Consider the following 115,287-nt stretch of genomic DNA (forward strand, 5'->3'; position numbering starts at 1 on the left):
GAAAGAGGAATTAAAGCTTTCTGAACGTGTTTACCATTGTGGTAAATGTGGTTTTAAAATAGATCGTGATTTAAATGCAGCGATTAATATTGAGCGTGAAGGCATACGTCTTTTAGCTTAGTGATTAGTTAGTAGTACCGGGGGCTAACCGGGAACTTACGTGCGGGGATAAGACGGCTCTGTTTCTTGATGTATTTCTGGAAACAACCAGCTTGGATGAATCGCAAATTTAACCGTGAGTGATCACATTTGCTCACAAATCAAGTAGCAGTAACACAACCACCACTAGACAGTAATGGATTAGATAAAAATGTTTGTCAGGCTGATTCAGCCATCATGGCAGCGGAAAAACCTTTGTTACTAAATCCTGAAATAGATAAGCCTGAGTTACATTTTGTATTTTTGCCCAATGGTGAAATCATAGAGAAAACTCAACGTGGCAAGAAAACTCAAGAAATCTGTGATTTAAACCGAGATGATTTAGTAATAGCACGCAAAACCATTGTAGATAATTTTTTGGCTGAAATAAGAGATGATTTGAATGACTTTAAAAACAAGCGCATTGATAAAAAAACGCTACGACATTCGCTTAAAAAACTCTTTATGAGGATTTTTAAAAGCTTATCTACTACTCAACCTTATTCTCGTTTAGCTTGGTTTATGTTTCATAAGTTTGAAATATTTTTTATAAAACCTTTAGATAAGAAACAAAAACAAGTTGTTAAAAAAGCTTTTCAATTATTTAAAGAGGGGAAATTATAAATCATCTATCTGTCTTTAATCCAACCATAAGCTATATTCACAATAAAAATTCCTCCATATTTTCCGGTGTAATAATTTTAGTATCACTTTGAGGATATGCACGAATATAAGTTTTTGGAATCATAACTTTAGCCTTGACATTCCATTTGAATTCATAAGCAAATAAATTGTCTTCTCGTTCCTCAATGTAATCAATTTCTTGTTGTTGAGTTGTACGCCAAAAGTAGCTACTCGCTCGCATATTGTTATTTGCTAAATACTTTATGCGTTCACTTATTAGAAAATTTTCCCATAGTGCGCTAATTCATGATAAGATACTTCGCTACCTAATTGTAAAGCCAATGCTTTTAGCAATTTTTCAAGCATTACTGGTTTTTTTATATTATCCAACATCAATAAATCTTTATACAGATAACTATTAGATAATAAAACCAGTAATTCCTGAGCATTTTCGGGATTTGTCACTATTTCTGGATAATAACCATAAATTAGACACTGATTTAGCAATCGTTTTTCTTCTATCCAACCATGATACTCAACCATTTCAGTAAATGAAACTGGATAAAGTGTATATTCAAATTTGCGACCAGTTAGAGGCTCTTGTAATTTATTAGCTAAATCAAAGGCGGAAGAACCAGTGGCAATTACTTGTAAATGAGAAAGTTGGTCAGTGAATAGTTTTATAGTAAGTCCAATTTCAGGAATTCTTTGAGCTTCATCCCCATTAAAAAACAGTACACGTTCTTTAGGTGTTTTTAACAGTTGCTGAATCAGAGTAGTTTTACCGACTTGACGTGAACCAAATAATCGCTGCTCTATTTTAGCAGCCAGAATACGTGTAATCATCAAATTATTATGTTTATCCATAATATAAGTAAGTGTTGTTATCAATTGCATCATATGATAAAATTGATAATTATTATCATTATTGTTTATTTGTTATGTTATCAGTTGAAAATCTCTCAATTGCTCATAAGAATCATCAAGTATTAGATGATTTTAACTTAGGTTTAGAATCTGGTGAAATGCCTCGGCGTATAGCCAGAACCTAAACTATCATTAAACATTCTAAACGGAACGAGGAAAAACGAATGTGTATGCACTGTGCAGTAGCAGCAACGCTGCATACGAGGTCGGCAAGTCAACCGATAACGCAGCATTTGGGTAGGAATCTAGGAGGAATTATAAGGCTGTAGTAATACAGGGTTCAGACCATTTTTGATGCTTATGATGAATACCGAAGCTTGCATCAGAAGCAGCCACAAAATATCATGCCATAAAAAGGCAATCTGTTTTTAGCAAATGATTTTGATCGGTTTTATCTGAAAACGGATGGTTCACTCACTAACCAACCATTTTAAAAGCAATGGGATTTTTAGAAGATGACTAGATGTTGGGTGATAGATGCTTCTCCACTAATTTTACTTTCTAAAATTGGACAAGTTGAATTATTACATGAATTACCTGATGAAATGGTGATTCCTACTGGTGTTGCTAAAGAAATTCTACAAGGTGCAAAAAATGATGTAATGAAACTTTAAAATTATCAGGAGAACAAAATTAGCTGAGCTGACTTTTTATACTAAAAAATGGTAAAATAGTCTAATTAAAATTCATTGGAAATTATGATGGCTGAAAGTACTTACGATTCAAGTAATATCAAAGTTTTAAAAGGTTTAGATGCGGTTAGAAAACGACCGGGTATGTATATTGGTGATACTGATGATGGTACCGGTTTACATCACATGGTGTTTGAAGCCGTTGATAATGCTATTGATGAGGCATTAGCTGGCTATTGTTCAGAAATTAAGGTGCAACTTTATCTTGATGGTTCTGTGAGTGTTAGCGATAATGGGCGCGGTATTCCTGTTGATATTCATAAGGAAGAAGGTTGTTCAGCGGCTGAAGTTATTATGACTGTTCTTCATGCTGGTGGTAAGTTTGATGATAATTCTTATAAAGTATCTGGTGGTTTACATGGCGTTGGAGTTTCGGTAGTAAATGCTTTATCAGAGGAATTGCATCTTACTATTTGTCGAGAAGGTAAAATTCATCAACAGTCTTATCAAGAAGGAGTACCGCTGGCACCATTAGCTATCACTGGTGAAACTGAGAATAGCGGTACAGAGATTCGGTTTAAACCCAGCACTAAAACTTTTACTAATATAGAATTTCATTATGACATTCTTGCTAATCGTTTACGTGAATTATCGTTTTTAAATGCTGGAGTCAGAATTCGTTTAGTCGATGAACGATCTGAAAAAGATGAAGTTTTTGAAAATGAAGGTGGTATTCGTTCTTTTGTCGAATTACTGCATCGCAATAAAACTGGATTACATCAATCCATTGTTTATATAAATAGCGAAAAAAATAAAATTAGGATTGAAGTTGCTATGCAATGGAATGATTCTTATCATGAACATATCTATTGCTTTACTAATAATATTCCTCAGCGCGATGGTGGAACTCATTTATCTGGATTTCGTGGTGCCTTAACACGTACTTTAAATAATTATTTAGAACGCGAAGGCTTTTTACAAAAAGCCAAAGTATCACCATCAGGTGACGATGTTCGTGAAGGTTTGACAGCAGTATTATCTGTTAAAATGTACGAACCCAAATTTTCCTCTCAATCAAAACATAAATTAGTATCAAGTGAAGTAAAAGCGGCTGTAGAAGCAATAGTTGCTGAAAAGGTAGATGAATTTTTATTAGAAAATCCCAGCGAAGCTAAAAATATAGCTAGTAAAATTATTGATGCTAGCCGTGCTAGAGATGCTGCTCGCAAAGCTCGTGAAATGACACGGCGTAAAAGTGCCTTAGATATTGCAGGTTTGCCGGGTAAATTGGCTGATTGTCAAGAAAAAGATCCAGCTTTGTCGGAATTGTTTTTGGTTGAAGGCGATAGTGCCGGGGGGAGTGCAAAACAAGGAAGAGATAGAAAATCCCAAGCCATCTTACCTTTAAAGGGTAAAATTCTAAATGTTGAGAAAGCTCGCTTTGATAAAATGTTAGCTTCTGTTGAAGTTGGCACTCTTATTACTGCTTTAGGTTGTGGAATTGGTAATGAGGAATATAATATTGAGAAGTTGCGTTATCATAATATTATTATTATGACTGATGCTGATGTTGATGGGCAACATATTAGAACTTTGCTTTTAACCTTTTTTTATCGGCAATTGCCTGAACTTATTGAACGTGGTTATGTTTATATTGCTCAGCCGCCTTTGTATAAAGTTGCTAAAGGTAAACAAGCGCGATATGTCAAGGATGATGCTGCACTTAATGATCATTTAATGTCTCTGGCTTTGCAAAATTCTCAATTATTTGTTAGTTCTGACGCTGTTGCTTTAGAAGGTGAGGGATTAGAGACTCTGTTTCGACAATATCTGCAAGTCATGAAAATGATTGAACGTTTTTCGCGTCAAATACCAGCAGCTGTTTTAGAAGCTATGATTTATTTGCCGCCGCTAAGTTCTGATGTTAAAAAATGGTTTAAGGATTTAGCAAAACAATTAGATTCTAAATCTTATAAAGTTAATTTATTAACTTCTACTGAAGAAGAATTTGCCGCAAATATTATTTCAACCACTTATAGTGTCGAAACTAGTTATCCTATAACTCAGCGTTTTTTCAATAGTTCTGAATATAAATCATTACTAAGTTTAGGGGAACAACTTCAAAGTTTATTGAAAGCAGATGCTTATGTGCAGCGTGGAGATAAAAAACAGCCTGTAAGTAATTTCAATGAAGTTATAGAATGGCTGATGAAAGAAGCTAAACGTGGTTTACATATTCAACGTTATAAAGGTTTAGGTGAAATGAATCCTGACCAATTATGGGAAACTACCATGAATGCTGAAACTCGAACTTTATTACAAGTTCGTATTGAAGATGCAGTTTCTTGTGATGAAGTTTTTACAACTTTAATGGGTGATCAAGTCGAACCACGTCGTGATTTTATTGAAAAAAATGCCTTGTCAGTGGTTAATTTAGACGCTTAATCTATCAAACCTGACAGGTTTTTAAAACCTGTCAGGTTTAGTTACAGAGTTGATTATGAAAGAAGATATTCCTATTTATTATTTTAGTAAAATTAAAGATAGAGAATTACGAGAATTAGTTAATATAAAACAAAATTTCTCGCTGAAAATCTTTGATCTTTGGTTTAACCAAACAATAAACCTGAAAGATCATGAAATTAAGTTTTTAACTGAACTTTTAGACAAAGAATTTAATTTCATTAGAATATATAAAGAAGAAGATTTAAAAGTTAAATTTATAGCTCCCATTTTAAATAAAGTTGATTTTAGAAATATAGAAAAAGAAATCAGAGATTTTTATGAAGAAAAAATAACTTATAAAACCAATAAATTTATTTTTACGGGAAATACAGACTTTTTAGTTTCAAAAGGTTTGGAATATTCAGAAAAACCCTATTTTTTTATTCAGGAATTTAAAAAAGCTAAAGAAATTTCTTATCCAGAATCACAATTACTAGCTGAATTAATAACAGCAGTTGAATTAAATGATTTTAAGATTATAAAAGGTGCTTATATTGTTGGAGCAATCTGGAATTTTGTAATTTTAAAAAAATTAGCTGAAAATACATATCAATATTTTATCTCCATAAATTTTGATAGTAGCAAACTAACTGACTTAACAGCTATTTATAAAAATTTACTTGTGGTTAAAGAAGAAATCTTTAAAATATAAAGAGCTGACAGGTTGTTAAAACCCGCCAGCTCTGAGAGAATTAAATAACTTTAGAAAATCTTTGTTCTTTATGTTTACGCAAGTAAATATCAAAGTTCATACAGATATTACGTATTAATAGTCTGCCTACTGGTAGTACTTCTATTCGATTTGCAGTTATTGTTAATAAACCATCTTGTTCTTGTTTGGCTAATTCTTGTAGTTCATATGCAAAGTATTTTTTGAAGTCAATCTGATATTCGGTTTCTACGCTAGGAATATCTAAATAAAAATTGCACATTAATTTAGTAATTACTTCTCGGCGTAATTTATCATCGGCATTTAGTGTGATTCCACGAAATATCGGAATATGCCCTGCATCAATTTGAGCGTAATATTTGTCTAGTGTTTTTAGGTTTTGAGAATATGAATCACCTACTTTTCCAATTGAACTCACACCTAATCCAATTAAATCACAATCAGCATGAGTTGAATAACCTTGAAAGTTACGATATAAGGTTCCATTATTTTGTGCTTGTGCTAATTCATCATCAGGCAGGGCAAAGTGATCCATGCCTATATAAACATAACCAGCTTTAATTAATTGATTAGTAGTGTGTTGTAGAATCGCTAACTTTTCATCTGGGCTAGGTAAATCAGCTTCTGAAATACGTCGCTGTGGTTTAAATATAGTTGGTAAATGCGCATAATTAAATATCGATAAGCGATTGGGTTTTACGCTTAGGATTTGTTCTAAAGTTTGAGCAAAACTATCAACTGTTTGATGTGGTAAACCGTAGATTAAATCTATACTAATAGATTTAAAACCTTCTTGACGAGCGGCTTCTAAGACTCCAAAGGTTTGTTCTTCAGATTGAATACGGTTCACAGCTTTTTGTACTTTAGGATTAAAATCTTGTAAGCCTAAACTCATGCGATTAAAACCGACTTCACGCAACACTGCAACGGTATCAGCTTTAGTTTCACGAGGATCTATTTCTATAGAATATTCTCCAGTATCATCATCAAGTAATTGAAAATTTGATTTCATACTGTTGATTAATTCTCGTATTTCGCTATGACTTAAAAAAGTCGGTGTACCACCACCCCAATGTAATTGGGTAACTATACGTTCAGGATTAAATAATGCACTTTGCATTATAATTTCTTGATTGACATAGTCTAAATAAGGTTTAGATTTAGTGCGGTCTTTGGTAGCAATTTTATTACAGCCACAGAAAAAACATACTGTATCACAAAATGGAATATGCACATACAATGATAATGGGTTTAATGAGGCATTACTATTTTTAGCATAGTCACGATAAGTGGCTTCATCATAGTGTTCATTAAATTGAACAGCAGTTGGATATGAGGTATAACGTGGTCCAGCTGTATCGTAGCGGCGGATTAAGTCTATATTAAAAAGTTCTGTTTGTTGCATAATTATCACTATTATTGAAAATATTTATTCCCTCTCAACTCATAATCTCTTATAATTATAATTTAATTAATATAAAATATCAGCAATTGAATTTCTATTACTGTTTTTTCGCTTTATAGAAATGATTATTAAACTATAATGCAAATATTTGAGAATGAACTTTGTAAATTAATATATAGTAATATTGATAAAGTATTTGATAAACATATAGAAGATTCTTCTATTGATTTGATTTTTGTTGATCCGCCATATAATATTGGTAAACAATTCTCAAATTTTCATGATAAATGGGCAAATGATCAAGACTATGCATTGTGGTGTTATCAATGGATAGATATTTGTATCAAAAAATTAAAACCAACGGGTTCAATGTACTTAATGACAAGTACAGAAGCTATGCCTTATTTAGATCTATATATACGAAATAAACTTACTATATTATCTAGGATCGTTTGGGCTTATGATAGTTCTGGCAAGCAGGCAAAAAAATACTATGGTTCCTTGTGGGAACCGATCTTATTTTGTGTAAAAGATCAGAAAAATTACACTTTCAAGGCTGAAGATATTCTTGTGGAAGCAAAAACTGGGGCAAAACGCAAGTTAATTGATTATAGAGGTGAAACACCAAAGCCTTACAATACTAAAAAAGTCCCCGGTAATGTTTGGGAATTTCCTCGTGTGCGTTATAGAATGGATGAATATGAAGAACATCCTTCTCAAAAACCTGAAGCATTGTTGGAACGAATTATTAAAGCTAGTTCTAATGAAGGTGATATTGTTCTTGATCCTTTTGCTGGAACATTTACAACATCTGCCGTTGCACAACAACTGGGTAGAAAGTCTATAGGTATAGAATTTCAGGAAGAATATATCAAAATAGGATTGCGCCGCTTAAATATTAGTGATGAGTTTAATGGAAAAAAACTTAAAACTTTAAACAAGTCATATGTACGAAAAAACGGAATAGACAACAAGCAAAATCAAGCTGAGCTATTTTAATCTGTTTGCTAGAATGAGGTTATTACCATTTGGGCAAAAACTGCAAAATCATGCTTTAAATAACAGGATGAATGAAGAATTTAGAAAATTCTTTCCTGATGTTCAGCATCAACCAATTATTCGAGATTTAAAAACCAAGAGATATTGGATAAATGATAATTTATTAAAAGTTCCTGTTGGCGACAAGTATGTAAATATTGCAAAAACTATTATTGAAATCATAGATGCTTATGTTGAAGCAAAGCGATTAGCATTTGATGAGTTTATTGCCTACATATCAAGCTTAGCTAAAATCTCAGAAGATAATACAGAAAAAGCAATCAGATTTATTAAGCAACAGTTACAAACAAATGTAGATGCTAGAGTATTTGAAATTGTTAGTTATGCTATTTTAAAAGCTCATTATGCAGATGCAGTTATATATTGGGGTTGGAATCCAGAACAATTGAATAAAGAAAACCTAATGCTTTACAAGACAGGGCGTACAAATGCTAATGATGGTGGGATCGATTTTGTTATGAAACCATTAGGTAGATTTTTTCAAGTAACAGAAACCTTGGATTTTAGAAAGTATTTTTTAGATATTGACAAAATACAGCGTTATCCAATTACCTTTGTCATAAAAACAGAGATGGATGAAAAAAAAATATATGAGCAATTGCGAACTAATGCTCAAGCTGTATATGGAATTAAAAAGATTGTTGATAGGTATATAGCTTCTATTGAAGAAGTAATTAATATACAAAAGCTAATGAATATATTTGTTGAACAAATTAAGCGTTCTAAAATCAAGGAAATAATGGAAGAAATTGTTGTACAGAGTCGAGTCGAATTTAATTATTAATAATCACTATTATTGAAAATATTTATTCCCTCTCAACTCATAATCTCTTATAATTAGAAGTTTTCAATTTCTAATTATAATTTAATTAATATAAAATATCAGGATTTATATAATATGGTTTCAATTCGTTTAAGTCGAGGCGGTTCAAAAAAACGTCCATTCTATCATGTAGTTGTCACTGATTCACGCTCTCGTCGTGATGGTCGTTATATTGAGCGTTTAGGTTTTTTTAACCCTGTCGCTAATGCAAAACAAGAAGGTTTGCGTATTAATTTAGAACGCGCTGAATATTGGTTAGGTGTTGGTGCCCAAGCTAGTGATCGAGTTGCTAAGTTACTTAAACAGTCTGCTAAAACAACTTCATCTATAGTTACTAAGAAGAAGACTGTTACTGAAGAAGAAAAAACAGAAAACACAGAAAAAACTACTACTGAATAAATTCAATGCGGGTAATAGTTGGACAAATTAGAGGTTTATATGGAGTGCGTGGTTGGGTTAAGGTGTTTTCTTATACTGATCCTATCACAAATATCATCAACTATTCTCCTTGGTTTGTAAATCAAAAAATGCTCGCTGTTAGCCAAGCTAAAGCGCATGGTAAAGGCATTATTGCTAAGTTTGAATCTATTAATGATCGTGATGAAGCGGCTACTTTGCTGGGTGCAGAGCTTGCCATTGATCGTGAGCAATTGCCTGCAACTGTTACAGATGAATTTTATTGGCATGATTTAATAGGTTTAACTGTTATGAATCATGAGGGAATTAGCTTTGGTAAAGTGGCATCTTTAATTGCTACAGGCGCGAATGATGTTTTAGTAGTTTCGGGTGAGCGCGAACGTTTAATTCCTTTTGTGATGAATCATGTCATATTAGAGGTGAATTTAGTAGAAGCGACACTGCAAGTTAATTGGGATGTTGATTTTTAATGCGCATTGGTGTAATTACTTTATTTCCTCAAATGCTTGAGACACTACGTTCTGGTGGTATCACAGCTCGCGCCTTAGAAAAAGGTTTGGTAGAATTATCTAGTTGGAATCCAAGAGATTTTAGTGATAATAAATATCAGCGAGTTGATGATCGTCCATACGGTGGTGGACCGGGTATGGTGATGCAAGTTAAACCCTTACGAGCGACAATCAAACAAGCTGTTGGCAGTTTAGGAACTGATACCAAGGTAATTTATTTATCACCGCAAGGGCGGCGTTTAGATCAAGCGGGAATAGAAACTTTATTAAGCTATAAAAGTTTGCTATTAGTTGCAGGGCGTTATGAAGGAATTGATGAACGGATAATAGAACATGATATTGATGAAGAATGGTCAATAGGTGATTATGTTCTAAGCGGCGGTGAGTTAGCAGCAATGGTAATAATTGATGCTTTAACTAGGCAATTACCCGGAGCATTAGGCAATCAGTTATCTGCCGCAGAAGATTCATTTGTGAATGGTTTATTAGATCATCCACATTATACGCGCCCAGTAGAAATTGACGGACAAAAAGTACCAGAAGTATTATTATCTGGCAATCATGCTGAGATTGCAAAATGGCGACATCAACAAGCCTTAAATCGTACTCAGCAACGTAATGAAAATATTAATTAAACAGGAGGCATAATAATGAATAATATTATTGCAGAATTAAATAAAGAACAAATGAACAAAACTATTCCTAGTTTTGCTCCCGGTGATACTATTGTAGTAAAAGTAAAGATTAAAGAAGGTACTCGTGAACGTTTACAAGCCTTTGAAGGTTTGGTGATTGCGATACGTAACAGAGGTTTACATTCTGCTTTTACAGTACGTAAAATTTCTCATGGAGAAGGCGTAGAGCGAGTATTTCAAACTTATAGCCCTTTAATTGATAGTATTGAAGTTAAACGACGCGGTGAAGTTCGACGTGCTAAACTTTATTATATGCGTGATAGACGTGGTAAAGCAGCGCGTATTAAAGAAAAACTTGTAAGAAAAGTAAAGGCAAAAGCATAAATTATGCGTATTTATTTGATAGTAGCATTATTAGCAAGTTATTCATCTGCTTTTGCAGTGGCAATTCCAAAAGAAGTTACTAAAACTGCTAAAAGTTTGACATATCTTTTAAGAGGAAATCCTAGTTTAGATAGGATTAGAAAAACACCTGTTGCTGGTTTATATGAAGCAACTCTTGGTTCTAATATCATTTATATTACCGCAAATGGTAAGCATTTTATATTAGGTGAGATTTATAGAACTAATGGTACTGTAAATTTAACCGAAAACAGACGTAATAGAATGCGTATGCAAGCAATCAATGCTATTGATGAAAGTGAAATGGTAGTTTTTGCGCCCAAGCGAGAAACTAAATATACTGTCAATGTTTTTACTGATGTAGATTGCGGTTATTGTGCGAAATTCCATAAAGAAGTCCCTTTTTTGAATCGTGCAGGTGTTAAAGTACGTTATTTAGCCTTTCCACGCGCTGGTAAAGGTTCAGATACTTATAATACAATGGTATCAGTATGGTGTGCCGATGATCAGCAGAAGGCTATGACTGACGCTAAAAATAGACGTAAAGTCAAAGACAAAACTTGTAATCACCCTATAGATAAATTATATAGTTTGGGGCAAAATATAGGAGTAACTGGTACACCAGCATTAGTTTTACCTAATGGTAAATTATTACCCGGTTATATTCCATATTATCAATTAATTCCTTATTTGCAACAAGCAAAGTAGTTTAACATTATCAGTATGAATTGGATACCTCACCTAACAGTAGCGGCTATTATTGAAGATCAACAAGGATTTTTATTAATAGAAGAAACATCTTCCAACGGTGTAATTGTTGTCAATCAACCTGCTGGGCATTGGGAACAAAACGAAACTTTAATTGATGCAGTAATTCGTGAAACTTTAGAAGAAACTGCATGGCATTTTGAACCTGAAGCCATAGTGGGTATTTATGAATATACCAGCTCTCTAAATCAAAGTACTTATTTGCGAGTATGTTTTTGTGGAAAAAAACTCGAAAAAGAAGCTGATCTTGAATTAGATGCTGGTATAATTCGTACTGTTTCTTTAACACGGGATGAAGTTGCAAAATTACCAAACTTACGCAGCCCAATGGTTTTGAATTGCATAGATGATTATTTAAGTGGTGTTCGTTATCCATTAGATTTAATCAAACATATTAGATAAAAAATACAAACTATCAAACCTGACAGGTTTTAAAAACCTGTCAGGTTTTTATTCACCAACAATTTCCCAAACCAATCTGTCAAATCCCACAGCCACGACACTAATCAATTTCAATTTCAATTCATCACCATACTTGTTCTGCAAACTAGCATTATAGCTAAGCAATTGTTTTTTAGCATCAGCAGTATTTTTCTTAACCAGAGCCAAATTATTTAATTTATCAATACTCATATCTTTAAGCTCTTCGCCGCTTAGATTTACTTCTGATAAACTTATATATTTGAATTCTAAAATAAAATCAAAAATTGGAAACTTACGTCGCTCTGGGCGAATAATCATACTCAAATCTACGTAGCGTCGCCCGGTTGAAAATTCTGAATCCATTACGTAAAGAACATCATTAAATAAAATGGTTAAAAATGCTGTTTTTATAGTTAATTCATTGGCGAGCTTATAATCACGATTGTCAAAAACTTTGAAATAATGTTGTTCCATAAAATCGCAGATTGCTTGCAAATCACCAGTTTGAAAAAATTGTTGAGCAAGTTTACCTGTTTGTTCACGTTCTGATTTTGTCAAGTGCATTTCAAATAGCCGCTCAACATAAAGCTTACGTGCAACTAAATTAGGGATTTTAAAACGTAATTCTCCTACTTCGGTTTCTCCATTTAAAGTTAAAATACCTAAATAATACAATAAAGAAACAATGAATTGAGTATCTTTATTGGCAGATAACATATCTTGAACCCCAAACCTATCTGCCAATTCAAACAGACTTAATGGTGGATTTTCATTTAAAGCTTGAAATATTACAGATTCACCATTTAATAAACTTGAGACATAAGAAAGTTTGCCTCTATCCATAGCCAAGTTGTTATCCAGCATTTTACGGGGAAACTGACATTCTTGTTGAAAATTATCTAAGAAATAGAGTGCTAATGTAGGATTATAAATATCCTCAGTTTTACGGTAGTTAAAACAATAACCATCATAAAAATCCTTCATTAAAGTTAAGGCTTGTTCAGCCTTTGTCGAAGTCAAATCGCATTCTTTAGCGATTTTATGAAGAATTGAGGCTAATTCAGATTCTCTAAATCCGCATAAATCATTAAATTCTGATCTTAAATAAATATCTTTTGCAACATTATAAGAACTAGTAATATCAGTCATTAAAACTGGAGAAACACCAGTAATAAAAACTCGTTCTAAACCTTGCCCGCTAGTAGCTGATTTTACTGACTTAAAAAGGGTTTTTAGAAAACTCTCAGCAGAAGTTAATGCATCATAGCGGCTATTGCTGATTTTCTGTTTGCCCATCATTACTTCATTGGCAAAATTGTCGTATTCGTCAATAAGTAGATAGAGTTTATAAGCTGTTGTTCGCACTGCTCTTAATAAAGATAGAAATGATGCGATAGGATTTGATGGATTAATTGAAATAGATATTTTTAATATAGATTGGTAATAATTAGCAAAATCTTGGAAACGTTCGTTAAGATAATCTGATAAGGTTTTTTCAATCTGCTTACTATCACCCTCTGGGCTAATATTAGAAAAATCCCATTTCATCACTAAATATTTATTATGTATAGGAGTAGGATTTTTTCCTATCGCTAAATTACCAAATAATTTATCAAAATCATCAGCTTTGGCTACGTCGTAGTAATTTTCTAGCATTGATAATACTAAGCTTTTACCAAAGCGGCGAGGGCGCAAAAAAAGTAATTGATCTCCTGCTTCTTCAATTAGTCTAATGTGATTACTACGATCTACATAAAAATAATTTTCCGTTACTATTCGATAATAATTACTTATGCCATATGGAAATTTGATCATGTTTGTTCTCGGATTTTCTAATAATTGAAATATATTATAGTACAACTAATTTAGAAATAAACGAATGTTATTCCATTATATTACTGTCATCAGATCTTAAATCCCTTTTTAAGTCATTCAATGCTTGTGACCAACTTTTATCACTACTTTGTCTATATAATTTAAAGCCCTTAAACCAAGGTGATTCTTTACCTGTTTTCATATCTCGCCATTCTGGTGGGTAGGGGATTAAAATACGCGCAGTTTTAGCTATTCCTGCCATTAGATGAATATTAGTATTATGCACACAAATATAATCATCTAATAATTTCAATAAAGCCAACATATCTTCCAAATCTTCATTGAAAGCACTTAAATCGTGTACCGGTTTATTAACCAGATATGTTAATTTATTGATTTCGGCTTCAGTAGGATTACGTTGTAAAATCAATATTGTAGCATCAATAGGAGCTAATACTTTGCCTAATTCTGTTAAATCTATTTCTCGATAAAATGTCGGTTTTGTACTATTTTCATCTGGTTTACATCCAGCCCACCATGTCACAGCTAAATATGGTGGCTTGCCTAATGCCGCTAAACGTTTTCGCATCGCTTCAAGACGTTCTGGTAATACAGATAAGGCTAAAGGTGGTGCCGCTTTAGTAGTCATAGCTAATGCTAAAGGCAAATCGCCTACTAATAAACTATTTTTGCCCTGAAACAAAACTTTTTCATCAGATATTATTTTATCTAAACAACTGACACGGCTAAGCAAACTAGCATTTTTGATATGACAACGATAATGAATATTTGCACCACGTGCTTTCAATTCTGGGGCGTAACGCAAAAAAAACAATTCATCTCCTAAGCCTTGTTCCCCATTTAAAAAAATAGTTTTATCTTGTAGATTATTTGTCAATAAAGGCAGTTTTTTATTAAAGGGTTTTTCTAGTGTTTTATAATATAAAAATTTACTTGGGCGCCAAATATGTTCACTCCAAGCAGGTTCAAATTGAGCTAATGAAAATAACAGCAATCCACGATTAAAATGAGCATCAATATAATCAGGATTCAGTGCAATGGCTTGTTGATAATGCGATAATGCCGCTTCAAACTGTTCTATTGTTTCTAAGCTAATAGCAAAATTATGATGTATTTCTGCACTATCTGGTTTTAGAATAACTGCTTTGTGATAACATAAAGCAGCTTCAGCCAAGCGTTGTTGTTGTTTAAATACGTTAGCTAAATTATTATAAGCCAGTGCATAATTGGGATTAAGAGCTAATGCTTTTTGATAATAATCAATAGCCACGTCTAATTGAGAAAGATCATTATAAACATTAGCTAAATTTAAATGCAGGCTAGCACTACGAGGATGAATAGCTATAGCTTTCAATAAGATGTTAATAGCTAAATCATATTGCTTAGTTTCTTTAAGGCAATGCCCCAAGCCAAGATAAGCCAATAAAGAATTAGAATCTTTAGCTAACGCCTTTTGATAATGCTTAATAGCGGCTTTAGGTTTGCCTTTTTTTAGTAGGACTTTTGCTTGTTCAATGCTCATTGCTTATTCCAGATTTAAATTAAATCTTTAAACTGATCAATCATAGGTTCTGCCATAACTAATGCTTGTTTTTTTTGTCGTAAGATTTGATATTCCTTAGAATGGATTAAATGAGTACAATAGTTTACAAAATCCACTGTATCTGCAACAACTGCATAATCATTATATCCATCTAAATCAGATGATTGCTTTTCAGTAACTACACAACAATTATTTTGTATTGGATACATAATACGATAAGGATTAACTGTCATCCATTGACTATTGTGTTGTAAGCTTAGCACTAATTTAGAACGACTAATAAAATGATTACGTAAAAACACAGGAATACCCGGAAAATCGGTTATTTTCACTTTCAAACCAGATTTCATAATTTGTTGTAATATGTTATTACGTTTTTTTGTTAAAATACCAAAGAAATAACAATCAATACCTTTTTGATCATCCTTTCTGACTTCAATATCATTCAATTCTGGTACATATCCCCATTTGACATATATGGCATTGATACCATATTGGTTTTTTAAAGTATTAACGACATATTTAAATGGAGATAAAACCAACTTAGCTTTCGCTAAAGTAGGTAAGTAATCTAATTCTAAATCAATAGCTGCTTTGGGTCTGGAATTTAATGCGCCGTTATGAATAATCTCAGTTTCATATACTATATAGTCAATCTGTGAATTTTGGAGTTGAGTTCTTATTTCACGACTTGTAATATCTAATCCTATAATAATATTAAGTCGATTTTTATCCAACATATTATTACTAATAACAACATCATAATCCAATGCAACCAGAGTATGATAAATGCCTAGAATAATATCTCTTTTGATGTCTAAGAATTTATTGTCACCTAAATGAACTATAACTAGTTTTGATGTATTTTTAATCATGTTGATTATTAATCAATAACTTTGCCTCTCTTATCGTTTCAGGATCAAACAATTGAGGATGAAGATAAATAATTTTTGCCAAGAAAAAATTATGTTTCTTAGCAGAGTTGTTTGCTGTTATAGAATCATAATGTTTTCGATAATATAAGACAATATTTCTAGTACCAATAAAAGGAATATTGTACTTATGACAATGAATCCAAAATTCCCAATCTTCATACATAGTCATTTCTGTTTTATATCCTTTGAGCATTTGCCAAACTTTCTTTGAAAACATAGAATTAGCATGAACCATATTAAATTTAAGAAGATTTTTTAAAGAATAATGATCCAGACTAATAAAACGTGTATTAACCACACCAAATCTTTGATATGAACCAAAAACTACACAAGGTGAAGTTTGTTCCATTGCAAGAGCAACTAAATTTCTGAGTGCATTAGCTGCTAACTTATCATCAGCATCTAAGGGATGAATGTATTCACCATTAGCAATCGCTATACCTGCATTACGGGCATCAGCAAGCCCTCCATTTGGTTTTTTGAGTAAGCGTATTTTTTTATTTGAATGTTTGTTTATAAGTTGTTGTGCTACTTCATTAGTATTATCAGGGCTACCATCATTCACGATAATTATTTCCCAATCTGGATAGCTTTGTGACACCACACTTTCTACTGCTTCTGCTAAAAAATGTGCTTGTTTATAACAAGGTATTATTATAGATACTAATGCGTTTTGCTTATGATTATCATTTTCAATAGTAATAAGACGCTGAATTTCATCAGTTTTAAAACCCAAAGCCTTTGGACGTTGCACCCCTGCTAATACTTGCACATCATAAAATTCAGTAACAATTCCTTCAATACGCAGCCAATGAGCAATTTCTCCGGTTTTTAGATCAATTATCATTAAGCCGCAACGGGCTTCTACTTGTTTTGCTGCGAGTTTTTCGTCTAGTGCTAAGCCGGTAAAGGTTTTTTCACGGGCTTTGGATAAGGCAACGATGGCAAAATCTCCTGAAAATGCCAATCCACGCATATAACCCGGGCAAAATGTTAGTGGCTGAAACTTACCATTTTCTATATAACCAAATTCGCCTTCACCAGAATTTAATAGCCATAATTTTCCTTGATACCAACGTGGCGAATGTGGCATTGATAAGCCTTTTGTTATAATTTCATTGGTTTTTATATCAATTACACAACCACCATCGTGCCGTCGCTCACGCCAACCATCAATCACATCAGATTGGCTAACTGCTGTAACATAACGAGCTTCTCCATCTACCAGAGCTAAACCATTCAGATGACAACGATCTTCAGCCACTAGTTTGCTAATAAATGGCGGTTGCCACAGGGGCTTAAAACTATGACGTTCACTTAAAGTGGCTAGACAATTATAAAGAGTATTGACAAAGATGATATTTTGGTTCTTATCTACAACTAAGTCATGAATATCCAAATCGCCAGTAGTATGAGCAATACGGGGTACATAAAGTTTATCATAGCCCTTATCTAATTCTCCAGCGGCTAAGACATTATCAAATTGCCACAATTGATAACGTGAACTCATATAAAGACGCTCAGGTGTAGCATACAAACCCATAGCACGATCAAATAATCGCTCGAAACCAGATAAACTGCCATCAGGTTTTACACCAAGCAAAAATAAACGAGAACTTTGATAAGTTGTTAAAGCTAGACTGATTTGTTGATTTTGGAACCAATCAATGAGGTGACGTGAACCGGTGATATCTAAGTTTTTTGAAGGGGTCATAATTTTCAGAATAAAGACCTGTCAGGTTTTTAAAACCTGACAGGTCTGAAGGTTACTATTTAAGTTTCAAAATTTGTCGTAATCCATCAGGATAAACTATTAGTAATTGTTTTGCATCTATATTTATTACTTCTAGTTTTCCATCGCTTGGTGCTTCTCCATGTACTACTGCATAATCTAATTTACCTTCATAGCTTTGTCCTCCTAACTTAAATTTTAAGTTGCCTTCTGGAGATAATTCAGCTTCTGTAGTAAATTCTGCTGTGGCTGGGATAGAAGCTGGAGTTGGATAGAAAATTTGTTCTAGTTTTTGTCCATCTGCATCTTCAAACACTAAGGCCAAATTGCCATTTTCTTTAACAATAAAGCCGTTTTCTGTGTCTTTATCAACAATTGTTGCTGCTAAATCTGGTCTGCCAAAATAGCTTAATTTGTCAGTGGCTGGAATTTGAATATTACCATCATTGTTTATACTAAATTTTGGTAAATTTAGCTTAGCTAAGGCAGCTTTTAATTGTTTTAAATCTTGCACTGCTGGATTAGCTGTTACTTCTATACCATCTTCAGTAGTAAAAAACACTGTTTGTCCAAAACCTAATCTAACTGCTTGCTCAGTAGCAGCACGAGTTTTGCCTTTCACATACCGCACTTTAATAGGAATGACTACAAACACTGTTATTTCTATGTTCAGTGTTAGAACACCAGTATTACTGCTTTGCTCAATTTTACCACTGCTTGAAATAGCTGGTAAAATATTGATCTTGGTTAACAGCCCTATGCCATTCACAATTGGATCATTTGATAAATCTACAGGCGATGGTTGCTCAACTTCAACATTCTCAGGAATTATGCTTGGTAGAGTTTGTGTTAAATCTATACCTTCAGGAATATTTTCTGCCTTGATGAAACGCACGCCGTCAGCTAAGCTAACATCTGCTGGCATTTCTACACCATCATCAATTATAACATCAGTTAATTGAGTTTTTGGCTCTATTCCTAAATGTTGCAATACTGCTGGTTTTTTAGGATTACCGCTAATTTTTCCTTCTAGTTTACCACCAATAATTGTAGCATTTTCTCCTAAAGAGACATTTTTAATTACTGTTGCAGAACTGGTAGTTCTAATAGTTCCTTCTAATTTGCCACCATTTACTGATGCTCCTCGTAATTCGACATCTGTTAAGGTAACTTCTGTAGGAAGTTCAACACTTTTATCAAATATTACATGACTTAATTCAGTTTTAGCAATTATTTTTACATTGATCAATACTGCTGGTGCTTCTGGATTGCCGTTAATTTGACCTTCAATTTGTCCGCCTTCTATCTGAGTTCCTTTTGCTAAAGTTACGTCTTTTAGAATGCCTTCATTTTTGATTTCTCCTTCGAGAGTTCCGCCTTCTACTATAACCTCTGGTTTAATATTAACATCCTTATTAATTGGTTCTGGTGTTGATTGAACTGGCGTTTGAGGTAATGGATTTATAGTAATATTAAAGGTTTTAGATTCTGAATTATCTTCACCATCATTTAATATTACGGTTACTACTGCGCTACCAACACCTGCTACTGTATAGCTTAAATTTCCAGAACTATCAATTGCTGGTTGTGCTGAAAATAGGCTGTTATTGTCATTAGTTACTGCAAAACTTAGAATTTGTGATGATTCATTTGCTGTTCCTGCATCAATCTTGGTTGCCCATAAATCTACTGTTTGTGTACCAGAACCTTCAGAAACTGTTTGATCAGCACCTTTGGTGAATGATGGTATGTCATTTACCGGATCTACTGTGATGGTTACGGTATCAGTATCTGTTAATGCACCTAAGCTGCTTTGATCATCAACCTCAATCTGTATTGTGCTATCACCATGAAAATCAGCATTTGGAGTAAAACCCAGACCTTCCAATGCAGTATTAATATCTGTGACAGTTCCTGTAAATACCATTTCAGCATCATCAGTTCCATCACCTGTAGTAAATGTTAATCCATTGATTCCACTTAAAGTTGCTGTTCCGTTAGCCACTGTTAGTGTCACTTTAACTGGATTAGTTCCAGCATCAGTATCTGTAATTGAAATCTGATTGCTATTATCTGCTGAGAAAACTAATGGGCTATCTTCATCTGTAGTTTGCGTAGATGGTACAGTATTGCTTGGTTCTTCATTGGTATCACTAATATTAATAGTGAAAGTTTGAGCCGCTGAAGTATCTGTACCATCACCTAATACGACTGTTACTACTGCACTACCATTTGCATCCGGGGCTGGAGTATAGCTTAAATTTCCAGTTGCATCAATTGCAGGTGGTGCTGAAAATAGGCTGCTATTATTATTAGTAACTGTAAAGCTTAGAGTTTGTGATGATTCATCACTTGGTCCAGCAGAAATGTTAGTTGCCCAATTACTAATTGTTTGTGCGTCAGAATCTTCATCAACTGTTTGATCAGCACCTTTGGTGAATGATGGTATGTCATTTACCGGATCTACTGTGATGGTTACGGTATCAGTATCTGTTAATGCACCTAAGCTGCTTTGATCATCAACCTCAATCTGTATTGTGCTATCACCATGAAAATCAGCATTTGGAGTAAAACCCAGACCTTCCAATGCAGTATTAATATCTGTGACAGTTCCTGTAAATACCATTTCAGCATCATCAGTTCCATCACCTGTAGTAAATGTTAATCCATTGATTCCACTTAAAGTTGCTGTTCCGTTAGCCACTGTTAGTGTCACTTTAACTGGATTAGTTCCAGCATCAGTATCTGTAATTGAAATCTGATTGCTATTATCTGCTGAGAAAACTAATGGGCTATCTTCATCTGTAGTTTGCGTAGATGGTACAGTATTGCTTGGTTCTTCATTGGTATCACTAATATTAATAGTGAAAGTTTGAGCCGCTGAAGTATCTGTACCATCACCTAATACGACTGTTACTACTGCACTACCATTTGCATCTGGGGCTGGAGTATAGCTTAAATTTCCAGTTGCATCAATTGCAGGTTGTGCTGAAAATAAACTGTTATTATCATTAGTAACTGTAAAGCTTAGAGTTTGTGATGATTCATCACTTGGTCCAGCAGAAATGTTAGTTGCCCAATTACTAATTATTTGTGCGTCAGAATCTTCAGAAACTGTTTGATCAGCACCTTTGGTGAATGATGGTATGTCATTTATTGGATTTACTGTGATGGTAATGGTATCAGTATCTGATAATGCTCCACCTCCACCAGTATTACCAAGATCATTAGTTTCTATAGTTAAAGTAGTATCACCATTAAAATCAGCATTTGGAGTAAAGCTCATGCCTGCCAATGCAGTATTAATATCTGTGATAGTTCCTGTAAATACCATTTCAGCATCATCAGTTCCATCACCTGTAATAAATGTTAATCCATTGATTCCACTTAAAGTTGCTGTTCCGTTAGCCACTGTTAGTGTCACTTGAACTGAATTCGCTCCAGCATCTGGATCTGTAATTGAAATCTTATTGCTATTATCTACTGAGAAAACTAATGAGCTATCTTCACCTGTAGTTTGTGTGCTAGCTGCTATACTATTAATTGGTGCTTCATTTGGTGGTGGATTATTCAGCCACAGCTTATTGGCTTGACCAAAGTTAGCCACCACGGCATCCAAATCACCATCGCCATCCACATCCCCCAGCGACACGCTTCGGCTATTAGAACTGCCAAGGCTTTGGCCGCTATCACTAAAGGTTCCAGAACCGTCATTCAGCCACAGCTTATTGGCTTCACCATAATTTGCCACCACGGCATCCAAATCACCATCGCCATCCACATCCCCCAGCGACACGCTTCGGCTCTTAAAATTGCCAAGGCTTTGGCCGCTATCACTAAAGGTTCCAGAACCGTCATTCAGCCACAGCTTATTGGCTTGACCAAAGTTAGCCACCACGGCATCCAAATCACCATCGCCATCCACATCCCCCAGCGACACGCTGTAGCTCTTAAAATTGCCAAGGCTTTGGCCGCTATCACTAAAGGTTCCAGAACCGTCATTCAGCCACAGCTTATTGGCTTCACCAAAGTTAGCCACCACGGCATCCAAATCACCATCGCCATCCACATCCCCCAGCGACACGCTGTAGCTCGATGAACTGCCAAGGCTTTGGCCACTGTCTGATAATATTCCTCCATTGCCTGCTTTGACAGTGAATTGTGATGTTTTAGCAGTGGACAGAGATTGAGCATTATTGCTTTGTAATAATGTGGTGAGAGTAACTGTTACAGTCTCACCGGGTTTGAAGTCATTAGTTGGATCGAAAGTAATATTATTGCCACTGGGTGTGAATATGCCATCAATTGGCCCTGATAATGAGCCATTGACAATAATATGTGTACCCGGATTACCCATAGCATCATCAAACTCAATACTAATATTACTATCGGCATTTTGAGCTAAGGCATTAACTGTTGGAGTTTGACTATTAACTGATAAGGCATAAGCAGCAGGAGTCAAAGTACATAGACTCGCCAATAACATGCTACTCGAATACAGTTTGAATTTATATTTATTATTCAGAGGAAATAATAACTTTGAATTTAATTGGTTCATAAATTTACTGACTGGTTTTTTTGTATCACAAAAATAGATTATACATAAATATAATAAATATAACTACATTAATTTCAATTTCAATTCATCACCATACTTGTTCTGCAAACTAGCATTATAGCTAAGCAATTGTTTTTTAGCATCAGCGGCATTTTTCTTAATCAGAGCCAAATAATTTGTTTATCCACGTAATTCGCTGTACTTAATATTATGTAAATATGTATAAATATTTATACGTACCGACATAAATAGTTCATCATTAGTATTAGATTGAAATCAATAATAATAACTGGATAAGATTGCCATTCAGTAATTTTTTCATGTCTTATACCTTTTCAATTTGATAGCCAATCTCCTTCCCTAAAATCCCCACACCAAGATAAACTCGCTGACGCAAATCATTTAAAAAGCGTTCCCCATAATTTTTGTCTTTGATTTGCGCAATAGCTTTATTAGTCAAGCTATCCATTTTAGTGCCTTTTTCAGCATATTTAAATTCTATCAAATAAATCTTGTTATCAAATTCCAATACGCCATCAATACGCCCCTTATCTGTTAATATTTCCAGATCAATTTCAACCCCCATCAATACTGCCACCATATAAAATAAAGAATGATAATAAGCTTCTTTCTTGATATGTAAGTTATATGGAATTTTAGCAAACAAAGCACGGATTAGATTTATAAAGCCTTCAATATCATCATTTTGTAAAAAAATTCGTAATTTTTTTGTTGCTGGCTGAATTTCATCTAATCTATTATTAGTAAATGCAGTAAATAAATAAGTAGTAAATGCTTGTTTTACTTCTAAGTTTGGATAATTTAAAGTGTATTCAATAAATAAATCTTCACTATCAATATCAGTGATAGTTAGGTATCCCGTTTGAAATAAAAGCGCGAATACATTTAGATTCTCAAGATTGTATCCATCAAATATAGTTTCTGGAACTTTTTTGTTTTCAAATTGGATTGTATCAAGTTCTGTGTTTTTAATTAACTTCATCAAAAACGTTGGAGTGCCAGTTGCAAACCAATAATTACTAAAGCGTTGTTCCATAAATAAATTAAGAATTGAGAACGGATTATACAGTGTATCTTTAGCATTCCATGAATAACCATTATACCAAGTCTTAATTTTAGTAAGTAAAACTGGTTTTTTGATTTCTAAAACAGAGCCGAGATTATGAATATAAGACTCAAAATAAGTTTCTAATTCTTTTTGTGTATATCCACACAGTGTGGCAAATTGTCTTGAAAATGTAATATCCCTTACATTATTTAATTCAGAAAAAATCGAAACACGAGAAAATTTCGATACTCCGGTAAGGAATACAAAGCGTAAAAATGGATCAGAAGATTTCAAAATACCAAAAAAATCTCGCATGATTTCACGATTTTTTGTCGCTTTTTCTATATCGTCAATATGTTCAACTATTGGTTTATCGTATTCATCTATTAAAACCACAACTTTTTTCTGAGTCTTTTTTGAAATCTTTTCAATTAACTCTCCAAATTTATCCTTAATAAAACTCTTTGATAGTACAATATCATATGTAGTGGCAATTTCATCTAAAAATGATAATAATGATGTTTTAAAAACTTCATCATTAGTGTATGAAATTTTATTGAAATCAATAATAATAACTGGATATGATTGCCAGTCAATCTTATCATAGATATATAAGCCCTGAAAAAGTTCTTGATTGCCTGAAAATATTTCTGATAATGTTGAAATTAATAAAGATTTTCCGAATCTGCGAGGGCGAGATAGAAATAAATATTTACCTCCTTGCAATAATTCAGTAATTTCTTTAGTTTTATCCACATATAAATAATTTTCTGTGATTATTTCTGAAAATGTTTGAATGCCTATCGGTAATTTTTTCATATTGTTAATATTTATTTTATCGAAAAAATCTATATTACAGACAATCTAACATTTTCACAAGGTTTTATTTACAAAGATTTTTGTCAATAGCTACAGTTTTTCCACCGGGTAATACTGCTACTTTTGGTCTTTCTAAGCTCGGAATACAAAATTAATACTGAGCTTCTGAGTATGCTGGGATTATTGTATTTAATGGGGTGCCGCCGGGCACTATTGATATTAGATTTACAGTTACGCTGTTTGGATTACCTAATGTATCAATTGCTTCCATTGGAATACGAACATCTTTAAAGTGCTCAACTATTGGTTTATCATATAACAAAATTAAGTACAACGAATTACGTGGATAAACAAATTATTTAAATTAAACTTTATTAGTTTATCCACGTAATTCGCTGTACTTAATATTATGTAAATATGTTAAAATATTTATACCTACCGACATAAATAGTTCATCATTAGTATTAGATATTAGATTGAAATCAATCAGAATAACTGGATAAGATTGCCATTCAATCTTATCATAGATAATAAATATTTACCTCCTTACAATAATTCAGCAATATACAAAATTTCTCCACTAGGCAATTCATTAGGTGAGCCTCCTAATGGTTCTAAACTAACCGCAATTTTGTTTTTATTCGATAAATGTGCTAATTTTTCTGTTAATCTTAATTTTATATTACCTTGTTTAGGTAATAATCCTATCGATATAGGATTGGCTTTTACTTTTTCCTTTGGTAATAACCATAATTCAAAATCTTGCTTGGCTGTGATTTGTTGTGGTTTATTTAAGGTTTTAATTATAATGTTTTTCTCATTCAATGATACATTGATTAACCATATAGGTTTATGTTCACTATCTTGGATAATGGAAATAAGTGTTTCTTCAGCCTGATAAAATGGTTTCAATACAATAAACATTAAAAATAAGGACATTATTACAAAACTAGTTGCTAATGAACGCCATAATAAAATATTATCCCATAATGATATTTTGGGTTTCTCAGGATTAATTTTTGTAATAATAGATGACCAGATATGTTTCGGGGGTAATACTGGAATCATGTTTTCATAAAATTTATAAAAATAAAGTTCCCAATACATAACGCCCAGATAATATTATTAATTTTTCTTCGTCTTTATTGTGCATTGTCTAAACATTGTTTTAAAAATATGAGACTACGACTGATCCAACTTTTAACTGTACCTATCGGTTTTTCTAAATATTCACTTAATTCTTTGTGAGTATAACCATGATAATAAGCTAAAAAAATGCTTTCACGAGCTTCTTTTTTTAATTGTTTTATACAGTATTCCAATTCTGAAGCATCAGCATAATCTGTTAAAAAATCATTCTCATACATCTGTTCTTGATTAAGTTGTAAATTAGCATCTAATTGTTGTAGAGTACTATTTTGACGTAATTTATCTAAAGCATGATAACGTGTTATGCTATATGCCCAGACTATAATTGAACCTTTGTTAGTATTATATTGTTCTGCTTTATTCCAGATTTAGATAACTGTTGTTCATTATGTTTCATGTAAGATATTCTTTTATGTCAATTGATACATCCAAATACTCGCCAATATAGCTGAGGCTATTGAAACTATTTTAAATATCCATATTTTAAAATTGATGCTTAATTCTGTGATTTTGCTATTACAATCAGTAGAAAATTTTAAATGTATTTGTTAGCCTTTATTTCTGCCTAAGTAATTTTTCTATCTAAATTATTATCTAATCCTAAAATATTTTCTAAGTCTAAAACGGCAATATCCCAACTTCCTGTTATATACATGGGCATAAGCATTTATGCTCAATAATAGTAATAATAATATCCTCATTATTTAAATTTCCCTAATAAAGATTGTATTCTTACATCTTCGAGTTTATTTTGTTTTATCCAATTTACTAAATTAGGCACGGATTTATTATTAGCTAAATCTTGTTCTAATGTTAATAAGAAACGCGCTTGTTCTGCTAAATGTAATGTAGAATTACGTGCTTTTTCTATCTCAAAATTAGCTTGTAAATATTTTATATCGTCTTGTGAAGATTTACCTGCAATCATAATACGTAAACGTAAAGCCAGATTATTTTTAGCTAAATCTTCAAATAATTCAATAAGCTGTTGTGGTTTATTATTCCAAATCAGAAAGTCTGCATATGAATTGTATAAATAATAATCCTGATTTTTTATTTTAAAAACTTTATTAGTTTATCCACGTAATTCGCTGTACTTAATATTATGTAAATATGTTAAAATATTTATACGTACCGATATAAATAGTTCATAATTAAACCTGACAGGTTTGGCTTAAACTTATGATAAAATAACATAACATTAATCACAAAAATCTAAAAATCCGATGCAATATCCCTTAACCGAAAAAATAGGCGATCCAGAGTTACTAGTTGGGCGAGAAAAGGAATTTAAACACTTTGGTAAATGGATAAAAAACATACCCAAAAGACTATCCAAATCCAGAGTAATAATAGCCAGAAGGAAAAGCGGCAAAACTAGCTTTGTACAACGAATTTTCAACCAATTATGGACAGAAAATAAAGAAGTTATACCATTTTATTTTGAATTTGATGAAAATAAAATGTGGTATCCAGAATTGGCAATTAAATATTATCGGGCTTTTGCTTCACAGTATATTTCTTTTATTACTAGAGCACCAAACTTGGTTATAGATCATTTATCTTTGGAACAAATAAGAGAATTTGGTATCAGTAAATCAATTGAACCTCTAATTAATGATGTAGATTTTCTTATTAAAAATAAAGAAATTGGAGGTAGTCATGGATTAATGTGGAAAACTGCTTGTGAAGCACCACATCGTTATGCTTCTGTTCTTGATACTAAATTTTTAGTAATTTTAGATGAATTTCAAAATATTACTAAATATATTTATCGAGATGAAAAATGTCAAGAGGAAGCTGATGAAACTCTAGCCGGTAGTTATCATTCTCTTGCCGAATCAAAAGTTGCTCCAATGCTAGTAACTGGCTCTTATGCTGGTTGGCTATTAAAAGTTATTAGTCAATATTTAGAAGCAGGAAGACTAAGTCAAATCCGTTTTTCTCCTTATTTAACTGAAGATGAAGGTTTAGAAGCTGTATATAAATATGCTTCATTTTATGAAGAGCCGATTACCAATGAGACAGTTTTGCAAATCAATGAATTATGTATGGCTGATCCATTTTTTATCTCTTGCGTAATAATCAGCGATTATGAAGATAAAGATTTAACCACCTCAAAAGGAGTAGCAGATACTGTTGATTATGAACTTTCAGAAGAAAATGCTGAAATGTATTTAACATGGGGAGAATATATTCATCATACTGTAAATGAAGTAAATGATCAAAATGCGAAAAATATTTTATTGTTTTTGAGTAAAAATAATGAAAAATATTTTACACCCACAGATTTGAAAGAAAAATTAGGCTTAGATTTAGAAATTAATGAAATTCATAAGCAATTAATTGTTTTAAAAGAAGCTGATTTGATTACTAGGGCTGTTTCTAATATTCATTTTAGAGGCTTGCAAGATGGTACGCTAAATTTAATTTTACGTAAGAGTTTTGAAGAAGAAATCAAAGAATTTGCGCCTGATTTTAAACAAGAGTTTGCTGATCAAATTGCTGAATTAAAGAAGGAAAATAAACAACTACAGGGTAAATTAAATTCTTTATCTGGCAAAATTGCTGAAAATATGTTAGCTACTGCCTTAAGAAATAAAAAACGTTTTAGTCTATCTAAATTTTTTAAGAATGTTAAAGATAATACTGTTTTAAATATTCAAAAAGTTAAAGAAAGAGTTCATATTCAGCGTGAAGATGGTAAAAATATGGAACTTGATATTGTAGCTCAATCTTCATGTGATAGAGTTGTTTTAGTGGAAGTTAAAAAAACTCAGACTAAAACTGGTTTAAACAAAGTTGAAGACTTTCAAGAGAAAGTTGAGGTTTATAAAACTAATTTTCCTGACACTATTGTTTTAGCGGCTTATTTATCCTTGGGTGGATTTACTGAAGAGGCTGGTGATTTTTGTTTGAGACATGGAATTGCTGTGGCTGAGATAATTGAGGAATTGTAAATAATTAAACCTGACAGGTTTTTAAAACCTGTCAGGTTTGGTATTATAAAGTATTAATGGATTTTAAATTCAAGGTAATAATACCATCGAATATTAATATTAAATCCATACTTATATGAAATTCTTTAATCACTTTACCATTAGCAATGATAGAAACTTTAGGTAAATTGAGAGAATTATCAGCAAAATTAAATATATCATTAGATTCTTTTACTTTGTCTAATAATGTTAAATCCTTGATATTAAAAGCATAGATATTATCTAGGTTGGTTTCTAAGGTCATATTTAACTGATAATAATCAATGCTATCTCCATTTTTAACCTTTAAAATAGGAATGTTCAAAGTAACATTATCAGTATCATAGCTGGTTGCCCACAAACTATTTGATATTAAAGCAAATAATAAAATTAGCAAATATTTAAAATATTTACCAAAGCTGGTAAGGTAGGATGAGTAACATAGGTAGCAAATTGTCCATCATCTTTAGGCAAACGTGATACTTGTACCCATTTTCCAGCATTAGCCGCTGGTTTAGCAAAACTAGCTTGAGGATTTAATAAACGTATTTGTGGCAAACTAGCAGTTGTCCAAGCACCTATAATTCCTTTACCGTCGCCAATTAAACATTTGGTAGGAACTTCTATTGCTAAACTAGTAATACATAATTAATTTTTCCACAACCTTCTATAGAAAAGTCATAGATAAAAGTCTTGGCATAACTGCTGTAATCAGCAAAGGTTTTTTGACCTTGAACTAAAGTTAAAGTATAAGATAATGAAAATCCTAAACTTTTTTTATTATCAGCAGAAATAACCCCAATATGTTTTAATCGTCACCATTGTTATCAACATGGATTTCATAAAGAGCATTAGTATCCATGCTAAAATAATTTGGACCACCATAGGCATCTTGTAATGAAATTTTCTCTACCTTTTTCATAGCTAGTAAACATATAAAAAATCGGTAGCATCAACTTTGGGATGTTTAGTAATAAAAGGGGCTTCACGATGACTGGAAGCGTAACTATTAGACCCTGCTAATAATGCAGTTATAGTAACAGATAAGCAAAAGTTTTTCAATTTCATAAGTAATCTCAATAAAAATTTGAATTAAAATATGAGATAAAAAGCATCTCATACTAATAATTACGTATGAAGTTTCAAAACGGATGCAAAAAAATTATTTTTTGTCAAAAAAATGGCATTTTATCACGCTAATAAAAAACAAAGTCACGCTATTTCAATGAATTCCATCATGGTATAATATTTGTGTTGTGTGATTTAAACCAATTAAACACAGAATATCATGAAAAGTTTAAACCAATATCCATTATCATCTACTCAAAAAGAAATCTGGCTTGATCAATCATTATCTCCTAATATACCCTTATATAATATCGGTGGATATTTACATATATCTGGCGCAATTGATATTAAGCTTTTTGAGCAAAGCCTTAATCAGCTTATTCAAGAATATGATGCTTTAAGAATTAAATTACAACATTCTTCTGAAGGTTTTGTTGTTCAATCTATTGAGGAACATATAGATTTTAAGCTAGATTATCAGGAATTTTCTGAACATCCTGATGCAATGGCTTGGATGCATAAACAATTCAAACAAGTTTTTAAACTTGAAGGTGAATTTTTATTTCAATTTGCCTTATTAAAAATAGCAGATAATTGTTATTACTGCTTTAATAAATTTCATCATATTATTGTTGATGGCTATGCTATTTCTTTAATGAATCAGCGTTTGGCAGCAATATATAATCAAGCCGACGATGAAACTATTTGTCATTCTTATATTGATTTTGTCAAAAAAGATCAAGCCTATTTTGATTCTGATCAATATATACGTCATCAAAATTATTGGTTAGAAAAATATCAGGATATTCCAGAGCCGCTTATTGAAACTGACGCTACATTTGAAAGTCAATGTTCTAGTTTAGATTTGAATCGTGAGCATTATAACCAATTGATTCAATTTGCAGAATCACATAATGTTTCCACATTTCATGTTATTTTAGGCGCACTTTATTGTTATTTTACTAAAACTACTGGTAGAGATGATTTTGTCATTGGTTTACCAATATTAAATCGAAATACTGCCGCTTTTAAACAAACAGTCGGTATGTTTGCTAGTGTTAGTGCCGCTTGGTTTCGTTTTGGAACCGATTTAAATTTTATTCAACTTATTCAAGCTATTAGTCAAGAATTAAAACAAAATTATCGTTATCAACGTTTTCCAATTAGTGAAATTAATCGTCAATTAGGTTTACAAATAGAAGCTAGAAAGCAGCTTTTTGATATTACACTTTCTTATGAAAAGCATGATTATGACGCTAATTTAAATGGTAATCCAGTTGAAGCTCTTACATTAAGTAATGGTTATGAACAAACTGCTTTAAATATTAATATCCGCGAGTTTAATAATAACCATGATGTTAGAGTTGATATAGAATATAATCTCGGCGCGTTTACTGAATCTGAAATTGAACAATTTAAATTGCGTTTTAAAGCATTGTTAAGCAATATCCTTGATGGCAGTCAATTAGCAATTCGGGAATTGCAAATTATGCCTGACATAGAAAAGCAAATTATTCTAACTAAATTTAATCAGACAGCTAGTTATGATTTACCAGTAGATACAACTGTAATTGACTTATTTGAGCAACAAGTAGCAACAACACCTGATAAAATTGCCGTTACTTTTGCAGATCAACAACTGACTTATCAACAATTAAATTGTCGCGCTAATCAACTAGCACATTATCTTCAAGCTATCGGAATTCAACCTGAAGTTTTAGTTGGGCTTTGTATTGGGCGTTCTCATGAAATGTTAATTGGATTGTTAGGAATTCTGAAAGCAGGAGCCGCTTATTTGCCATTAGATCCTAATGTTCCAGCGGCACGCAATGCCTTTTTATTAGAACAAGCTCAAATACAAGTATTAGTTACTATTCAAAGTGTTATAGCAGGATGGTCGATTGATCAAGCTCATGTAATTTGTTTAGATAATCCATTATCAGAACAAAATACTGATAACCCAATTAATAATTTATTAGGGCAAAATTTAGCCTATGTTATTTATACATCCGGTTCAACAGGTAAACCTAAAGGGGTTATGATTGAGCATCATAGTTTAATTACTCATACTCAAGCCATTATTGAACACACTGAGTTACAGCCTAATGATAAAATCTTACAATTTGCCCCTATAAATTTTGATGTTTCAATTGAAGAAATATTTCCTGCATTATTAAGCGGCAGCACACTGGTATTACATCCTGCTAAACTATTTGCCTCATTAAGCGAGTTTCAACAATTTCTGGATTCAGAAAAAATCAGCGTCACCCATTTACCATCATCTTATTGGCATCAATGGGCATTAAATGTCTCAAAAACTAAAGCCAAATTACCAGATAGTTTACGTTTAGTGGTAACTGGTAATGATAAGCTAATGTTAGATCGAGTTAAATTATGGCAGCAATGTGTAGCTGATCAGCCAATAAGATTGTTTAATGTTTATGGTTCAACTGAAGCTACAATTACCAGTACTATTTATGAAGTCACAGCTAATATCAATTTATCATCAGTGCCAATTGGTCGCCCGATTGCCAATGTGCAAACTTATATTTTAGATAAATACATGCAGCCTACACCAATAGGTATTGCCGGCGAATTATATATTGGTGGTACAAGTTTAGCGCGATCTTATTTATATGATACTGAATTAACTGAAGAAAAATTTATTTATAATCCCTTTTCTGACAATTCACTGTTATATAAAACAGGTGATATAGCGCGTTATTTAGCAGATGGTAATATTGAATATATTGGTCGTAATGATAATCAAGTCAAAATACGTGGTTTCCGTATTGAGCTTGGAGAAATTGAGGCAGCACTAACTCAACATCCAGAAGTCAGAGAAACAGTAGTTCTAACCGAAACTGATAAATACAATAATAATCAATTAGTCGCATATGTAGTTTCAAACTGGATTCCTGATCGAATACCTTATCAAACAGCTTGCCTAGCTGAAATTGAAGGTGAAACTGTAAAACTTAGAACCGAAGATATTTCCTCTGGAGGTGTTGGATTAGAAGAAGTACCTACGAATTTTTGTGAGGGTCAAAACATTCGTTTATACTTACTATTACCTAATGAACAACAACAACGTTGGCTTAATGGCACTGTAACATGGGCGCGTTCACCTCAAGCAGGTATTAAATTCCATTTAACACCGACAGAACAAATTGTGCTTGAACAAAGCATGGAATATCTATTAGAATTCCAAGGGTTTTTAAAAGCTTTACAACGCATAGTTGCTGGTAATTTAACTAATTATTTAAAAGAAATATTACCTAAATACATGATGCCTTCTCGCTATGTATTATTAAATGCTTTACCTCGTGCTGCTAATGGCAAAATAAATCGTAAAGCAGTTGTTAAAACCTCAATCAAGAAACGACAAACACCAGCAGAGGCTTTAACTCCAACGGAACAAATTATCTCAGCAGCTTGGAGTGAAGTATTAGGATGTGACAATATTAGTATCTATGATAATTTCTTTAAGTTAGGTGGGCATTCATTACATGTCATGCAATTCGTTTCCAAAATTTCGATTGCAATGAATATTGAAAACTTAGTAAAAAAATTATTTGATAATCCCACAATTGCAGAATTGGCTAAAGAACTTGAAGGCGTTATAGAGCAACCAAAACCAGCAAAGCAAAATTTAACAAGCTCAGCTAGATAATTGCGAAGAATATATACTTCCTGAAGAACAAATAGAGAAATTTAAAAGTAGAACAGAATAAAAATGATATAATCAGGTAGGTATTTATAACTAATAAAGGAGCAAACCCAATGCCTATAAGAAACGCCCGTTATTGGAATAATAAATGGCAACAAGCCCCTGTAACCTATAGTGGTAGAGCCTTACGAGCTAGTAGTGACAGAATTGTTTGTGATGTTAAATGTTTTGTTACTATTAATGATGCCATTTTAACTGAAATCATTTATGATTATGACTTAAAAAAAAGCAGTAAGAATGCTACCGCTCATGCTATTCAAAAGTTTGTAAATAATTTTCTGGAATATGTAGGTGATAATGAATCGAGTGAATGCCCAGAATTTTGGCAATTCCCTTTTGAAACTTTACAATCTGGTATGGGTGATTGTGAAGATGGCGCGATTTTAATGGCTAGTTTAATGATACAAGCAGGAATTCCTGCTTATCGAGTTAAAGTATGTGCTGGTTATGTGCGAGAGTCATCGACTGCACCACAAGGTGGGCATTGTTATTGTATTTACTTAGCTGATAGAGGTTGGAGAAAACAAGATTGGGTAGTTTTAGATTGGTGTTATTACCAAGATCCTGATGTTGCTCCTGAAAATAAACCTTTAGCTAAATCAGGAGGTTATAAAGGTTATTATCAAAGCTTATGGTTTACATTTAATAATGAATATTCTTGGAATCAAGATGGATTAGAAATAGAAGCTCGTCGTATCAGTCGTAGTAAATCAGATATGCCAGCTCAAATGAATACATCAATAAAAACTGTTATGACTCAGATTCAGGATAAACTTGCTAAGTAATTTCGGGTTGAGGGCAACCGTGGGATTGCCCTAAAAGAATATTAAAAGTAATTTAAAAACCATGTTTGATATAGAATGGATACAAAATAAGATCAAGAATGATGAAGATTATTTTTCCATACATGCTGATCAAGAAAGACAAAATGATAATCTTACTCAGATAGAAATAAAAGAGGCTTTATTAAATGGTATAGTTTTAGAGCAATATGTTGATACTGGAAGAGGTGAAAGTTGTCTAGTGGTAGGTTTTACTAATAATGGAAAACCAGTACATATTGTATGCGGTGAACGGAATGATAAAGTAATTGTTATTACCGTTTATATTCCACTACCACCAAAATTCAAAAATCCATATGAACGGGGATAAATATGAACACCAAATGTCATTTTTGCGGAAATAAGAACTTTAAAGAAACTAAAGTACAATATATATATAAACATAATGGTAAATTTTTAATTATGGATGATGTTCCTTGCGAGCAGTGCGAATTTTGTGGTGAGCAATACTTTGAAGGAAAAATTTTAAGGCAAATTGAAACTGAATTTAACAATATCTATGTTCAAGGGAAAAAACCAATAAAAGAGTTACATGTTCCTATTGAATCATTTTCAGCAGTGCAATATGCCTGATTTATGCTAAAATCCGAATTAATTCTACCTAGACTAAAAAAGCGTGGTGATACTATAACTCCGCTTGCCCTGCCAGCGGATTATCATTATTTAAAAATAGCTAGCGATTTAATACAAATTGTTAAAGCTCATGTTGGAAAAAGTCAAGGTGAATTAGCTCGTAGTTTAAAGGATTATGAAGCTGATAGTTTGGATTATCGTATCATTCGTGGTTTGGCTAATGTTTTAATTAATCCTTGTGTTTGGAGTCATGAGTTATTGGTTGATCCTATTGATTTGCGTCACTTTTTATTTAGTCAAGGTCCAATTATTCATCAAAGTCAACGCACAGAATTAATCGCAAATACAGCGGCTAAGTTTCAATTGACTAATGAACAAGTTGAGCAGGCTTTATTTTCTGATTTGCTTGAAGAACGTATTTTATTAATTTATGGTGATACATTTACACCCAAGGATTTAATTGCGCGTTATAATTTAGAAGTAGCGCGTGGTTTGTTATATTGGGCGCATGAGGTTGATATTATTGTTCGTGATGGATATAAAACTGTGTTTAAATACATGAAGTTATTTAAATTAATGCACACAATATACCCTATACCCGGACATGGATATAATATTGTTTTATATGGTCCAATTTCTCCTTTTGTCAAATCAACTATACGTTATGGATTACAATTTGCCAAATTTCTACCTGCCTTATTTTTATGTGAAACATGGCGTATGGATGCTTCTGTACAACCACCTGAAACTGGACGTAATTTACATTATAGTTTAGATAATACTAGCGAATTAAAAAGTCACTTTAAAGCTTCAAACATCTTTGATAGTAAAATGGAAGCAGATTTTGCCGCTGAATTTGAAGCGAAATATGGTAGTGGAAAAAAACAAGAATGGGTATTAGCGCGTGAAGATGAAGTAATTGCATTAGGTGACACGGTAATGATACCAGATTTTTCTATTACCAATAATAAAGATGGAAGACGTGCTTTAATTGAAATCATAGGTTTTTGGCATCCAAAATATTTACTAACAAAAATCCGAAAAATTCGCGATGCACAACGCAGCGATCTAATTTTGCTAGTTTACGAAAGCGTCAACATTGCAAAAGAAGTGTTTGAAAAAGTTTCTGCTGGTGAAGTTTTGACGTTTGTCAAAAAGCCGGTGCTTAAAGATGTATTAGCGGCAGTTGAGAGATGTGCTAAATAATGGTATAATTATACCATTGTTCAGAATTGTTCTTGTGCAATATTTTACTACAAACTAGGATCTACCTATGAAAAAAGTATTTATTTATTTAAGTTTATTTCTATTATCTAGCCCGCTATTCGCAGTGCAATGTAACTTGGAAGGAAATCAAACTGAGATGAATCAGTGTGCACATAATGATTTTTTGCGAGCTGATCGAGAATTAAATAAAACTTATAAAGCATTAATTAGAAAATCCGCTGGTAATAGAGGCTATATCAGAGCACTTAGAAAATCACAACGAGCTTGGATGAAATTTAGAGATGCAGAATTAAATGCGATATTTTACTGCGCAGAAAGAAACATCCGAATATGTTGGGGCAGTATGATCGGAGTCTTGTATCCAAACGCAAAAGCGGATTTAACCCGAGATAGAACCAAACAGCTAAAAAAGTATCTTGAGAAAAGTGAAGGCGATTTGTAGTGTTCCCACTACTAGTAGGCTTTAGCCTACTTTAGCTTTAACCTTGGAATACGTATTCCTATTCAACTCAATTTGCCAAATTTCTACCTGCCTTATTTCAGTTGCCCCTGAAAGGGGCTGACATACCAGCCTAGGGCAACTTTCGAGGCAAAAGTTTTTTGAAAAAAAACATTTGCCTCGAAACTAGGATTGATTTGTTTAGAATTCAAGCCCTGAAGGGGCGATACATAATACGTGACTTTTGAGAATTAATTTATGAAAATTATCCAAAAATACCAAATTGATGATAATAATTGCTTATATATCGCCCCTTCAGGGCTAAAATTCTAAACAAATCAATCCTAGTTTCGAGGCAAATGTTTTTTTTCAAAAAACTTTTGCCTCGAAAGTTGCCCTAGGCTGGTATGTTAGCCCCTTTCAGGGGGTGCGTAACATCAGTATTTATTCATAGTTAAGTTTAAAAATTGAAGGGAAGGATAGTCTCAAAACAAATGAGCCGCTTGCTGTCCAAAGCGTATCTGTTTAATTATCAGAAATAGCATCGCGATCAAAAATGCTATTGCTAATATTATCGCGCTTACTATTCCATATTCTCCCCATAATAGCGGTAACAGTTGTAAATCCCCTATTTGGATGCTGTTTTCATATATTTTGCTAATTATACTTAGTTCTGCGCTTAGTTCATTTCTCATCATTATTATTGCTCCTATTGTTAGTATTGTCGCTACTAGGAAGCTTAGTATTATTTGGATGTACAGGATTAGGTGCAGTTGGTTCCAAGACATTCCTTTTGCTAGAAAAATTCCATACTCATGTTGGCGGTGTTGGATCACTATTCCTATTTGTACTATTAATAATACCACTATAAAAAGCAGGAAAAATTGGCTGTAGATTGAATTTAGTAGTTGCATTATTTTGTCAATAAAGTCAAAACGAATCAGTGCGTTGTGATAGGTTGGATGAGGGCTTAATGCTGGTGGATCATTTTCTGTTCTGCTAATGGTTTTAAGATCTTTTAAGTGCTGAAATAGCATGTCGCGTTCGGTATAAATAAAGCCTTGTTGATAGCCGCCAATCATGGTTAGCATATCAGCAGTGGCTTTTGTGTCGCTACATGTTGCATGTCCTTTTTTGGCATATCTTTTCCATGCCGGTACAATTTCTTCACATGGTTTATTGCTTATAATACTTAAATATCCATTGTTATAGCTCAATTTATGCCCTTCTATGAATTCTCCTATGCTTAAATAAGGTTCTGTTAGTAGTTGTTCAGAGTCTGTTTGTAGTGGTATTTTATAAAGTTCGGCGCATTGTTTTACCCATTTTAATGGTAGGGGCTGTTTGGGTATAATCTGATTTCTAGGTGTATTGTCTTTGGCTAATAAGCAGTCTGTTAAGTTATCGCGCAAGCTTTCATTTTCTTGATCTTGCCAGAACATTAGTGTCTTAATGCGTTGTATTGAAGCTCCTTCTGCTTCTGGATAATAGTTTAATTGTGGAGAATATTTTGCTTCTTTTAGAGCTGAGAAGGTGCTTATTGGAAATAGAAATGCTAGTTCTTCCATTGTGGGTATGCGCCCTTTTGCCCAGTTTATACTAAATGGCATCAGTTCACGCCCTCGTCTAGTGTTTACTTCTAACCATAGTTGCTTGTTTGCTAGACAGTATAATTTGTCAGAACTCGCTGCTTGAGTTTTAAAGTTGGGTAATTTGTCTTTTAAGGCATTTTCGTAGGCTTCACATTGAAAATATTGTTTAAACAAGGATTTACTTAATATTATTTCTAATGGCAATGCTGTGGTTTTGTTGCCTTTCCACAAGGGATCATCTGCCGAAACTGCCCAACCTTTAAAGGCTATTTGTTCTGCTTGCCATAAATCCGTTTTACCATCTATGGTTCTCGGAAGTGATACTTGATCCCATTCTACTAGGCGATATGGATGGATGTTATAATCCAAAGATTCTAGCAATTCACGATCCATTACCCGCCCCTCATCATCTACCTTTGCCACAATCCAAATTGGTATTCCTGCATCCTTTACATAGCCAAGAGATACATCCATAAAACGATTTAATAAGCCTTCACGACTGCCATAAACTAGCAAGGCTAAGCTTAGAGTTAATGCTAATAACATTGTTAGCCAGAAAAAGTCGGGCTTACTACTTTTGCTCCATAAGAACGAACGTCGCCATTCAATCCAAGCTAGTTTCCACCAGAGTCTCATTGTATTTCTCCACGTTTCCAGTTTTCTAAGTCTAAACGGTTTTTTAGCTGACATAAACCTTTTTCTATAAATAGAAACTTGTCTATTTCCATCATATCTAAATCATCCGTATGGTGATGAGTTACCCATATTAGGCGATGTTGATTTATATCTGCTTCTACCCAGTTTTTTAGCACATTCATTACTTGTAAGCGTGTATGATAGTCCAATTGTCCAGTAGGCTCATCAGCAAATAATACCCACGGATTATGAATCATAGCTTGTGCTAAAGCAACGCGCTGCTTTTGTCCACCTGATAGTTGAGAAGGAAAACTATTCATAAAGTCTTTTATGCTCTCCTCCGGTAATAATACTGCTTTTAATTGCTTTTCAGCCGCTTTACGTGCTACTGTCCAAGTTTCTCCTCTTAGAACTAAGGGATAAGCTATATTTTCGGGTACAGTTAAGTGAGCGGATAGAGTATTATCTTGAAAAGCAAAACCAAAACGCTCTCGACGTAGCCAAGCTGCTGTTTTAGAACTTAAACCGTTTTTATTCCAAGAACAAGTTTTGCCATCGGGAAAAGTCCATGTAATTTGCCCTTGAGAAGGCCACTTTAAGGCCGCTAGTAGATACAGCAAAGTACTTTTACCTTGTCCACTTGGACCCATTAGGGGTAACTTGACATTTTCTTCTATCAGAGAAGACGCTAAATTAATGTTTTTTAGTGTTGCCTGTTGGCGAGTTGGCCATTTAGCGGTTACGTCTTCAAATTTACATTGCCATTTGGTCATCGTAATTTACTCCTTTTTACTATTTTTTTTTACGTTTTGAACTGTGATTTATGTGATTTTTTATGATTTTTATTACTGTACAGGACAAAAATTCCCCTGAAAGGGGATAACATACTAGCCTAGGGCAACGCCCTAGGATTTAGTTAATGATGTGTTAGCCCTGAAAGGGCGAGACATCATGTCTCGCCCTTTCAGGGCTGAAATTCTAAACCAATCAATCCTAGGGCGTTGCCCTAGGCTGGTATGTTTGCCCCTTTCAGGGGCTTTTAACAACACATATTTTTCGTTATTTACTCCTTTTTAGTATAAGTTGTACTATTTATGGTAGAGCAAGAGATTTACATATTGGGGCATTTTTTTACGCTTTGAACTGTGATTTATGTGATTTTTATGAGAAAATAACATCACATTAATCACATGAATCACAAAAATCACAGCTCAAAATACTTTTCAGTGAATAGGCTAATACTTAGCATAAAATGTCGGGTTACGTCTTCAAATTGACATTGCCATTTGGTCATCATTATTTACTCCAAAAGATTAGATAAGTGTTTAAGGTTTAAGAAATTCTTCTAAGCTTGTTTGAATTTGCATCATTGCTTGTTCATCTTGTAATGTTTGACATTGCGCTTCGGCTTTTTGTGTCCAAGCTGTACATTTGCCAGTTGTTAATACGGTAAAGGGTATTCCTGCTCTTTTCCAAGTTATTAGGGGTACGCTTAAATTTTTGTCATTGATGTCGTTGATATTTCTAGGTATGTTACTGTTATAAGTGATATAATATACGCTTTGTAAGCTTTGTTTGTTATATACTATGTTGATTAAATCTAAGTCTTGTAAGGCGCGTAAGTCACTGGCACCAAAACGTATGTTGTGAAGCCGTTGCCATATAAAACGTCGCGTTTCTTTTGATTTTTCTAAATCTGCCATGTCTTCACATCTAAGTAGAGCTGAACTTAATTTTCGCCCCGGTTCTATTTTTACTACGGTAAATGGAGTGCTAGTTTTGAGTTGTTTTTCAAAAACTTTTAGCATTGTTGTCGGAATTTGTCTGCCATATTTATCAAGTTTGTCGCCGGTGGAAATAATGATAAGTTTACGTTTACCATGACAATCATAAGGTTTAAACTCATTTGTTTGTGTACAGCGACTGATTGGTTTATCATTGAGTTCATCAAATAATCTTATATAATTGTCATGTGTAAATTCAATGCTTTCTAGTTGCTGGTGGTTGGTGTTTTCACGGCAATCGGTTTTGTTGCTGTATGAATAAATTGCATAATCTTTATTATTGTAGTCTATTATGGGCGGAGTAGTAGGCTGTGAATTTGAGATGAGTTTGATTTGGATATGTAATTCTTGTTCTATTTCTTGTTTAGATAGAGGTATAGTTAGTGTAGTTGGTAATTTGTTGCAGTTTGCGATAACAGTATCTTTTTGAATATCAACAGTTTCACAATCTTTTAATAAATTAATATTTTCACTATTAAGCTTTTCTATTAATTTATAGGGTAGTTTTATTTTTACCTTGTAGGGCTGGCTTGCAAAGCTATAACTTATTAATAATGCAAGAATAAAAAAACTGGTAATTTTATATATATTCATTATTTAATTCCTCTTAATGACTCATGTTACGCACATGTAGTTTTGTAGGTTGGGTTAGCTTTTTTTGCAAAGCAAAAAAACGTAACCCAACAAGAATGTGCCATAAAATGTTGGGTTACGTTATCGCGCGTCGCGCGATAAGCTAACCCAACCTACTCTACTTGTCATTTTATATATATTCATTATCAAAATCCTCTTAATGAGTAGTACAACGGATTTAAATTATGGCAAGAAATCTTTAGGTATAGAGTAGATAGTTTGTTTTCTAAAACTGTGATCGTAACGATACTCATCGTTAGGTCCTAATGGTTTAGGTGGCTTCAGTCTTAGACGTTGGAGATTTTTACTTTTATCACTTATACCACGACATTGTGATTCAGGATAAGGATCTAATGAATAAGCAACCTTATAGGTAGGATTGGATGTTAGCCGAGTTAGAAGATCAAATATATCTTTTATCCACTTAGTAAGGCGATGAAATTCACATGGTGGCATATTGAGTATTTCTCGCTTACTGTATTGCATTAATGGACTGTGTTCACGGACTGGTAGCCCATTTATGCGTTTAAGGATCTCACCTAATATTTCTACTTCTAAAGCGTCCGCAATCTCTGGATATCCCAATATAAGTTGGGTTTCTTCTTTTAAAGTACGGATAATTTCTCTTTTAATTTGATTAAATCCCTTGTTATGAATACCATAAAACAATGGTCGCAATAAGCTTTTAAAATTATCCAAGTCTCTGGAACTTATCCAGATTTCTTCCACAAGTTTGTCTGATACTGGAATATAGGCATCAATAATACTATCATTGAATAATTTAGCATCCTCACGGCTAAATATGAATGTTGGTATAGCAACATGATAGTATCGTTTTCTTTGTCTATCTATCACTATATCTAATAGCGGCAAATGTAAGGGATATTTATACCAAAAGTTACCACCTTGAATTTTGATTTTTTGATCCTTTGTAGCTTGTAAATCAGTATAAGCATATACAAATTCAAGCATCTCTTTAGGGCGAATTTGCAACCTCGTATTCCATGGAATAATTCTATCTTTATCAACCCAACCAATTAATGGTGGAGCCATAATTAAATTATATTTATCTGCTAATAAATAACTTTTTGGTGTTTCAGCAAAGATAAAGTACATTTCAAAGTTAGATAGGAATCTATTCCCGGGAGAAAGTGGAGCTGGTGTTCTTATAAAAGCTTTACGTTCTAAACCTTGTTTATCTTGAAGAGGTTTGATTCGACATAGCAAATCTTGTCTATCCATCCATCCTAATGCTTCGTTGGGTAAGCAACCAGATTTACAGATTTGAACGCGCCCTGATGTTCGACTGTCACTAATGCTTAGAGCATCTAATACTTCACCAAAGTAAAGTGTAGTTTTTTTATGATGTCCATGTGCTTTATAATACACTGGCGCGTTATTACGTAAAACACGTAAAGGCAATGAACTGTTAATGCTTTGATTGTCACTTAGTAATGGAAACGAATATCCTTCGCAGCTACCTTCAATAGAAGCCTGAATAGAGTGATTGTTAAGTGGCGATGGAGTTATTGTGCTAACTGGTGGTTTAGGTGGTTGCGGTATAGGCGTAACATTAGGTTTTTTAAGCACAAAAACAAAATCGCCTCGTGATAATGCATAATCTTCAATTTTTCCAGATTGTGGATTTTGATTAGAATGTTCTGGTACTTTATTTTTTAGATACAATCCTAATTCTGCTCCCGTAATATAGCCATCTTTATATAGATCACCCCAACCATAATGTATAGCATCAACAAAAGCTGGTGTAAATACACTTTTGGCAGGCACTGTTTCGTTGGCATTTCCAGCGGTAATAAATTGGCGCACTGGTTCTTTTGTCCATTGTTGAATTTTTTCTGGTACTGATGACTTGCCCTTCGCCTTAAACGCCGTTCCAGAAAAACAACTATCAAATAAAAATAATACATGTTTAGCCTCAATTCGCCGCGCCCAAGTCATTATCTGATCCATATCCACAGCTTTTCGTAAAAATCCTATCTTATCAATATTTGGATTAGGGGCATCAGTCGGAACAATATAACCTTTATCTTTGCGCGTATAACCATGTCCTGAAAAGAAAAACAATAAACGATTGTTTTTCTGAAAACCATATTTATCAATAAAAGTCTTAAATTGTTCTCTTAATTGATCAGCATTGAGATTTAAACGCATTTCAACTTGAAAACCTTGCGATTCAAGAACTTTTTTTACATCTTTTAATTCGTCGGGAATACTGTTTAAATTCATCATTCCAGAACCAGATACTATGAAATTTGACTTAAAAATTGTTGGTCATTGTGCTAGAATGTATTCTAATCAAACTATTTAAAATAAAAGGGGTTTAAATAATGGGTACCATAACGCTCAAAGTGCCTCAAGACATCCAGCTGGAATACCAAATTGATAATGCCAAAATGGCAGTTCAGTTACTTGAGTGGCTAAAACATCTTCAAACGCAATCAATTGAAGAAAGTTCTATACCTAGTACTACGGCTCTAAATCAATGGGAATCTAAAGCACAAGAGAATTTAACTCGCCATAATAAAACTGGCCTCTTACCAGACGGTTTGTTTGATTTCGATTAATAAAATATGTCTTCAGTAAAAGTATCTAAAGAAATTCAGAAATTCTCTGAGTATGAAAAGCTGGTTCAAGGCTTTCATCAACATATCAAGGGTAATACGCCAGTTTTTCTAGGTAGGGATGTTTCGTATGATCACTACAATACTTCACCAATGGTAAAACGTTACCTACGTCACATCCATATTTGTGTACCTTTAAATGAGGCACCTTCAAGCTGGGAAAAAATCGTAGAAAACTTTAGGCGTACTAATCAGATGAATAATCCTGATAAAGATTTTGCCTTGGTTTATTGTTATAACGATCTAACAGACAGCTATTATCTATTAACAATAATCGGTCCTGATGCTCATAATTATGAACGTTGGATGGGGTTTTTAAGAGATATAGCTATACAAGCGGAACGCCTGCTAACTGGTTCTAAAAACCAGTAAATACAAAAATCACAGTTCAAAATTATGGAAAGAAATCTATAGGTATAGAATAAATAGTTTCACCTCGGAAATAGTGATCATAACCTTAAAAGTTGGATATTTCTACCTTTGTCACTTATACGAGGACATTGTGATTCAGGATAAGGATGTAATGAATAAGCTATCTTATCAGTAGGATTGTTGGTTAGCCGAGTGATAAGATGAAATATATCTTCTATCCACTTAATAAGGCGATTAAATTCACAATGTTGCATACTTAGTATTTCTCCATCTGAAGCTTCCGCAATTGCTGAGTTTCCCAATATTCGTTGAGTTTCCTCTGCTAAAACACGGATAAATTCTCTTTTTTGTTGAGTAAATCCCTTATTTTTCTATTATAAAACAATGGTCGCAATACACTTTTCCAGTTATCTAAATCTCTGGACAAAATCCAAATTTCTTCCACAAGTTTGTTTGATATTGGAATGTAGGCATCAATCATACTATCATTGAATAATTTAGCATCCTCACGGCTAAGTATGAATTTTGGTATAGCAACATGATAATATTGTTTTCCTCGCTTATGTTTCATATTTAATAGCAGCAAATGTAATGGATATTTATACCAAAAGTTACCACCTCGAATTTTGATATTTTTATTATTTGTATAGGCATATAGACATTCTAGCTGCTCTTTAGGGCGAATTTGTAACCTCATATTCCACAGCATAATTCACGCTCTGATGGCGTTGTCACTGTTTTGGTATTACAAGCAGATAATAAGCTGATTATTAAAAGGGTTTAAACAGTAGTTGATTTATCATATAGTATAGTATCGTGTAGTATAGCATACTATGCAGATGATCAAAATAGGAAAACTGGGAATATCTATTCAAACCTTGCACAAGTGGGAACAAACTGGAGAACTGGTTCCTGATCGTAAGTCAAATGCAGGAACACGTTATTATGACACCGATAAATTGTTAAATCTAAACAATGAAGATAATCCAACGATAGGATATGCTCGTGTCTCTAGTCATGATCAAAAAGAGGATTTGGTACGACAATCCGAATTGCTAGAAACCTTTTGTGTCGCAAAAGGATGGCGGTTTAAGATTATTTCTGACTTGGGTTCTGGTATGAACTACAAAAAGAAAGGCTTAAACGAACTATTAGAATTGATTCTGAAAAAGAAAATACGTCGAATAGTTTTAACACACAAAGATCGTTTATTGCGCTTTGGTTCTGAATTAGTTTTTGCATTATGCGAAATACAAGGCATTGAAATCGTTATTATCAACAAAGGTGAACAACCGTCATTTGAAGAAGAACAAAAATGAAAGGTACACGTATTGTTTTCAGTCGCAATTTAAATCCAGGAAAATACAATGCACTGGATGAGCAAGCTCATTTATTAGGAAAGATACGTTCTGAAGTGTGGCAAGTTTTTGGTTCAATCAACGGGGTGGGTGTCAATCATCGGATGATAAGAACGGATTGGGTCAAAAGCCGTGATTTCTCACCATTACCCGCAAAAGAATGGAAAGAAACTTTACGTGATGCACTGGATGATATTCATTTATATGAAACCGCTTGCAAAGAAAAAGTCCGCAAACAAATTCATGCCAGATTTAAACAAGATAAAGACCGAAAAAAATACTTTGGTTTGCTTAAATATGACCAATGGCGTGAGAATCCTCTGCTCTGTCGTTGGATGCGTAAAATAAAAAAGCATGGTAGAAATCATACGCATAATCAAATCGTGTTAGAAAATGGTGTTTATAGTCAATTCAGAGGCAAAGATGGACGCACTTGGTTAAAAATTCCCTCTTTAATTCGTAGAAAACCTATTGCAATACCACTTAATACCAATGTGGATTTACATGGAATGCTAAGACTTATCATTAAAGATGGTGTGGTTGAAGTACATTATTTAGCCAACAATCAAAAACATTCAAGTTGTGGCACAGAAGTGATAGGTGTAGATAAAGGCTACAGTGAAGTATTTGCTGATTCAGAAGGTGATTTTCACGGCGAAGGCTTTAGTAAATTACTCACACCAATATCAAATGCACGCACCTAAAAAAATAAAAAACGTAACAAATTGATTCAGATAGCTAAAAAATCCAAGCCAGCTAAACAAGCTAGAATAATAAAAAACAACTTAGGCATGAAAAAACGCCACCAACAAAACCGTAAAATCAAACAACAAATTAGAAGTCATTGTTTTAAGGCGGTGCATAGCGTGGTTGATAAAGCCAAAGACATAGTTGCAGAAGATTTAACTAGGCAAATACCGAAGAAAAACAACTGGAAACGGTTTAATAGATTAATGAATCAGTGGACTAAAGGTGCAATCACTGAAGCATTGGAGACAGTAACAAAAGCGAGAGGTTCTCGTTTGCATTATGTCAATGCTGCCTACACCTCACAAATGGACTCAAACACACAACTCCTTGAAGGAAAACGTGTGGGCGATAAGTTTTACCATGTCAATGGGGAGGTTAAGCAAGCAGACACTAATGCTGCGTGTAATATTAAACAGCGTTTAAAAGACCTAGAAATACAGCGTTATACACCGTATCAAAAGGTTAAACAAATTTTGCTTAATAGACTTCACGCCGTGAAGGAGTTAGTTCCATTACCTCTGTAATGGTGCAACCGCCCCTTCTGGACTCTAGTTGCAATCTGGAATGATTATCAACAGAGAGCGTACCAAACTTAGATTTTATAGATTTTATATGATTTCTAGGAGCGGCTGCAAAACAACGAACAGAGCTATTTCGATCTTGGCAATTTTAAAAACAAGTAAACCATTCTGTTTTAATGAATGTGGAACACAAGCAACAATATTACCAATGATGAAACTGGTAGAAAGCGGTACTTATAACATACCACCATATTTACAAGACTGGAAAATAAACTATGTGAAGATCAAGGATATTCCTATATAGGATTTCGCCTTGTTTTGCAAAGATAAAGTATTATTTTGAAAATGTCCACTTGGACCCATTAGGGGTAATTTGACATTTTTTTCTATTAGAGATGAGGCTAAATTAATGCTTTTTAGTGTTGCTTGTTGGCGCGTGGGCCATTTGGCGGTTACGTCTTCAAATTGACATTGCCATTTGGTCATTGTTATTTACTCCTTTTTAGTATAAGTGTACTATTTATGGTAGAGCAAGATATTTACAATTAAATCAAAAATTTCTTTAATTTCTTTTCGCTTATAGTCATTTTCATTAACTTCTTCATCTAAACTATCATTAATAGCTCTAAGCCATTCACGATAAGGTTCAGGTGTATCATCAGAGACATATTTAGGGCATAAATACAGGATTTTATGTGAAATTTCTCCAATCCTTTTACCGTGACGATCTTTAGGATCAAAATCTATAGTGGCTATATCAACACCATGCTTATCACCTGAAGTCAACACCACAATAGTGAACACATTCAATTTAGGCACGTAATCTTTAGATTCTAATAAAGCGGCACAGTGATAATGTAAAAACCTATCATAGTGATCAGGATTCCTAGCATGTTGAATATCAACAATGGTCCGATGTTTTTTATCTTCAGCAAATAAATCAAAGCGGCTATCAACATTGCCGATTACAGGAGAAAATGATTTTTCTGTTTCAACGGTGTCAATTTCAAGCTCTATATCAAGAAAATCCTTAACAAAAGCTTTGAATATATGAGGTTGAGAAAATGCTTTTTTGAAAATTACGCCATAGCGTAAAGAGGCTACCTTTATCATAATATTAACCTTGTACTATTTATTATTATATAGATATTAGGGCTAAGCCCTTGGATTGATTATGTTAGTTGTTGCCCCTGAAAGGGGATAACATACTAGCCTAGGGCAACGCCCTAGGATTGATTAGTTTAGAAGAATTTAAGCCCTGAAAGGGCGAAACATACATTATGTCTCGCCCTTTCAGGGCTTAATATGTCATTAACTAAATCCTAGGGCGTTGCCCTAGGCTGATATGTCAGCCCCTTTCTGGGGCTTTTAACAACATTCCTGTACTAAGAGTTTTTTATACATTAAGGAGCAAAATCCATGAAAATTATATATATATATTTTGTATGTTTATTAGCACTATTAAGTGCCTGTAAAACAACAGAACAAAAACCACCAGTTCCAGATAAACCAGATAAACCTGTAAATATTCCCCAAGATTTCTCTTGTCAAAGCACATCTAAGGGCGTACAGATACTTCCATCACGAAGAATGGCTTTAGTAATTGGTAATGATAATTATAGAACCGCCCCCTTGAATAACCCGGGCAATGATGCTGACGATATGGCAACAGCATTAGAACAAGTGAATTTTGAAGTAACAAAACGAAAAAATCTTTCACTGGATGAGATGGGATGTGTTATTAAAGAATTTGGTAGAAGACTATCCAATAGTGGTGGAGTAGGCTTATTTTATTTTTCTGGGCATGGAATGCAATATTCAAGAAAAAATTATCTGTTGCCCATTGGTGCCACCTCATCCGTCCACGTTCCTAACGATTTACCAAATAATACGGTTAATCTTGATTATGTATTAAACACAATGAAAATGGCTAGAAATGATTTGAATATAATAATTTTGGATGCCTGTCGTGATTCGCCCTTACTTAAAACTAAAGGCTTGAAAGTAGAAGGTTTATCTGAGGTATCAACTACTATGGGTAGTTCATTGATTGCCTATGCTACAGAACCCAATGATGTAGCTTTAGATGGCAAAGGACGTAATAGTCCTTATGTTAAGCATTTGAAGCGAGAGTTAGTCAAACCCAATGTTAGAATTGAGGAAATGTTCCGACTAGTCCGGGTGGCGGTTAAAAAAGAAACTGGTGGAAAGCAAATACCGCGATTGGAGCAGGTTGCATTGGATCATCCATTTTGTTTTAATGGATGTGAACAAATACAACAACCAATCATGAAACTGGTAGAACGCGATACTTATAACATACCAGCATATTTACAAGACTACTTTGCAACTGAGTCCAAACAATAAGCTATGCGGAGATCAAGGATATCTCAATGTAATAGGATTTCGCCTGATTTTGGAACAATAATTATATAGGAAAAGACCATGCTTAACAAAATTGCTTTTATCATTTTTAACATATTGTTATTAGCGGCTTGTAGTATAGAAAAAGATGTGAATTCTGAGGAATCTATTTCTATAAAGCCGATAATCTTTGAAGAATCTCTTGATCCAAGAGCAGATTCTATTCCAACTCTTCACGCTATTATAATAGCTGACACCAATAATGAAACAGTAGGCGAAAGTGTTGAAATAGATATGAGGAACATAAACCGCTTATTAGAATCAATTGCAGGCAATACTGGGCTGATATTAGAACCCCAATCTATTTATGGAAATCAACTCAATCTTGATAATGTGACTCAAGCTATAAATAAACTTAGAGTAGGAACAAATGATGTGGTATTTTTTTATTACTCTGGTCATGGTGCCAATACGGAAAAAGGATCACAATGGCCATCTATGCTAATAAATAATAAACTTATAAATTTAGATAAAATTATTACTACATTGAGTATGAAAAAACCGCGTTTTTTAATGGTATTATCTGACTCTTGTAATAATTTTATAAGCAATATATCCAGCAGCAAAAGTCCAACTAGAAACAGACCAAAACTAGAAAACTATCGGAAACTGTTTTTAAACTATCGTGGTTATATAATAGCTTCTAGTTCGATACCCGGACAACGATCTTGGGGTAATAACCATACTGGTGGATTATTTACTCATGCTTTTATAAGCAGTTTAAATAAAAATTCTGACTGGCATCATATTATGGATGAAGCAACAAAACCTCATACTATATACACCCAAGGCAGACGTAATACTCAACAACCTCAACATACAATTGAAATTGAAAAGATCAAACAACGCAAATACTTATCTATACAAATCCTACCAAAGCAACAATTTAGAGTAGGAGAATCCATGCAAATTAAAATTGACAATCCTAGCAATGAAGAACAATATTTATTTATATGGGATATAAACAGTCATGGAAAAATAACTCGTATAATTCCTAATCAATACACAAAAGAAAAGACTTTGCCAATAGGAACAACTATCATTTCAAAAAAGACTATGGGATTTGAGTTGAAAATTGTAGAACCTATTGGAAATAATGCCTTAGTAGCAACATTAGTCAAAAAACAATCAATACAAGATATATTATATGAGCAAATAGAAAATCTAGCTGCTACAAATACTCAAACAGCCTTGCGACAATTGCATCAAATATTGGAGAAACACAATAGCTTAATCAAGACTATTGAATATGAAATAAGATAATCAAAACAAATGAGCCGCTTGCTGCCCAAAGCGTATTTGTTTAATCATCAGAAATAGCATCGCGATCAAAAATGCTATTCCTAATATTATTGAACCGCCAATCATAGTTATTTACTCTCATTCCTGTCCATTTTATCAGTTGCCCCTGAAGGGGGCTAACATACCAGCCTAGGGCAACGCCCTAGGTAGGATTTAATTCAAATTCTAGCCCTCTTAGGGCGATACATAATACGTGACTTTTGAGAATTAATTTCTGAAAATTATCCAAAAATACCAAATTGTTGAAATCATTCCTAGGGCGTTGCCCTAGGCTGGTATGTTAGCCCCTTTCAGGGGCAATAGAAGTAATTAAGGCAAAAAGTCCTAATGGTTTAGGTTATTTCAAGCTTAAACGTTGGATATTTATACCAAGACTTTGCCACCTAGAATTTTAATCTTTTTATCTTTTTTAGCTTGCAAATCAGTATAAGCATATACAAATTCAAGCATATCTTTAGAGCGAATTTGCAGTGGCACCATTAATAAATTCTCTCTATCAGCTAATAAATATTTACAAATTGCAACGCGCCTATCACTAATACTTAAAGTAGTTTTTTTACTATCACCAGAAGCCTGAATAAAATATACTAGCAAACTAATTTTTTGGAGAAAAAAGATATGTTCACTAACAATGAAACAAATAAAATAAAACAAGCGATAATGGATAGATTTCGTGAAGTAAATGCTGAGAAAGATCATATTCTTCCGCAAGCTTGGCTAATTCCATATCTTTCGATGAATGTGAAGCACAAAGATTTTTTTGAATCAGCCATGCAGCAATTACAAACAGAAAATTTAATTGAGTTTCAAAAGCAGGAGAAAGATCATTATCAGATCAAACTAACCCAACAAGGCGAAGATTATCTGTATCCAAACTTTAATATTAGTGATGCAAAACAGAAAATAAGAAATGATATATTTGCCAAATTCAAAGCCAACCAAGATAAAACAATTACTTTTCGCTGGTTAAATAATCAATTTGGGCAACTTAATCCCAAAGAACAACGGATTTTTAATCACGTAATTGAAAGTATAATCAGAGAAAAGTTAGCAACAACAAGTTTGTTAGAAAATTTTCTGTATTTAACTAAAAAAGGTGAAAAATTTATGAGTGATAGTATCTTATGAAAAGGTCAAGTTCTTATAATAATTTTTTGAAAAATTTGGAAGAATTAGATGCCTTAATGGCTTTTTATCAAGCAGCCAAAGATGATTCAGTGGCGGCTGGTAGTCATCACAGCCCTTATATTCTTCTAAAAAGTAGCCTAATTTTTCTAGTCACTTGTTGGGAACAATATCTAAAAAGTCTTGTAGATGAAAGTTTTACTTTTATGCTGAATAATTCCTCAAATATTGATATTTTTCCAGAACATGTAAGAAGAATGACCGCAGAACTGTTACCTAAAAAAAGTGATATTAAAAATAAGGAACTGTGGCATCATGAAAAATGGAAGACTGATGTATGGAAATTAGTTAATCAATGGCAAGATTTTTTAACTGAAAACAAAACTCAAAGAATCGAAACTTTTCAATCTTCTCGCGCTAACAATGTTAATATGTTATTTTTTTCAGAGCATTGGTTTAAAAGAACTTGCTGCAAGTTGGCAGTGGCAAGGTATGAATAATAAACAAGCCATAATATGCCTTAATACTTTGCTGGATTTACGGGGAGATTATGTTCATCAAAATCGTTCTTATCGACTTCTTTGTGAAAAAGATCTTGAATATTTTCCTATATTTATTAAAATGCTTGCAAATATTTCAGCTAATAAAGTAAGGGATTATATTTATGAACAAGTAGGATATTATCCGTGGCTGTATAATGATATTTTTTTTAAATCCTTTAATTTTGATCATAACCGCTGTACTGAACAAAAATAATTAATTTTTATTATCTTCAATCTCAAATCAAATTTCAATTAATAAAAAATCATTTAGGAATTTCTTTTGAGGTTGGACAAAGATTAGGTGATATGATATTTACTAACAATGATATAAATAAATTGGCTAATTACGATTATTGACTATGATTATGAATACTTATCTGTTTTATGATTTAGAAACTACTGGCTTAAATAAAGCCTTTGATCAAATTTTACAATTTGCCGCTATTCGTACTGATATTCGGTTTAATGAAATTGAGCGGCATGAATTTTATGTCAAATTACGCCCCGATATTATTCCTTCTCCTCAAGCTAGTGTTACTCATCGTATTTCTATCGCTAAATCAATGCAACAAGGTATTTGTGAATTTGAGGCGGTTCAGAAAATACATAGGTTAATTAATCAACCTAATACTATTAGTATTGGTTATAACACTTTAAAATTTGATGATGAATTTTTACGTTTTTGTTTTTATAGAAATTTGCTGGCTCCTTATACTCATCAATATAAGAATTCTTGCCGTCGTATGGATTTGTTGCCCATTGTTACTATGTATTTTTTATATAAAAATGATGTCTTTAAATGGGCAGATGGTGATGGTAAAATTTCATTACAATTAGAACATCTTAATAAACTTAACCATTTTACCAGCAGTGGGCAAGCACATAATGCGATGGTGGATGTGGAAGCCACTGCTGAATTGGCGCGACGCTTATTTTTAACAGATTCCAAAATGTGGGAATATTTGGATGGGTATTTTAATAAAGATACTGATGCAATGCGCATTATTGAAATGCCGATTGAATTTCATAGTATTGCTTGTAGCAATCGTATCGGTTTGATGGTTGCTAATCAATTTGGCTTAGCAAATAAATATCAAATTCCAGTATTATTAATTGGCAATTCTATTGCTTATAAAAAACAAACACTTTGGTTGCGATTAGATCAAGAATCATTGCCTGAAAAAGCATGGGTAATTCGTAAAAAATATGGTGAACCTAATATTGTATTACCGCCACATCAGCGATATTGGAAGCATATCAGTAAAGACAGAGAAGCAATAGTTGAAAAAAATATTAAATGGTTACAAACCAATACTAGATTATTTAATGAAATTATCCAATATAATCGTGAATTCCGTTATCCTGAAATTGCAAATTTAGATTCTGACGCTGCATTGTATAAAAATGGCTTTTTATCGAAATCAGAAGAAAATTTATGTGAAAGTTTTCATGCCACTAGTTCGATTAAGAAAAGAATTGAACTAGTAAGCCAATTTGAAAATGTTGAAATGCGACAATTAGCAAGTCGTATTTTGTGTAGAAATTATGCTGATCAGAAATTGCCTAGCATGTTGACTAATGATTTTGCAGAAGTAAATGCTTTACTAGATTATACTGGTAAACCGCGTTTAACAATTTCACAAGCAATGAATGATATAGATGACCTTAGAAAAAATACTGAATTGGATGCAGAACAAATTACATTGTTAGAGGAATTAGTCAAACTTCTTGCATAATACACATAAATATAATATATATTATTATGCTAAATAATGGAGTTTATATCTAATGTATTTAATTCGATGGATTTATCAATTTTTTTTACTTAAAGTAAATCAGTCATCATCATCATCAAATAATGACCAACTTAAACAAACGGTTTTTGATCATTGGAAGCATATTGAAAGATTGGCAGATAAACGTTTTCCTGATGATACCAATCTAAAACTAGAAGCTTCTAATTACGTATTAGATGTTTTAGAAGCTGATAATTGGAAAAGAATCGCTGCATTTAAGGGTAAAAATATTAAGGCATTTATTACCAAAATTAGTTTAAATTTATTCTCAGACTTTTGGAATAAAAAATTTGGTAAGCAACGCCCTAATAAATGGTTACGCGATCAAATTGATTCTATTTATCAAACCAGTTATCAATTATTGGTTAAAAGTAAATATTCTAAACGTGAAGTAGTAGAAATTTTATTAACTTTAGAACCTAAACGAGAACGATGGAAAATTGAAGAAGTTGTAAATGCAGTTATAGCCCATTGCCCTGCTAAATTAGAATATCATGAAGTCTCTCTTGATGATAATGTTGTTGTTCAAGATAAAACGGAAGACTTAGATGAACAAAATATATTACAAGCACTAAGCCAATTAATTGATGGTAATATTAATGAAGTTGACCAACCATTGAATAAATTAATCGGCGTTTTAGATCAAAATGTCCGTCTTAATGAAGAGGAATGTATGCTTTTACGGCTACGTTATCATAGTGGTTTAACGATGAAACAAATTGCTGCCATAGTCAATTTGACTGCTAGTCAAGTTGATAAACGCATCAAAAAAACTTTAACTCGTTTAAACCAAGCCTTTAAAGAAGCGGGTGTATAGAGAGATGGATAATGAAATTGAAAACTTAATAAAATCAGAACGTGGAGTGGCTTTGCTTGGCATTGCCACTCATCAAGCTCAATCGTCAGCTATAACAGAATGTATTTCTGATGAAGAAATTGTTAGCTTTGTTAGCCACAATGTGACAAAAAAACAACGTCAAAAAATATTTGCGCATTTGAATCGTTGTTCTAAGTGTTATAACAGTTGGTTAGAAACTGCATCATGTGTTATGCCAGAACCATCATCTACTCGAAATAGATGGTGGAATTTTCAAATACCAATGTGGCAGCAGCCGCTAATTACTACTTCTGTGGCAGTAATGGTATTAATTGTTGCTGTGATAAATTTTTTACCATCAACCAATAGTATTATCCAAGATAAGGAAATTTTCAATTTAGGTTTTAATGATGAAGATCATTCTTCTGCCTCACAAGCTTTTAAAGCTGGAATAAATGGGCAAGAAGCATCTTCGACTATTGAATATGAATTAGGGCGGTGGTTTTTGTTACTGAAACAAGTAAAAATAGATTCAGTAACTAATGATTTTTGGGTAAAACAAGTAAAACAGTTACAAAAATTTGAAACTAGTAAATATTCATCTAATGATGAGATGAAAAAGGCAATGATGGATGCTTTGACTATCATTAAACCATTGTTATTAGAGTTACAGGATGATCCAAATAATCCTTATAAAACTGAACAATTGGCTGAACAATTGGAAATTTTTATGGCGGGTATTGCTGACTTTTAATTTTAGACAAACCTGACAGGTTTTTAAAACCTGTCAGGTTTAATTTCGGGATTGAATTCTCATTCCTTACTTAGTGTCTGATACAGCTTTAACTAGTCTCATATCAGACTCTATAAAACTATGAACGATATTAAACCAAGCCTTTTCGGAATCAATAAATCTAATAGAGATTTTAGCCTTAAAGAAACATGGGGCAAAAACCAATTCAATTCATCATTTCCTGCTTCTTTGTGTTGCTATCTTGCATCAAAAAATCTTAATGCAATTAGTCTCTCAATAACTAATGGTAAGTTTTCTTCAAGCACAATAGAAATAAATGATGTTTTTGGAATTGAACCATCAGATCCAGATCTTTATTTTGCTTTCGAGTCTCAGCATACTCCATATCAAAAATTCATTATTGGTACTCTGCCAAGAACTGATTTGGTGATACAAAAAGAAAGTAGCGGACAATGTTTATCAGGTTTGGAAATCAAACTTACTGCATTACCAGATAACATTACTTATAATCTGGATGATGAGTATTATGGGAGTGAAATTGTAGTCAGACCAGATACAATTGTATATTTAGCTTGCAGTATTGCATTGAGTCTTTCCAATGAGTTAGGGGATATTGTTCCTGATATAATGATTAAAGACTGGTCTGTTCCACATTTTGTATTAAAGAAAATAGATAAAATAATTAGCGTTATAGAGCAAATATCATACGCATTAGAAGAAAAACAGCATTCATTTTTAATTCAACCAATTTGGAAAACCATTGGAAAATCACCAAAGCTTGCAGTAATGCAGGCTTCTCTTATTTCATTTCTTCAATAGCTAATAGAAATATAGATGCAAATGGAATAAATCGTCAGACTAGAACAGTAGTATGGTTATACAAAATGTTGCTAGACATAAAACATAACGGTAAATTTAACCATAAAGCAATTATTGATACTTTGTCATTTAACACAAAAAATGATAAGGCATTTGCTTCTGCTGGTAATATTACTAATAAATATATGGCTTGTGATCGCCTTAAAAATCCGATCATAACTAAAAGTGATATAAAAAATATAATTTTAGGCGGAGGTCAAAATCTTTTAAGTCCTGAAAGACGTTTTGATGCAATTATATTTAACTCTCCGGAGCTGTTTTAATGAGATGTGTTGATCTTTTTTCAGGTTGTGGTGGTTTCTCATTAGGATTTGAACAGGCGGGCTTTGATGTGGTGGCTGCAATTGATAATTGGCAACCAGCATTAGATGTATATAAAGATAATTTTTCTCATCCGGTTATTCTACAAGATTTAAGTGATGAAGATGAGGCTATACAGAAAATAATTCAATTTTCACCAAGCTTGATAATGGGTGGTCCTCCATGCCAAGACTTTTCAAGTGCCGGCAAACGTGATATTACGCTTGGTCGTGCTGATCTTACATATCATTTTGCCAATATAGTTTGTTCGGTAAAGCCAAAGTGGTTTGTAATGGAAAATGTTGAACAGATAAAAAAGACTCATATTCTGCGAGATATTGTTGAACAGTTTATTAATCAAGGTTATGGACTCTCTTCAGTTATTTTAAATGCCTCTTATTGTGATGTCCCTCAAGCAAGAACAAGATTATTTTTGATTGGACATCTAGGCGATAAGCATAATCAATTAAATCAAATATTAAAAGAGATGCTATCTGATCAGCCAATGACAATAAGGGATTATTTAGGCGATGATCTTGATCTAGAATATTATTATCGCCACCCCAGAAATTATAATAGAAGAGGAGTTTTTTCTATTGACGAACCTAGCCCAACAGTTAGAGGCGTAAATCGACCAATACCTAAAGGATATAAATTAAATTCCTGTGATCCAAAGGGAGTAGAACTTAATACAATTCGTCCTTTGACTACCGTAGAAAGAAGTTATCTGCAAACATTTCCAAAAGATTTTAAGCTTAATGGAACCAAAACAAATTTAGAACAAATGATAGGAAATGCTGTACCAGTAAAACTGGCTAAATTTGTTGCAGAGGCAATAAAGAGTTATCAAAAACATGGTTCAAAAAACCAACCAGCACTATTCGATACAATCAATCAATTTGAAATTCCTAATAAAGCCTTGCATCAGGAGTAAAAATAGAATCAGTAACTAATTTTAAATCTATGGGCAATCTTTTATGGTTGCCCAATTGTACTTAGTTGGTGTCTGATACAGCCTTAACGACAGCAGGTATTTGTGATAATACAGGCGCACCATCCATTAATAATGCGATTGGCACAACCTCAAATACTTCTTCTGGAGAAGCATGACTTTTTAAAGCTTCCTTGGCATGTAAAGTAATTTGCTTTTCATTACGCATTACTAGCCCAATTGCTAAAGCTATTAATTCGCGTTCATGATGTTCTAATCTACCTTTAGATAATGAAAATTCAGCCCATGATTCTTGCCAAGCTTCCCATAATTCTTCTTTATCGGGTGTTGCTTTCATAAATAAAGCGATTTTTTGAACTTGTTTTATATCTTTGTTCTTAGCACCTAATTTACGTGCATCTGTAGTATGTATATCAATACAACGATGACATTGTTTATGCAAAGCCATTCCTAGAGTAATTAATTCCTTAGTAACACGAGTTAAACGCCCCTTTTTGGTACTTTCTTGGGCTAATTCACCCATAATTTCTAGGAATTCACCAATTCCATAATTTTGTGCTTTTTTAATAAAACTACTAAATGTTTCTTTTGCCATGTTATTTACCTAATAAAATTAATCTTTGCATAAATTCAGCAATTTTATCACTATCTTTAATACCCTTTGCTGATTCTACGCCGCCACTAACATCAACCGCATAAGGATTTAAAGCTTTGATAGCTGCATTTACATTAGTTGTTGTTAAACCACCTGCTACTATGATGGGTTTGGATAAATTTGAGGGTACTTGTTGCCAATCAAATATCGTGCCTGTGCCGCCTTTTACGCCTTGTACATAGCTATCTAATAATATCGCTTTTGCTGTTTGATATTTTGCAATTACAGTTTCAAGTTCTATATTAGGGCGCATTCGTAAGGCTTTCATATATGGCTTATTAAAACTATTGCAATATTCTGGTGATTCTTCGCCATGAAATTGTAATAAGTCTATTGGTACTTTTTCCAATATATTATTTACCATATTAGCTTCAGCATTTACAAATAAACCCACAACTGTGACAAAAGCTGGTAAGCTTTGAATAATTGTTTGTGCCTGCTCAATATTGACAGCGCGTGGGCTTTTTTCATAAAATACTAAGCCAATAGCATCTACACCATATTTAGCAGCTACAATTCCATCTTCTGCACGAGTAATACCGCAAATTTTTACACGAGTGCGTGTCATTTTATTTTTCCTATTTAGAATTATATTTTTTTGCTTATTCAATTAAACCAATTTTTTGTATTAATACAACGTAATTTTAGGGTAATTTTTGCTGATAAACTGAATTTAGCCTTAATAATATTGCAAGTACCTTTAATTGCTATGTTAATTATCGTCGCGTTTTATAATTTTGAACGTGATAATCATGATTATGATGAAGCAATCAGGGTATTATATTATTTTGATCTTATGAAGTCACCTTTTCAACAAGCTAAAAAAAGTGTCAATATTGATAAATTACATAGATACGCTAAAGCATTAGCTCAACAATATAATGTCGTGTTACGACATCAATATATTGAAACTACCATTAAAGCTTTTTTTAATAAGAAAAAAGTGCAATTGCCTAATTTTGCTTTAACTGATACTAAGCATACAATCATTAGTAATATAGGTAGTTTACGACGTGGTAGTGTTTATTTTCTATTAGTAGCAGCAAGTATTTGGTTTGGTATCATGGGATCATGCAAAGAAATTGTTACTGAACAGGCTTTGTTAAAAAGAGAAATTCGTTCATATTTATTTATTTTTCCTTATTTATCAGCTAAATTCTTTGTTTTAACTGTGATTTTAGGGATGCAAACAATATTATTATCTATAATAGTAGTTCCTTTATTATTAGAGTTATCATTTCATTATATTTTATATATTTGGCTAATACTTTGGGTAGCTGCTTTTGTCGCCGCTGCGCTAGGTTTATTCATTTCATCAATCGTAAAAAGTTATCGTGTTGCTTTGACATTGGTACCATTATTAATGATTCCACAATTATTATTTGGTGGATTATTACGCCCTCAAGTAGATTTAGAAAATCATATTTGGTCTAATTTAGCGAATAGTCTCAGTGCAATTACGATTCAGCGTTGGGCATTTGAATCTATTTTAACGACTGACGCTTATGCAGAGGGAGGAATATTAAAATTAAAATTTAACTTAAATAGTTACAATGAACTGAATTTGGTTGAAACTAGAAATACTTCATTAGTTAGATCATTTTTTAAGCAGCGTGATTTGGGTAATTTATGGCCACCTTTATTTTATTTATTTATAGTTAGCTTTATTTTTTTTATTAGTGCTTATTTAGCATTGCGTTGGCGATTTGGTTAAAAAGTTTTGGAATTTAATTTAACCAATTCCTTGGGAATTTCTTTCAAAAAGTATAATATTCTTATGAAAAAACTAAGCCTAAATGCTCCTTGCCCTTGTCGCAGTAACCAAAAGTATAAAAAATGCTGTGCCATATATCACAAAGGTGCTTTACCTAAAAATGCACTACTTTTAATGAAGTCTCGTTACTCAGCCTATGCTGCGGGAGATAGCAAATATATTATTAAAACCACCCATCCTAATAACCCAGACTATACTGCTGATACCAAAAGCTGGAAAGAGAGTATTAATGCTTTTTCTAAACATACTCAATTTTTAGGATTAGAGATATTGGAATTTATTGATGGTGAAGAAGAAGCTTTTGTTACTTTTAAAGCCAAACTTAGCTCTGGTGATATGGTTGAGAAGAGTAGGTTTTTGAAACTTGAGAATCGGTGGGTTTATGAGAGTGGCGTTGTTTAAAGAAGGCTTTTAAAATCAGAAATTAAAATTAAAAAACCAAAAGACTGTATAGAATACGTAATTTTTCATGAATTAGCTCATCTAATACATCCAAATCAGATTGGAGCATTAATTAGCTAATTTAACCAATTCCTTCGGAATTTCTTTCAAAAATATTGATGGTTTACAGACATCTCAGTATAAATTATGATACAAAAACAACAATTCACATTAACTGCCACACTATTGGCAGTATTTTTATCACCACAGATATATGCAATCGAAGATTGTGGTACATCTGTCACTGAATGTAAAATGTGGCAGACAATTAACACGCAACAAAAGCTTATCCAAACTTTAACAGAACAACTTAAAAAGGTAACAAAGTTGACTGATAAGATTCATGTTTCAAGTGATGGCAAGCTTGGCATTGGTACGACAACTCCAAAGGCAAAGCTGGAGGTGACAGGTAATTTGATTAGAACAATTGCATACGCCACAGGTAACGATCCCATTGACGGCAGAGATGTCGGTCAAATTCCGAGTCGTGTTTTAAGTTTTAATAAAGCAAAAACAGATACCTAAATTCGCATAAGCTCACAGGAGTCGTACTGTTGTAGGTTATTGCTCAGGTGTTGCTGCTGGTTCACATACGATAGGGATTTGGGTGGGTAATACACCGAAATATTCTGGTTCTGACTGTTATACGGGTTGGAATAAGTCCACTTGGGTTATAGAGGCTGAAGAAGTCAACTAAGAGCGGCTTAAATCAAATAAATTATATTTTAAAAAAACCTGAAGATAATGACTAATGTATATTAAAAGCATCCACATTAAAGAATTTCGCATTTTCAAAGATTTAGATATAAATTTCCAACCACCTGAAAATGGTGAAAATGTGATTAATGTCATCGCTGGAGTAAATGGTTGCGGGAAAACCACTTTATTAGAAATATTTTTTCAGTATTTTAAGGGTGATTTAAGCGATTCAGTACAGATAAAAACAGATATAAATAAGAAAAATGAAAATCCCAGACTGATTTTCATTCCTGCTAATTTAACTTTTAAATACAAGCCAACTTCACAACTTAATACCAATTATCAATTCTTAAACCTAATTGATGAAAATATTTTAGGAAAAACAGAAACGTATATAAGAGAATACATACTTTCAATAGAGCGCGAAAGCCACCTCGCCAATCCAGAAGAACGCACTAATTTAGCTATTTCTCAGTTCAATAAACCTTTTAGAAATACAAAATTATTAACAACATTACACGATCTGGATAAAAACCGTTTTAATCGTCCAGTTTTCAAAAATATTAAAGGTGATTTAGTTACCATTGATCAACTTAGCGATGGTGAAAAACAATTATATGGTCGTGTTGTTGCTTTGATGATGTTAGAACCTCGCAATTCTATGATTTTAATTGATGAACCAGAGACTTCATTACATCCAGCGTGGCAACAATAAGTCATGAATATATACGCAAATATTGGCAAAAATAATCAGCTTCTTATTGCCACACAGTCTCCTCCTTCTAGTGTTGATGTTAATTCGATTCTGACAGAGATTATGGGCGCAGATAATCGTCCAAAAAAACTGCTGACTTTAATGCGGATACAAATTGGAATGAATTGCATTGCAAACCAGATTTACGCCAACATTTAAGACAGGAATAACAACAACTTTGTGCTTATTGTGAAGGCAAATTAGAAGATAATAATTCCCATATTGAACACATAGAACCACAAGAAAAAAAATCCACTACGCCGTTTTGATTATAATAATCTAATTGCATCATATAATAAAAATCCAAAACAAACCCTCAATAGCTGTTTAGGAACTTCAAGACCATTTATTAGCTTTTTGCAAGTTTACTTTACTTCAAAATAAGTTTAACCAATTCCTTCGGAATTTCTTTCAAAAACCTTGATGGTTTACAGACATCTCGTGTTCCATAACGATAGCGGGTTTCGCTGTGGGATAGGTGCAGGTGATTACGCGCTCTGGTTATTCCTACATAGCATAGGCGACGCTCTTCTTCTAGTTGTAACTCATCTAAGCTGTTTTGGTGTGGAAATAATCCTTCTTCTAAGCCACATATAAATACTACTTTAAATTCTAATCCTTTGGCTGAATGTAAGGTCATTAATTGTACATTGTCATTGGATTTGCCGCTTTGACGTTCGCCGGCTTCTAAGGCTGCATGATCCAGAAAAGCTGTTAAGATGTCTGTTACATTTTGATTATTTTCTTCAAATTGACGCGCTGCATTAGTCAGTTCTTCTAAATTTTCTAAGCGTCTTTGTGCATCTTGTTTAGTATCTTTTTTATAGTGTTCGATTAAGCCGCTGGCTATTTTTACCCTTTCTATTTTTTTGTCTAGGCTTAAATCAGTTACTTTTCTTGATAATTGTTCTATTAAATCTAAAAATTTGAATAAGCTGCTTGCGGCTCTGGCTTTTAGTTGTTTAGTTGCAATTAAATGCTGAGCTGCTTGCCATAATGACATTGTCTGTTGATTGGCTAATTCTCTTATCATGCCTAATGTTTTTAAACCGATGCCACGTTTTGGTGTATTAAGCACCCGTTCAAAAGCCCCATTATCATGAGGGTGTTGCACTAAGCGTAAATATGCCAAAGTGTCTTTAATTTCTAGGCGTTCATAAAAACGTAAGCCACCATATATACGATATGGAATGCCTTTTTGTAACAAAGATTCTTCAAATACCCGCGATTGAGCAGTGGTTCGATACAATATCGCAATATCTTGTCGCCTACCTCGCCATGCTCGAATTCTATTCGCAACATATTGAGCTTCATCGGTTTCATTGTAAGCTTTGAATATGAAAATCGGTTCACCTGCGTGATCTTTTGTCCATAACTCTTTACCTAAACGATCCTGATTACGCGCAATTAGGGCATTCGCAGCATTTAATATATTACCGGTAGAACGATAATTTTGTTCTAAACGTATTAAGCTAATATTATCAAACTGATTTTGTAGATGTTGAATATTTTCAATCTTGGCACCACGCCAGCCATATATACTTTGATCATCATCAAATACTACAAATAATTTGCCAAATTTACCTAGCAATAAGGCTAGCCATTGATATTGAATCGTATTAGTATCTTGAAATTCATCTACGTGTAGATGTTCAAAACGTGATTGATATTGTTCTAATAAGATTGGATTATCGCGTAATAATTCATAACTTCTAAGCAACAATTCGGCAAAATCTACTATGCCACTAGTTTGACAAGCGTTTTCATAGGCATAGTAAATTTTGAGCATTTTGTTTGAATAATTATCATCTGCTACTACATCTTTTGCGCGTAAAGCTTGATCTTTACGAGCATTGATAAAATGTGCCGCCTTTCTAGGGGTGAATACTTTATCATCCATTTCCAAACTTCTGATCACCTGTTTCAGCAAACGTTTCTGATCTTCGCTATCCATAATTTGAAAATTTTGCGGTAACTGAGCCGCTTCCCAATGTATGCGTAATAGACGATGCGCTATACCGTGAAAAGTACCTACCCATAATCCCGGTGTAGGTTCTTTTAATAAGACATTAATACGCTCACGCATTTCATTAGCGGCTTTATTAGTAAAAGTAACGGCTAAAATTTGGTTAGATTTAGCTTGCCCAGTTTTTATTAACCAAGCAATACGATTAGTAAGGACTTTAGTTTTTCCAGAACCAGCACCTGCTAAAATCATAAGATGCCCCAATGGAGCAGTCACGGCATCGCGCTGTGCTTTATTTAGTGTGTTAAGTAAATTAGATTGTGTCATTATTGATATAATATCAAAAACTCAATGTAAGGTAAATAAAGAGAACAACAATCTTTAAAGTCTAATGATATTTTAGCAATAAAAGGACTTGCACAGTTTGAAAAATTTCCTGCTATTGTTGCACTTGGTAATTTAATTGAAAATTGGCATATTTCTGACTTTCATATCAATAAAGCACGTGCAGAACAGGAAGCCGGATTTGCCGAACATCTATCTCGTGAAGGCGAAAATTTATCATTAGTAATTGAATATCTATTCAATAATCATCCAAAAATTTTTTCAAATATATTAAAATTATTGCAAACACGAGTTCCGGGAATATCAAAAGTTGAATCTAAAACAACCGAAGAAGGGCGTGTTTTGCTTAAATTTCAAGATGGTGCTTTTGAAGATCCTTTTTTAGCCAGATATGTTTCTGATGGAACTATAAAAATGCTTGCATATCTGACTATTTTATATGATCCTACACCTCATCCATTGCTTTGTGTTGAAGAACCTGAAAATCAATTATATCCTAAATTATTATGGGAATTGGCTGAAGAATTTCGTTCATACTCAGATCGTGGCGGGCAAGTTTTTGTATCGACACATTCACCTGACTTTTTAAATGCAACCGAATTAAAAGAGGTTTTTTGGTTAGAAAAAACTAATGGTTATACTCAAGTAAAAAGGGCTCAAGATGATGAACAGATTACTGCATATATGAAAGCAGGCGATCAGATGGGATATTTGTGGAAACAAGGATTTTTTGGAGATATTGATCCAAAATGATAAAATATTTAGTATGTTTATTAGAAGAACCCTCTGCAAAAGAGATGGTATAACTGTTAAATATATTGTTTTTGAGGGAAAACAAGATTTTAGAGAACCCGATAAATTATCAAATCCCTCTGAAGAACTTTATAAACTAACAAAAAAGAAATATCAAAAAGTTGCCGGCTCAAGAGCTATAGCTCCACATCTTAAAATAGATGGAACTAATAAATCCCATAGTTTTAATATTTTATTACAAGGTATAAAAAAATTAATAAAAGATTGATTAGGTAAAGTAAATTAGATTGTGGCATTTTATTTCTGTAAGTTGGGCTGACGATAGAAAGCCCAACAAATCATTTTAATGCCTACAAGGGCGAGCCTTGGCTAATACTCGCCAAGTTCCTGCTATCTTTGTTTTTGTGTAGCTGCGGTGTTTGGCAAGTTGCCAACTGCTATATTGATAACCAAAAACATTTTTGACTTTACGACTCCATTTACTACGAGTGCGTCGTTTAGCAGTTTTTAGGCTTATAGCACGTGCTATATTACTAGTAACAGAAATGAGTTTACAAGTTTTAGCTTGAACGTCATTAAACCCAATAACAGGTGCTACAACAAACAGCATCCCTGTAAATACAATACTAAGAATAAAAGTATTTTTCATATTATTTCTCATTAACAAAATTGAACATAATAATATAAATATGATTATTAATCAAATTTATTTTTACATATCCATTTTTTTATCTATCGTAAAACTATGGGCACGAAAATCTGACAACTGATATTTCGTACATTTTATACCTTTATGTCATCATAACTACATATATATTATATATAGTATATTACTAATTTTATAAAATCAGGTACAAATATGGCAAAAATGTCTTATATTGGCGTTATTGAACGCTATCATGAATTGCAAAATGATATTGAGGAATTACTAATTTCAATTATTACTGGCATTGCTGAAACGAAAATCTTTACAGATGAGACTAAATTACCTAAAGTAATTAAATCGATTGAACAAAAATATCCCTTTGTTGATGTCATTTATACCTTAGACAATCAAGGTTTTCAAAGCAGTGAAAATATTGATAATCAAGGAAAATCTCTGCGTGGTAGAAAAAGTAAAGGTACTGATCGTAGTCTGCGCCCTTACTATCAAATGGCTATTAGATCAGATCAACCCGCCATTATTAGTAAACCTTATCTATCAAATGCTAGTCGTAATCTTTGTATTTCCGCTATTGTGCGTTGCACTGGTAAAACAGAGGAATGTTCAGGAGATTATTTAGTAGTAGATTTTGATCTGAATGAAGTTATAGAATTTCTGATGGGAGATAGTCTAAGGCTTCGTTTTCATCCATTTTTTAAATTAATTTATACAGTCATTAGCTTTGGACTGTTTGGGGTTGTACTGCTTTTATTATGGTCAGCCTTTCATGAAATTTGGGAGATAATAATTTCTACTCATGAGTCAAATTATCTAAAACCATTTCATGTTATTATATTTTTAACCTTAGCCTTAGCAGTATTTGATCTAGGAAAAACCATTCTGGAAGAAGAAGTGCTTATGCACAAAGATATATTTAGGCATAGTTCAACGCGCCGCACAATAACACGTTTTATAGCTGCAATTCTAATTGCAGTTTCTATTGAAAGTTTGCTAACCATGTTTAAAGCGGCTATTAGTGATTCCCATAATGCGATAATTCCTGCTGTCTGGATGATGTTTGCAGCTGTAGGTTTACTTATAGGATTGGGAATTTATGTATATTTAGGTGCTAAAGCTGAAAGTATATTGAAAAAAAATAAAAATTAAAGATTCTGGAGCCAAAGCTCCAGAAAAATAATATCAGATTAACTATGATAAAAATGTGCGAGCTGGCACTTTAATAGGAGTGGTATGTTGAAAACAATCTGCTTCTACAAATTCCAAGGTTTTTGATCTTTGGTACGCAAATAAATAAATTAATGCTTGTTCTATAGTAGGAGCAGCCATATTCATCAACAATACCGCAAAAGCCACTGCATAAGCATTCCAGTTTCTATTAACTAAGCAATACGATTAGTAAGGACTTTAGTTTTTCCAGAACCAGCTCCAGCTAAAATCATAAGATGCCCCAATGGAGCAGTAACAGCATCGCGCTGTGCTTTATTTAGGGTTTTTAGTAAATTAGATTGTGTCATGTCTGGAAAACTATAATAAATCTTTATAAAATGAGAATGAATTTTGCTATTATATAGTATAATATAATATTATTTATTCAACTTAAATCATTAATATGAAACGATCCTATTCTAAAATACTGCTATTATCACTCTTAATATTTTTTTTAACTGCTTGTGAGTCAGAAGATTTACAATTTCAACTTGCTAAGCTTGAACAACAAAAAGATAATCAAGTAAAAACCTTACAATCTAAACTGGAACAAGAGCAACAACAAAATGAGAATAAAGTAACAGATTTACAATCTCAACTTGCTAAGCTTGAAGAAGAAAAAGAAAATCAAGTACAAGATTTACAATCTCAACTTGCTAAGCTTGAACAACAAAATGAGAAACAAGTAAAAACCTTACAATCTAAACTGGAACAAGAGCAACAACAAAATGAGAATAAAGTAACAGATTTACAATCTCAACTTGCTAAGCTTGAAGAAGAAAAAGAAAATCAAGTACAAGATTTACAATCTCAACTTGCTAAGCTTGAACAACAAAATGAGAAACAAGTAAAAACCTTACAATCTAAACTGGAACAAGAGCAACAACAAAATGAGAATAAAGTAACAGATTTACAATCTCAACTTGCTAAGCTTGAAGAAGAAAAAGAAAATCAAGTACAAGATTTACAATCTCAACTTGCTAAGCTTGAACAACAAAATGAGAAACAAGTAAAAACCTTACAATCTAAACTGGAACAAGAGCAACAACAAAATGAGAATAAAGTAACAGATTTACAATCTCAACTTGCTAAGCTTGAAGAAGAAAAAGAAAATCAAGTACAAGATTTACAATCTCAACTTGCTAAGCTTGAACAACAAAAAGATAATCAAGTAAAAACCTTACAATCTAAATTGGAACAAAAAGAAAAAGACAATCAATTAAAAGATTTACAATCTCAACTTGAACAAGAACAACAAGAAAATGGGAAGCAAGTAAAAACCTTACAATCTCAATTGGAGCAAGAGCAACAAGAAAAAGAGAATCAAGTACAATATTTACAATCTCAACTTGCTAAATTTGAGGAAGAAAAAGACAATCAAGTAACAGCTTTACAATCTCAACTTGCTAAGCTTGAACAAGAAAAAGACAACCAAGTAAAAATTTTACAAAGCGAACTTGATCAATTTGAACAAGAACAGCAACAAAAAGAACAGAAAATAAAAATTTTACAAACCCTACTTGAACAAGAACGGCAAGAAAAAGAGAAGAAAGCAAAACTTTTACAAATTCTACTTAATGAATAACAGTATTTGTTGCGCTATTAACCTTTGAAAATAAGTAGGTTGGGCTGACGAAAGGAAGCCCAACAATTCAATCACGATTCGCGTTGGGCTTCCTTTCGTCAGCCCAACCTACGAAATTTCATTATAAATCATCAGAATGTACAACACCATAAAAGATCGTTTTCATAAAATTCTCCCCAATGTAGATTTTTGTTCTTTGCGTTATGTAGAAGAACAGTCTGAAATACTTTCAGTTCGACAAAATATCGTTCAAGCTCCTTCTAATAGTCATGATAGTGGCGTTATGCTTACCATTATGGATAAGGGCGGTTTAGGTTATGCGGCAACTAGTGATTTATCTGAGCAAGGTTTGCGTAATGCGATTAAATTGGCGCAACAATGGGCTGAATTGAGCCGTAATAAGTCTTTGATTCATTTTTCTCAGATGTCGCATGAGCAAGGTGAATATTATTCTACGGTTGAAAAGTCGTGGAATAGTGTTAGCACCGCTGATAAGTTGGATTTGTTATTAGAGGAATCTCGTCAATGTCATCACAATGATAAAATCGTTGATTCTCAAGCTTATTTATATTCTATCACGACTAAACAGTTATATTTAACTCATGCTGGTGGCGAAATTATACATGAGCAAGAATATTTGATTCCTTCTCTGCAAGTTACTGCAAATCATGGTGTTGATACTCAATATCGTAGCTTTGGTGAATCTGGGCGACAGGGTGGTTTGGAATTATTGGATCATATTGGTTTTGTTGGTAAAGGCACACAATTAGCTGATGAGGCTTTGCAATTATTAGCCGCTCCTAATTGTCCAACTGATAATATGGATTTAGTTTTAGCTCCTGATCAAATGATGTTGCAAATTCATGAATCTATTGGACATCCCTTAGAATTAGATCGAATTTTAGGTGATGAGCGCAATTATGCTGGAACTAGTTTTGTTGATTTAGATATGTTTGGTAATTATCAATATGGTTCGCCATTATTAAATGTTACTTATGATCCAACTATAGTTGAAGAAATCGCTAGTTATGGTTTTGATGATGAAGGTTCAGCGGCGAAGAAAACAACTATTATTGATAAAGGAATCTTAGTCAATCCATTAGGTGGTGAAAATGTAGCGAATTCACGAGCATGTTCTTGGAATCGCCCAGCTATTCATCGTATGGCAAATCTTAATGTAGAAGCTGGCAATAGTAGTTTTAATGATATTATAAGCTCAGTTGAGCGCGGCATCTTTATGCAAACCAATTTATCATGGTCAATTGATGATTCACGTAATAAGTTTCAATTTGGTTGCGAACGCGCACAATTGATTGAAAATGGTGAATTAACCCAAATTGTCAAAAACCCTAATTATCGTGGTATTTCTGCCAATTTTTGGCGCAATCTCAAAATGGTAGGTAATGCTGATACTTTTAAAGTTATGGGAGTTGCTAATTGTGGAAAAGGTGAACCTAATCAAGTTATTAGAGTAGGTCATGCTTCGCCAGTTTGCCTGTTTTCTAATATTGATGTTTTTGGAGGAGCCGTGTAATCCAAGTCCTCAAGGGGCGATATAATATAGCCTAGGGCAACGCCCTAGGGATTATGTATATTATATGTTTAGCCCTGAAGGGGCGAAATAATTAGACAATATTATGTTTATGTCGCCCCTTCAGGGCTTGGTTATATAATATACCTTCTCCTAGGGCGTTGCCCTAGGCTATAATATTTCGCCCCTTCAGGGCTTACTTTGAATTAATATCCACTTATAATTAATATATAAAAGTTTTATTTTCCTAACAGGATCATATTATGATAACATAATATTTTTTATCAAACAGGAAATAATTTTTATATGAAATACTTAATATCAAAAGGCTTAGCATTAACATTATTGCTGCTTTTACCTTATTTATCCTACGCTGATTCTCCACTGGTTATATTTGCTGGTAATGTACATTCTTGTGCAATTCAAGATGATAGTACAGTTATTTGTTGGGGTGCAAATCCTTATGGTCAAAAAAATGCCCCTGATGAAAAATTTTTACAAATCAGTAACTATTATAATACTACCTGCGGTATCTTAAAAAATAACTCACTAACTTGCTGGGGTTATAATGGATATGGTGAAGCTAATTCACCGGGTGGAAGTTACTCTCAAGTCAGTACTGGCTACAATCATAGCTGCGCTATAAAGGATGATGAAAGCATTAAGTGCTGGGGTCATAATCATTCTGGTAGAGCAACTCCTCCAAAGGGCAAATTTTCCCAATTAAGTTCTGGTCTTTATCATAATTGTGCATTAAAAACTGATGGAAAAGTAGTTTGCTGGGGTCTAAATTCTTCTGGTGAAGGCAAACCACCAAAAGGGACTTTTACTCAAATCACTGTCGGCAATGCTTATAGTTGTGGTTTAAGAACTGACAATACAGTTGCTTGTTGGGGAAAAAATAACTATGGTCAAACAAACCCTGAATATGGGGCAAAATTTTCCCAAATCAGTGCAGGTACTGATCATGCTTGCGGAGTCAAAATTGATGGCACAATAGATTGTTGGGGTTATAATAATTATAGCCAAGCTAGCACACCAAGTGGTAAGTTTTCCAAAGTATCTGCTGGTTATCAACATAGCTGCGCTGTTAGATTAGATGACAGCACAGTACATTGCTGGGGTTTTAATACTGATGGTCGAGCTAGTCCGCCTGATATAACTGTTTTAAAACCCAAAGAAGATCCAACAGATCCAACAGATCCACCAAAGGAATGTGAAGAAGATCCAAGTAAATGTGAAGAAACAGAAGAACCACCACTAGAATTAGAAGAGCTAGCATTTTACGATACAGACACAAAAATACTAACATTATCAGCAATATTGATAACTTTTGTAGATGACTTCACACTAGAAGAAACAGACGAAAAAGCAATATTTGAAGCAGAATTAGAAAACAAAGGCAAACAAAGATTTGAATTACTGCCTTGGAGTCTAAAACTGGTTAAAATGTACAATGACAAAGACACCACCAAATATATCAAATATATCTCCAAGACAAGTGAACTAGAAATACCTTGTCTGAAAGTAGCAAGAAAGGTAAATTTAGGAGGCGGAACAGTGACAGGAAAAATAGTTTTATACAAAGACATAATTCTGAGACAACGACATATAAAATACCCAATATTTGAAATTACCCAAAGAACAGAAACAACAAGCTGCTCAGATACTGAAAAAGAATAGCTCCAAAAAAGCCCGCTCTGCTAAAGCGGGTTTTTTATTGCCTAAAAATATTTTTGGTCCTCTCAAGACCTGACAGGTTTTTAAAACCTGTCAGGTCTGAAAGGATGATAATTTATGGTTTATAATGAAATCTACAACCAATTATTTTTATTGTCTCATCTATCACTTCATAAACAAGTCGATGTTCTTCTGTTATACGTCGTGACCAACAACCATCTAAATGGTATTTTAGAGGTTCTGGCTTACCTATTCCATCAAAAGGGTCTCTTTTAATTGCATTGAGAAGTTGATTAATTTTTTTCAGTATCTTTTTATCAGTTTGTTGCCAATATTGATAATCTTCCCAAGATTCTTCAGTAAACAATAGATTCATTCTTCGAGCAATTCCCGTTCAAAAACTTCTCCAGCACGAGCTTTTTTTAAAGAGTTTAATAGCCTTTCGGCATTATAAGGACTTGATAACAAATAATTTGTTTCAGTCCAAGAGTTGTAATCATCTAATGATAATATCACGACATTGTGATTATTTTTTCTATTAACAATATAAGGTTCATGGTTTTGATAAACTTGTTCACACAAACTGTCTAAATTTTGTTGAGCCGTTTTTGCTGAAATAACTTGCATAATTTTTCCTTATGTTGAGCAAATAAACCCATTATAACTACAGGGATTGTATATAAGCAAGTTGTATTTGTAAATTGAATTCATATCCACTATTCAACAAGCCTTTTCTATGTTAGAGTAAGGGCAACCACTACCATTTGTTATAACAATGCACGACATCATAAAATATCAAGATTATTTCTATAAATTAGCTGATTTTATTGATCAACAATTGCAAGCTAATGAAGTTTATTTGTGTGATTTTGCCGCTGAAAAATCAGATTTTGTACGCTTTAATAAGGGCAAAATTCGTCAACCCGGTAATGTTCAACAGGCTTATATCAATATTGATCTGATTCAGAATCAGCGTCATGCTACTGGAAAAGTCGCACTTAGTGGCGATATGGAAACTGATAAACCCAGAATCACTAGCGTATTATCCGCTTTACGTGAGAAATTGCCTCATATTCCAGATGATCCTTATTTATTATATGCAACTGAAATTAATTCCAGCGAATCAATTGCAAACAACCAATTACCAGCAGCTAATGAAGTTGTAAATGAAATTTACAGCCAAATTCAAGCGCATGATTTTGTAGGTATTTATGCCGCAGGCGGAATTTTTCATGGTTTTGCTAATTCCTTTGGGCAACGCAATTGGTATAGTTGTAATAACTTTAATCTTGATTTTACGTTGTATTATGATAAAGATAAAGCAGTGAAATCAGCTTATGCTGGTTTTGATTGGAATAATGCTAGTTTTCAAAGCAAAGTTAATGAAGGTTTACAACAGTTAGAAATTTTAAAGCGTAAATCGCGCACCATCAAACCCGGTAAATATCGAGTTTATCTATCACCAGCGGCATTACATGAAATTTTACAATTATTAAGTTGGGGTGGTTTTGGTTTAAAATCGCAACAAACCAAAAATAGTGCCTTATTAAGAATGCTAACAGATCAAAATTTAGATCCAAGCATCACTTTGATTGAAAATACTAAACAAGGAATTGCTCCCAACTTTCAATCAGAAGGTTTTATAAAACCAGCAGAAATCACTTTAATAGAAAAAGGCATTCATAAATCAGCCCTAATATCACCGCGCTCAGCTAAAGAATATAATGTTATTACCAATGGAGCTAATAATGAAGAAGCACCAATATCATTAGACTTAGCCGCTGGCAACTTAGCAAACGCAGACATTCTAAGTCAATTAGATACTGGAATTTATATCAATAACTTATGGTATTTAAACTACTCAGACAAACCAGCATGTAGAATGACTGGCATGACACGATTTGCTACTTTTTGGGTAGAAAAAGGTGAAATTGTCGCGCCGCTGAACGTAATGCGCTTTGATGAAACCTTATATAGAATTCTTGGCGAACAACTCATAGGATTAACTCAAGAACGTGATTTTATTATGGATAATGATACCTATTATCAACGTTCAACTAGTAGTGCGCGGTTGCCCGGTGCCTTGGTTGATGATTTTACTTTTACGCTTTAAATTTTAAAAGTATTTACAATAAGCTTGTTGATTAAAATATTCGTCAAAGTAACATATTAACTGGTGAAAAATACTAGGATAAATTTGTGATTGTATTACCGCAGTCAGTTTATGTTCTGGTGCCAATTTTTTTAGTCGCCAATAGTGTTTTTTTGCGGTGCGACTATCATCAATTGATTGATGGTATAATGCCATCAAACCAGTAAAGGCGGTAAATTCAGAAATATGAAATACTTCTCGATTTGGGTACAACATTTGTAAATCAAATTTATTTTGAAATATAATGGGTATTTGTTCTAAACTACCCAGCCTCAAACAGCGAAACGCATATTGAGTTTTAGCAAATAAATAATCAGGATATTTGCGATAAAGTTGTTCTAATAAAGCTTCAGATTTATCTGATTGACCGGTTGCATCATAACTTGCTTTTAAATAGTTATAAAGAACAGGTACTTGTGGATATTTGGTGATTAATTTAACTAAGGGGCTAATAGTTTGTTGTGGGCTATTCCGGATCAATTTATATAGTTTTTGAACTTCTAGCTGTATTTGCTCTGGTAAAGCCCTGATGCTTTGATGGGGTAATGCCTCGTAAGTTATTTTATAACCAAAATTTGCTACTGCTTGTTTATCATTGGAGATTTTTGTAGTGAAATTAAACATAATTTATTACCTTTTTGATCCTCGTCTTATTTGTCATAATAGCAAAATAGGCAATAAAAATACCAAATTTAAATATCTATGGAATTTAATTTTATTACTCAGCTTAGTAGCTTGTAGTGATAATGAACAAAGCACTGTATCTATTGATGAATTTGAAAAATTAAATAAGATTGAACAAGCTCAATTGAACTTAGAGGTGCCAAGTTTATCAGCTTGGGGAAAAGTGTCAGAGATTAAGATGGCGGTTGGTGATAATGTTGAATTGCAAGCGATATTAAAAAATAAAAATGGAGATGCAATTGCTAATAAGTCTTTATCCATTACTTCCAGTAATGGCAATTTTTTTACTGAAAATAATTTATTTACAGATAATAAGGGTAAAACAACAAGCTTATTATTAGCAACTGTAGTTGGGAAAGATAAAATTACAGTTTTTAACCATAGTTTAGGAGTATCTGCGAGTTTAGCGATTATTGTCAATGATCCAAAATTCAAATCGCCATTAATATTAGGAGAAACGCCCGGATTTGTATCATGGAATAATTTAGCAAAAGTGAGGTTAAAAAATGATACTCCCCAGTTTACCCCACAAATAACCAGTTTAAACAATAAACAAATAAAAATACAAGGATTTCTAATACCAATAGCAGCAAAACATTTTATATTATCGGCTAAAGCTCCAACTTCTTTTTTTAGCTTGCCAACAGGTGCAGAAAATATAATTGATGTTTATACGACTAAAAATGTCAATATATCTTTAAAGCCAATTATAGTAATTGGCACACTTGAAGTATTAAAAGAAGATGAACAGGGATATTTTTATCGTATTAAAAATGCTGAAGTTATTGAATGAACTTTAGCTTCCATGGGTATGAACTCAATATTATGTTAAACTATCGGGTTTTAGACCTGACAGGTTTTGAAAACCTGTCAGGTCTGATAGTTTTTCTAATTAATTTCCTTTTGCTTCTTGTTTGGTAGTTCATTTCTTTTTTCTTCTTCGCGGTGGTTTTGGTGATGATGCTGGTTGATAGGCTTTTAAACCTTCATCTCCTGTTAGAATTTCAACTTCATTTCCCATTTTGGCGTAATAATCAGCTACTCGTTTAATGGTGGCATCACCAATTGATAAGCCACCTTTATCTTTCTTAACGTCTGCTTGAGCTGCTAAAGAAGGCCATTCTTGTGCTAGTTCTTTTAAGGCTTCTGTTTCCCAAAGTATTGATTGTTCGGTAAAAGCTGCCCAAGGACTTTCTTCATCAACTGCTTTTATCATATATTTGGCTAATGCTTGTGCCAGTGAATAGCGTTTTTCTGTATATGGTTTTTTTACTTGAGCAATGTGATTACCGGTTTCAATCAATGTAGCTAAAGGTAAAACCAGAGTAGTACCTTTTGCTTCTTCCTGTTTGATAAGTGTTTCTACTCGTTGTTGATCCCAAATTTCATTTGCAACTATACAAGTATCTTTATATGGAACGCCTAACCATACACAAAGAATACTGGTATCAATAACCAAGACTTTCTTAGGCATTTTCTGCCTCGCGACGTGTTAAACTTCTTTCAAGTTTACCTTGTGTAGTAATTTTACCCAATGTACCTGATGCTAATAGTTTGGGTAAGTTACTGATGTCTTCTAGCAAAGTAAGTTTGCTAGTGCCAGTTTTATTATCGCGATGTGCTACTTCAATAAATGGCACCATTTCTGGTGCTAAATTATCCAGTAAAGCTGGATTATGGGTAGTGACAAGAATATCAATATTTCTCTGTCTGCCAAGTTCTTGAAGTATTTGGAGTAGTAAACCAGCCCGTGATGGGTGCAAACCATTGTCCACATCTTCAATTATTAATTGGCTATTTGATGGGCGAGTTAATAAGGCGGTAAGTATGGCTAAAAAGCGTAATGTGCCGTCTGACATGCTGCGAGCGTCTATCAGAGTAATTTCTCCATTAACCCATTCTTCTTCACAATATAACATCGCATCACTATTTAGTTTTCCAACTTTTTCCGCCCAGACTTTGTGTATATCTCCTTCAGGAAGTTGTTTGGCATAATAGGATAAAATATTTTCACAACAGGTTTGTTGTGTATCTGGTAAAGCGGCTAATACTCCAGCAATATTTTTGGCATCATTACTTAATTTGTGCGATAGAGGCGTATAAGTACGCATATGAGTCGGAACAGGTTCTAATATAAAGATATTCTGTAAAGTGTTAATGACTAGATTAGCAGCTTCTATGCTTTCTTTTAAAGCATATAGATAAATTTTATCTGTTTGTTCATCAATTTTTTGAAAAATGTTCTTATTATTATTAATAGAAATCAAACGCTCATTGACAATTTTAGATTGTGTGTCAATTTCTACCGTGAGACTATAAAAATAATCAGTTGCTTTAGCTTCTATTAATACGGAGAGAGTAAATTGTCTTTCTGATTTCAATGTAGCCCATTCTAAACCACCACGTAAGGCAGTTAAGGCTGACTCTATATTTTCACCGCTTGCCATACGTCGTAGAAATTCTAATCCTTCTAATACATTAGATTTACCACTGGCATTAGTACCAATAAGTACCGTCAGTGGATCAATGTAAAGAGTAGCTTGTTTAAAGCTTTTCCAATTATTTAGGTGTATTTCTTTTAGCATTGTTATCAAATATTGGAAACAGAAGTAGCATCACCTTGCATTTTCCAAGTCTGTTTTTCTGCTTCTAGCATTAGCCTCTCAATTCTTTCTTTACTTCGTGGATGAGTTGAGAAGTATTCTGAAACTTTTACTAAATTTCCTTCTGCTTCATCTTTTTCTAGCCGTTTAAAGAATTGCATTGTATGCCCTCCATGCCCGTAGCGATTGATTATTCTTTCTAATGCGTATAAATCTGCCGCTGTTTCTTGTTTTCTACTGTAGTTCATTAGGTATAATTCTGAGCCTAGAGATAGAATGTCAGGTACATTAACATGTGTGCCAAAGTTTAGTATATTTGCCACTAGCATAAAAATTATTCCTCTTCCTAAACCATTTATAGGATGGCGTTCTTGAAAGTGTCCTAATTCATGTGCTAGTACAAAGGCTAGTTCGTTTTCTGATTCAACAGTTTTTAGTAAGGCGGTATGAATAAAAATATGCCCACCTGCTATTACAAAAGCATTTACTACATCACTTTCAATCAAGTGCAATTTCAACGGTAAACGAATTTCTTCATCTTTTTTTGGCAGACTGTATATTAGTTCTGTTAAATATTTAATGCGTTTATCATCCTTAATTTCATTGTCAGAAACCATAGTTAATAAGCTGTTACCGATTTTAGCTTCCATTTCTGGGCTTATCCAACGACTGATTAAATCAGCGGTTACACCTAATAATACAAAGCCTATAACGCCGATTATTATCACCATTCCTAATAAATGAGCTAAATTACTCAGTGGATGACGCTTAGTAATATTAATGTCTTCTGGTATTTTTTTATGGATAAATTTCATTATTTGATTCCGGTGCCATAGGCAATGACTTCAATTGAACCTAAACTATTGTTATTGCCTGAACGCCCACCAATTGTAGCAGTTTCTATACGGACATTCATTACTTTATCTGCTCCCCATTCAATAGCTTCTATTTTCATACGTAACAATGCTTCTCTACGCCCACGATCTAATAATGTTTCATAGACTGTAATGCGCCCACCAACTAGGTTTCGTAAAGCGGCTGAGAATCGTTTAAAATAGTCAACAGAAATTACAACTGTTCCAACAAATAATTGAGCTTCTTCTGCATTTGGCATTGCTTGTTTAGCACCAATGGTGATAATAGGCACATGAAGAGTTTCATGTTCGCGTTGTTGAATCGATTTATAATGTCGTCTTTCAAGATAACTGCCTATCGCATATCCTAAAATTAACAATAATAAAAAGATGTAAAAAGAGGAAACATCCATGATTATTCTACCTTCACGGCTGTACCATAAGCAAATAATTCTGCGGCTCCTTGGGCTACTGAGGAAGTAGCAAAACGAATATTTAATATTGCATTAGCACCTAATTCTGTTGCTTGTTTTTCCATACGTTCAATGGCTTCAGCACGCGCTTCTTGTAATAGTTCGGTATAACCTTTTAATTCTCCACCAATGAGATTTTTAAAACTAGCCATAATATCTTTACCAATATGTTTAGCACGTATGGTGCTACCTTGTACTATGCCATAATGTTCAACTATAGTTTTACCGGGTACACCTTCGAGTGTTGTTAGAATCATTTTATATTCCTTGAGAAAATTTATGAGTAAATCAGCTATTACTTTAGCTATGACTGGAGCTTCTGGAGCCGCTTATGGCTTACGTTTATTAGAGCAATTAATTATTGCCGAAAAAAAGGTTTATTTATTAATATCTAAACCAGCACAAATAGTCGTTAATATGGAAACTAGTTTGAAAATACCTTCGCGCCCAGCGGAAATACAAGCTATTTTAAGTGAATATTATAATGCAAAATCCGGGCAATTGCAGGTATTTGGGCGTGAACAATGGATGGCACCTATTGCAAGTGGTAGCTCAGTAGCTAGTGCAATGGTGATATGCCCTTGTACTAGCGGTACATTATCAGCGATTGCTAATGGTTTAAGTCACAATTTAATTGAACGAGCCGCTGATGTAACATTAAAAGAGCAACGTAAATTAATTTTAGTGCATAGAGAAACACCATTATCAGTAATTAATTTAGAAAATATGTTGAAACTTGCAAAGATCGGTGCAGTAATTTTGCCAGCAAATCCGGGATTTTATCATAACCCAGAAAAAATAAGTGAAATTATAGATTTTATTGTGGCGCGGATTTTAGATCATTTAGGGATTGAACATGATTTATTGGCTCGTTGGGGTTGATATAAACAGTTTTATTTGTAGGCTCGGTTACAAGGCTTAAAACTCTTATTTGGTAGGCAGGCATCTGATTGATGAAAAAGACACTTATTTAATTTCTCTTGCAAGCCAAGTAGTTGCTCTTAAACTCCAATGATGTAAATATCCATTAGAATTTCGTGCAACAATATCCTTTTTATTATAACTAGAACAATCAGCTATTGGATTTCCAGATATTGTTGTACCGCCATTAACATTTGTTAAATCAGTAATTTGCCAACCATTATATGAGTTTGTCCATAATTTTAGATGGTCATTACTATCTCTTACAAAAATATTTTTCCAATCTCCGCAAGTTTTAGGATCACCTGAAATTGTTTCACCACTATTACTAATAAAATTTACAAATTTAATTTTATGTAAATCTTGTAGTTTCCAGCCTTGATGAGATCCTCTCCATTGCCATTCAAGTAAATGTCCATCTGGGCTGCGTGCAAATACATTATGTGTATAGTAATAATTACTTGCTAAAGATATAGTTGGATCACCAACAATAGTCTGCCCACCAACTACTGTTGTTAAATTTTCAATATGAAGACCATGCTCAGGTGTCCACCACCATTCAATTAAATCTCCATTAATATTACGTGCAAATACATGTACAGTTCCGTTCTGTTCGATAGCAAAAAATGGATTTCCAGCCAGATGTCCCTCTATATCTTCATTTAAACCTTCAAAATGTGTTAAATCTATAGAAGACCAACCATCTTGTGCTGTCCACCACCATACACGTAAATCTCCATCCGAATCTTGCGCAAAAACATATTGAACCCCATTGTGATTATTGTAATAAAATGGATCACCAATAATTGTTTCTCCTGCTGGCGTTAAATCTTCTAAATGCCAGCCATCTTCAACTCTCCACCACCATTCTAGTAAATGTCCATTAGTATCACGTGCAAAAACATGTTGAATACCATTTACGGCACTGCTGATAGGATTACCAGCAATTTTTTTCTCATTAAAGATAGCAGATAAATCTTCACGATGCCAATCTGATTCTGGATTTCTCCACCATTCACGTAAATGTCCATTAGTATCACGTGCAAAAATATGTTGAACACCATTCAATTGATGAATGCTAGGATTACCAACTATTGATATATCTTCTGCCATTGCAGATTGTAAAAATAATAAACTAAATACTAATAAATACCAAGGCATAATATTTTTCCTGTTTAATTAACACTTATAATTTATAGGCATATATTATGCCGTGACTTGATCTAAGTCAAGGCGCATTTTTTAAATGTAGAATATAATTTAAAATTAAAATTTACAAGGAAATTATTATGAGAAGTGTCTTTAAAAAAATAGGTGGTAAAGATGTTGTTGATGCAGCCGTTGATCGTTTTTACGTATATATGCTTGCAGATGAACGTGTAAAAGACTTTTTTACAAATGTCAACATGGATAAACAACGTCAACATCAAAAAGATTTCATTGCCTATTCTTTAGGTGCTGATGGCGGTTATGATGGCAAAGATATGGGTGCAGCACATCAACAGCTTGTAGATCAACAAGGTTTATCAGATCTGCATTTTGATGCTACAGTAGAAAACTTAGTAAAAGCACTACAAGATTTAAATGTGCCTAAAGACATTATCAAAGAAGCTGGTAAAATTGTTGAAAGCACTCGAAATGATGTTTTGTGTCGTTAGCTATCAAATAATATTTTTTAGTTGTTCGACATCTAATATTTCAATATAAAGATAATATTTTTTCTCTAATAAAAATGTAACTAAACGAAAAATTGCATCATGCAATGATAGTCTATTAACTTCATTAACTAACCAATGTATTTTTTGACTCATTGCAGCCATTAATTGAAAACAAACATCTATAGATTCAGATAACATTTTTTTATAATGTACTGCATCAATAGCAACTATTGTTACAGAATTTAGGGCAATCGCGCTGATTTATGTTTTTTTTCCATCAGCATTATTGCTTCCGCAAAACTCTCCCCTGCATTAAATATAGTAAATATTTTTTCTTGTAAATAAAACCTGTGCTGTTTCTAATTTTTTTATACTAGTATAAGCTAGTATTTGTTTAAACTGTTGCTCATCAAAAGCACTGAAAAGATGAGATTTACGCATCTCTAATTGAATATTTATATCAGGAATATTTTTCATAGGTTTATATTGGCATTTTTAATACAATTGATGTACAATCAATGTTAAATCAATTAAGTTATTTAGGTTTGAAATGATTTTTGAATGGAACGATGAAAAAAATTTGTTATTAAAACAAACGCGAAATATTTGCTTTGAAGATGTTGTTTTAAGTATTCATAATGGAAATCTTTTAGATTTTGTCAAAAATCCCAGTTTAAATCATAGTCATCAGTATTGTATGATAGTTGCTATAGGAAATTATGTTTATGTAGTGCCATTTGTGAAAAATGGTGAAAACTTTTTCCTCAAAACAGTTTATCCTAGCAGAAAAATGACAAAAAAGTATTTAAAGGAACAGTTATGAGTAGAAAATTAATTGAATCTGAAGAAGAAATTAATATTATTAATGATGTTGAAGAAGAACGGTTTGAATCGGTAATAGGTACAGAATTTGAAGAGCTAAAGCACTCTTTCCAAACGGCAGCTAAAAATACTATTGAAAAATTATCAAAAAGAAAATCAATTACTATCAGATTACTTGAAAGTGATATAGATCGTTTAAAAGCGATTGCACTCAATGAAGGTATGCCTTATCAAACCTATATTTCTCATATTATCCATAAAGTCACAACTGGTCAAATCAAAGCCAGATAAAAAATAAGAAATTATGAAAGATTCAAAGTTACCTGTACTATTTGTCACATCAGAAGCATATCCACTAATTAAAACCGGCGGTTTAGCAGATGTCAGTGCTGCATTACCTAACGCTTTAAGGAAGATGGGTATTGATGTTCGCTTATTATTGCCCGGTTATCCAGTTGTACTTGAGCAGTTGTCTCTGATAGAAGTACATGAAAATATTAGGGTATTTCCTTTGCAAGAGCCTGTACGCTTATTAGCTGGTATAATGCCTGATTCCATTACACCTGTCTATGTAGTTGAATGTCCAGCATTATATGAGCGCAAAGGTGGACCATATCAAGATTCTAATGGTAAAAGTTGGTATGATAATCCATTACGTTTTGGAATACTTTCTAAAATTGCAGCTAAGTTTGGACAACATCACTTTTTGTTTAAACCACAAATAATTCATTGTAATGATTGGCAAACTGGATTAGTACCAGCCTTTTTAAATTTTGATTCTAAACGACAAGCTAAAACTTTGATGAGCATACATAATATGGCTTATCAAGGCGTTTTTGGACCAGAAATCATAGCTTTATTTGGTTTGCCGCCTGAAAGTTTTCAGATGTCTGGATTAGAATATTATGGACAAGTATCATTTCTAAAAGCTGGTTTATATTATTCTGATTGGATATCAACAGTCAGCCCTACTTATGCCAAAGAAATTCAAACTCCAGAATATGGTTGTGGTTTAGAAGGTTTATTAACTCAGCGTCAAAATAAATTATCTGGAATCTTAAATGGTATTGATACTATCGCTTGGAATCCAGAATCTGATCCTAATATCAAAAACCATTATAGTATCAAAAAAGTAGTTAATAAAAAACGTAATACCCAAGCTTTACGTACACAACTAAATCTAGCTCCAACAACAGCACCATTACTTGGAATAATTACTCGTCTGGCAGAACAAAAAGGTATAGATTTATTAATACCTATAATTTCAGAGATTATTAAGTCTGGTGCCCAAATAGTAATACTAGGTAGTGGAGATAAAGGCTTAGAAAGCAGCCTAGAAAATTTAGCAAAAACTTATCCAAAACAAATGAGTGTCAACATTGGCTATGATGAAAAACTAGCACATCAAATTGAAGCCGCTGCTGATATGTTTCTAATGCCATCAAAATTTGAACCTTGTGGATTAAATCAAATTTATAGTATGCGCTATGGCACTATACCAATAGTTAGACGCACTGGCGGTTTAGCAGATACAGTTATAGATGCGACTCTGGAAAACATTAAGAATAAAACTGCAACTGGTTTTGTATTTGATAAAGCTTCTTCTGATGAACTATTATTATGTATTCAACGCGCATTAAAACTATTCCATGACGATAAAAAATGGACTGGTTTACAAGTCAATGGTATGAGTCGTGATTTTAGTTGGCACAAACGCGCTGAGGAATATTATTCTCTTTATCAGAATTTGTTAAAGTTTTGAACTGTGATTAATTTTGTTTTCGAGGCTTTTAGCCTCGAAACCTGTAATTATCCCCAAGTTAAATACGAATTGATCTGGATACCACATTTTATTTTCACTCCATAATTGGTTAAAAATGCGTTGTACAAAGCTAGTTTTGCCGGTTTAAATTCATTTGAATTATAACATAAGACTTAAAACCCATACATCATATGATTAATTTTATCTTTCAATTCTAAGTTATTAATTTCTAACTCAGAATTTTTAGTTGCCAACTGTTTTTGTAAATTATGTACTCTTAAATGGGTTTTCACTCTCACCAACAGTTCTTCATTGTGAAATGGTTTGGTTATATAATCTACTGCTCCTAATTCAAAGCCTTTTACTTTATCTATAGTGTCTGATAATGCCGTCATAAAAATAATAGGAATCTCTTCAGTTTTTGCATTAGCTTTTAACTGCCTACAAGTTTCAAAGCCATCTATACCCGGCATCATCACATCTAATAATATTAAATTAGGTGGATTTTGTTTCACTTTTTCTAAGGCTTGTTCACCATTACTCGCAACTGAGACTTGAAAATTCTGATTTTTTAAAACACGAGATAAAATCTCACTGTTAAAAGAAGTATCATCAACTATTAATATATGAGGGTTTTTTAGACTGGTAATACTTAAAATCTTTTCACAGTGATTTAGATAAATTTGTGCTACTAGATCATTTTCATTTGCTGTTAAAACTTTTTTAAAATGTTCATTTGCAGCTGCAAATTGTTCTTTATGAAAACTTTTGACTCCTGATTCAAAATTCTTTAAGGTTTTTAATTTTAGTTCTAAACATGGCTGTGGATTAGCATCAAAAACTTCATAAATCGTAACTGGCTGGGTTTTTCCTTTAACTGTTACATGATCAATAATTCTAATTTTATATTTGTTCTGATCAATTAACTTGTTATAAACTTGTTCTGTAATTAACAACGGGGTTTTATAAGTTTTGGTTAAACCTTCTACTCGTGAAGCTAAATTCACCGCATCTGAAATTACAGTACCATTCATACGATTTTTACTACCTACAGTGCCAAGCATCAATGGTCCATCATGAATACCAATACCAATTGTAATTGTATGATGGATTAATTGCTTTAACATTCCAATAGCGGCTTGCACCGCATCATCAGCACTATTAGGAAATAAAGCCATTATTTCATCACCAATGTATTTATCAATAAAACCATTGTTTTGATCAATAACTGGATCCATTTGACTGAGATAGTTATTGATAAAATTAAAATTTTCTTGTGGAGTCATGGTTTCCGATAAAGTAGTAAAATTTCTAATATCGGCAAACATAATACTCATGGTTTTTTCAACACATGAAGCTAATTTAATTTGATTAATATCTTTTATATTTAACAGTTTTAAAAATTGATCTGGTACAAATTTATAAAAAGTTTCTGCTTGTGTTTGTAATTCGTTGGTTTTGGCTGTTAGTTGTTGTTCTTTCCTATAGCTTTTAATCGCTTCTGACACGGTTAAAATTAAATCACTTTTTATCCAAGGCTTTGATATATAACGATATAACCTTGCTTTATTAATGGTTTGAGTAACTGCTCCAATATCTGCCTTCCCTGTCAACATAACATTACGAGTTTGTGGTGATAGAACATGAATATGTTGTAATAACTCATCCCCTCTCATATTCGGCATCATATAATCAGTAATTACTAGAGGAATTTCATATTTTTCCTTCTGTAATTCTGTTATTAATTCTAATGCTTCTTTGCCGCTGCTAGTTGTTTCTATGAAAAATTGATGACCAAATACATGTTGCAGTTCTATTTTTAGAGCATAAAGTATCATTTCTTCATCATCAACACAGAGAATAACTTGCTTTTTCACTATTTTGCTAAGCCTGACTTAATAGTATCAATAAGTTCAGTTTTATCCCAAGGTTTGCGTAAACAGCTATGTAAATTTGCTTGTTGTTCAGCGCGTTCAACAGCATCTTCATCAGCTTGCCCGGTAAGCATGACTTTTATAATATCTGGATATTGATTATGAACCTTAATTAACAATTCATCTCCTTTCATGCCGGGCATTAACCAATCAGATACTAGAAGTAAAATTTCAACATTATCTTCTTCTAATTCTTCTAGAATTTCTAATGCTTCATCAGCACTTTCAGCAACTTCATAAAAATATTGATTGCCAAATTCTTTTTTTAGTTGAATTTTTAAACTATCTAATACGACAACTTCATCATCTACTAATAAAATGACTGGTTTAGACATTTCTAATTTCCTCTGTTAAATGAATGGGAATAGAGACGGTGAATGTAGTTTTTCCAATTTCGCTTTTAAAGTCTATTTTACCTTTGTGTTTGTCAACGATTTTTTTCACAATATCTAATCCTAAACCACTACCTTCACCACTAGGTTTGGTGGTGAAAAATGGATCAAAAATTTTGTGTTGAATCTCATCAGGAATACCAACTCCAGTATCAGTAATATTCACTACTGCAAATTGATCTTGTTTAGATAATTCAATTGTTAAACTACCTTTATTATCCATTGCTTGTAAGGCATTATGAATTAAATTTGTCCAAACTTGATTTAATTCATCGGGATAACACCATGCAGGTGGTAATTGTTCATAGTTTTTAACTACATTAATACCGTATTTCAATTTGTTATGATAGAGTGTTAAAACTGTTTCAATTGTATCAACTAAATTGGCTGGCACTTTTTCTCCTGTATTGTCATAACGTGCAAAACTTTTCAAAGCAAAAACTGTTTTCGCGGCACGCTCAGATGCTATGGCAATAGTGTTAGTACTTTTATGTAAGGTAGATAGTCGATAAGCGTTATGTAAAATTTGCTCACTTTTAGTGTCTTTTAATAAAACTAAAATATCTTTAATATTGTCATAAATACCCATTTCTACCAAGTTATCTGCAATTATGTCACTATTTTCAATCTCTTCAATATCTAATTTACGTGTTAAGGCACGTCGATATTTGCGTTTTTCTTTACTAGTAATTATAGGTTGATCAATTCTCTGTAACAAACTAAAGAATTCTAATTGGCTTTTAGGGGATAATTTTTGTAAAAAACTAGCCAATTTAGTCATATCTTCTGATAAAAAGGCACTAATATTTTCTACCGATGAGCGAATAGCACCTAATGGTGTATTAATTTCATGAGCAATTCCTGCCACTAATTGCCCTAAAGCAGCCATTTTTTCTGATTGAATTAATTCTTGTTGAGTCAATTTCAAATTTTCTAGCGCGTCTGATAATTCACGTGTTCGATCTTCAACTTTGATTTCTAAGGTATTATTAGCATCTTCCAAGTTTTTGAATAGCCTTTGCAAATGAATAATCATGGTATTAAAGTTTTCTGATAATTCACAAACTTCATTAATATCAGATTGCAATTCATGAGTTTTAACATGATCAATATTTTTGATCATATCTGAGCTTGTATCAGCTAAATTAATAATAGGTGCTGAAATTTTGTGAGATAATTTATTAGATTTTCTAAGTAAGTAAAAAAAGAAGCCTATATAAAATATGATCATAAACGCGATCATGGCAAAACCAATTTTATTAGCAAGTGTTTGTAGTTTTAATACTGGTTCAAATACAATATCTTTATTAACTAGAAATAATAATCGCCAATCAGTTTCAGGAATCACTTCTTGCGCTATTAAAAATTTTTGATTTTTAATATTAATTTCCATCAATTTGACATTATTATTGAATAGTTTTTTAATTCTATGATCTTTTTTTACATCAAATAAATCTTCGATAGTTTTAGGCATAGCTAAAATCATGCCGTCATTATTTACCAAAAAAGCATTCGCCTGCCAAGGTAATTCTAAGCCTAAAATATTATTGACAATGTTTTTGATGGTAATATCAATACCTGATACACCTTCCAAAAAATCATTTCGATAAATCGGCACAATACAGGATAGCATCCAGCCTTGCCCAGCAGGATCTAAATACGCATCTGTCCAAACAGGTTTGCCTTCTGGATTATGCTTAGCGTCGGCTTCATAGTAGAAATTAAAATCTTCCATTTTTATATTATTACCAAATTGTGTGGCAACATTATCTATAAATGGATACAGCCGATTCATATCATCATAGCTATTAAAATAAACTTGGACGACATTGGAATTATTTATAACAATATTCTTAAATAGTGGATCAAAAGTTTCTGTACGTAGAGCTTTTTGAAATTGCTGTTTGCTTATTTTAGTTTTTGGTAAATAATATAAACTGGAACCACCATTATTATTTTGTTTATAAAAAACACCATTATCTGCAATAGTAAACTTAGGTTCTCCATAAGGCAGTTCAAAAATATCTTGATTATTAAAAAATCTTTGATTGTCATTTTGAATAAATTTAGCTAAAGTAGAAATTTCTGCTAATTGTTGATTAATTTTTTGCGCCTCTCGTGTTGAGATTTCAGCAATGTTTTGTTTAGCCTCTTTTAATAATAAATCCATACCTTCATTAGTGAAAAAGCTACTAACACCAAAATATAGACTTAATAATACTAATTCAACTGCAATTACTGTGGTTAATGTTGCAGTTAAATAATGTCTTTTTATAATTGTTTTAAGTTTTGTCATAATATAATTTAGAGTAGCAAAAAATACACCTAAGACTTAAATACTCGGAAATTCAACAATAAAAGTCGCTCCTTTATCTTTCTCAGTATCACACCAAACTTTACCACGCATAGTTTCAACTAATTGTTTGACGATAAATAATCCTAAACCTGTTGCTGGTTCGTCAGCAGTGGGTTGGGGGCTTAAACGAGCAAATTGACCAAATAATTTTTTTTGATCTTCCTCATTTAATCCCGGGCCTTCGTCTTGTATTTCACAGCGTATATGAGTTTCTGTTGATAATAAACGAATATAAACCGATTTATCATATGGTGAATATTTGATAGCGTTAGAAATTAAATTATCTAATACACTGCTTATCATTCTTTCATCAAGCATTGCTTTATAAGACTGATGATCTGTTTCAAAGTATAGATTAATACCCTTAGCTTTAGCAAGAACTCGGTAATGTTTAATTAAGTCATTTAATATAACTTGTATATCAATAAGCATTGGTTTTACTTTTAATTTACCTGCTTCAATTTCATTAATTTCAAGTAAATTGGTTATTAATTCAAACATACTTTGAGTGCTGCTAAAAATATAACTATTAAATTCAAGCAATTGCCTTTTGTCACAGTCATCAAAATGATTAGTTATCATTTCGGATGAGGTTTGAATTATTGACAGTGGATTTTTAAGGTCATGCACTGCCATACTTAAAAATTGATTTTTTCTTTCAAGTTCCAGAGTGCGTTCAGCAACTTTTTTTTCTAATCCTTTATAAAATTCTGCTAATTCTTTTTTATGAAAATAACTACGCACCGCTTCAGTAACGGTAAGATTAAAATCAGTAGGATCCCAAGGTTTAGCTATATAACGATATAAATTCGCATTGTTGACAGCTCTTGCTATTGCTGATACATCAGCATGTCCAGTTAATAGAATTGTTAAAGTCTCAGGAATCTTGATATGAATTTGTGTTAATAACTCATCACCTAACATGCCCGGCATTACTTGGTCTGAAATCACTAATGGTAATTCAATATTATCAGCTAATAATTCTTCAATTATTTCTAAAGCTTCTTCAGCATTTTCTGCTGTTTCAATCTGATATTGATTACCAAAGTAGTCTTTCAATTGATATTTTAAGGCTAATAGTAATATTGGTTCGTCATCAACACATAAAATGACTGGTTTATTCATATTCTTAATTGGGCTTTATGCTAAAATTTATAAAAATTCCTGCGATAGCAATGCCACAATTTATATTAATTTATATTAATTTTAATTATGACTGACATAATAGTGCTATCGAACTGATAATTAAAAATTTGCTAAAATAGTAATCTATTATTACATTAATTAACTTTAAGGAAAATTAAACAACGATGTCATCTATATCTATGGAACTGTGGCTAAGCTTGCTCTGTGCAGCAGGGGCTGTTATATACGGTCTAATTTCTATTAAGTGGGTTTTAGCAAAACCTACTGGTAATGATAAAATGCAAGAAATTGCATCAGCAATTCAGCAAGGTGCTCAAGCTTATTTAAATAGACAATACGGTACCATTTTTATTGCAGGTGTAATAATTTTATTAGTAATTGGTTTTGCTTTGGATTGGGCAACAGCAATCGGTTTTGCGATTGGTGCTGTTAGTTCTGCGGCTGCTGGTTATATTGGTATGTATATTTCTGTACGTGCTAATGTTCGTACTACTCAAGCTTGTTATGATGGTTTAGAAAGCGGCTTGTCAGTTGCATTTCGTAGTGGTGCTATTACAGGTTTATTAGTTGTTGGTTTAGGTTTGCTTGGTGTTGCAGGTTATTATGCAGTATTACAAGCTATGTTACCAGAGGGTAAAACTACAGTTGATTTGGCTCCATTAGTTGGTTTAGCTTTTGGTGGTTCTTTAATTTCCATATTTGCTCGTTTAGGCGGTGGCATTTTTACTAAAGGTGCTGATGTTGGTGCTGATTTAGTTGGTAAAGTTGAAGCGGGTATTCCTGAAGATGACCCTCGTAATCCAGCGGTTATTGCTGATAATGTTGGTGATAATGTTGGTGACTGTGCTGGTATGGCAGCAGATTTATTTGAAACTTATGCTGTAACTATTATTGCAACTATGTTGATTGCTGGTTTGGCATTTCAAGGTAATAATGATGCTGTGTTATTACCTTTAGTTTTAGGTGGTGTTTCTATTATTGCATCTATAATTGGTACTTTTTTTGTTAAAGTTACTGATGGTAAAATCATGTGGGCTTTATATAAAGGTGTTATTGTCTCAGCAGTTTTAGCGGCAATTGCTTTTTACCCAATAATTGCTTATATGATGCCAGAACATGCATTAAACCTTTATGGTGCTGCGTTAATTGGTTTAGTATTAACTGGTGTAATCATGGTGATTACTGAATATTACACAGCGACTGAATACAAACCAGTGCAACATATTGCTGAAGCTTCAACCACAGGGCATGGAACTAATGTTATTGCTGGTTTAGGCGTATCCATGAAATCTACTGCTTTACCTGTATTAGCAGTTTGTGCCAGTATTTGGGGTTCTTATGAATTAGCTGGTTTATATGGTATTGCGATTGCTGCTACTTCAATGTTATCTTTGACTGGTATTATGGTTGCTTTAGACGCATATGGTCCAGTTACTGATAACGCTGGTGGTATTGCGGAAATGGCTGAATTAGATGAAAAAGTTCGTAATATTACTGATCCATTAGATGCAGTTGGTAATACTACTAAAGCTATTACTAAAGGATATGCAATTGGTTCTGCTGGTTTAGCTGCATTGGTATTATTTGCTGAATATCAACATAAGGTGTCAGAACATGTTAATGGTGTTGATGGCGGTATAATGAGCTTTGATTTATCAAATCCAATGGTTATTATTGGCTTATTTATCGGTGGTTTAATTCCTTATCTATTTGGCGCGATGGCGATGGAAGCTGTTGGTAGAGCTGCTGGTAGTGTGGTTATAGAAGTACGTCGTCAGTTTAAGGAAATCCCGGGCATTATGGATAAAACCGCTAAGCCTGATTATTCTAAAGCTGTTGATATGTTGACAAAATCAGCAATCAAGGAAATGATTTTACCTTCTATATTACCAATAATTATTCCAATTGCTGTAGGGTTATTATTAGGACCTCAAGCTTTAGGTGGTTTATTGCTAGGTACTATCATAACCGGTTTATTTGTAGCTATTTCTATGACTACCGGTGGTGGCGCATGGGATAATGCTAAAAAATATATTGAAGATGGTAATCATGGCGGTAAAGGTTCTGAAGCTCATAAAGCGGCAGTTACAGGTGATACTGTAGGTGATCCTTATAAAGATACTGCTGGTCCAGCTATTAATCCATTGATTAAAATTATTAATATTGTTGCATTATTAATTGTACCTTTATTATAAAATTTCCCTTCCCCTTTAAGGGGGAATAATAATTATGTTAAGTTTTCCTGAAATTGACCCTGTTATTTTCCAACTTGGACCATTAAAAGTACATTGGTATGGGGTTATGTATTTAATTGCCTTTAGTTTAGCATGGTGGTTAGGTACGCAACGAGCAAAACGCGCTAATTCTATTTTAACGCCAGAACAAGTAGGTGATCTGATTTTTTATGGTGCTTTAGGTGTAGTTTTAGGCGGGCGTTTTGGTTATGTTTTATTTTATGATTTTCCAGCTTACATGGCTGATCCATTAGCGATCTTTAAAGTTTGGCAAGGTGGTATGTCATTTCATGGAGGGTTAATTGGTGTATTAGTCGCAATGTGGTTATATGCACGTAAACTTAACCAGCGATTTTTTGCATTAACTGATTTTCTTGCTCCATTAGTTCCTCTAGGTTTAGCCGCTGGGCGTGTTGGTAATTTTATTAATGGTGAATTATGGGGGCGTGTAACTGATTCGCCTTGGGGAATGGTATTTCCACATGCTGGCAATATGCCTCGTCATCCATCACAACTTTATCAAATGGCATTAGAAGGTATAGCTTTATTTCTGATTTTATGGTGGTTTTCTAAACGCCCACGCCCAATGATGGCAGTTTCAGGCTTATTTTTAATTGGTTATGGCTGTTTCCGTTTTATAGTAGAATTCGTTCGTACTCCTGATGCTCACTTAGGTTTTATTGCCTTTGAGTGGATGACTATGGGTCAATTATTGAGTTTACCAATGATTTTATTTGGTATTATTTTGATGGGTTGGGCTTATTTATTCTCTAAGAAGACTTAAAGGATTTAGCTTAATTGAAATGGCGATGGTATTCGCCATAATCAGTTTATTGATGGGTGGTTTATTATTACCATTATCAGTACAAATAGATCAACAAAAATTCCAAAAAACTAAGCACGACTTAGCAAATATCAAAGAAAGTTTAATTGGTTTTGCCATCATTAATGATCACTTTCCCTGCCCTGATATTAATAATGATGGAATCGAAGATACAGCTTGTGATATTGAAGGCAACTTACCTTGGGTAAGTTTAGCACTAAACTTTGCGAGACATGACGCTTGGGGAAATCCATATCGTTATAAAGTTGACAAAGCCTATTCTACCCCACCGTTTCCAAAACCTCCAAAAACATCCAGTGGCTTAATGCTACCAAATTTAGTTAGCCTTGAAAAAGATGGCACATCTCGTATATTAGCTATAATATATTCATCTAGTAATGATCATCTCATTTGGATTTCTAACAATCTATTTATTAGTCGCTTGGTTCAAGCAGGAAAATTATGAAAATCAGCGGTTTTACTTTTATTCGTAATGGCACTCAATTAGCCTATCCTTATATTGAAAGCTTACATTCTTTATTGTCTTTATGTGATGAAGTGATTGTCGCAGTTGGTGCTGGAAATGATGATACTTTAGCGCGTATTAAGGCAATGACTGATCCAAAATTGCGTGTGATTGAAACCACTTGGAATGAATCCATGCAGGATCGTGGTTATGTTTATGCTCAACAAAAAATGATAGCCCATTTTAATTGTAGTGGTGATTGGGCGTTTTATTTGGAAGGTGATGAAGTTTTACATGAACAAGATATTGCTATTATCAAATCCAATTTAGAAAAGCATCTGCATAACCCCAAAATTGAAGCTTTAGTATTTGATTATTATCACTTTTATGGCACGCCACAAACCTTGGCAATTAGCCCCGGTTGGTATCGTCGCGCACCACGTATAATACGTAATAGTATTCGTAGCTATTCACCAGATGGTTTATTTTTTGTAGTGATGGATAAAAATAAACGTGGGCGATATCCTAATGCCGCTTTAGCTGAAGTGCCAATTTATCATTATGGGCATGTACGTGCTATTGCGAATATGCAACAAAAAATTGAACAAGTTAGTCAATATTGGGGGCATTCACCACCTAAATTTGAAGGTTATGGTAATATTGATCCACAAGCTTTAGCTAGCTTTGACGGTAGCCATCCTGCAATTATGGAAACTTGGTTAGCACAACAAGCAGAACATCATTTACAACTAAATCCACAGTATCAACCAACGCGACGTGAACTTCGCCATCGTTGGATGATGCGTTTTGAAGGGTGGTTTAATTTGGAACTTAGTAAAAAACATTATAAATTAATAAATGAACCTTGATACCACACGACGTATTTTAGCAATTCTAATTGGTTTTGCTATTCCAATTTCTACCGCTTTAACTAATATTTTATGCCCACTTGCTCTGTTATTGTTAATTATAGAAGGGCGATATAAACAAAATTTTAATATATTAAGAGTGCATCCAGTTGCTATATTTGCATTGTTATTTGTAGGATTAATGTTATTAGGTTTGCTGTATACACCAGTGGCTTTTACTGAAGCTGGGCTAATACTTGATAAATATAGGGAATTTTTGTATATTCCTATTTTTATATTGTTTTTTCGAGATCCTATTAGTCGTCAATGGGGGCTTTATGCTTTTATCAGCGCGATATTACTGACATTAATTCTTTCTTATGTTATGGCATTTACTGGTTGGGAAATTGGTAAAGGCACTGATCAAAATCCTCAAGCACCATATATTTTTAAAAATTATATAACTCAAAGTTTATTGTTAGCTTTAGTGGCATATTTTATTGCGATGCAAGCTTGGCAAGAAAGGCGTTGGATATTGCCGCGTGCTATTGTGGTGTTATTAATTATTTATAATATCATGTTTTTAAGTGAAGGGCGTACTGGTTATCTGGTTTTATTTTGTTTGATTTTATTATTTTGTTATCAAACTTATCGTTTACGTGGTGCAATAATTGGTAGCATTTTTTTAGTTATTTTAACAGTTTTGGTTTATCAATCCTCACAAATATTAAAAGATCGACTAGACAATATCTCTGAAGGTGTTCAGGATTATAAGCACAGTGAAACCAATACTTCCATCAAAATGCGACTAGAATTTAATGAAAATAGTTTAAATTTAATCACTGAAAAACCGATATTTGGTCATGGCACTGGAAGTTTTTCTTATGAATATCAAAAACTAGCGCAAGATAAACAAATTCAAACTACCAAGAATCCACATAATGAATATTTAATGATAGGAGTACAATGGGGTGTAATTGGTATTGCCTTATTTATTGCTTTATTATATATAATGTGGTTAAAAGCAACTATGATGGCGCAAGGTTTAATTGTTACAATAGCAATTGGATGCTTATTTAATTCATTTTGGTTAGATTCTACCGAAGGGCATGTATTTGCTTATTTAATCGGTATATTTTATGGTGGAATTAAACTAACAAATACTAAAAAATCAATTATAGAAATGAAATCATATTTAAAATCATTTGTTCTTATTCTAATATTCGGTATATTATCTATAGCTACTGTTCGTATTTTTATGGCACCGCCTGTGACTATTGATAGTCAACTAGCAAAACTAATGATGAAAATCATTACTGAACAACCAACGCGAGAAAATTCTGTTATCAGTCTTGATATAAAAGGCAATAGTTTTCCAGTAGAAACTAAATTTGAGACACTGATTAAAACTGGTAAGAAATTCTCAACTGCTGAGACTGGAAATATATCAACTAAGATTAAAATTGCTCATTATCATAGAGATAGAGCGGCTCATATAATTATAGTGGCTAACTATTTAGCACCAAAAGAAACACAAGCTGTATTTTTTCAACGCTATGGCAATGCAGTTTGGGAGGGCTTAGATATTACTAAATTAAAACCAGCAGAATATTATGATAAACTACCGGAAACTATAGATTTATCTATTTATAATGGTCCATTAGTTGCTGGGAGATTTCAAGTTTATGTTGCCTATGTGCTGACTGAAAATCAGCGGCTAATTCTTAATACTCGCCCTATTGAATTTTTTGTTGAATAAATATTAAACCTGACATCCCGACTATCGTCGGGATGTCAGGTCTAGTAGATTTAACTATTAGTATATTTTATACCACAACTAACATAAGGTCTTAAAGTTACACGTAATTGTCTAGGACGTTTACCTAGTCTGTCTTCAAAGATACGTGTATAAAATAATACTCTACGAACATAGTTGCGAGTTTCTTTAAATGGAATCATTTCTACCCAAATATCAGCAGGCATACAGCGTCTTTCTTTTGCCCAACGTCTAGCACGCCCCGGTCCAGCATTATAAGCCGCTGTTGCTAACATATAATTTCCATTAAATGTATCTAACATTTGTCGTAAATAAGCTGTGCCTAAACTAATGTTAGTATTTACATCTAAAATAGATTTTCGTCCACTGACTCTAACTCCAATCTTTCTTGCTACTAAACGCGCTGTTGCTGGCATTAATTGCATTAATCCTAATGCCCCTACATGAGAACCAGCGTTTTTCATAAATACACTTTCTTGACGAATTATTCCATAAACCCATGCTAAATCAACATATTGTTTTTTGGCACCACTGGTAATTTGATGGCGATAAGCTAAAGGAAAACGCAGATCTAAATCATCATAATGATTCGCCTTAGCCGCTGTAAAAATAGCGCGATCATGCCATTTCCATTTATGAGCAACAGCCGCTGCAACTTCTTTTAAACGATTTGATGATAAGTTTTTGATAGTATAACGCCATTCTCTGCGTGCATTCATTAACAAACTACGATTACTAGGATTATATTTGCTTAACTTATAAAATTCATAAGCACTTTTAATGCTAAGTTTAGTTGTTAATTGCTTTTGTTCAGCCGCAGTTGCTTTAATAGGTTTATGTAGCATGTTGTATTTTACACCAATACGTTTTGCTGCTAAAAAACCATAATAATCACGTTCATTCGCTACTTTTTTATAAACTTCATTTGCTTGAGATTTTCTACCTTTTTGTTCCAATGCACGTGCCAACCAATACCAATAATAAGGTTTACGTTCTGCTGGTGGTATTTCACTAATAAAATCTGCTACTGCACGCCAGTTCTGTCTTCTTAATGCTAATTTAATACGAGTTTTACTAACTTTTTTATTTAGAAAGTTATTATGAACTACTGTCAACCATTGTAAAGCTAGTGGATGATTATGTTTGACGCTTATTAATGCTAAATCACGTTGCATTTTACCTATTTCTTCGATTGAAAACGCATATAAACCTTGATAAGTTTTCCAATAATCATAAGCACGATCAAATTGTTTTTTAGCTAGACGTTTAATACCATGTATTACAATTTTACGTGCAGTAGCTGAATCGGCTTGATCCCATTCTGCTAAATATTTAGCAGGATTTTTGTGCATCATTTTCCAACGTGATACCCACATTCTATCAACAGAAATTAAACGATTTGACAAGCTAGTAGCTAAACTTAATCGGTTTTTCTTCATTGCTAATTCAATACGTTTCCAAATTAGCGCGTTACCAATTTGTCCATTTCGATACAAAGATTGAAAAACGGGATTACAACTTCTAGGTTGTAATTTACCAACTAACCATAATTTTTTCGCGTCAGCCAATGCTTGTCGTCTATTTTTACCAGTCATTATGCGAGCTTGAGCATAATAACATTGTAAAACCACAGATTTTTGTGGTGTATAAAATTGTATAAAAGATCTCCAATTTTTTTGTTTGGCTAATTTTTTTAACCAAATATGACGCAATTTATCCCCAAAATAAGTATCACCATAGTTTCTTAAAAAATTTTGTATTTGATAAGCAGGAACTTGTGTAATACGCGGTTTCAAATATTTATAACGAAGATAGTGGTGTAAAGGATACCCTTTTAACTCATAAGATAATCTTTGGAAATTATTCCAATCTTTATTTTTCAGCGCATCCAAGGCTTGTTCAAATTGCAGTCGTTGCTGATTGGTAGTGCTGCTTTGAGCAGTTACATTAGTAAATAATAATATTGTAAATATTAGCCATATAGATAGCCTCATATTTTTTGATCTCCTATATCATGTTAGAATGTATATGTCAGAAAACATTATACACATAGATGGTATGTTATTGGAAGCTTAAATATGCAATTAATAAATAAAAACATCCTATATGCCAGTATAGTAACCTGCATAACTATGAATGCTTGTACAAAAACTGTGCCTGAAAAACCTACTAATATTATTAGAACACCTGAACAAGCTTGTAAAGTAAGTTTAAATAATATTTATGGTCATTATAAAGGTGAATGTAAAAATGGCAAAGCACATGGAGCAGGTGAAGCGATTGGTAAAGACAAGTATGAAGGTCAATTTGCTAATGGTATGCCTCATGGGCAAGGAACTTATACATGGATAGATGAAGCTAGTTATACAGGCGAATTTAAAAAAGGTCAAATAAAGCATGTTGGTTGTGATGTAGTAGATATGCGTCTTCGCGGTAGCTATAAAGGTGAATGTCGTAATGGTAAAGCTTATGGTAAGGGTAAAGCTATAGGTATAGATACTTATCAAGGTGGGTTTATTAATGCTATGCCTAATGGACAAGGGACTTATATATGGCCTAATAAAGATCGTTATATTGGCAAGTTTAAAGATGGTAAACCCATTGGACGTGGAGTTATGAAATATGCTGATGGTACAACAGAAGAAATTAATAATTAATAGGAGAAGTTAAATGAGAAGACCGGGTAGAAGACGCGGTTTGTCTTGGTATGAAAGAATTTTCAAGAGAAAACGACCAAAACCACCAAGACAATCAAAGCCGAAATCAAATACTGTTATTAAAACAACATTATCAAAATATGATCGAACCATGTTGAAGCAACTTCAAATGGCACGTAAATATCGTCATATAATTCATGATGTTGCTCGTAGATATCCTTATTTGCAACCCTCAATTATTTGTGGCATTGGATCACGAGAATCACATTGGGGATTAGCATTAAAACCAAGTGGTCCCGGTGGACGTGGTGATTTTGCTCGTAGAAGACCCCGTGGTGATAGGACTACACCGGAACCACCTGATGGTGGCGGTTATGGTCGTGGCTTGATGCAGATTGATTAGTGCGATTCGTTTCTAAGTAACTGTAATATAGATAATATTCAGGAATTAGAGTATTGAGCATGGAGTTCAGTATAACTGATATGAATGGTAAGGTTTAAATCCTATGGCATTGGTTGTTGTATGTCAAAAAGCATTACCCGCTTGGTACCGTGACTGGATACTGGGTGAGCAAGGGTAAAACGCCGTAAAGGAAATAAGGCAAGCAAGATAGCATGGCTACGAGAGAAATTAGCGTCTGAAGCGTCGTTACTGCAAAAGGACACAAGAGGTTAGTAAATTATAATTTAGTCAGTATAATTTAATCAGCTCAAGAACCTCGGCGTAAAGCTAAAGCCTAAACTATCATGAAAATGGTCTATGATCATTGAAACATTTGTATCGGAACGAGGAAAAACGGGTGTAGTAAAGCACTCTGTTGTGGTAGTTTTGCAACACACGAGGTCAGCAGTCAACTGATAGCGCAGCATCCGGGTAGGAACTAAGGGGAAATTATATGGACTATAGGATTACCTTAGTGTCATGTGGAGAATAAATCGTTAATAACAATTTCCCTTAAAAAAACAGGGTGAATAGACATTGTAAAATGATAACAGTAGAAACTATAGATCAAAATTATTTAGACAAAACAGGGCAGAAAGCCCCGGCATGGCTCACCTCAGAGTGGGAATGGCAGGATATTGTCTGGAAAAAGATTGAGTTCGAGGTTTTTAATTTGCAAAAGCGTATTTATAAAGCCACCAAAGCTGGTCAGTTAAAACAAGCAAAAGCTTTAAGTAAACTACTTTTACGAAGTAGTTGTTCAATAATCTTGAACGTTCGCAGAATCACACAAGACAACTCTGGCAAGAAAACTGCCGGGATTGATAGGGTTAAATTATCGTGCAAAACCAATAAAAATGGTATGGATACCAAAAAGCAGAAATGGGTACTGGACGCGGATATCAAAGGCTGTTTTGATAACATAGACCATAAACATTTATTTAGTTTAATAGATGGAAAGGTAGCCAAGGTTACTATTAATCAATGGTTAAAAGCAGGGGTTATGGAAAATGATGGAACTACGCCAAGGGCAAATCAGAGTAGTAAGATACGCTGATGACTTTGTGGTAATGCACAAAAATAAAAAAGTTATTGAAGATTCTAAGTTAATAATAGCCGAGTGGTTAAAAGAACGTGGTCTGGAATTATCAGAAGAAAAAACCAAAATTGTGCATAGCACAGAAGGTTTCGATTTTCTGGGCTTTAATTGCAAGCACTACGACAATAAAACCACTGGGTATGAGGCAAGGAATTTCGCGAACAAACAAGGCTTCAAGATACTCATAAAACCAAGTAAAAAATCCATAGAAACACATTCAAATAAGATTAAAGAAGTGCTGAGGCAGATGAAAGCAGCGACTCAAGAACAAGTAACTTGGCGTTTAAACCCAATAATTAGGGGGTGGGCAAACTATTACAGAACTTGTGTAGCTTCAGAAACATTTCAAAAGTTGGACTATTTGAGATGGTGCTTTGCCACGAAAACTGACGGAATTATTGATCAAACCTTGGCAAGATACGCTGATACCAAGATAAAAAGACACGTCAAGGTAAAAGCAGGAAAATCTTATTATGATGGTGATGAGTTATATTGGGGCGCAAGATTATCAAAAGGCTATGGTGATATATCACTAAGCAAAGCTAAAATGCTTGTAAAGCAAAATGGCAAATGTGGGTACTGCAATGCAAGTTTTAAAAATGGGGATCTGATGGAAGCACATCACAAAACCTTTGTAAAAGAAGGTGGAAAGGATTCGTATAAAAATCTAGTACTAATGCACCTACATTGTCATGACCAGTACCACGCCGAATTCATGAAAAGAATGAAGGCAACAGGCAAATTCAGAGGAGAAGCATGAACTTTGAATTTGAGGTGGCACTGATAAAGACCATATGGGGGGAGCCGTATGAGGTGAAAGTCTCACGTGCGGTTCTGAAGACGAGTTCTTTGTGGCGACATAGAGGGCTTAGTTTAACTGATTGGCATGAGTTTGCGCGTACTGGCAAATGGCAAGATCCAAGAGAAAATCTAATGTATGCTTGTATTGTCATTGATAATGCTCGTAAGTTTTTTAAAAGAGAGGGTTTACGTTTAAATGATGATCAATTGTTACATGCAGTGATAGCGGCTTATAATGGTGGAGCTACGGCAACCAAGAATGCTATTAAAGCAGGTAAAGATATTGACGCTAATACAACTGGTAAAGACTATGGTAGAGATGTTCTAAATAGAACTGCATGGTTTCAATTGCATGGTTGGAAGTAATTGTTAATTAAATGGAAAATGTTCCTTATTGGCGTGTATCTGGATTTTATTTTTTCTTCTTTGCCAGTCTTGGAGCATTAGTTCCCTACTTTGGATTGTATTTACAATCCTTGGGCTTTGATGCCGCTGCGATTGGTGAATTAACGGCTGTTATTCTAATTGCTAGAGTTATTGCGCCTAATGTTTGGGGTTGGTTAGCCGATCATAATGGGCGGCATATGAGCATAGTTCGTGTAACTAGTTTATTTACAGTAATATGTTTTGCCGGAATATTTATAGCTGATCATTATTTCTGGTTATTAATAGTAATGGCAGCTTTTAGCTTCTTCTGGAATGGCAGTTTAGCACCATTTGAAGCTAATACATTAGCTCACTTAGGCGAAGATTCTCACCGTTATAGTCAGCTACGCTTATGGGGATCAATTGGATTTATTGTGGCAGTGCTTATAGGAGCAGAACTTAATATCAGCTTCTTTCCTACATTAGTAATTAGCCTATTAATCTTTACTTGGATCTCCACATTATTAGTACCGCAACAAGCTACAAAACAAATATCAATTTCCAGCCAGAGTTTTTATAAAATACTTAAACATCCAAGAGTTATCGCATTGTTTATAGTATGTTTTATAATGCAAGCTAGTCATGGTCCATATTATACTTTTTATACAATATATCTAAAAGATTATGGCTATTCAAGTGAATTTATAGGGCAATTATGGGCATTTAGTATCATTCCAGAAGTAATGATATTTCTAATAATGCACCATTTATTAACACGCTATCCATTAAAATACCTATTAATGTTAAGCTTAGCTTTAGCGAGTTTACGTTGGATATTAATAGGCTATTATGTTGAATACCTTAGCATATTATTATTTGCACAAATTTTACATGCTGCTAGTTTTGCCATGTACCATAGTGTAGCAATGCAAATGATCCGTAAAATCTTCATTGACGCATACCAAGGTAGAGCGCAAGCATTGTATAGTAGCATCAGTTTTGGAGCTGGTGGAGCATTAGGCAGCCTAATCAGTGGATATACATGGCAACAACTAGGAGCAGAATTAACCTACTTATGGGCAGCAATTATTTGTATAATTGCTATTGGGATTAGTTATTTATGGATTGATTCCTCATAAAATTAGCCGTTTTAGAAAAACTTTGTTGCAATTCCTTCTGTAAAGAATCATCCAAACCAATATCCTGCATTGCTTTAAACATACAATGCAACCATTGATCACGTTCCTTATCTCCAATCGCAAACATTACATGCCGCTGACGAAGTCGGGGATGTCCATGTTTTTCAACATATAATTGTGGACCACCGAACCAACCCGAAAGAAAATCAAATAATCGCTCGCGTATTTCTTCTAAATCTCCTGAATGCATATCACGAACTTCTTGCACTTCTGGTATGCTATCCATTAAATCATAAAAACGATTTACTAATTTTAATACAGTTTGTTCTCCACCCATGCGTTCATATGGCGTTGTTATCATTTTATAACTCCTTAGAATTATGACATATAAAAATATTATTTATGAAGGATTATGGAAAAATAATCCCGGTTTTGTTCAACTACTTGGATTATGTCCATTATTAGCTGTTACCTCCACCTTAATTAATGGTTTAGGTTTAGGCATTGCTACTACATTAATCTTAATGGCTTCTAATGTTAGCGTTTCCCTAATTAGAAATATTGTAACAAATGAAATTCGTTTACCAGTTTTTGTATTAGTAATTGCCTCTTTTGTTACCGCTATCGAAATGCTTATAAAAGCATTTTATTATGACTTATATTTAACTTTAGGAATATTTATTCCCCTAATCGTGACAAATTGTGCAATTATTGGCAGAGCAGAAGCCTTTGCATCTAAACAACCGTGGGATCGAGCATTATTAGATGGATTAATGATGGGATTAGGTTTTACTATAGTTTTAGTTTTATTAGGTGGCTTACGTGAACTATTTGGTTACGGAACATTATTTATTCAAGCAGAATTAATGTTTGGAGAAGCAGCACAATGGATGACAATTACTGTAATTGAAAATTATGAAGGATTTTTACTAGCAATTTTACCGCCCGGAGCATTTTTTGGCTTAGCCTTATTGATTGCCTTAAAAAATTTTATAGACGCACAGACAAAGAAGCATGAAAAATTTTTTTAAAACCAGATTACCATCAATATCAAAAATAAAAGCTAATCCAAATCTGAAAATGTTTGGAAAGCTTTTGCACGAACCAAATTTATGGCATTTAAATAGAAGATCATTGTCAGGTGGAACTGCTGTAGGTTTATTTGTAGCATTTATACCCCTACCATTACAAACCTTGATTGCCGCCGCAATTGCCATAATTTTTCGTGTGAATTTACCTATATCAGTTAGCCTAGTATTTATAACTAACCCTATTACTATGCCGCTATTCTTTTATTTTGCTTATATAGTAGGCACTATTTTATTAGGTATGGAAATATTACCAATGAACGAATTATGGACTTATGATATAGTCTTACCATTATCAGTGGGATGTTTTATGGTGGGTAGTATTACTGCTTTGACGGGTTATATATTAGTAAACTTACTATGGCGTTTACATATTAAGAACTTATGGCGTAAACGCACTAAAAAAAAAATTCCATTAATATTAAGGGCAAACACATAGGTTTGCCACTACATATTTAATCCTTTGGATCCTCTGCTTGAACTTTTTCCTGTTGAATCCTCTTATAAATTTCTTCACGGTGAACCGCAACACTTTTAGGAGCATTAACTCCAATGCGCACTTGATTTCCCTTAACACCCAATACTGTTACGGTAACATCATCACCTACCATTAAGGATTCACCAACACGCCTTGTCAAAATCAACATAGATTTTCTCCTTGTTTTCCTAATATCAAGCTTATTTAACTTCAGTTTTTTCTAAATTAAAAGCCGTATGTAAGGCTCTTATCCCTAATTCCAGATATTTTTCATCTACGACTACTGAAATTTTAATTTCAGAAGTCGAAATCATTTGAATATTAATACTTTCATCAGACAATGCTGTAAACATACTACTAGCAATACCTGCATGTGAACGCATTCCTACACCTACTAACGATATTTTAGCAATTCGTGTATCACCTGTCACATCTTTTGCATTTAATGACTTAGCACAATTCTCTAAAACTGCAAACGCATTCTTATAATCATTATTATGTACAGTAAAAGTAAAATCAGCAGTGCTATTATCAGCACCAAGATTTTGAATAATCATATCCACTTCAATATTAGCATCTGCAATAGGAGCTAATATTTGCGAAGCAATACCCGGCTCATTAGGTACCCCTAAGATTGTTAATTTGGCTTCATCGCGATTAAACGCAATACCTGAAATTAAGGCTTGTTCCATTATTTCATCCTCTGGCGCAATCAATGTGCCCGTTCCTTCAACAAAAGACGATAGCACACGTAATGGTACATTATATTTACTCGCGAATTCAACTGCACGAATTTGTAATACCTTAGAACCCAAACTCGCCATTTCCAACATTTCTTCAAAGCAAATTTTATCAAGGCGACGTGCTTCTGATACCACACGAGGATCAGTTGTATAAACACCATCTACATCAGTATAAATTTGACATTCATCCGCTTTTAAAACAGCGGCTAATGCAACCGCAGTAGTATCTGAACCACCTCTACCTAAAGTAGTGATATTCCCTTGCTCATCTACACCTTGAAAACCTGCTACCACTACAACCTTGCCAGTAGTCAAATCAGCACGTATAGCCTTATCATCAATATCAAGAATACGTGCTTTAGTGTGCGCACTATCTGTCAAGATACGTACTTGTGTACCTGTATAAGAACGCGCTGGACAACCAGCAGAATGCAATGCCATACTTAATAAACTAATCGTAACCTGTTCACCAGTAGCTAATAACACATCAAATTCACAATCTTTTGGTCGATCAGTAATACTTTTAGCAAGATCAATTAAACGATTAGTATCTCCACTCATAGCAGAAACAACCACAACAACATCATGCCCTTGAGCGCGTGTTGCCATGATTTTTTCAGCGACAGCAATAATTCTTTCTGTTGAACCTACAGAAGTACCACCATATTTTTGTACAATTAATGCCATTTCTTCAGTTATAATCCTTTACTTTTTCAACACAGGATTTCCAATCATAACATTTCTTATCTGTTTTCTAAACAAATCTACCGGAATTAATATCAAAGCAAACATTAATATATATAACCATTCCATCGCTTCTAATGGCACTGTACGTAAAATTTCACCACCAATATAGATAAAGCTTATTTGAACAGTAAATATAATTAATATTACCATTAAAAACAACTTATTTTCAATAAGATGTTCAAATAAATTCAAACTTTGTGTACGAGCATTAAATGTATTGAAAGTATGCATAAATACAAAAAAGCTAAAAAATGCTGTTAAATGTACATCCACAGATCGTGAAAATAATTCTTTAATTGGAAGATAAGTTAAAAAGATAATACTCATTACAGCCGCAATACTACTATTTAGTAAAATACTTGACCACATATCCCTGTTAATCAATGGTTCATCTTTAGGAATCGGTTTCTCTAACATATAACGCGATAAGGCTGCTTCTCCAGCAAAAGCTAAAGCTGCCAAAGTATCCATAATAATATTAATCCACAACAATTGCGTCATAGTTAGCGGCAAATCAAAACCAAAAAATGGTCCCAAAAATGCCACTAAAATTGCGGATAAATTCACAGTTAATTGAAAAACTAGGAATTTACGAATTGATTTAAATAAAGTACGTCCATATAAAGTAGCTTTATTAATAGAAGAAAAATTATCATCTAAAATAACAATATCACTAGATTCCTTAGTCATTTCAGTGCCGCTACCCATAGCAAAACCAACATCAGCATTTTTTACTGCCGGAGCATCATTAACACCATCACCAGTCATACCCACTACCCAATTTAACTGTTTTGCAAGTTTGACTAAACGGCTTTTATCACTTGGCAATGCTCTTGCAACAACATTAATATCAGGCAACTTTTGTTTAACTTCATCATCAGACATTGAAGCTAATTGTTTTGATGTAATAATATTATTATCCAAACCTACATCAATAGCAATTGCTTTTGCTGTTTCAGCAGAATCACCAGTAACCATAATGGTATGAATACCAGCCTGTTTTGCAGTTTGAACTGAATTATAAGAACTATCACGTAAAGGATCGCGTAATGCAAACAAACCTAATAAAGTTAAACCTTGATTCAAATTATTATTTTCATCAATTGACTCTTCAGTTATCGCCACAGCCAACAATCGCATAGCGCGTTTTGATAACTCATGTATGCGTTTTTCCAAAATACTAACATCAAGAGTACAATTAGCCAAGATAATTTCAGGTGCCCCCTTAACTAAAGTTAAATTTTTATCACCTTCAACTTGAGTCGCAGAAAATTTTCGAGTGCTATTAAAAGGAATAGTTTCAATAGTTGTGACATTTTCAGTTTCTTTTGAACTTAAAAAACTTAAAATAGCCTGTTCAGTTTTATCAGCACCCAGCATTTGAGGAGTATTATGACGAATTGCAAAAGCAACTTGCTCTGCTAATGCTGCTGGAATAGCATCAAATTTATAATAAGGAATATTATCACTACTTAAAAATAACTCAACTGCTTGCTTACCTTCAGTTAAAGTGCCAGTTTTATCAGTAAATAAAACAGTTAAACTACCAGCCGTTTCTATACCTAATAATTTACGTACCAACACATTTACTGATAACAATTTACGCATATTTAAAGCTAATACCATTGCAATCATCATAGGCAAACCTTCAGGCACTGCTACCACGATTATAATAATAGCTAAAGTCATTGCTGTGACAACATGCGCGAAAATTTGACCAAAATCTTGAGCCAAATAAACCGATAATCCACCATCAGTTTGCAAGAAAATATGATTTAACATAAACGCGACAAAAATAAAAGTCGCACCAATATAAGCAAAAATACTAATATGTTTGCTTAAAACAGTTAGCTTTTCTTGTAATGGAGATAAACGATCTTCTGCACTTATGAGTTCCAACATAGTTTTGCCATAGCGAGTATTCTCACCAACAGCAGTTGCCTTCATAACCGCTTCACCATCATCAATTAATGAAGCTCTAAACACACTATCATCATTAAAATCTTTAATGACAGGTTCCGACTCACCAGTTAAAGTAGCTTCATTAACATTTAAACGACCTGCAATTAACACACCATCAGTAGGGATAGTATCCCCCGGTTTTAACAAAATATGATCACCAACAACTAACTGATCTATATTGATTTCAACTAAATTATTGTTTCTAAAAACTTTAACTTTTATTCTAGCGGCATCTTCTAACAATTGTTGAAATTGATTCTCATTACTATATTCAGACCAAGTTGCTACAAAAGTAGCGATAAAAACAGCCACTGCAATACCAACACTTTCATACCACTGAGTATAACCAAAAACCATCAATAGCATCGTAATAGCCAAAGCTACCATTAAAATAATAATGATAGGATCTTTAAAATTAAGCCATAATTTATTCCAGAAAGTTTCTCGTTTTAAAGAAGAAATGGTATTTCTACCATATTGATTATGCGCAAGTTCAACCTCTTGATCAGTTAAACCGGGGAAATTAAATTTCATGTTAATTATCTCCCCCTTTTTTTCAAAGGGGGTTAGGGGGGGGTTTTAAATTTAAAAGCTACCTTCAACTTTTTCAACTACTGTTTCGATATGTGCCATTACACGTCGATTCATTTGATAATCTAAATCTGTAAGTTCAGGGTTAACTAAAAGACGAGATTCACCATAACCAACTGAACTCAAACGTGAAGGATCAATACTAAATTGACTGACTAAAACCTCACGTACAGCATCAGCTCGACGTTGAGACAAATCTTGATTATAAGCATCACTACCACGACTATCAGTATGTCCTTGTATTTCAGTATTAGTGCTAGGGTATTTTCTCATAAAATCAGCTACTTTTTGAATTTCACTGAAATACTGTTCTTTTACAATAGCTTTATTATAATCAAATAAAACTTCCAATCTAATTTTAACTGGCACCTCTAAAATACGACAACCAGTAACTTCAATTCTTGAATCTGCTGGAGTGTTAGCGCATTTATCATCACAATTATTGACACCATCACCATCATCATCTAATGAGCAAGGATCAATTGGTTGTGGAATTGTTGGTGGAATAACAACAGGAATTATAGGTGCAGGCTTTTCAGCACCAAAGCGATAAACTAAAGCGGCATTGACAGCATAATCGGTATCTTCATTATCAAAATTATGAAAAGTACGAGCTTCTGCTCTAATTGAAAGAGTTGGTGTGATTTTACGTTTTATACCCAAAGCAGCACTCATCATATCATCATCATCACCAAATTGTGGGCTTTGTTCTAAACGAGTATAACCGACAGCAACATAAGGTGCCCAATCACTATTTAAATCTAAACTAAAAATAGCATCCAGACGATACATATCTGCATTGACTTTTTCATCATCAAGTCTCCAAATCCAATCCTGATCTTCTGCTGGATTCTTAGTCTCAGAATTTAGTCTAGCATAATTACCTTCAATTGCAAAGTGTTTATTAATTTGATAACCTGCTCCAATACCATAAAAAACACCATCATCAGCATTATTATTATTATCTCGATCAAAGAAATAATATCCTACTGATGGTGCAACAATATATGGACCAGATTCGGTTTGTTCTGCAACAGCAATATTTATAGTATTAACTAACAATATTGTACTGAATATTAATACGTGATTTTTTTTCATCATTTAATGTTCCAAAGTTTATATATTATTAAATGAATTAGCAATTAATATTCCAAAAAAAACGCCCTCTAATTTAGAGAGCGTTATTAAATTAATTAATTAATTAATTAATTAATTTTATTGACCTTCTACTTCCTTAACCACTGTTTCGATACGTGCGATAACACGTCTATTCATTTGGTAATCTTCCTCAGTAACTTCAGAGCTGACTAGAGGTTGAGCTTCACCATAACCTACAGCGCGAAGACGTGATGGATTGATTTGATATTCATTAACCAATACCTCAAGCACAGCATCTGCACGTTGTTGAGATAAATCTTGATTATAAGAATCACTACCGCGACTATCTGTATGTCCTTGAATTTCAGTAGAAGTGCTTGGATATTTAGCCATAAAATCAGCTACTTGTTTAATTTCTTCATAGTATTCTGGTTTTACTATTGCTTTATCGTAATCAAATAATACCTTTAACTCAATTTCTTTTGGAATTTCTAAGATACGACAACCAGTAGTTTCAACATTAGAGCCAGCAGGTGTATCAGAACATTTATCATCACAATTATTGACACCATCACCATCATCATCCAAGGTGCAAGGATCAACTTCAGTAGGTTGTTCTGGTTCTGGTTCTGGTTCTTTTACTATGACTGGTGCTGGTGCTTTAGCTCCAAAGGCATAAAATACACCTAGATTAGCAGCATAATCAACTTCTTCATTATCGAAATTATAAAATGCACGAGCATCAGCTCTTAATAACATAGCAGGAGTTAAGGCATATCTCATACCTAAACCTGCATTAATCATATCATCATCATCACCGAATTGAGGATCTTGTTCAAATCTAGCATAACCTATAGCCAAATATGGGGACAAAGGGCTATTAAGATCTAAATTAAAGATACCATCCACACGGAACATATCTAAATCTAAATCTTGACCAGCACCTCTAGGTATTCTATCATTATCTAATAATGAATTTGTAATTTCAGAACCAAGTCTAGAATAATTAGCTTCAATAGCAAAATTTTTGCTAATTTGATAACCTAAACCTAAACCATAATAAACGCCATCTTCAGCATTATTACTAGTTTCATCATCAAAGAAAAAATATCCAACAGTTGGACCCGCGTAAAAACCAGTGGGTGTTGCAGCATTAGCAGTCACACTGCCTGCTAATAAAGTTGCGCCAATCGCAATAGAAGTAATCTTATGTTTAATCATTTTGTTCTCCTTATAATATCAAACAATATAATAATAGCAAAAAAATCGCGATATAAAAACCACAAACAGTGATATTTATACAATATTTATACTAAAATCATTGCTTTATATATTTTATCATGTGCATATATAGTAATTTTACGTTGTAAAATAGTCATGTTTTCACAATCTGGCAAGATTCATGCGGCTTTCATGATTACAATACCACAATACTAAATATACTTTATTATCATAAAGATATATAATAAATAGAAGTTTTATATATTTTTTGCTTGACTAAAATAAACTATCTGAGTATAATGGCGGCTGTTTATATCTACGGGGTATAGCGCAGTCTGGTAGCGCACTTGGTTTGGGACCAAGGTGTCGGGGGTTCGAATCCCTCTACCCCGACCAGTTTTTAGTTTTTTTTGAGCGCTCGTAGCTCATCCGGATAGAGCATCAGCCTTCTAAGCTGAGGGTAGCAGGTTCGAGTCCTGCCGAGCGCGAGTGATTATTCTTAATAATGGTGAACGTAGCTCAGTTGGTAGAGCCCCGGATTGTGATTCCGGTGGTCGTGGGTTCAAGCCCCATCGTTCACCCCATTCATCCCTTCTTATCTTAATGTCAACATACGCAATCGGTGATATACAAGGTTGTTATCAAGACTTACAAAATCTACTCCAACTAATCAAGTTTAATCCAAATCAAGACAGCTTATGGTTTGCTGGTGATTTAGTAAATCGAGGCCCTAAGTCCTTACAAGTATTACGTTTTATTAAAAGTTTAAATGAACGCGCTATTGTAGTATTAGGTAATCATGACATACATTTATTAGCAGTCGCTGAAAATAATCTTCAATATTTAAAACCGCAAGACACGCTAGGCTCTATATTATCAGCCTATGATAGAGAAGAATTATTACATTGGTTACGCAATCGACCATTATTGCATCATGATAGTACGCTTGGATTTACCATGATTCATGCCGGCTTACCACCACAATGGGATTTACAACAAGCACGTCAATATGCCAATGAAGTGGAACAAGCTTTAAGTGGTACACAATATAAAGACTATTTAGAAAATGTATATGGCAATAAACCGAAAAAATGGTCTGAAAAACTTGAGGGTTGGGAACGATTACGCTTTATTACTAATTGTTTTACACGTTTACGTTATTGTAATGCTGATGGTAAATTAGCCCTGAAAAAAAAGGATAACCCATTGCTTGAAGCGAATGAAGACAAAGATCAAGCATGGTTTTTATGGTCACATCGCGCTACCCGTGAACACAACATAGTTTTTGGACATTGGTCAACCTTGGGTTATTATGCTGACAATGGAGTATATGCTCTTGATACCGGCTGTTTATGGGGTGGAAGCTTAACAGCATTACGCTTAGAAGACAAACAAGTTTTTAGTTTGCCTTGTGTTGGTGCCTGTAATCCTAATGATTTTGCATAATTTCATCCTTTACAAATAATAGATTTTTATAAATCGCTGTTAAATCTTCTATTTTTGTACTATCAAAATTGTCTGAGATAAAATATTGGTATTTATTTTTATCTAGTTTTTCTAGTATTACAAAGTTCCAAATCGCCCCTACAATATAAGCTCCTTTCATAGTGGTAAAACCATTTAATTCTACAGCCGCAATTAATTCAGCTAATAATTGTGGTTCTGGGTTTGAATATTGTATTCCTTTTTTAAATTCTTGTATAAAAAAATAGGGTTTTTCGGGGCTAAACAGCCCTTTTGATACATAAAAATCACAGTTGCCAGTTAAAATAAATTCCTTAGTTTCATAGCTCAAGCTTTCATTATAAAAAGCTCTAATTTCATTCTCTATATCTTTATAATGAATTTTATTTAAAATCGGCGCGATAAAATTAATTTTTAAATCTTCCTCATTATAATCTTTTATAAAATCTTTGTTTTCAGCAATTAAGTCATTTAAAAATTTGATAATATCATTTGGTAAATTAATAGGTTTATTAAACCAGTTATCAAAGCAATTATTTGCAATTCTTCTTTTGATATTTACTATTTTTTTTAACTCTTGATCTTTAATCTTACTAAAAGAGTAACTAGGAATTTGATTTTGTAATTTTTCAAATTCTTGATTAATATAAACTATATCCTCTTTAGTTAGAGATGCTATAAAATCTTGAATATTCATTATTCACAGTGAATTTTTCTATGCTCCAGAACCGGAAAGCGATGTCGTAAATCAGATTGTTTTTTCAAATCTATTTCGGCGCAAATTACTCCAGAACCTTGATTTAAATCACTTAAAATTACTCCCCAAGGATCTACAATCATGCTATTACCATAGGTTTCTCTACCGTTTATATGATAACCTCCTTGATTAGGGGCAATTACATAAGATAGGTTTTCTATTGCACGAGAGCGTACTAAAATTTCCCAATGGGCTTTACCAGTTACTGCTGTAAATGCTGAAACTACACTAATTATTTCTACTCCTTGGGTTTGCATTTGACGAAATAATTCTGGAAAACGTAAGTCATAACAAATAGCCATACCTAAACGCCCACAAGGTGTATCTACTACCACAACCTGATTGCCAGCCTCAATAGTTTCTGATTCGCAATAGTGTTCATTCGCAGATACTGATACATCAAATAAGTGCATTTTATCATAACGATTTACACATTCACCAGTATTATCAAATAACAAACAAGCTGCGCGATATTTATTAGCCTCTGGTGTTTTAATTGGTATTGTACCACCTATTAACCAAACTCCTAATTTAGCCGCTTGTTGAGATAAAAAATCTTGAATTAAACCACTTGCTTGGGTTTCACAAATTTCAAAATAATCATCAGGATTATTTGCCATTAAGGCAAAATTTTCTGGTAAAGCGATTAATTTAGCACCCATATGAGCCGCTTCTTGTATTAGACGAGCGGCTTCATTTAAGTTTGCAGTAACATTGGAACCAGATGCCATTTGTATGGCGGCAACAGCTTGTATATTCATTTTACAGTTTATTTGCTACTCAATGATTTAGTTAAGTTTATTAGTTTTATAAATTCAGCGCGATAGCTAAATTTATCTTTGCCTCGTGCTTGTCGTGCTAGGTTTAAAATATCTTGATAAGAAAATTGTTGCAGATATTTACCACCTCGTAATTGTTGCCCAAAAGCGGCTACAGCGGCTGCAAAACGAAAATTATCACTAGTATTAGTAGTTTTAATATCTGTTTTCATTAATGCTTTTTCTACTAATATACTAGTATTAGCAGTTGGTGCTTTATAACGTAGGCGTAAAAATGCTAATTCATTAGTTTTCATTGAATTAGTTGCTTTTTTATCGCTATAACGTAGTTTTTCTAAGCGTTCTCCGCCGCTGCCTACTAAGGCTATTTCATATAGAGCGGTTACTGAATGCCCAGCTCCAATTTCTCCAGCATCGACTTTATCGTTTTTAAAATCTTCACGTTTTAATACTCGATTTTCATAACCAATTAAGCGATATTCAGCCACAACAGTTGGGTTAAATTCAATCTGAATTTTAACATCTTTGGCAATAGTTTGTAGAGTCGATGACATTTCATCTACTAATACTTTTTGAGCTTCGTTAAGTGTATCTATATAACTATAATTACCATTACCAGCGTCTGCTAATTGCTCCATTAAATTATCATTATAATTACCGGTGCCAAAGCCAAGTGTAGTTAAAGAAATTCCGCTTTTACGTTTTTCTTCTACCAGATTTTTCAGGGCTTCAAAATTGACGGTGCCAACATTAAAATCACCATCGGTTGCTAACAAAATACGATTAATTCCGCCTTTGATAAAGGCTTGTTCTGCGGTTGCATAGGCTAATTGAATACCTGCGCCACCATTAGTTGAACCGCCAGCAGTCAGTTTTTCTAAAGCCGCACTAATTTTAGCGGTTTGATTAGCCGCTGTTGGTTCCAAGACTAAACCTGATGCACTGGCATAAACAACTAATGATATTTTATCGCGTGCAGTCAACTGCTTAGTTAATAATTTTAAGGATGATTTTAATAATCCTAATTTATCTGGGCTATTCATTGAACCTGAAACATCAACTAAAAATACTAAATTTGCTGCTGGCAAATTGGTTTTTGGAATATCATATCCTTTGATACCGATATGTAATAAATGAGTTTTAGAATTCCAAGGTGTAGCTGCAATTTCGGTGCTAACTTTAAAAGGTGGGTTGGTAGTATTGGGTTGTGGGTAATTATAAGTAAAATAATTTATCATTTCCTCAACTCGTACCGCGTCGTGGGGTGGTAAATTACCAGAATTTAACATACGTCGTACATTAGAATATGAACCAGTATCAACGTCAATACTAAAAGTAGAAACTGCTTGCTCAGTTACATTTTTAATGGGGTTATCTTTAAAATTAGCGTAATTTTCACGGTTTACTTCTGGAATTGGTGCTGGTTCTTGTTGAAATGCCATCATTGGAGATGGCATTGCACCGCTAAGTTGTATTTGCTTTGCTGCATCTGACTGATGGCTAGTATTACCACAAGCATTTAGTGATAGAACAATTGATAAAATAAATATTTTGATATACATGGAACTCATCCTATTAAAAGTTAATAGTTATATTATATATCAAAATATGGCTTAATGCTATTTTAGACCTGACAGGTTTTAAAAACCTGTCAGGTCTGAGAGGATTCACTGAATCACGGTTTTTTAGACCTGACAGGTTTTAAAAACCTGTCAGGTCTGAGAGAATTCACTGAATCACGGTTTTTTAGACCTGACAGGTTTTAAAAACCTGTCAGGTCTGAGAGAATTCACTGAATCACAGTTCCTTTACAATCAATAGCCAACCAATTCTTAGCATCTGTGGCATCTATGTTTGTGGCTGTTATTACTCCGCAGCATTGGTAATTTCCTGCTTTCATTGATGTTGGTATTTGCATTTCTAATGGGTATAGGGTTTTGGTGCCGCTTAGTTGTATTTTTGGGCGGTAAGCTTTTATGTCGTTGGGTAGGCTGAATTCTTGGTTTTCTTTGATTGTTACAAAGTAGCCGGCTGTTGGTGGGTATATTAGGGCTGCGTAAACTGCGTAGTCTCCTGATGCGTAACCTGATGTGTTTATGTCTAAGTTGCAGCTTAGTGTTTCTCCTGTATTGTAAATTGAGCGGGGTAGGCGGACCTTTATGCTTACTGGTGGTGGTGGGGTGGTTATTTTTATTTCTGCTAGTTTGGTTTCTGACCATGTGCCTTGGGTATCTTGGGCTTGGTATATCACTTGCCAATGACCTGCTAGTAAAAAGTCGTTAT

Annotated in this window: 124 protein-coding genes, 3 tRNA genes and 4 pseudogenes; 73 read left to right on the forward strand and 58 right to left on the reverse strand. The window is 33.4% G+C overall.

Going from position 1 to position 115,287, the window contains the following annotated elements:
• Together BHU68_RS18295 and BHU68_RS05980 are read left to right on the forward strand one after the other, a co-directional pair.
• Positions 1 to 121 (forward strand): zinc ribbon domain-containing protein (locus BHU68_RS18295; RefSeq protein ID WP_141700070.1); only part of this gene is annotated, 121 nt, incomplete at its 5' end.
• Positions 122 to 249: 128 nt separating this feature from the next.
• Complete coding sequence (locus BHU68_RS05980) at positions 250 to 762, forward strand: hypothetical protein (protein WP_069471751.1); 513 nt, start codon at positions 250 to 252, stop codon at positions 760 to 762.
• Positions 763 to 799: 37 nt separating this feature from the next.
• Here the strand turns inward: BHU68_RS05980 and BHU68_RS17550 are convergent, their stop codons facing one another.
• Both BHU68_RS17550 and BHU68_RS05985 read right to left on the reverse strand, forming a co-directional pair.
• Positions 800 to 1,003 carry a DUF4143 domain-containing protein gene (locus tag BHU68_RS17550; protein ID WP_253180957.1) on the reverse strand — a complete coding sequence of 68 codons (204 nt, stop codon included), beginning with the start codon at positions 1,001 to 1,003 and terminating at the stop codon, positions 800 to 802.
• A gap of 35 nt (positions 1,004 to 1,038) precedes the next feature.
• Complete coding sequence (locus tag BHU68_RS05985) at positions 1,039 to 1,629, reverse strand: AAA family ATPase (protein WP_216092672.1); 591 nt, start codon at positions 1,627 to 1,629, stop codon at positions 1,039 to 1,041.
• Positions 1,630 to 1,643: 14 nt separating this feature from the next.
• On the opposite strand from BHU68_RS05985, the gene BHU68_RS17185 reads away from it, so the two are divergent.
• The 4 genes from BHU68_RS17185 to BHU68_RS05995 all read left to right on the forward strand — a co-directional run bounded on the left by BHU68_RS17185 (position 1,644) and on the right by BHU68_RS05995 (position 5,478).
• Positions 1,644 to 1,814, forward strand: coding sequence for a hypothetical protein (locus BHU68_RS17185; protein ID WP_171899551.1), 171 nt, complete (start codon positions 1,644 to 1,646; stop codon positions 1,812 to 1,814).
• 330 nt (positions 1,815 to 2,144) lie between these two features.
• Positions 2,145 to 2,303, forward strand: a complete 159-nt coding sequence (locus BHU68_RS17190; protein ID WP_171899550.1) for a hypothetical protein — start codon at positions 2,145 to 2,147, stop codon at positions 2,301 to 2,303.
• Positions 2,304 to 2,390: 87 nt separating this feature from the next.
• Positions 2,391 to 4,766, forward strand: coding sequence for a DNA topoisomerase (ATP-hydrolyzing) subunit B (gene gyrB, locus BHU68_RS05990; RefSeq protein ID WP_216092674.1), 2,376 nt, complete (start codon positions 2,391 to 2,393; stop codon positions 4,764 to 4,766).
• A gap of 55 nt (positions 4,767 to 4,821) precedes the next feature.
• Positions 4,822 to 5,478: a hypothetical protein gene (locus tag BHU68_RS05995; protein ID WP_069471753.1), complete on the forward strand. Its 657-nt coding sequence runs from the start codon at positions 4,822 to 4,824 to the stop codon at positions 5,476 to 5,478.
• A 40-nt stretch (positions 5,479 to 5,518) separates the two neighbouring features.
• On the opposite strand, the gene hemN is transcribed toward BHU68_RS05995, so the two are convergent.
• Positions 5,519 to 6,901: an oxygen-independent coproporphyrinogen III oxidase gene (gene hemN / locus BHU68_RS06000; protein WP_069471754.1), complete on the reverse strand. Its 1,383-nt coding sequence runs from the start codon at positions 6,899 to 6,901 to the stop codon at positions 5,519 to 5,521.
• A gap of 138 nt (positions 6,902 to 7,039) precedes the next feature.
• Here hemN and yhdJ point away from each other — a divergent pair, with 138 nt between their 5' ends.
• From yhdJ to BHU68_RS06040, 8 genes are all read left to right on the forward strand, one after another.
• A complete protein-coding gene (gene yhdJ / locus BHU68_RS06005; protein ID WP_069471755.1) occupies positions 7,040 to 7,900 on the forward strand; it encodes an adenine-specific DNA-methyltransferase in 861 nt (286 codons plus the stop codon).
• Between the two features lie 67 nt (positions 7,901 to 7,967).
• Entirely contained in the window at positions 7,968 to 8,744 is a 777-nt protein-coding gene (locus BHU68_RS06010; protein WP_141698965.1) for a hypothetical protein, read from the forward strand.
• A gap of 114 nt (positions 8,745 to 8,858) precedes the next feature.
• Positions 8,859 to 9,182 (forward strand): 30S ribosomal protein S16, encoded by a 324-nt coding sequence (gene rpsP / locus BHU68_RS06015; protein WP_083234274.1) that lies wholly within the window; start codon positions 8,859 to 8,861, stop codon positions 9,180 to 9,182.
• Positions 9,183 to 9,187: 5 nt separating this feature from the next.
• Positions 9,188 to 9,670, forward strand: a complete 483-nt coding sequence (rimM, locus tag BHU68_RS06020; protein WP_069471757.1) for a ribosome maturation factor RimM — start codon at positions 9,188 to 9,190, stop codon at positions 9,668 to 9,670.
• A complete protein-coding gene (gene trmD / locus BHU68_RS06025; protein ID WP_083234275.1) occupies positions 9,670 to 10,344 on the forward strand; it encodes a tRNA (guanosine(37)-N1)-methyltransferase TrmD in 675 nt (224 codons plus the stop codon). The genes rimM and trmD overlap by 1 nt, the downstream gene beginning before the upstream one ends.
• Before the next feature lie 15 nt (positions 10,345 to 10,359).
• A complete protein-coding gene (gene rplS / locus BHU68_RS06030) occupies positions 10,360 to 10,728 on the forward strand; it encodes a 50S ribosomal protein L19 (protein WP_069471758.1) in 369 nt (122 codons plus the stop codon).
• 3 nt (positions 10,729 to 10,731) lie between these two features.
• Positions 10,732 to 11,454 (forward strand): DsbC family protein, encoded by a 723-nt coding sequence (locus BHU68_RS06035; protein ID WP_069471759.1) that lies wholly within the window; start codon positions 10,732 to 10,734, stop codon positions 11,452 to 11,454.
• A 15-nt stretch (positions 11,455 to 11,469) separates the two neighbouring features.
• A complete protein-coding gene (locus tag BHU68_RS06040) occupies positions 11,470 to 11,916 on the forward strand; it encodes an NUDIX hydrolase (protein ID WP_069471760.1) in 447 nt (148 codons plus the stop codon).
• A gap of 48 nt (positions 11,917 to 11,964) precedes the next feature.
• Here BHU68_RS06040 and BHU68_RS06045 read toward each other — a convergent pair whose 3' ends face one another.
• The 10 genes from BHU68_RS06045 to BHU68_RS06085 form a co-directional block, all read right to left on the reverse strand.
• Positions 11,965 to 13,752 (reverse strand): AAA family ATPase, encoded by a 1,788-nt coding sequence (locus BHU68_RS06045; RefSeq protein ID WP_216115503.1) that lies wholly within the window; start codon positions 13,750 to 13,752, stop codon positions 11,965 to 11,967.
• 67 nt (positions 13,753 to 13,819) lie between these two features.
• On the reverse strand, positions 13,820 to 15,295 hold the full coding sequence (locus BHU68_RS06050) for a tetratricopeptide repeat protein (protein ID WP_069471761.1): 1,476 nt from the start codon (positions 15,293 to 15,295) through the stop codon (positions 13,820 to 13,822).
• Positions 15,296 to 15,309: 14 nt separating this feature from the next.
• Entirely contained in the window at positions 15,310 to 16,191 is an 882-nt protein-coding gene (locus BHU68_RS06055) for a hypothetical protein (protein ID WP_069471762.1), read from the reverse strand.
• Complete coding sequence (locus tag BHU68_RS06060; protein WP_069471763.1) at positions 16,184 to 17,965, reverse strand: TIGR03032 family protein; 1,782 nt, start codon at positions 17,963 to 17,965, stop codon at positions 16,184 to 16,186. Before BHU68_RS06060 ends, BHU68_RS06055 begins: the two co-directional genes overlap by 8 nt.
• A gap of 55 nt (positions 17,966 to 18,020) precedes the next feature.
• Positions 18,021 to 22,541, reverse strand: a complete 4,521-nt coding sequence (locus BHU68_RS06065) for a beta strand repeat-containing protein (RefSeq protein WP_083235044.1) — start codon at positions 22,539 to 22,541, stop codon at positions 18,021 to 18,023.
• 325 nt (positions 22,542 to 22,866) lie between these two features.
• Positions 22,867 to 24,429 carry an ATP-binding protein gene (locus BHU68_RS06070; RefSeq protein WP_069470764.1) on the reverse strand — a complete coding sequence of 521 codons (1,563 nt, stop codon included), beginning with the start codon at positions 24,427 to 24,429 and terminating at the stop codon, positions 22,867 to 22,869.
• Between the two features lie 151 nt (positions 24,430 to 24,580).
• On the reverse strand, positions 24,581 to 24,751 hold the full coding sequence (locus BHU68_RS17195) for a hypothetical protein (protein ID WP_171899625.1): 171 nt from the start codon (positions 24,749 to 24,751) through the stop codon (positions 24,581 to 24,583).
• A gap of 224 nt (positions 24,752 to 24,975) precedes the next feature.
• Complete coding sequence (locus BHU68_RS06075; protein ID WP_069470763.1) at positions 24,976 to 25,536, reverse strand: anti-sigma factor; 561 nt, start codon at positions 25,534 to 25,536, stop codon at positions 24,976 to 24,978.
• A gap of 35 nt (positions 25,537 to 25,571) precedes the next feature.
• Positions 25,572 to 25,946, reverse strand: coding sequence for a sigma-70 family RNA polymerase sigma factor (locus BHU68_RS16315; RefSeq protein WP_083234949.1), 375 nt, complete (start codon positions 25,944 to 25,946; stop codon positions 25,572 to 25,574).
• A gap of 332 nt (positions 25,947 to 26,278) precedes the next feature.
• Positions 26,279 to 26,506 carry a hypothetical protein gene (locus BHU68_RS06085; protein ID WP_069470761.1) on the reverse strand — a complete coding sequence of 76 codons (228 nt, stop codon included), beginning with the start codon at positions 26,504 to 26,506 and terminating at the stop codon, positions 26,279 to 26,281.
• A gap of 298 nt (positions 26,507 to 26,804) precedes the next feature.
• Here BHU68_RS06085 and BHU68_RS06090 point away from each other — a divergent pair, with 298 nt between their 5' ends.
• Entirely contained in the window at positions 26,805 to 28,538 is a 1,734-nt protein-coding gene (locus tag BHU68_RS06090) for a hypothetical protein (protein ID WP_069473721.1), read from the forward strand.
• Positions 28,539 to 28,581: 43 nt separating this feature from the next.
• On the opposite strand, the gene BHU68_RS06095 is transcribed toward BHU68_RS06090, so the two are convergent.
• The 4 genes from BHU68_RS06095 to BHU68_RS17565 form a co-directional block, all read right to left on the reverse strand.
• Positions 28,582 to 28,953, reverse strand: coding sequence for a hypothetical protein (locus tag BHU68_RS06095; RefSeq protein WP_069470759.1), 372 nt, complete (start codon positions 28,951 to 28,953; stop codon positions 28,582 to 28,584).
• Positions 28,947 to 29,198 (reverse strand): DUF4331 family protein, encoded by a 252-nt coding sequence (locus BHU68_RS17555; RefSeq protein ID WP_216092652.1) that lies wholly within the window; start codon positions 29,196 to 29,198, stop codon positions 28,947 to 28,949. The genes BHU68_RS06095 and BHU68_RS17555 overlap by 7 nt, the downstream gene beginning before the upstream one ends.
• A 166-nt stretch (positions 29,199 to 29,364) precedes the next feature.
• A complete protein-coding gene (locus tag BHU68_RS17560) occupies positions 29,365 to 29,478 on the reverse strand; it encodes a DUF4331 family protein (protein ID WP_216092651.1) in 114 nt (37 codons plus the stop codon).
• A gap of 2 nt (positions 29,479 to 29,480) precedes the next feature.
• Positions 29,481 to 29,624: a DUF4331 domain-containing protein gene (locus BHU68_RS17565; protein WP_216092650.1), complete on the reverse strand. Its 144-nt coding sequence runs from the start codon at positions 29,622 to 29,624 to the stop codon at positions 29,481 to 29,483.
• A 220-nt stretch (positions 29,625 to 29,844) separates the two neighbouring features.
• On the opposite strand from BHU68_RS17565, the gene BHU68_RS06100 reads away from it, so the two are divergent.
• The 6 genes from BHU68_RS06100 (at position 29,845) to BHU68_RS06125 (ending at position 36,438) form a co-directional block, all read left to right on the forward strand.
• Positions 29,845 to 33,297 carry a non-ribosomal peptide synthetase gene (locus BHU68_RS06100; RefSeq protein ID WP_069470758.1) on the forward strand — a complete coding sequence of 1,151 codons (3,453 nt, stop codon included), beginning with the start codon at positions 29,845 to 29,847 and terminating at the stop codon, positions 33,295 to 33,297.
• Positions 33,298 to 33,407: 110 nt separating this feature from the next.
• The gene (locus tag BHU68_RS06105; protein WP_069470757.1) at positions 33,408 to 34,139 is read left to right on the forward strand and encodes a transglutaminase-like domain-containing protein; all 732 of its coding nucleotides are present in this window, start codon (positions 33,408 to 33,410) and stop codon (positions 34,137 to 34,139) included.
• Positions 34,140 to 34,200: 61 nt separating this feature from the next.
• Positions 34,201 to 34,506 carry a DUF4258 domain-containing protein gene (locus tag BHU68_RS06110; protein WP_069470756.1) on the forward strand — a complete coding sequence of 102 codons (306 nt, stop codon included), beginning with the start codon at positions 34,201 to 34,203 and terminating at the stop codon, positions 34,504 to 34,506.
• 2 nt (positions 34,507 to 34,508) lie between these two features.
• Positions 34,509 to 34,769, forward strand: a complete 261-nt coding sequence (locus BHU68_RS06115; RefSeq protein ID WP_069470755.1) for a YgiT-type zinc finger protein — start codon at positions 34,509 to 34,511, stop codon at positions 34,767 to 34,769.
• Between the two features lie 3 nt (positions 34,770 to 34,772).
• Positions 34,773 to 35,975: a DUF790 family protein gene (locus BHU68_RS06120; RefSeq protein ID WP_069470754.1), complete on the forward strand. Its 1,203-nt coding sequence runs from the start codon at positions 34,773 to 34,775 to the stop codon at positions 35,973 to 35,975.
• A 67-nt stretch (positions 35,976 to 36,042) separates the two neighbouring features.
• Positions 36,043 to 36,438: a lysozyme inhibitor LprI family protein gene (locus tag BHU68_RS06125; RefSeq protein WP_069470753.1), complete on the forward strand. Its 396-nt coding sequence runs from the start codon at positions 36,043 to 36,045 to the stop codon at positions 36,436 to 36,438.
• A 482-nt stretch (positions 36,439 to 36,920) separates the two neighbouring features.
• Here the strand turns inward: BHU68_RS06125 and BHU68_RS06130 are convergent, their stop codons facing one another.
• The 4 genes from BHU68_RS06130 to BHU68_RS06145 all read right to left on the reverse strand — a co-directional run bounded on the left by BHU68_RS06130 (position 36,921) and on the right by BHU68_RS06145 (position 43,330).
• Positions 36,921 to 38,663, reverse strand: a complete 1,743-nt coding sequence (locus BHU68_RS06130) for an ABC transporter permease (protein WP_069470752.1) — start codon at positions 38,661 to 38,663, stop codon at positions 36,921 to 36,923.
• Positions 38,660 to 39,436, reverse strand: coding sequence for an ABC transporter ATP-binding protein (locus tag BHU68_RS06135; RefSeq protein WP_069470751.1), 777 nt, complete (start codon positions 39,434 to 39,436; stop codon positions 38,660 to 38,662). Before BHU68_RS06135 ends, BHU68_RS06130 begins: the two co-directional genes overlap by 4 nt.
• Before the next feature lie 552 nt (positions 39,437 to 39,988).
• The gene (locus BHU68_RS06140; RefSeq protein WP_069470750.1) at positions 39,989 to 41,041 is read right to left on the reverse strand and encodes a hypothetical protein; all 1,053 of its coding nucleotides are present in this window, start codon (positions 41,039 to 41,041) and stop codon (positions 39,989 to 39,991) included.
• A 222-nt stretch (positions 41,042 to 41,263) separates the two neighbouring features.
• Positions 41,264 to 43,330, reverse strand: a complete 2,067-nt coding sequence (locus tag BHU68_RS06145; RefSeq protein WP_083234948.1) for a caspase family protein — start codon at positions 43,328 to 43,330, stop codon at positions 41,264 to 41,266.
• Between the two features lie 98 nt (positions 43,331 to 43,428).
• Here BHU68_RS06145 and BHU68_RS06150 point away from each other — a divergent pair, with 98 nt between their 5' ends.
• Together BHU68_RS06150 and BHU68_RS06155 are read left to right on the forward strand one after the other, a co-directional pair.
• Positions 43,429 to 43,665, forward strand: a complete 237-nt coding sequence (locus tag BHU68_RS06150) for a hypothetical protein (protein ID WP_069470748.1) — start codon at positions 43,429 to 43,431, stop codon at positions 43,663 to 43,665.
• 6 nt (positions 43,666 to 43,671) lie between these two features.
• Positions 43,672 to 44,094, forward strand: a complete 423-nt coding sequence (locus BHU68_RS06155; protein ID WP_069470747.1) for a type II toxin-antitoxin system YafO family toxin — start codon at positions 43,672 to 43,674, stop codon at positions 44,092 to 44,094.
• A gap of 77 nt (positions 44,095 to 44,171) precedes the next feature.
• Here the strand turns inward: BHU68_RS06155 and BHU68_RS06160 are convergent, their stop codons facing one another.
• A complete protein-coding gene (locus tag BHU68_RS06160; protein ID WP_069470746.1) occupies positions 44,172 to 44,396 on the reverse strand; it encodes a hypothetical protein in 225 nt (74 codons plus the stop codon).
• A 20-nt stretch (positions 44,397 to 44,416) separates the two neighbouring features.
• On the reverse strand, positions 44,417 to 44,791 hold the full coding sequence (locus tag BHU68_RS06165) for a hypothetical protein (RefSeq protein ID WP_141698848.1): 375 nt from the start codon (positions 44,789 to 44,791) through the stop codon (positions 44,417 to 44,419).
• Between the two features lie 136 nt (positions 44,792 to 44,927).
• On the opposite strand from BHU68_RS06165, the gene BHU68_RS06170 reads away from it, so the two are divergent.
• From BHU68_RS06170 to BHU68_RS16335, 3 genes are read left to right on the forward strand one after another with little or no spacing between them, the layout of a single operon-like run.
• The gene (locus BHU68_RS06170; RefSeq protein ID WP_216093246.1) at positions 44,928 to 45,413 is read left to right on the forward strand and encodes an IS607 family transposase; all 486 of its coding nucleotides are present in this window, start codon (positions 44,928 to 44,930) and stop codon (positions 45,411 to 45,413) included.
• Entirely contained in the window at positions 45,410 to 46,156 is a 747-nt protein-coding gene (locus BHU68_RS16330; protein ID WP_083234947.1) for a hypothetical protein, read from the forward strand. Before BHU68_RS06170 ends, BHU68_RS16330 begins: the two co-directional genes overlap by 4 nt.
• Before the next feature lie 21 nt (positions 46,157 to 46,177).
• Positions 46,178 to 46,726, forward strand: coding sequence for a zinc ribbon domain-containing protein (locus BHU68_RS16335; protein WP_083234946.1), 549 nt, complete (start codon positions 46,178 to 46,180; stop codon positions 46,724 to 46,726).
• Between the two features lie 270 nt (positions 46,727 to 46,996).
• On the opposite strand, the gene BHU68_RS06180 is transcribed toward BHU68_RS16335, so the two are convergent.
• Positions 46,997 to 47,209, reverse strand: a complete 213-nt coding sequence (locus BHU68_RS06180; RefSeq protein ID WP_069470743.1) for a hypothetical protein — start codon at positions 47,207 to 47,209, stop codon at positions 46,997 to 46,999.
• 30 nt (positions 47,210 to 47,239) lie between these two features.
• Positions 47,240 to 47,836 (reverse strand): hypothetical protein, encoded by a 597-nt coding sequence (locus BHU68_RS06185; RefSeq protein ID WP_069470742.1) that lies wholly within the window; start codon positions 47,834 to 47,836, stop codon positions 47,240 to 47,242.
• Positions 47,837 to 48,142: 306 nt separating this feature from the next.
• On the opposite strand from BHU68_RS06185, the gene BHU68_RS06190 reads away from it, so the two are divergent.
• Together BHU68_RS06190 and BHU68_RS06195 are read left to right on the forward strand one after the other, a co-directional pair.
• Positions 48,143 to 49,090 carry a caspase family protein gene (locus tag BHU68_RS06190; protein WP_069470741.1) on the forward strand — a complete coding sequence of 316 codons (948 nt, stop codon included), beginning with the start codon at positions 48,143 to 48,145 and terminating at the stop codon, positions 49,088 to 49,090.
• A gap of 78 nt (positions 49,091 to 49,168) precedes the next feature.
• Positions 49,169 to 50,410, forward strand: coding sequence for a caspase family protein (locus BHU68_RS06195; protein ID WP_069470740.1), 1,242 nt, complete (start codon positions 49,169 to 49,171; stop codon positions 50,408 to 50,410).
• 402 nt (positions 50,411 to 50,812) lie between these two features.
• On the opposite strand, the gene BHU68_RS06200 is transcribed toward BHU68_RS06195, so the two are convergent.
• The gene (locus BHU68_RS06200; RefSeq protein ID WP_069470739.1) at positions 50,813 to 51,043 is read right to left on the reverse strand and encodes a hypothetical protein; all 231 of its coding nucleotides are present in this window, start codon (positions 51,041 to 51,043) and stop codon (positions 50,813 to 50,815) included.
• 24 nt (positions 51,044 to 51,067) lie between these two features.
• Here BHU68_RS06200 and BHU68_RS06205 point away from each other — a divergent pair, with 24 nt between their 5' ends.
• From BHU68_RS06205 to BHU68_RS06240, 8 genes and pseudogenes are all read left to right on the forward strand, one after another.
• Positions 51,068 to 51,577, forward strand: coding sequence for a hypothetical protein (locus BHU68_RS06205; protein WP_069470738.1), 510 nt, complete (start codon positions 51,068 to 51,070; stop codon positions 51,575 to 51,577).
• Complete coding sequence (locus BHU68_RS06210) at positions 51,574 to 52,074, forward strand: HEPN domain-containing protein (protein ID WP_069470737.1); 501 nt, start codon at positions 51,574 to 51,576, stop codon at positions 52,072 to 52,074. The genes BHU68_RS06205 and BHU68_RS06210 overlap by 4 nt, the downstream gene beginning before the upstream one ends.
• Positions 52,067 to 52,330 carry a hypothetical protein gene (locus tag BHU68_RS06215; protein ID WP_069470736.1) on the forward strand — a complete coding sequence of 88 codons (264 nt, stop codon included), beginning with the start codon at positions 52,067 to 52,069 and terminating at the stop codon, positions 52,328 to 52,330. Before BHU68_RS06210 ends, BHU68_RS06215 begins: the two co-directional genes overlap by 8 nt.
• Positions 52,331 to 52,481: 151 nt before the next feature.
• Entirely contained in the window at positions 52,482 to 53,852 is a 1,371-nt protein-coding gene (locus BHU68_RS06220; RefSeq protein ID WP_171899624.1) for an exodeoxyribonuclease I, read from the forward strand.
• 52 nt (positions 53,853 to 53,904) lie between these two features.
• A complete protein-coding gene (locus tag BHU68_RS06225; protein ID WP_069470734.1) occupies positions 53,905 to 54,729 on the forward strand; it encodes a sigma factor-like helix-turn-helix DNA-binding protein in 825 nt (274 codons plus the stop codon).
• 4 nt (positions 54,730 to 54,733) lie between these two features.
• Positions 54,734 to 55,483: a hypothetical protein gene (locus BHU68_RS06230; RefSeq protein ID WP_069470733.1), complete on the forward strand. Its 750-nt coding sequence runs from the start codon at positions 54,734 to 54,736 to the stop codon at positions 55,481 to 55,483.
• A 120-nt stretch (positions 55,484 to 55,603) separates the two neighbouring features.
• Positions 55,604 to 56,625: pseudogene (locus BHU68_RS06235) on the forward strand (HindVP family restriction endonuclease).
• The gene (locus BHU68_RS06240) at positions 56,625 to 57,596 is read left to right on the forward strand and encodes a DNA cytosine methyltransferase (RefSeq protein ID WP_069470732.1); all 972 of its coding nucleotides are present in this window, start codon (positions 56,625 to 56,627) and stop codon (positions 57,594 to 57,596) included. Before BHU68_RS06235 ends, BHU68_RS06240 begins: the two are co-directional and overlap by 1 nt.
• Before the next feature lie 61 nt (positions 57,597 to 57,657).
• Here BHU68_RS06240 and BHU68_RS06245 read toward each other — a convergent pair whose 3' ends face one another.
• Both BHU68_RS06245 and BHU68_RS06250 read right to left on the reverse strand, forming a co-directional pair.
• The gene (locus tag BHU68_RS06245; RefSeq protein ID WP_069470731.1) at positions 57,658 to 58,209 is read right to left on the reverse strand and encodes a carboxymuconolactone decarboxylase family protein; all 552 of its coding nucleotides are present in this window, start codon (positions 58,207 to 58,209) and stop codon (positions 57,658 to 57,660) included.
• 1 nt (position 58,210) lies between these two features.
• Positions 58,211 to 58,837: a phosphoribosylanthranilate isomerase gene (locus BHU68_RS06250; RefSeq protein ID WP_069470730.1), complete on the reverse strand. Its 627-nt coding sequence runs from the start codon at positions 58,835 to 58,837 to the stop codon at positions 58,211 to 58,213.
• 30 nt (positions 58,838 to 58,867) lie between these two features.
• Between BHU68_RS06250 and BHU68_RS06255 the strand changes: the two genes are divergently transcribed.
• From BHU68_RS06255 to BHU68_RS06275, 7 genes and pseudogenes are all read left to right on the forward strand, one after another.
• Positions 58,868 to 59,983, forward strand: coding sequence for an ABC transporter permease (locus BHU68_RS06255; RefSeq protein ID WP_069470729.1), 1,116 nt, complete (start codon positions 58,868 to 58,870; stop codon positions 59,981 to 59,983).
• A 63-nt stretch (positions 59,984 to 60,046) separates the two neighbouring features.
• Positions 60,047 to 60,445, forward strand: a complete 399-nt coding sequence (locus BHU68_RS06260; RefSeq protein ID WP_069470728.1) for a YchJ family protein — start codon at positions 60,047 to 60,049, stop codon at positions 60,443 to 60,445.
• Positions 60,446 to 60,472: 27 nt separating this feature from the next.
• Complete coding sequence (locus tag BHU68_RS18300; RefSeq protein WP_445082213.1) at positions 60,473 to 60,565, forward strand: M48 metallopeptidase family protein; 93 nt, start codon at positions 60,473 to 60,475, stop codon at positions 60,563 to 60,565.
• Between the two features lie 66 nt (positions 60,566 to 60,631).
• Positions 60,632 to 61,009, forward strand: a complete 378-nt coding sequence (locus BHU68_RS06265; protein ID WP_069470727.1) for a hypothetical protein — start codon at positions 60,632 to 60,634, stop codon at positions 61,007 to 61,009.
• A gap of 25 nt (positions 61,010 to 61,034) precedes the next feature.
• Positions 61,035 to 61,181 (forward strand): annotated as a pseudogene (locus BHU68_RS18305) (hypothetical protein); the annotation flags it as partial.
• 54 nt (positions 61,182 to 61,235) lie between these two features.
• On the forward strand, positions 61,236 to 61,898 hold the full coding sequence (locus BHU68_RS06270) for an AAA family ATPase (RefSeq protein WP_069470726.1): 663 nt from the start codon (positions 61,236 to 61,238) through the stop codon (positions 61,896 to 61,898).
• Positions 61,899 to 61,901: 3 nt separating this feature from the next.
• On the forward strand, positions 61,902 to 62,096 hold the full coding sequence (locus BHU68_RS06275; RefSeq protein ID WP_069470725.1) for a hypothetical protein: 195 nt from the start codon (positions 61,902 to 61,904) through the stop codon (positions 62,094 to 62,096).
• A gap of 211 nt (positions 62,097 to 62,307) precedes the next feature.
• On the opposite strand, the gene BHU68_RS06280 is transcribed toward BHU68_RS06275, so the two are convergent.
• Positions 62,308 to 64,230, reverse strand: a complete 1,923-nt coding sequence (locus tag BHU68_RS06280) for a UvrD-helicase domain-containing protein (RefSeq protein ID WP_069470724.1) — start codon at positions 64,228 to 64,230, stop codon at positions 62,308 to 62,310.
• Positions 64,231 to 64,293: 63 nt separating this feature from the next.
• On the opposite strand from BHU68_RS06280, the pseudogene BHU68_RS06285 reads away from it, so the two are divergent.
• Positions 64,294 to 65,001 (forward strand): annotated as a pseudogene (locus BHU68_RS06285) (AAA family ATPase); the annotation flags it as partial.
• Positions 64,988 to 65,269 (forward strand): hypothetical protein, encoded by a 282-nt coding sequence (locus tag BHU68_RS06290; protein WP_069470723.1) that lies wholly within the window; start codon positions 64,988 to 64,990, stop codon positions 65,267 to 65,269. The pseudogene BHU68_RS06285 and the gene BHU68_RS06290, both read left to right, overlap by 14 nt.
• Positions 65,270 to 65,344: 75 nt before the next feature.
• Here the strand turns inward: BHU68_RS06290 and BHU68_RS06295 are convergent, their stop codons facing one another.
• On the reverse strand, positions 65,345 to 65,650 hold the full coding sequence (locus tag BHU68_RS06295) for a hypothetical protein (protein ID WP_069470722.1): 306 nt from the start codon (positions 65,648 to 65,650) through the stop codon (positions 65,345 to 65,347).
• A 210-nt stretch (positions 65,651 to 65,860) separates the two neighbouring features.
• On the opposite strand from BHU68_RS06295, the gene BHU68_RS06300 reads away from it, so the two are divergent.
• Positions 65,861 to 66,811 (forward strand): general glycosylation pathway protein, encoded by a 951-nt coding sequence (locus tag BHU68_RS06300; protein ID WP_069470721.1) that lies wholly within the window; start codon positions 65,861 to 65,863, stop codon positions 66,809 to 66,811.
• A 42-nt stretch (positions 66,812 to 66,853) separates the two neighbouring features.
• On the opposite strand, the gene BHU68_RS16880 is transcribed toward BHU68_RS06300, so the two are convergent.
• Positions 66,854 to 67,018: an RnfABCDGE type electron transport complex subunit D gene (locus BHU68_RS16880; RefSeq protein ID WP_141698875.1), complete on the reverse strand. Its 165-nt coding sequence runs from the start codon at positions 67,016 to 67,018 to the stop codon at positions 66,854 to 66,856.
• A 29-nt stretch (positions 67,019 to 67,047) separates the two neighbouring features.
• A pseudogene (locus tag BHU68_RS16345) lies at positions 67,048 to 67,179 on the reverse strand (UvrD-helicase domain-containing protein); the annotation flags it as partial.
• Between the two features lie 95 nt (positions 67,180 to 67,274).
• Here BHU68_RS16345 and BHU68_RS06305 point away from each other — a divergent pair.
• The 3 genes from BHU68_RS06305 (at position 67,275) to BHU68_RS06315 (ending at position 71,670) form a co-directional block, all read left to right on the forward strand.
• Positions 67,275 to 68,456, forward strand: coding sequence for a hypothetical protein (locus BHU68_RS06305; protein WP_069473723.1), 1,182 nt, complete (start codon positions 67,275 to 67,277; stop codon positions 68,454 to 68,456).
• A gap of 136 nt (positions 68,457 to 68,592) precedes the next feature.
• Complete coding sequence (locus tag BHU68_RS06310; RefSeq protein WP_069470719.1) at positions 68,593 to 69,990, forward strand: TldD/PmbA family protein; 1,398 nt, start codon at positions 68,593 to 68,595, stop codon at positions 69,988 to 69,990.
• Between the two features lie 303 nt (positions 69,991 to 70,293).
• Positions 70,294 to 71,670: an RCC1 domain-containing protein gene (locus BHU68_RS06315; protein ID WP_069470718.1), complete on the forward strand. Its 1,377-nt coding sequence runs from the start codon at positions 70,294 to 70,296 to the stop codon at positions 71,668 to 71,670.
• A gap of 112 nt (positions 71,671 to 71,782) precedes the next feature.
• Here the strand turns inward: BHU68_RS06315 and BHU68_RS06320 are convergent, their stop codons facing one another.
• The gene (locus BHU68_RS06320; RefSeq protein WP_069470717.1) at positions 71,783 to 72,043 is read right to left on the reverse strand and encodes a Txe/YoeB family addiction module toxin; all 261 of its coding nucleotides are present in this window, start codon (positions 72,041 to 72,043) and stop codon (positions 71,783 to 71,785) included.
• Positions 72,040 to 72,294: a type II toxin-antitoxin system Phd/YefM family antitoxin gene (locus tag BHU68_RS06325; RefSeq protein WP_069470716.1), complete on the reverse strand. Its 255-nt coding sequence runs from the start codon at positions 72,292 to 72,294 to the stop codon at positions 72,040 to 72,042. Before BHU68_RS06325 ends, BHU68_RS06320 begins: the two co-directional genes overlap by 4 nt.
• Before the next feature lie 148 nt (positions 72,295 to 72,442).
• Between BHU68_RS06325 and BHU68_RS06330 the strand changes: the two genes are divergently transcribed.
• Positions 72,443 to 73,780, forward strand: a complete 1,338-nt coding sequence (locus BHU68_RS06330; protein WP_069470715.1) for a TldD/PmbA family protein — start codon at positions 72,443 to 72,445, stop codon at positions 73,778 to 73,780.
• Positions 73,781 to 73,783: 3 nt separating this feature from the next.
• Here BHU68_RS06330 and BHU68_RS06335 read toward each other — a convergent pair whose 3' ends face one another.
• Positions 73,784 to 74,443 (reverse strand): hypothetical protein, encoded by a 660-nt coding sequence (locus BHU68_RS06335; protein WP_069470714.1) that lies wholly within the window; start codon positions 74,441 to 74,443, stop codon positions 73,784 to 73,786.
• On the opposite strand from BHU68_RS06335, the gene BHU68_RS06340 reads away from it, so the two are divergent.
• On the forward strand, positions 74,430 to 75,296 hold the full coding sequence (locus tag BHU68_RS06340; protein WP_069470713.1) for a hypothetical protein: 867 nt from the start codon (positions 74,430 to 74,432) through the stop codon (positions 75,294 to 75,296). The genes BHU68_RS06335 and BHU68_RS06340 overlap by 14 nt on opposite strands.
• 129 nt (positions 75,297 to 75,425) lie before the next feature.
• On the opposite strand, the gene BHU68_RS06345 is transcribed toward BHU68_RS06340, so the two are convergent.
• The 5 genes from BHU68_RS06345 to BHU68_RS06365 are packed head-to-tail and all read right to left on the reverse strand — an operon-like array spanning position 75,426 to position 78,690.
• The gene (locus tag BHU68_RS06345; RefSeq protein WP_069470712.1) at positions 75,426 to 75,977 is read right to left on the reverse strand and encodes a hypothetical protein; all 552 of its coding nucleotides are present in this window, start codon (positions 75,975 to 75,977) and stop codon (positions 75,426 to 75,428) included.
• Positions 75,970 to 77,088, reverse strand: coding sequence for an AAA family ATPase (locus BHU68_RS06350; RefSeq protein ID WP_069470711.1), 1,119 nt, complete (start codon positions 77,086 to 77,088; stop codon positions 75,970 to 75,972). Before BHU68_RS06350 ends, BHU68_RS06345 begins: the two co-directional genes overlap by 8 nt.
• A gap of 5 nt (positions 77,089 to 77,093) precedes the next feature.
• On the reverse strand, positions 77,094 to 77,921 hold the full coding sequence (locus BHU68_RS06355) for a M48 family metallopeptidase (protein WP_069470710.1): 828 nt from the start codon (positions 77,919 to 77,921) through the stop codon (positions 77,094 to 77,096).
• On the reverse strand, positions 77,921 to 78,373 hold the full coding sequence (locus BHU68_RS06360; protein WP_069470709.1) for a YbjQ family protein: 453 nt from the start codon (positions 78,371 to 78,373) through the stop codon (positions 77,921 to 77,923). The genes BHU68_RS06355 and BHU68_RS06360 overlap by 1 nt, the downstream gene beginning before the upstream one ends.
• Positions 78,374 to 78,375: 2 nt before the next feature.
• The gene (locus BHU68_RS06365; RefSeq protein WP_069470708.1) at positions 78,376 to 78,690 is read right to left on the reverse strand and encodes a YbjQ family protein; all 315 of its coding nucleotides are present in this window, start codon (positions 78,688 to 78,690) and stop codon (positions 78,376 to 78,378) included.
• A gap of 22 nt (positions 78,691 to 78,712) precedes the next feature.
• Between BHU68_RS06365 and BHU68_RS06370 the strand changes: the two genes are divergently transcribed.
• Positions 78,713 to 79,315, forward strand: a complete 603-nt coding sequence (locus BHU68_RS06370; RefSeq protein WP_069470707.1) for a flavin prenyltransferase UbiX — start codon at positions 78,713 to 78,715, stop codon at positions 79,313 to 79,315.
• Positions 79,316 to 79,399: 84 nt separating this feature from the next.
• Here the strand turns inward: BHU68_RS06370 and BHU68_RS06375 are convergent, their stop codons facing one another.
• Positions 79,400 to 80,515 carry a hypothetical protein gene (locus tag BHU68_RS06375; RefSeq protein ID WP_069470706.1) on the reverse strand — a complete coding sequence of 372 codons (1,116 nt, stop codon included), beginning with the start codon at positions 80,513 to 80,515 and terminating at the stop codon, positions 79,400 to 79,402.
• 128 nt (positions 80,516 to 80,643) lie between these two features.
• Between BHU68_RS06375 and BHU68_RS06380 the strand changes: the two genes are divergently transcribed.
• Positions 80,644 to 81,012: a group I truncated hemoglobin gene (locus BHU68_RS06380; RefSeq protein WP_069470705.1), complete on the forward strand. Its 369-nt coding sequence runs from the start codon at positions 80,644 to 80,646 to the stop codon at positions 81,010 to 81,012.
• A 3-nt stretch (positions 81,013 to 81,015) separates the two neighbouring features.
• Here the strand turns inward: BHU68_RS06380 and BHU68_RS06385 are convergent, their stop codons facing one another.
• Both BHU68_RS06385 and BHU68_RS17200 read right to left on the reverse strand, forming a co-directional pair.
• On the reverse strand, positions 81,016 to 81,210 hold the full coding sequence (locus BHU68_RS06385; RefSeq protein ID WP_069470704.1) for a hypothetical protein: 195 nt from the start codon (positions 81,208 to 81,210) through the stop codon (positions 81,016 to 81,018).
• Between the two features lie 114 nt (positions 81,211 to 81,324).
• Complete coding sequence (locus tag BHU68_RS17200) at positions 81,325 to 81,489, reverse strand: hypothetical protein (RefSeq protein ID WP_171899472.1); 165 nt, start codon at positions 81,487 to 81,489, stop codon at positions 81,325 to 81,327.
• Positions 81,490 to 81,562: 73 nt separating this feature from the next.
• Between BHU68_RS17200 and BHU68_RS06390 the strand changes: the two genes are divergently transcribed.
• The 3 genes from BHU68_RS06390 to glgA are packed head-to-tail and all read left to right on the forward strand — an operon-like array spanning position 81,563 to position 83,596.
• Complete coding sequence (locus tag BHU68_RS06390) at positions 81,563 to 81,835, forward strand: hypothetical protein (RefSeq protein ID WP_069470703.1); 273 nt, start codon at positions 81,563 to 81,565, stop codon at positions 81,833 to 81,835.
• Positions 81,832 to 82,125, forward strand: a complete 294-nt coding sequence (locus BHU68_RS06395) for a hypothetical protein (protein WP_069470702.1) — start codon at positions 81,832 to 81,834, stop codon at positions 82,123 to 82,125. Before BHU68_RS06390 ends, BHU68_RS06395 begins: the two co-directional genes overlap by 4 nt.
• A gap of 13 nt (positions 82,126 to 82,138) precedes the next feature.
• A complete protein-coding gene (glgA, locus tag BHU68_RS06400) occupies positions 82,139 to 83,596 on the forward strand; it encodes a glycogen synthase GlgA (RefSeq protein ID WP_069470701.1) in 1,458 nt (485 codons plus the stop codon).
• Positions 83,597 to 83,769: 173 nt separating this feature from the next.
• On the opposite strand, the gene BHU68_RS06405 is transcribed toward glgA, so the two are convergent.
• The 4 genes from BHU68_RS06405 to BHU68_RS06420 are packed head-to-tail and all read right to left on the reverse strand — an operon-like array spanning position 83,770 to position 89,403.
• On the reverse strand, positions 83,770 to 85,473 hold the full coding sequence (locus BHU68_RS06405; RefSeq protein WP_069470700.1) for a response regulator: 1,704 nt from the start codon (positions 85,471 to 85,473) through the stop codon (positions 83,770 to 83,772).
• Positions 85,473 to 85,865, reverse strand: coding sequence for a response regulator (locus tag BHU68_RS06410; protein WP_069470699.1), 393 nt, complete (start codon positions 85,863 to 85,865; stop codon positions 85,473 to 85,475). Before BHU68_RS06410 ends, BHU68_RS06405 begins: the two co-directional genes overlap by 1 nt.
• The gene (locus BHU68_RS17575; protein ID WP_069470698.1) at positions 85,858 to 88,218 is read right to left on the reverse strand and encodes an ATP-binding protein; all 2,361 of its coding nucleotides are present in this window, start codon (positions 88,216 to 88,218) and stop codon (positions 85,858 to 85,860) included. Before BHU68_RS17575 ends, BHU68_RS06410 begins: the two co-directional genes overlap by 8 nt.
• 36 nt (positions 88,219 to 88,254) lie before the next feature.
• On the reverse strand, positions 88,255 to 89,403 hold the full coding sequence (locus BHU68_RS06420; protein ID WP_069470697.1) for a hybrid sensor histidine kinase/response regulator: 1,149 nt from the start codon (positions 89,401 to 89,403) through the stop codon (positions 88,255 to 88,257).
• 185 nt (positions 89,404 to 89,588) lie between these two features.
• Between BHU68_RS06420 and BHU68_RS06425 the strand changes: the two genes are divergently transcribed.
• From BHU68_RS06425 to BHU68_RS06445, 5 genes are read left to right on the forward strand one after another with little or no spacing between them, the layout of a single operon-like run.
• Positions 89,589 to 91,619 (forward strand): sodium-translocating pyrophosphatase, encoded by a 2,031-nt coding sequence (locus tag BHU68_RS06425; RefSeq protein ID WP_083234137.1) that lies wholly within the window; start codon positions 89,589 to 89,591, stop codon positions 91,617 to 91,619.
• A 34-nt stretch (positions 91,620 to 91,653) separates the two neighbouring features.
• On the forward strand, positions 91,654 to 92,442 hold the full coding sequence (gene lgt, locus BHU68_RS06430) for a prolipoprotein diacylglyceryl transferase (protein WP_069470695.1): 789 nt from the start codon (positions 91,654 to 91,656) through the stop codon (positions 92,440 to 92,442).
• 19 nt (positions 92,443 to 92,461) lie between these two features.
• Positions 92,462 to 92,947 carry a hypothetical protein gene (locus BHU68_RS06435; RefSeq protein WP_069470694.1) on the forward strand — a complete coding sequence of 162 codons (486 nt, stop codon included), beginning with the start codon at positions 92,462 to 92,464 and terminating at the stop codon, positions 92,945 to 92,947.
• Positions 92,944 to 93,816, forward strand: a complete 873-nt coding sequence (locus BHU68_RS06440) for a glycosyltransferase (protein WP_069470693.1) — start codon at positions 92,944 to 92,946, stop codon at positions 93,814 to 93,816. Before BHU68_RS06435 ends, BHU68_RS06440 begins: the two co-directional genes overlap by 4 nt.
• On the forward strand, positions 93,806 to 95,554 hold the full coding sequence (locus BHU68_RS06445; protein ID WP_069470692.1) for an O-antigen ligase family protein: 1,749 nt from the start codon (positions 93,806 to 93,808) through the stop codon (positions 95,552 to 95,554). The genes BHU68_RS06440 and BHU68_RS06445 overlap by 11 nt, the downstream gene beginning before the upstream one ends.
• A gap of 50 nt (positions 95,555 to 95,604) precedes the next feature.
• Here the strand turns inward: BHU68_RS06445 and BHU68_RS06450 are convergent, their stop codons facing one another.
• Positions 95,605 to 97,566, reverse strand: a complete 1,962-nt coding sequence (locus tag BHU68_RS06450; protein ID WP_069470691.1) for a lytic transglycosylase domain-containing protein — start codon at positions 97,564 to 97,566, stop codon at positions 95,605 to 95,607.
• 84 nt (positions 97,567 to 97,650) lie between these two features.
• Here BHU68_RS06450 and BHU68_RS06455 point away from each other — a divergent pair, with 84 nt between their 5' ends.
• The 6 genes from BHU68_RS06455 (at position 97,651) to BHU68_RS06480 (ending at position 102,076) form a co-directional block, all read left to right on the forward strand.
• Positions 97,651 to 98,229, forward strand: a complete 579-nt coding sequence (locus tag BHU68_RS06455; RefSeq protein WP_083234138.1) for an MORN repeat-containing protein — start codon at positions 97,651 to 97,653, stop codon at positions 98,227 to 98,229.
• A gap of 13 nt (positions 98,230 to 98,242) precedes the next feature.
• Positions 98,243 to 98,632 carry a hypothetical protein gene (locus BHU68_RS06460; RefSeq protein ID WP_069470689.1) on the forward strand — a complete coding sequence of 130 codons (390 nt, stop codon included), beginning with the start codon at positions 98,243 to 98,245 and terminating at the stop codon, positions 98,630 to 98,632.
• Between the two features lie 583 nt (positions 98,633 to 99,215).
• Positions 99,216 to 99,728 carry a reverse transcriptase N-terminal domain-containing protein gene (locus BHU68_RS06465; RefSeq protein WP_069470688.1) on the forward strand — a complete coding sequence of 171 codons (513 nt, stop codon included), beginning with the start codon at positions 99,216 to 99,218 and terminating at the stop codon, positions 99,726 to 99,728.
• Positions 99,682 to 100,530, forward strand: coding sequence for a group II intron reverse transcriptase (locus tag BHU68_RS06470; RefSeq protein ID WP_069470687.1), 849 nt, complete (start codon positions 99,682 to 99,684; stop codon positions 100,528 to 100,530). Before BHU68_RS06465 ends, BHU68_RS06470 begins: the two co-directional genes overlap by 47 nt.
• Positions 100,531 to 100,583: 53 nt before the next feature.
• Positions 100,584 to 100,937, forward strand: coding sequence for a hypothetical protein (locus BHU68_RS06475; protein ID WP_141698837.1), 354 nt, complete (start codon positions 100,584 to 100,586; stop codon positions 100,935 to 100,937).
• Between the two features lie 11 nt (positions 100,938 to 100,948).
• Positions 100,949 to 102,076, forward strand: a complete 1,128-nt coding sequence (locus BHU68_RS06480; RefSeq protein WP_069470685.1) for an MFS transporter — start codon at positions 100,949 to 100,951, stop codon at positions 102,074 to 102,076.
• On the opposite strand, the gene BHU68_RS06485 is transcribed toward BHU68_RS06480, so the two are convergent.
• Positions 102,048 to 102,437 (reverse strand): group II truncated hemoglobin, encoded by a 390-nt coding sequence (locus BHU68_RS06485; protein ID WP_069470684.1) that lies wholly within the window; start codon positions 102,435 to 102,437, stop codon positions 102,048 to 102,050. The genes BHU68_RS06480 and BHU68_RS06485 overlap by 29 nt on opposite strands.
• Positions 102,438 to 102,453: 16 nt before the next feature.
• Here BHU68_RS06485 and BHU68_RS06490 point away from each other — a divergent pair, with 16 nt between their 5' ends.
• Positions 102,454 to 103,107 (forward strand): electron transport complex subunit E, encoded by a 654-nt coding sequence (locus tag BHU68_RS06490; protein WP_171899521.1) that lies wholly within the window; start codon positions 102,454 to 102,456, stop codon positions 103,105 to 103,107.
• Positions 103,091 to 103,603, forward strand: coding sequence for a DUF2062 domain-containing protein (locus BHU68_RS06495; protein ID WP_069470682.1), 513 nt, complete (start codon positions 103,091 to 103,093; stop codon positions 103,601 to 103,603). The genes BHU68_RS06490 and BHU68_RS06495 overlap by 17 nt, the downstream gene beginning before the upstream one ends.
• A 16-nt stretch (positions 103,604 to 103,619) precedes the next feature.
• Here BHU68_RS06495 and csrA read toward each other — a convergent pair whose 3' ends face one another.
• From csrA to BHU68_RS06520, 5 genes are all read right to left on the reverse strand, one after another.
• Complete coding sequence (csrA, locus tag BHU68_RS06500; protein WP_069470681.1) at positions 103,620 to 103,811, reverse strand: carbon storage regulator CsrA; 192 nt, start codon at positions 103,809 to 103,811, stop codon at positions 103,620 to 103,622.
• A 31-nt stretch (positions 103,812 to 103,842) separates the two neighbouring features.
• The gene (locus BHU68_RS06505) at positions 103,843 to 105,072 is read right to left on the reverse strand and encodes an aspartate kinase (protein ID WP_069470680.1); all 1,230 of its coding nucleotides are present in this window, start codon (positions 105,070 to 105,072) and stop codon (positions 103,843 to 103,845) included.
• Positions 105,073 to 105,090: 18 nt separating this feature from the next.
• Positions 105,091 to 107,628, reverse strand: a complete 2,538-nt coding sequence (locus BHU68_RS06510; protein ID WP_069470679.1) for a calcium-translocating P-type ATPase, PMCA-type — start codon at positions 107,626 to 107,628, stop codon at positions 105,091 to 105,093.
• A gap of 51 nt (positions 107,629 to 107,679) precedes the next feature.
• On the reverse strand, positions 107,680 to 108,786 hold the full coding sequence (locus BHU68_RS06515) for an OmpA family protein (RefSeq protein WP_069470678.1): 1,107 nt from the start codon (positions 108,784 to 108,786) through the stop codon (positions 107,680 to 107,682).
• Positions 108,787 to 108,900: 114 nt separating this feature from the next.
• Entirely contained in the window at positions 108,901 to 110,004 is a 1,104-nt protein-coding gene (locus BHU68_RS06520; protein ID WP_083234232.1) for an OmpA family protein, read from the reverse strand.
• 319 nt (positions 110,005 to 110,323) lie between these two features.
• Here BHU68_RS06520 and BHU68_RS06525 point away from each other — a divergent pair.
• The 4 genes from BHU68_RS06525 to BHU68_RS06540 all read left to right on the forward strand — a co-directional run bounded on the left by BHU68_RS06525 (position 110,324) and on the right by BHU68_RS06540 (position 111,450).
• Positions 110,324 to 110,400: transfer RNA gene (locus tag BHU68_RS06525), tRNA-Pro, on the forward strand.
• A gap of 18 nt (positions 110,401 to 110,418) precedes the next feature.
• Positions 110,419 to 110,492 (forward strand) — tRNA-Arg (locus tag BHU68_RS06530).
• A gap of 20 nt (positions 110,493 to 110,512) precedes the next feature.
• Positions 110,513 to 110,588, forward strand: a tRNA-His gene (locus BHU68_RS06535).
• Between the two features lie 19 nt (positions 110,589 to 110,607).
• The gene (locus tag BHU68_RS06540) at positions 110,608 to 111,450 is read left to right on the forward strand and encodes a symmetrical bis(5'-nucleosyl)-tetraphosphatase (protein WP_069470677.1); all 843 of its coding nucleotides are present in this window, start codon (positions 110,608 to 110,610) and stop codon (positions 111,448 to 111,450) included.
• Here BHU68_RS06540 and BHU68_RS06545 read toward each other — a convergent pair.
• The 4 genes from BHU68_RS06545 to BHU68_RS17210 form a co-directional block, all read right to left on the reverse strand.
• Complete coding sequence (locus BHU68_RS06545) at positions 111,434 to 112,165, reverse strand: hypothetical protein (RefSeq protein ID WP_069470676.1); 732 nt, start codon at positions 112,163 to 112,165, stop codon at positions 111,434 to 111,436. The genes BHU68_RS06540 and BHU68_RS06545 overlap by 17 nt on opposite strands.
• Complete coding sequence (locus BHU68_RS06550) at positions 112,165 to 112,986, reverse strand: carbon-nitrogen hydrolase family protein (protein WP_069470675.1); 822 nt, start codon at positions 112,984 to 112,986, stop codon at positions 112,165 to 112,167. Before BHU68_RS06550 ends, BHU68_RS06545 begins: the two co-directional genes overlap by 1 nt.
• A gap of 8 nt (positions 112,987 to 112,994) precedes the next feature.
• Entirely contained in the window at positions 112,995 to 114,566 is a 1,572-nt protein-coding gene (locus BHU68_RS06555; protein ID WP_171899520.1) for a vWA domain-containing protein, read from the reverse strand.
• Positions 114,567 to 114,793: 227 nt separating this feature from the next.
• A partial coding sequence (locus tag BHU68_RS17210; RefSeq protein WP_171900388.1) for a hypothetical protein occupies positions 114,794 to 115,287 on the reverse strand: 494 nt, incomplete at its 5' end.

The sequence above is a fragment of the Candidatus Marithrix sp. Canyon 246 genome (assembly GCF_001723685.1).
GTDB lineage: Bacteria > Pseudomonadota > Gammaproteobacteria > Beggiatoales > Beggiatoaceae > Marithrix.

Excerpts from the sequence above, each read along its gene's own strand:
- BHU68_RS06050 (WP_069471761.1), bottom strand. The coding sequence starts at position 15,295 with ATGAGCATTGAACAAGCAAAAGTCCTACTAAAAAAAGGCAAACCTAAA.
- BHU68_RS06075 (WP_069470763.1), bottom strand. The coding sequence starts at position 25,536 with ATGTATTGGGAACTTTATTTTTATAAATTTTATGAAAACATGATTCCA.
- BHU68_RS06360 (WP_069470709.1), bottom strand. The coding sequence starts at position 78,373 with ATGGATGTTTCCTCTTTTTACATCTTTTTATTATTGTTAATTTTAGGA.
- BHU68_RS06470 (WP_069470687.1), top strand. The coding sequence starts at position 99,682 with ATGATGGAACTACGCCAAGGGCAAATCAGAGTAGTAAGATACGCTGAT.
- BHU68_RS06225 (WP_069470734.1), top strand. The coding sequence starts at position 53,905 with ATGTATTTAATTCGATGGATTTATCAATTTTTTTTACTTAAAGTAAAT.
- BHU68_RS17560 (WP_216092651.1), bottom strand. The coding sequence starts at position 29,478 with ATGAAAAAGGTAGAGAAAATTTCATTACAAGATGCCTATGGTGGTCCA.
- BHU68_RS06515 (WP_069470678.1), bottom strand. The coding sequence starts at position 108,786 with ATGATGAAAAAAAATCACGTATTAATATTCAGTACAATATTGTTAGTT.
- rplS (WP_069471758.1), top strand. The coding sequence starts at position 10,360 with ATGAATAATATTATTGCAGAATTAAATAAAGAACAAATGAACAAAACT.
- BHU68_RS17200 (WP_171899472.1), bottom strand. The coding sequence starts at position 81,489 with ATGAAAAATATTCCTGATATAAATATTCAATTAGAGATGCGTAAATCT.
- BHU68_RS06115 (WP_069470755.1), top strand. The coding sequence starts at position 34,509 with ATGAACACCAAATGTCATTTTTGCGGAAATAAGAACTTTAAAGAAACT.
- BHU68_RS06125 (WP_069470753.1), top strand. The coding sequence starts at position 36,043 with ATGAAAAAAGTATTTATTTATTTAAGTTTATTTCTATTATCTAGCCCG.
- BHU68_RS16330 (WP_083234947.1), top strand. The coding sequence starts at position 45,410 with ATGAAAGGTACACGTATTGTTTTCAGTCGCAATTTAAATCCAGGAAAA.
- lgt (WP_069470695.1), top strand. The coding sequence starts at position 91,654 with ATGTTAAGTTTTCCTGAAATTGACCCTGTTATTTTCCAACTTGGACCA.
- BHU68_RS06495 (WP_069470682.1), top strand. The coding sequence starts at position 103,091 with ATGAAAAATTTTTTTAAAACCAGATTACCATCAATATCAAAAATAAAA.
- BHU68_RS06395 (WP_069470702.1), top strand. The coding sequence starts at position 81,832 with ATGAGTAGAAAATTAATTGAATCTGAAGAAGAAATTAATATTATTAAT.
- BHU68_RS06085 (WP_069470761.1), bottom strand. The coding sequence starts at position 26,506 with ATGATTGCAGGTAAATCTTCACAAGACGATATAAAATATTTACAAGCT.
- BHU68_RS06185 (WP_069470742.1), bottom strand. The coding sequence starts at position 47,836 with ATGATAAAGGTAGCCTCTTTACGCTATGGCGTAATTTTCAAAAAAGCA.
- BHU68_RS06035 (WP_069471759.1), top strand. The coding sequence starts at position 10,732 with ATGCGTATTTATTTGATAGTAGCATTATTAGCAAGTTATTCATCTGCT.
- BHU68_RS17550 (WP_253180957.1), bottom strand. The coding sequence starts at position 1,003 with ATGCGAGCGAGTAGCTACTTTTGGCGTACAACTCAACAACAAGAAATT.
- glgA (WP_069470701.1), top strand. The coding sequence starts at position 82,139 with ATGAAAGATTCAAAGTTACCTGTACTATTTGTCACATCAGAAGCATAT.
- BHU68_RS06090 (WP_069473721.1), top strand. The coding sequence starts at position 26,805 with ATGCAATATCCCTTAACCGAAAAAATAGGCGATCCAGAGTTACTAGTT.
- BHU68_RS06450 (WP_069470691.1), bottom strand. The coding sequence starts at position 97,566 with ATGAGGCTATCTATATGGCTAATATTTACAATATTATTATTTACTAAT.
- BHU68_RS17575 (WP_069470698.1), bottom strand. The coding sequence starts at position 88,218 with ATGACAAAACTTAAAACAATTATAAAAAGACATTATTTAACTGCAACA.
- BHU68_RS06370 (WP_069470707.1), top strand. The coding sequence starts at position 78,713 with ATGAGTAAATCAGCTATTACTTTAGCTATGACTGGAGCTTCTGGAGCC.
- rimM (WP_069471757.1), top strand. The coding sequence starts at position 9,188 with ATGCGGGTAATAGTTGGACAAATTAGAGGTTTATATGGAGTGCGTGGT.
- BHU68_RS06010 (WP_141698965.1), top strand. The coding sequence starts at position 7,968 with ATGAATGAAGAATTTAGAAAATTCTTTCCTGATGTTCAGCATCAACCA.
- rpsP (WP_083234274.1), top strand. The coding sequence starts at position 8,859 with ATGGTTTCAATTCGTTTAAGTCGAGGCGGTTCAAAAAAACGTCCATTC.
- BHU68_RS06135 (WP_069470751.1), bottom strand. The coding sequence starts at position 39,436 with ATGACCAAATGGCAATGTAAATTTGAAGACGTAACCGCTAAATGGCCA.
- BHU68_RS06355 (WP_069470710.1), bottom strand. The coding sequence starts at position 77,921 with ATGAAATTTATCCATAAAAAAATACCAGAAGACATTAATATTACTAAG.
- BHU68_RS06310 (WP_069470719.1), top strand. The coding sequence starts at position 68,593 with ATGTACAACACCATAAAAGATCGTTTTCATAAAATTCTCCCCAATGTA.
- BHU68_RS05995 (WP_069471753.1), top strand. The coding sequence starts at position 4,822 with ATGAAAGAAGATATTCCTATTTATTATTTTAGTAAAATTAAAGATAGA.
- BHU68_RS06060 (WP_069471763.1), bottom strand. The coding sequence starts at position 17,965 with ATGACCCCTTCAAAAAACTTAGATATCACCGGTTCACGTCACCTCATT.
- BHU68_RS05985 (WP_216092672.1), bottom strand. The coding sequence starts at position 1,629 with ATGGATAAACATAATAATTTGATGATTACACGTATTCTGGCTGCTAAA.
- BHU68_RS06295 (WP_069470722.1), bottom strand. The coding sequence starts at position 65,650 with ATGAAAAATACTTTTATTCTTAGTATTGTATTTACAGGGATGCTGTTT.
- BHU68_RS06130 (WP_069470752.1), bottom strand. The coding sequence starts at position 38,663 with ATGAGACTCTGGTGGAAACTAGCTTGGATTGAATGGCGACGTTCGTTC.
- BHU68_RS06435 (WP_069470694.1), top strand. The coding sequence starts at position 92,462 with ATGGCGATGGTATTCGCCATAATCAGTTTATTGATGGGTGGTTTATTA.
- BHU68_RS06055 (WP_069471762.1), bottom strand. The coding sequence starts at position 16,191 with ATGATTAAAAATACATCAAAACTAGTTATAGTTCATTTAGGTGACAAT.
- hemN (WP_069471754.1), bottom strand. The coding sequence starts at position 6,901 with ATGCAACAAACAGAACTTTTTAATATAGACTTAATCCGCCGCTACGAT.
- gyrB (WP_216092674.1), top strand. The coding sequence starts at position 2,391 with ATGGCTGAAAGTACTTACGATTCAAGTAATATCAAAGTTTTAAAAGGT.
- BHU68_RS06220 (WP_171899624.1), top strand. The coding sequence starts at position 52,482 with ATGAATACTTATCTGTTTTATGATTTAGAAACTACTGGCTTAAATAAA.
- BHU68_RS06350 (WP_069470711.1), bottom strand. The coding sequence starts at position 77,088 with ATGCTAAAAGAAATACACCTAAATAATTGGAAAAGCTTTAAACAAGCT.
- BHU68_RS06195 (WP_069470740.1), top strand. The coding sequence starts at position 49,169 with ATGCTTAACAAAATTGCTTTTATCATTTTTAACATATTGTTATTAGCG.
- csrA (WP_069470681.1), bottom strand. The coding sequence starts at position 103,811 with ATGTTGATTTTGACAAGGCGTGTTGGTGAATCCTTAATGGTAGGTGAT.
- BHU68_RS06425 (WP_083234137.1), top strand. The coding sequence starts at position 89,589 with ATGTCATCTATATCTATGGAACTGTGGCTAAGCTTGCTCTGTGCAGCA.
- BHU68_RS06540 (WP_069470677.1), top strand. The coding sequence starts at position 110,608 with ATGTCAACATACGCAATCGGTGATATACAAGGTTGTTATCAAGACTTA.
- BHU68_RS06145 (WP_083234948.1), bottom strand. The coding sequence starts at position 43,330 with ATGATGAATTTAAACAGTATTCCCGACGAATTAAAAGATGTAAAAAAA.
- BHU68_RS06410 (WP_069470699.1), bottom strand. The coding sequence starts at position 85,865 with ATGTCTAAACCAGTCATTTTATTAGTAGATGATGAAGTTGTCGTATTA.
- BHU68_RS06120 (WP_069470754.1), top strand. The coding sequence starts at position 34,773 with ATGCTAAAATCCGAATTAATTCTACCTAGACTAAAAAAGCGTGGTGAT.
- BHU68_RS06335 (WP_069470714.1), bottom strand. The coding sequence starts at position 74,443 with ATGTTTAATTTCACTACAAAAATCTCCAATGATAAACAAGCAGTAGCA.
- BHU68_RS06140 (WP_069470750.1), bottom strand. The coding sequence starts at position 41,041 with ATGAATATATATAAAATTACCAGTTTTTTTATTCTTGCATTATTAATA.
- BHU68_RS06455 (WP_083234138.1), top strand. The coding sequence starts at position 97,651 with ATGCAATTAATAAATAAAAACATCCTATATGCCAGTATAGTAACCTGC.
- BHU68_RS06330 (WP_069470715.1), top strand. The coding sequence starts at position 72,443 with ATGCACGACATCATAAAATATCAAGATTATTTCTATAAATTAGCTGAT.
- BHU68_RS06105 (WP_069470757.1), top strand. The coding sequence starts at position 33,408 with ATGCCTATAAGAAACGCCCGTTATTGGAATAATAAATGGCAACAAGCC.
- BHU68_RS06065 (WP_083235044.1), bottom strand. The coding sequence starts at position 22,541 with ATGAACCAATTAAATTCAAAGTTATTATTTCCTCTGAATAATAAATAT.
- BHU68_RS06240 (WP_069470732.1), top strand. The coding sequence starts at position 56,625 with ATGAGATGTGTTGATCTTTTTTCAGGTTGTGGTGGTTTCTCATTAGGA.
- BHU68_RS06165 (WP_141698848.1), bottom strand. The coding sequence starts at position 44,791 with ATGAGGTTACAAATTCGCCCTAAAGAGCAGCTAGAATGTCTATATGCC.
- yhdJ (WP_069471755.1), top strand. The coding sequence starts at position 7,040 with ATGCAAATATTTGAGAATGAACTTTGTAAATTAATATATAGTAATATT.
- BHU68_RS06155 (WP_069470747.1), top strand. The coding sequence starts at position 43,672 with ATGTCTTCAGTAAAAGTATCTAAAGAAATTCAGAAATTCTCTGAGTAT.
- BHU68_RS06320 (WP_069470717.1), bottom strand. The coding sequence starts at position 72,043 with ATGAATCTATTGTTTACTGAAGAATCTTGGGAAGATTATCAATATTGG.
- BHU68_RS06380 (WP_069470705.1), top strand. The coding sequence starts at position 80,644 with ATGAGAAGTGTCTTTAAAAAAATAGGTGGTAAAGATGTTGTTGATGCA.
- BHU68_RS06365 (WP_069470708.1), bottom strand. The coding sequence starts at position 78,690 with ATGATTCTAACAACACTCGAAGGTGTACCCGGTAAAACTATAGTTGAA.
- BHU68_RS06250 (WP_069470730.1), bottom strand. The coding sequence starts at position 58,837 with ATGACACGCACTCGTGTAAAAATTTGCGGTATTACTCGTGCAGAAGAT.
- BHU68_RS06465 (WP_069470688.1), top strand. The coding sequence starts at position 99,216 with ATGATAACAGTAGAAACTATAGATCAAAATTATTTAGACAAAACAGGG.
- BHU68_RS06245 (WP_069470731.1), bottom strand. The coding sequence starts at position 58,209 with ATGGCAAAAGAAACATTTAGTAGTTTTATTAAAAAAGCACAAAATTAT.
- BHU68_RS06315 (WP_069470718.1), top strand. The coding sequence starts at position 70,294 with ATGAAATACTTAATATCAAAAGGCTTAGCATTAACATTATTGCTGCTT.
- BHU68_RS06485 (WP_069470684.1), bottom strand. The coding sequence starts at position 102,437 with ATGATAACAACGCCATATGAACGCATGGGTGGAGAACAAACTGTATTA.
- BHU68_RS06460 (WP_069470689.1), top strand. The coding sequence starts at position 98,243 with ATGAGAAGACCGGGTAGAAGACGCGGTTTGTCTTGGTATGAAAGAATT.
- BHU68_RS06325 (WP_069470716.1), bottom strand. The coding sequence starts at position 72,294 with ATGCAAGTTATTTCAGCAAAAACGGCTCAACAAAATTTAGACAGTTTG.
- BHU68_RS06045 (WP_216115503.1), bottom strand. The coding sequence starts at position 13,752 with ATGATCAAATTTCCATATGGCATAAGTAATTATTATCGAATAGTAACG.
- BHU68_RS06070 (WP_069470764.1), bottom strand. The coding sequence starts at position 24,429 with ATGAAAAAATTACCGATAGGCATTCAAACATTTTCAGAAATAATCACA.
- BHU68_RS06230 (WP_069470733.1), top strand. The coding sequence starts at position 54,734 with ATGGATAATGAAATTGAAAACTTAATAAAATCAGAACGTGGAGTGGCT.
- BHU68_RS06385 (WP_069470704.1), bottom strand. The coding sequence starts at position 81,210 with ATGTTATCTGAATCTATAGATGTTTGTTTTCAATTAATGGCTGCAATG.
- BHU68_RS06480 (WP_069470685.1), top strand. The coding sequence starts at position 100,949 with ATGGAAAATGTTCCTTATTGGCGTGTATCTGGATTTTATTTTTTCTTC.
- BHU68_RS06520 (WP_083234232.1), bottom strand. The coding sequence starts at position 110,004 with ATGATTAAACATAAGATTACTTCTATTGCGATTGGCGCAACTTTATTA.
- BHU68_RS06555 (WP_171899520.1), bottom strand. The coding sequence starts at position 114,566 with ATGTATATCAAAATATTTATTTTATCAATTGTTCTATCACTAAATGCT.
- BHU68_RS06545 (WP_069470676.1), bottom strand. The coding sequence starts at position 112,165 with ATGAATATTCAAGATTTTATAGCATCTCTAACTAAAGAGGATATAGTT.
- BHU68_RS06180 (WP_069470743.1), bottom strand. The coding sequence starts at position 47,209 with ATGACCAAATGGCAATGTCAATTTGAAGACGTAACCGCCAAATGGCCC.
- BHU68_RS06190 (WP_069470741.1), top strand. The coding sequence starts at position 48,143 with ATGAAAATTATATATATATATTTTGTATGTTTATTAGCACTATTAAGT.
- BHU68_RS06505 (WP_069470680.1), bottom strand. The coding sequence starts at position 105,072 with ATGGCATTAATTGTACAAAAATATGGTGGTACTTCTGTAGGTTCAACA.
- BHU68_RS17190 (WP_171899550.1), top strand. The coding sequence starts at position 2,145 with ATGACTAGATGTTGGGTGATAGATGCTTCTCCACTAATTTTACTTTCT.
- BHU68_RS06170 (WP_216093246.1), top strand. The coding sequence starts at position 44,928 with ATGCAGATGATCAAAATAGGAAAACTGGGAATATCTATTCAAACCTTG.
- BHU68_RS06420 (WP_069470697.1), bottom strand. The coding sequence starts at position 89,403 with ATGAATAAACCAGTCATTTTATGTGTTGATGACGAACCAATATTACTA.
- BHU68_RS06280 (WP_069470724.1), bottom strand. The coding sequence starts at position 64,230 with ATGACACAATCTAATTTACTTAACACACTAAATAAAGCACAGCGCGAT.
- BHU68_RS06215 (WP_069470736.1), top strand. The coding sequence starts at position 52,067 with ATGAATAATAAACAAGCCATAATATGCCTTAATACTTTGCTGGATTTA.
- BHU68_RS06260 (WP_069470728.1), top strand. The coding sequence starts at position 60,047 with ATGAAAAAACTAAGCCTAAATGCTCCTTGCCCTTGTCGCAGTAACCAA.
- BHU68_RS06440 (WP_069470693.1), top strand. The coding sequence starts at position 92,944 with ATGAAAATCAGCGGTTTTACTTTTATTCGTAATGGCACTCAATTAGCC.
- BHU68_RS06375 (WP_069470706.1), bottom strand. The coding sequence starts at position 80,515 with ATGCCTTGGTATTTATTAGTATTTAGTTTATTATTTTTACAATCTGCA.
- BHU68_RS06150 (WP_069470748.1), top strand. The coding sequence starts at position 43,429 with ATGGGTACCATAACGCTCAAAGTGCCTCAAGACATCCAGCTGGAATAC.
- BHU68_RS06510 (WP_069470679.1), bottom strand. The coding sequence starts at position 107,628 with ATGAAATTTAATTTCCCCGGTTTAACTGATCAAGAGGTTGAACTTGCG.
- BHU68_RS06210 (WP_069470737.1), top strand. The coding sequence starts at position 51,574 with ATGAAAAGGTCAAGTTCTTATAATAATTTTTTGAAAAATTTGGAAGAA.
- BHU68_RS06110 (WP_069470756.1), top strand. The coding sequence starts at position 34,201 with ATGTTTGATATAGAATGGATACAAAATAAGATCAAGAATGATGAAGAT.
- trmD (WP_083234275.1), top strand. The coding sequence starts at position 9,670 with ATGCGCATTGGTGTAATTACTTTATTTCCTCAAATGCTTGAGACACTA.
- BHU68_RS06205 (WP_069470738.1), top strand. The coding sequence starts at position 51,068 with ATGTTCACTAACAATGAAACAAATAAAATAAAACAAGCGATAATGGAT.
- BHU68_RS06275 (WP_069470725.1), top strand. The coding sequence starts at position 61,902 with ATGAATATATACGCAAATATTGGCAAAAATAATCAGCTTCTTATTGCC.
- BHU68_RS06040 (WP_069471760.1), top strand. The coding sequence starts at position 11,470 with ATGAATTGGATACCTCACCTAACAGTAGCGGCTATTATTGAAGATCAA.
- BHU68_RS06445 (WP_069470692.1), top strand. The coding sequence starts at position 93,806 with ATGAACCTTGATACCACACGACGTATTTTAGCAATTCTAATTGGTTTT.
- BHU68_RS06390 (WP_069470703.1), top strand. The coding sequence starts at position 81,563 with ATGATTTTTGAATGGAACGATGAAAAAAATTTGTTATTAAAACAAACG.
- BHU68_RS06300 (WP_069470721.1), top strand. The coding sequence starts at position 65,861 with ATGGCAAAAATGTCTTATATTGGCGTTATTGAACGCTATCATGAATTG.
- BHU68_RS17565 (WP_216092650.1), bottom strand. The coding sequence starts at position 29,624 with ATGAAATTGAAAAACTTTTGCTTATCTGTTACTATAACTGCATTATTA.
- BHU68_RS06345 (WP_069470712.1), bottom strand. The coding sequence starts at position 75,977 with ATGCCTAAGAAAGTCTTGGTTATTGATACCAGTATTCTTTGTGTATGG.
- BHU68_RS06550 (WP_069470675.1), bottom strand. The coding sequence starts at position 112,986 with ATGAATATACAAGCTGTTGCCGCCATACAAATGGCATCTGGTTCCAAT.
- BHU68_RS06265 (WP_069470727.1), top strand. The coding sequence starts at position 60,632 with ATGATACAAAAACAACAATTCACATTAACTGCCACACTATTGGCAGTA.
- BHU68_RS06305 (WP_069473723.1), top strand. The coding sequence starts at position 67,275 with ATGAAACGATCCTATTCTAAAATACTGCTATTATCACTCTTAATATTT.
- BHU68_RS06100 (WP_069470758.1), top strand. The coding sequence starts at position 29,845 with ATGAAAAGTTTAAACCAATATCCATTATCATCTACTCAAAAAGAAATC.
- BHU68_RS06270 (WP_069470726.1), top strand. The coding sequence starts at position 61,236 with ATGTATATTAAAAGCATCCACATTAAAGAATTTCGCATTTTCAAAGAT.